This is a genomic window from Clostridium sp. CM038 (genome assembly GCF_055081105.1).
The window spans coordinates 3,636,387-3,751,729 of record NZ_CM143651.1; the positions used below are offsets into that span (position 1 = coordinate 3,636,387).

Sequence of the window (115,343 nt, forward strand, 5' to 3'; positions counted from 1 at the left end):
ATTCTTCATCCCTAATAGTAAGAAAAATAATAGGAATGTCTTTAATTTCTTTTACATAGCGGCAAAAATCAAAACCTGACCCATCAGGTAAATTTAAATCTAGTAATATTATGTCAATGTCTGTTTTAAAAAGCTCTTTCCCTTTTTTTAAATTCTCTGCATGGATAACTTTATAACTATTTCTCAATAAAAATGACTTTATACCTAAAGCAATTGTTTCATCATCTTCAATCAAAAAAATCTTAAGCATTCTCTAACCTCCTTAACCTTTACATTTAATAATCACACTATTTTTCTTTTTAACTTTCAAGTATAAATAATTTTTCTACCGTAGTGTTTAATAGTATAGCAAGGTTCATAGAACATAACAACGCACCAAGAAATTTCCTCATAATAATGACTCCATAATGTAAATTTTTTTTACAATTTTATTTTAAAAATAACCTAAACAAAATGTAAATAGTTTTATACTTTTGTTGATTGTAGTATAAAAATAATTTATAGATTAAGTGGCAGGATTCCCACCTGTTAGAATATACACCCTGTCGCGACGCACCGCGAATCGATGCCATACCCCTAGTACATTTTAAAGCTATTATATTATATAAAAAAGCCATTCAAAATAATTTTAATTATTTTGAATGGCTTTTGGAAAGTAATTTCCTAGAATAGTATTATTTATATATTTTAGGTACATTATTTACACCCTCATATTCCTGTACCTTTTCTATATATAAATTATCATTAGTTCCTGTAACCGTAAATACGACAGGAATGTTCCGTGAACTAACCATTGAAATTCCATCTGCATCAATCAAATCAAGACCATGTACCATATGTACAAATACCTTTCCATTAATTTTATGTTGATTTATTTCACTTAACCTTAAAGAAAATTTTATAGGTCTCTTACAATCATAATCCTTAAATATAATATAGCCATTTGCCTTATTATATACATCCTCAGACATATGTTTTGCCATATCAGCATTGTATCCCTTTGAACTTGTATAAGCTTTATTTACCAAATTGTTTATATTAACATATTTGTTATGCCGACCATTATAAACTAAAACGGAAGCAATAATAATTATTATTATTATTGCAATAATTAAATAGTGTTTTTTATTATCTAATTGATTAGCATGCATTTCATTTTCCTCCAAATCATTTAAGTCTGTATATAAAGCAATATATAAGCAATATGGTATCATGGCTATTCCATAAATATCACTGCCTATAAAGCAATTATATTACAATAATTGGCCGTTTATGTCGTAAAACTGTCGTTTCATGCTTTTTATAATTAAGGGTGCAGGTATCTTTTAGCGGAAAATATACGTTAAGAAATTGATCACCAAAATATGTTTTATCGAAACATTCCGACTTATAATTAATACTAATAGCTCTAACTCGAAAAAGCATATAGCATCAGTGTAAATCATTGATATATCTAGGTTTTAATCACTAAATGATAACTAACTTATTTTTTTTACTCAAAATAAGTTAGTTAAAGTAGAATTATAGTATTGATAATGCTAACTAAAAAAGAGTAATAAAAAATATATATTAGCTAATGTAAAATCTTTGAGAAAAATATTAAAATAACACGAGTATATTTGTTATTCTCCCTTGCTTTATCGTTATTTTGGTAATATGTATCTTAACGTGGTAAATTTACGCTTAGCGGTTACTACCCCTTACGGCACTTGCTCTTTGGAGAATTCACGGAGTTAAAATATCTCATGTCCTTTAAGGACCAAAGTGAGTAAAAAACTAATTATATATTGACATAGTGATTCTACAGATGTAGAATTTATGTATAAAGGTGGTGAGGCCATATTGATATTAAAAAAATTCCTCAATCAGAGCTAGAAATCATGAAGATTATTTGGGCCTTTGAAAATTCAATATCTTCAAAGGAAATTACTACAATCATGGAAGGGAAAAAAGGTTGGAAAAAAACAACTACTCTAACTTTACTTTCACGATTAGCTCAAAAAAAATTTATACATTTAGAAAAAGGTAAAAAAATTACGTATTGTACATCACTTGTATCTGAAAAGAGCTACCTTCGTTTAGAAACCAGAAATTTTTTTGAGGTTATACATAAAAACTCATTAAAAAGCTTTATTACAACATTACATGAAAGTAATGATATTAATGATAAGGATATAGAAGAATTAAAAGAATGGATTAAAAGCAGGTGATTATATGATTGAACCCTTGTTTAATAGTGTTTTTCAAGCTTCTTTATTCGGTAGTATGGGAATTGTTTTAATAATTGCATTAAAGAAAACTCATTTTAAAAAGTATACTCAGGCTTTTAATTATTATATATGGTTATTTATAATAGTAAGAATGATTTTACCTTTTAAAATCCCACTTTATATCTCTGGAAAAATATATAAAGTCAATCATGCACTAAATATTAATATTAACGATAAAATTATTGAAAATAAAAGTTTAGTTGCTGATTACAACCAGTTTAGTAACTTATCTATCTTAAAAATTATAGGATACGTATGGTTGGTAGGGCTTTTGTTTTTTTTAGCTTGCAATATTTTTTCTTATTTTAAATTTATTAATAAGTTAAAGCCTTTAACTTTTGATATTTCAGATAACAATATTAAAGAAATATATTCTAAACTGAAGCTCGAAATGAATATTAATAGAAAAATATCGTTAAGATACTGCGATGGCATTTCAACGCCTTTAGGTATTGGAGTTTTAAGACCAAATATATTATTACCTAAAGATTCTTATTACAACAATGAAGAGATAGAATGGATTTTAAAACACGAATTAATGCATTATAAAAGATACGATTTGATATATAAAATTCTAGTAATGATTACTTCTGCAATACATTGGTTTAATCCATTGGTTTACATAATGAGTAAATTTGTAAATTCTGATTGTGAATTATCTTGTGATGAATCTATATTAAAAAACTGCAACATGGAAGAAAAAAAAAATTATGCCACGATTCTTATTGAGTCTTTAAGAATCAATAAGAATAACGCTTTGAAAAGCAATTTATCAATAGGATTAAAATTAAATAGTAATAAGACTATATTAAAAAGGAGATTGATAATTATGTTAAATTCCAAAACAAGAAAAAAAGGAATAGCTACATTAGCTATAATTTCTATATTAGTAACAAGTTCATTTGTAACCATTAAGGTTTATTCATATAATAATAATAATAATAATACAAATTCAACAGTAACTAGTAACAAAACAAATTCAACAGTAACTAATAACGCTAGTGAAAAATCAGTAATCTTATACCAATATACAACTACAACGACTTGTGACAGTGATAAATTTGCAAATGTGAAAAAGTAAATTATAAATATAATAAATGTAACCAATACAACTATACTACTAGTAATAGTAACTACAATAGATGTAAACCAAAATACTTATTATAATAAGATTCAATAAAATCTATTTACTATAATAATATTTCGATATTCAAGAATGAAAATATTATGACTAATTATTTTTTTAAAACTTGTAGGATGCTGGTAAATGGACTAGCCCAGCTACTGAGGGACGAAGTGACGGGTAAGCCTGTCTATTTGATGTGAAAAATGGACGAGTTTTTTGACCTCTATTATAAATTTATTTTTTGAAACTTTTAATTCTCAGAACAAATGTCACTGCTCTGCCAATCTGAGGTGAAAAACCTGTCCATTTTCCACCCGAGGGTCCCGAGGTTCTATTAATATGTGGATTTTTTTATATTATTATGGTGAAAACAAAAACATGTCCTGTTCCCCTGGTGGAAGGGGGAATAATTTTATTTGCTTTGGACTTTTACTGTCCGCGATTAGGACCTTAATAGAGTAGTTTGTTTCTGGGCAGTGAGTAAGATTGTCCAAAGCTTCCGTTGGGACCTAGAGCAGTGAAAGAGCTTGTGCCACATCAGAGTTTCGTATGAAGAATGAAGGAGAAAATTTGATGTGGCACAGCCTTTGACTGCGCCATCTTAGTCTCATACTAAGATTGATTTATAATACATTTAAAGTAAAGAGGCAACATTTTATGTTACAATCAAATCAAAAACTTCAAGGAATGTTCAATAGACCCAATGTGAAAGTAACACAATTACTATTGTGTTACTTTCAAAACATCAATATACAATTGCTATTCTGAATGTTTGCAACGATATAGAAAATTATATGAGTGTTTTTTATACACTCAACCCTTTTTGCCAACTTAGTCTTATTCCAACAGAAATTTTATCCTAGGATCATTTTTGACAAAATCAAGGGTTTTATCTATTTTAAATGCCCCTTTTACTGCTCTTTCATATTTATCTTTACCCCAACTGCTATTAACATTAAATTTCATATGCTTATATAGTTTTGACTTCATAGAATCATCCATGCTACTTGCTTCATTTACCATATTTGTAATCATTTCTATAGCTTTATCTTTATCCTGTTTTTCTTTTGCATACCATAAATCTAACGAATATTTATGGTATGCTCCTAAATCAAATGCATCAGCGACCTTTTTAGCACGCTCTATGTATTCTTCTGCTTCACTAAATTTCTTTTCTTTATATGACAGATTTATCATTAGAGATAACGCCCCAAAGGTTTCATGAGCATTTTTCCTTAATTCACCCTCATAAATGCCATAAGCTTCATCAATTTTCCCGCTACTTTCATATAATAATGCCTGTTGAATTTTTTTATCCACCTCTACTTCTGGAATTTTATCTAATAATTCTTGAGCTTTTTTATACTCTTTTTTAGCCCTATACATTGCTGATAATTCTAATTTTGCCATAGAAGCTGTCTTTTCTTTACTACTTGTTGCTACAAGTTCAAGCCAAACGATGATTTTCCTTTCATACTTATCTTTTTCCTCAATTTGAGGCCCTAATAAATATATTCTTAATACTACTGATATCCAATATATCAACTCATCACAATTTGGATATTTTTTAATTAAATCACTGGCCTTTTCAAAAGCCTTTTGGAGTCCCTCTTTTGATGCCATTTCACCTACCTCTTTTGTAAGCTTTTTTACTTCTACATCTGTTAATTCCTCATTAAATGCCAATAATGTATTAACATCAATTTTTAAAACACGTGCAAGAGGTGCTAACAGTGCTATATCTGGGCATGATATCCCATTTTCCCATTTATTCACTGCTGGTGCACTTATATTTAAATAATTAGCAACTTGCTCTTGAGTAAAATTTTCCTTTTTTCTATAATTTCTAATAACCTCACTTATTCTCATAAAATTAACTCCTCCATTTATTTGTACATTTAATTAACTTAGGACTTCGTTAATTAAATGATATCAAATCTATATAATTTAAACAATTGAAGAATTTTCATCTTTTATTCATAAAAATTAACTATTAGTTAATTTAATTTTCCTAATAAAAACATTTAGAATCTTACTTATGATACAGTATTTCCACTTGCAATTCTAAAATAGCTTGTAATTCCTCATCTTTAATTTGTTCATCTTTAAAAACTCTTACACTTCTTTTTCCCTTTAGAATTTTAAGCGTTTCATTCATATAATTATTCCCTCCAAATTAATAGTTTTGTTTAAATATATTAATATACAATCAATTACAAATTTTCCATAAAACATTTATTTACTATACCCTACATTCCTATTAATGCCATTTAGAAACTGTTTATTAATCAATTTGAGTACAATTTTCTTGTAAAACATATATCCTATCCAAGCACCGAAGGTATTTAATATTATGTCATCAATATCAAATGACCTTCCAAAATTACCTACATAGTAAGATAAAAGTTGAATAATTTCTATGCCTAAAGAAAATAAAAATGAAATTAAAATTGTATTTTTCATATTATCAACCTTTCTCCATAATATTGGGAGTAATAAACCGAACGGAAATAGTAGCAACGTATTACCCAAAATATTCTTAATCCAAAATTTAAGACGTTTCAAAACTAAATATGTATACAGTTATTTTTGAAACATCCTAATAAATCTACCGAGTATTTACTACTTGGTAGCTTTCTACTATCTTTTATACTTAATAAATCAATAATTTTTCCCTCCTGCTCTCCTCTTTTAATTCACCAAAATAATAAGTTTACAAAAAACTGGTGCAAATTCTATTTGCACCAGTTTTTTAAGAACGAAATAGCATCTCCAAAATTTAACATTAGAACTGAAAAAATAAGCATTTGCATTAAAACTTGTATTAAGTTTATATTTTTATTAAAGTGAGTTTTTTTAACTCCATAAGAGTTTTTATGAATAAAGACCTGGAAAGGGGTGTATAAAAAAAATATTACCACCATACCCATAAGATAATTTTTTGTTACATAGGATGAAGCTAGTATTAATACAAATGACATATGCAACCAGATCAAATATCCATAAAAAACCTGTTCTAAACAGAACCAGAAATATTTTACTATTTTACGTTTATCCATATAGTAAAAACCCCTCCTAACCATTAGTTTAACGTATAAATAACACTCTCTTATATTAACATTATATGGTAAATATTAATATAGTTGTATATCTCTGCTTGAATTCCAAATATTTCTTAACTATATGTTTAGGCGTTAGTTAAGCTCCTGGTGGTCCAGGAGCTTTTATTTCTTGTTCTTTATAGGCGTAGTGCCAACTAAGCTGTCATGAAGTGCAAAACAGTTAAATTTCAGTTCAATTTAGTTAGATTATAGTTAAATTTAGTTAAATTTTATTTATTGGCTATGTTAGACAATAATGATGATAATACATCTAAAATTGGCTTGTCCATTTAATACAAGCCAATAAACTTTTCCCTAATCATTATGAAATATAATATTTTATGATTGCTAAAATATTGTAAAAATACGATTAATGAATTATTTAAGGAAAACGCGTATAGGCTACTAAAAATTATACTTATACATTCCTAAAAAATTTTGTAAATACAGAAACAAAGATTATGAATAATCCACTTAAGAATAAAAAAGTTGCTTCTCCTTTATTATTCTTAATATATGAGGAATACCCATCTAATATACTCATGATACCTAATAATAGAAATACAATTGACATTGCAATTCCACTGTTAATGATATTAAATATGCATAAAACTGATAATATAAGAGCAATTAATGAAATTAATGTCTTACTAACTTTTAATTTTTTCAACTTATTACCTCCCAATAAAATAATATTCTAAACTAAAAACAATTGTTTACTAAATTATACTTTGTTTATATACTAATTATATTAGAATTTCTTAATCAAATGTCACATTTCAAGCTCTTATTTCAATTCATACAGGAGAAACTTCATACTCTTACGTATACTCTAGCTTTACCTTGCTTCCTCCCTGTCCCTGCTCTGACGGCGTAACTATTAGTTTTACAGGCACTCTACTGCGAAGCTCCTCCACATGACTTATTATTCCCACAGATAATGTACTTGAATGAAGTTTTTCAAGTGAGTTCATTACTACTTCTAGAAGATTCGTGTCTAGTGTACCAAATCCTTCATCTAAGAAGAAGAACTCTAGTGGAGCACTCCCTTTTAACTGAATTTGTGAAGACAGCGCAAGCGCAAGACATAATGAAGTTAAGAAGGTTTCTCCACCGGACAATGTATTGGTTTCACGTCTTGTTCCTCCATTAAAATCATCTCTCATTACAAAGGCTCCATCAGAATCAAGCTCCAATGCGTAACGTCCTCTTGTTATGTCTTTTAATCGTTTTGAGGCTTCCATAGATATGTATTTTAGCTGCTTCATAGCAACATATTCCACAAATTTATTCCCTTGAATTAACGTGTCAATTTCTCTTAAAAGACTAAGCTTGTGTTCTATAGCGCTTCTCTTTATTATAAGGTTTTTAACTTCTAGTAGCTTTCTTTCCATTTCCTCAAGGGCCCTATGTTGCGCTCCTATTGCCTTGGTTTTTTCTTCTAAAATCTTCCCAAGTACTTCTCTTTTTTCTTTTACCTCTTCAAAGAGTGTAGCGTCTATTTCTTTTCCATTAAGTAAATTTTCTAATCTTTGTAAATTATCTATTATGCTACGTTTAGACTCTTCATACTGTTTTATTTCTTTTTCAATTAGTAACAAGTCTCCTCTTGAAATTAAATAAAGAAAAGCTATTTCAGCATTTTCAAAGGAATTTTCTTTAAGAGCTATGTCTAATTTTTTTTCTCCATCTTCTAGCATCTTTAAAAGCATTTCGCTTTTGTTTTCTTCACTGGTTTTTTGAGTGTCTAATCTTTGCTTTTCTATATTTTCTTTTTCTAAAATATCTTTTAAACTAGCCTCAATTGATGTTATATCCTTTATTTCATTTTTCACCTTTTCTATTTCAATTTTAGGTGTACGATCCATCTCTGGGGTAAATCCACAGAGTTCAACTATTTGGATAGTCAAACGGTCTATTTCTGCCTTCTTTTCCTTACCGCTGGTTTCTATTTCCGTTTTTGAAGTGGTAAGATCCCTTAAGCACTTGTCTACGTCAGATGCTTCCTTTTCTAATGTTACTAGCTCTACTCGAAGCTTCCTTGCCATGGCAGTTAGTTTTATTACCTCATTGTCTATATCTTTAAGTTGCTGAATTTTTTCCTTTATGGATACTGATGTTATACTACCACTTTGATTTTGCTTAAATGAACTCTCCTGATTAAGCAAATCTACTTTTAAAAGCTCATGCTTTTCGCGCAGCAGCTTTAATCTGCCTTCTGCAATAGACAACTCTTCATCTATTACTATTAGCGCTTCGTTTTCTTTTCTTAAACCTTCTCCAAGTTTTACTTCTTCCATATCTACTTTGCTTTTTTCATCACGTAGCTTATTTAGCTCTAAGTCTATCTCAGTTTTTTGCTTGTTGTAGACTTCTAAGTTTTCCTTAAATTGAATTAATGAGGATTCTCTTGCATCTTTCTCGCGGCGAAGCTCCTCAATGTTTATGTCGTGAAGCTTAACATTAACTATTTCTAATTGGCTATTTATATACTCCTCATCACTTATTAACCTCACAAGTTTTATTTGCTCTTTTTGATAATCTTTAGATAAATTTTCTAAGTTTAACTCTCCACTTTGCTTTAAACTTTTCTTAGCTTCTAAACCAGTATTTACTATTAGCTCTGCTACTTTTGGATGATGCTCCGACCCACACACTGGGCATAGTCTTGGCTTACCAAGTTCGTCACCCTCTTTTAAACTAGAGGCTAAAACCGCTGCCATGTTAGCTCGTTCTACTTCCTTTATCTCACCTTCTATAATTTTAAGCTGAGCTTTCACACTTTCTATAGATTCTTCTGCATTTTTTAGATTTAACCTACCTTTTTCGGTTTCAATGTTAATAGTTCTATATTTCCCTTGTAGTTCACCCTTTATTTTATGGTTTTCTACAGCTTTCTCTAGGGTATCCCGTAGCGAACTATAGGCCTCCTGTTTTTCTAGCAACAAATTATTATCTCCCGGGAAATTATTTGCTATTTTCTTACTTTTTTCTTCTAAAAGAACTAGTTTATTTTGTTTTCTTTCCTTAAGTATAATAGCTTCTCTATGCATTAACTTTGTGGTATGTGCACCCTTCTTTAAATCTTCCCCTTTTTTCTTAAGCTCTTGTACACTTTTCGTTGCGGCCGAAACTTCTAGTTCACTGTTATAGGCATTATGCAGTTTTTCTCTATATTCTGGTGGTATTTCTATTCCACTTAGTTTTTCTTCAGTAACTCCCAATTGATTTTCTATTTTTGACTTATTAGTAACAATAATTGCATTCTTTAGATTTTTCTCACTTATATTGCTTCTAATCTCTTTATGCTGTTTTAAAAGGATATCTTTTTCCCCCGCTAGATAGCTTATTTTCTCTTCAATATTTGCAGCTTGTTTAAGGCTTACTTCCTTTTCAATTAAAATAGGAAGTTTATTGTTTTTATCAGTCCATGCTTTATCATAAGAAGTTTTTGTAATATTGAGCTTTTGACATACAACTAAAAAAGCACTGCTTAGTTTTTGGAGTGTATCCTTGTTTATCGCTAATCTTTTTTTAGTTTCATATACATTGTCAATATAGGGTTTTACATTTAATGCTGAACTTCCCCTCGTAAATTTTTCTTTTTTATCTTTTATTTCTGAGGCTTGTTTATTTAACAAATCTCCTTTTTTTACATACTGGCTTTTTTCTTGTTGTAGCTCCCAGATAGTTTTATATTCCTCGTACTCTTTATCCACAGTTTTTTTATCAGCCTTAATATGTTTTTCTTCCTGCTTTAAACCATCTAGTACGGATTTTATTTCATTGTGACCTTTTTCACCTACATCTTCATATCCCTTCATTTCTCCCTGAATCATAGTTTGAGTCTTTAGGTTTTCATTTCTAACTGATCTTATTTTTTCATAAAGCTTGGTGCCGTATTTTTCTAAGGCGAATATTCGCTCTAGCATATTTCTTCTTTCTTTTCCTGTAAGCTTTAAAAATTCATTGAATTTACCTTGAGGTAACACGACCGACCTTGTAAAATCCTCAACTTTCAGTCCTATTATTTCTATGATTTTCGTGTCGATGTCCTTTGGTCCTTCTGCTAGTACCTTGTTTTCATCAGCATTTTCCTTATTTATTTCTATAAGCCTTGCATAAGCAGTTTTGAAGTTTCCAGTTTTTAATCTCTTTATGCTTCTTTCTGCTCTATATAGTTTTCGGGTTTCCCCTAGTCCTATTTCAAAATCGAAGCTTATTTCTACTACATTTGTTTCTGTGTTTACAAACTCTTTGGTGTCTCTGGATACTTTTCCATAAAGAGCTATGGTTATCCCATCTAAAATTGTGGATTTACCACTAGCTGTTGGACCGAAGATACCGAAAAGTCCTTTTTCCGTAAGTTTTGAAAATTCAATAGTTTGTTGCTGTACAAACGAATTTAGCCCCTTTATTTTAAGATTTACTGGTTTCATCTTTGGGTTCCTCCTCTTCATCTAATGCTATGTTTAAAAATAATTCTATAATTTCATCCGATGGCTCTAGCCCACCTTTTGCCTTTGTAAAATATTCTCTAAACATTTCCTCCATGGATTTTTCCCTTAGGCTTTCCTCTAAATCTGCTTCGCGTTCTATCCCCTCAAGTATTGGCTCTATGGAAACTATATCAGGTCTAAGTCTTTTCATTTCTTTTATGTTTTCGGTGCTTATTATTTCTTTTGTCTTTATTTCAAGGTATACCCAAATGTTTCTTTCGCCCTCATTTTTGCATTTTTCTATCGCTTCCTCGGTGCTGTTACATTTCCATACTTCTATAGGCTTGTAGTTTCTAAACATTATTTGTGAGACTTCCGCTTCGCCCCCAGCTTTAACATCTACGAGGTACGCTCCCTTGCTATAGTTTATTTCGCTTTTGCTATATTGAATTGGGGATCCGCAGTATCTTATCATCCCCTTAGTTCCTGGCACTTTCTGTGGTCTATGAAGATGACCCAAGGCTGAGTACTGAGCTTTCTTTGGGAATTTAGATGGTGAAACTGAAAGACTTCCCCCTAGTTGTATACTTCTCTCTGACCCACTTTCCTCTCCACCCATAACATAGAGGTGTGACACTGCTAGGTTTACAGTATCTTCCCTATATTTATCAGATATATTTTCAAACAGTTCTCCTATTCTGTCAGAATAGCTTTTTTGCCTCTCTTCATCATTAATCTCTATTGAAAGTACTTCATTTAACCTTTTTTCACTTGGATAAGGTAGTGTTATAATAACTGCTTTTTCCCCTCTTATACTAAGCTCTAAGTACCCCTCGCCGCTTTCTATTATTTCAAAATCACACTTTCCGTCATTGTTAAATTCTCCAAATACGCCTTGCCTTGCTATACTCTTTGGTTCTCCTAAAAGTACCACCCCATGACCGTATGCAAGAGGGCTCGGCGCAACTAATCTTTCTGGATTATCATGGTTACCTGCCACAACTAACACTGCAGTTTTCCCGCTACTTGTTATATCCTTAAGTGTGCTATAAAACATTTTTTCAGCTCTTGCTGGTGGATTTCCATTGTCATAGATATCTCCAGCTATAAGTACTAAATCTATATTGTTTTTTTCAACTATTTCTATAAATTCTTCTAGAAATTCTTCCTGTTCCTCTAGTCTACTGTATTGCTCTAAAGTCTTCCCCAGATGCCAATCGGAGGTATGAAGTATCCTCATTTGTATCTCCCCTTTTTAAGTTTTTCAGTTTCACAGAAGATTATTTAACTTCTACGGCTTCATCGTTACTGAATAAATATAGGTAACTTTCTTTAACTTTTTTCCCAAGTGTTGCTTCAATTGCCTTTGCATAATAATCTAGCTGAGATTTATATTTCTCTATTAAGAGATTTACATCTCCATTTTTTAAGGAGTCTGTTTTATAATCCACTAAAACTATCTCTCCATTTTCCTCAAAATAGCAGTCTATTATTCCTTGAAGCATTATTTTTTCCTCTCCATATATTTCGATTGGGAGGTTTTTATCTATATCTGTTGACTTAATTTCCATATGGAACGGTATTTCTCTTTTTAAAGCTTTTTGATTATAAGCTTTTATCATTCTTTGTCCAAGATCTGTTTTAAATAACTTTAATAATTTATTGACCCGGACGGATTTGCCCTCTTCTTTTGAGATTAGCAATTTTTCAACGTAAGTCTCAATTTGTAATCCTATTTCACTTGTGGTTGCCACTTTAGTTAAATCTAATCTTTGCACCACTGCATGCATAGCGGTTCCTTTTTCTGCGGGGGTTAATCCCTTCGCCTCTTCTAGGAATTTGGGCTTATTTATAAGTTTTGGCTGGTACATATTGTTTGAATCGCCTTCCGTAATTTCTGCATTAAATTTTCTTTTAATCTCTGTTACTGTAAGTACTGTAGGCATTTTTGTGGACATTTCGTATTTATAAATAAATCCTAGCCTTTTTTCTATTTCAAAGATGAACTTCTCATCTGTAGGTTCTTCCTGAAGTGCTGTTAGCTTTTCCTGTGAGCTAACAGTAATTTCTTCTTCATAATTGTCGTTTTTCTTTATGTTTTCTCTATTCCAGAACCTTACCGTAAAGCTTGCAGGATGACTTAATAAATTCGTTGTACTATCATCTATTTCTATTAGTTCACGCAATGGTTTTCCGTCTGCATGCCTTATTATCGCCGGCACTATCCAATCTAAATAGCTTTTACCTTTTAAAATTTCATATTCTCCTAGCTTTTCACTATTCTCTTCTAAACTAGAACTCATTCTAGTTAAATTTCTCTCTGTATTTCTCATTGACCCAGTTATTATTAGCTTTTCCTTCGCTCTTGTTAAAGCTACATATAGTACCCTCATTTCCTCTGCAAGACTTTCTATCTTTATTGTCTTTTTAAGCGCTTGTTTTAGAACTGTAGGATAAGAAATTCTTCTAATTGGATCAACAAAATCTGGGCCATAGCCTAATTCATGATGAAATAATATACTCTTATTTATATCCATTAAGTTAAAGTTTTTTCCCATGCCACTTAGAAATACTACAGGAAATTCTAGCCCTTTACTTTTATGTATACTCATTATCCTAACTACGTTTTCATTTTCCCCTAAGGTTTTAGCACTGCCCATGTCTCCACTACTTATTTTTAACTTGTTTATGAAATTTATAAAATTAAACAATCCCTTGTAACTAGTTTCTTCATATTGCCTTGCCCTTTGGAAAAGCACTCTTAAATTCGCTTGTCTTTGGGTTCCTCCTGGCATGGCTCCTATATAACCGTAATAACCAGTGCTAGTATATAAATGCCATATGAATTCATCAATGGGCATATACGTGCAAATTTCTCTAAAGTGGTTTAATTTTTCAAGGAATTTACCGAGTTTTTCTGATTTTTTAGTGCCTTCTAAGTTTACCATTGCTTCATAAAAACTTACTTCCCTTTGACCTACTCTTATATCTACCAGTTCCTCTGAGGTAAACCCTCCTATTGGAGAACGGAGAACTGCTAGCATAGGAATATCCTGTCTTGGGTTATCTATAATTTGAAGTAAACTCATGATTATTTGAATTTCTATGGTACTAAAATAGCCTGTGCCTGTATCTGCATACACCGGTATGTCTTCTAGCTTCAATTGTTCTAAAAATGAGGGTGCCCAATTTGAGGTGGCCCGAAGTAATATTACAATATCCTTATATTCAACGTATCTATAACCTTTTATTTTTTTGTCATAAATTTTAAAAGCTTTTTCATCTTTATGTAGCATTAATTCTTTTATTCTTTTTGCAACAATTCTAGCTTCTAATTCAATATTTGTAGGGGTTTCATCCTCATTTGTTTTGCCATGTCCCTCACCTTCAGTTCCATTAGTTGTTAACCGTCCCTCATCTTCGACCTCTTCACCTTCGTTTTCTTCTCCTGCATCTTTAACTTCCTTTTCAATAAGATGTAGCTCCACTGCTCCGCCTATTACTCCAGGACCTTCAAGTTCATCAAAGTGAGCTCCTAAATTCAACGCTTCCTCATCTGTATAGTCAAGATCTCCAATGTTTTTGCACATTATTTGTTTGAAGATATAATTTACTGCATTTATAACCGGTCCACGACTTCTAAAATTTTTGTATAGAGTTATTTTTCTGGTTTTTTCGCCGTCAATTTTTGAATAACTATTATACTTTGCTAAGAAGAGCTCTGGCCTTGCCTGCCTAAATTTATATATACTCTGTTTTACGTCTCCTACCATGAATACATTTGGGAAACCTATTTTTTCTCTTGAGATTATATTTAATAGAGTTTCTTGCACCATGTTGCTATCCTGATATTCATCTATCAAAATTTCTTCGTATTTATTTCTTAGCCCAACTGCTACTGCGGAAGGTTCTGGTTTTCCCTGAGCGTCCATTACTACTTCGCCCTCTTCATTTTTTTCCATCAGAATGTCAAGGCAGTAGTGCTCAAAATCATTGAAATCTATAATTGAACGTTCCTTTTTCTTTTCTCTATATTTTTCCTGCAAATCTATAACAAGGTTAGATAACTCAAGCATTTGTGGATACAATGTTTTTATATCTCTTAACGCAGTTTCTGAATTTGCATTCATTATTTGCTGCCCCAGTTCACCTAATTGTTTTTTCACCTTATTTCTTATCTCTTGTACTACCTTTTGTTTTTCCTTATCTTTGCAGGCTTTTATCGTTGTTAGTTTTGGGAAGCTTAAATTTTCAAACGCTTCTGCTAAGCTTTCAAAACAATTGCTTTCAGCGCTTATTAAATCTGCAATTAACTCTAAATCTGATTTGAACACTTCGTAATATAATGCTATAGCTTCATTGTTTTCTATGATTTTCAATGCTTTAATCATTACTTTTTCAATGCCTAGTAGCTCTATTTTAACATCTTCCATTAAAACCTTTGCCCAAGGGGTATCACTAAAACTATACCCATCTTTTATGTTAAAATCCTCTGCAGAACCCCGTAGCCATTTTGTTGGATTTGTAGAACTCATGGCAAAGTTATAAAGGCTTAACACTATAGACTTAAGGCCTAAATCTTCTTTATTATTACTATAGGCTTCAACAAGTTTTAAGAAACTAGAATCCTCGATTAGATTTATAGAGCTAGTATCCTTTTCTACAAATAAATCGCTATCTTCATCTTCGGTTTCATTTTCATCATTCATTTCTACATATCTATCCTCAAATAGTTCCTCTAGAGCTTCTTGTTTTAAAAGAACTGCTTCTGTTGCATCTGCTATTCTAAAATTAGGGTCTAAATCTACTATATGAAAATTGCTTCTAATAACCTCAAGGCAGAAGGAGTGAATAGTTGTAATGCTGGATTTATTTAATAAGGTTAACTGTCTTTGCAGTAGTTTACTTTGTGGATTTTTATAAAGTTCCTTTGAAATAGCCGCAGCTATTCTCTCCCTCATTTCGGATGCCGCCGCGTTCGTAAATGTAACCACTAATAACTTATCTATATCTGTAGGCCGATCTTCATCTGTTACTATCTTTATTATTCTCTCAACTAGTACCGCTGTTTTACCTGAGCCTGCCGCTGCAGCTACTAGAACGTTGCAATCGCGAGTATAGATAGCCTTTTTCTGATCCTCTGTCCATGAAACCCCTGTTTTTACATGTTTAATTTCATTCTCACTCTTTAACATTACTCCTCATCCACTCCGATCTCTTGAGTCTTTACACTATTTTGCTCAATTTCGACTGACGATAAGAGTTCCCATATTTCCTTGTCTCTCTTATCTTTTATTATCTTATAGGTATTTTCCTTTAATGTAGGATCAAATTGGCAAATAGCCGTGTATTCACAGTAAGCACAAGGTGTAGCATCTTTTTTCTTATATGGCTTTATGTCTATTTCTCCACTTAACATTTGTTCACAGGTGCTTATTAGGTTTTCCTTTACATGGCGGAGTAACATTTCAAACTGCTCCTTAGTTGCAACTGATGATCTTGAGCCTAACTTCCCATCCTTTTTTATAGATGCTGGGACAACTAGAGATGCGCCTTCAATATTTCTATCCATTTCCCTAATTATCTTAGTATCTGCTAGCAGTAACCCCTTCATTTTTAAAGCCTTCATTATTGCTTTTTCCAGTTCTTCTTCATCTAAATCATTTTTAGCTTTTATTACTGGGTCATCTATTTTAAAGTACAAAATACCTGCTGGGAAAATTGGCTCCTCTGAAATTTCGTTTTCTTTAGAAATCGCTCTTTCACTTTTAAGCATGGCGTCTAAATACGTCAATAGCTGTATTTGAAGTCCGTAATATACATCGGATAGTTTAAAATCCTTATTTCCAGATTTATAATCTATTATCCTGTAAAATTCTTCTCCTTCATTAATTAACTTATCTACTCTATCTATTCTACCCACTAGATTTACTATTTCCCCTGTGGATAGTTCTACTTTTATTGGTGGATAATCTCCATCTTCAAATCCAAAGGATACTTCATAGCCAAAGGGTTCAAATCCACTGTTTTTCATTTGCTCAACTATCACCATAATAGTTCGTTTTAAAACTCTTTTTAACCGCTCTGTAAAGTACTTGTACCTTGGGGTACTGTTCAATATATAGCCACTTATGCCTTCCTCTGCTTCTTTTTCCACAATACTTGCTATATTTTTTTCACACCATTCACGCTGAAGGTCCGCCCATTTTATTTCATTTTTATCCACAAGCTTTGAAAAATCATCAAGTACACTGTGCATAAAGCTGCCTAAGTCTGGAGATGAAAATGTAAAAGTTTTTCGCTCCTTAGCTTTTAGGCCATATTGCACAAAATATGCAAAGGGACATTCTTCATATTTTTCTATTCTAGATACGCTAAAATAATTTTTGTCTCCATAAAGTAGTTTTACTTTTTCTTTCTCAAGCATTTTCATTTCATTTTTGTAGTCAAATCCCTGAAACATGGTGTTGCTTTTTTCTCGCCATAAAGGGTCCTTTTGGTACCACTTATAAATCTCAATCCAAAGTGGCGATATAACTCCCTCCTCTAAATATTTTCTTAGATAAAATATCAGCTCGTTAAATGTTGGAACTTTAGCACACAGCTGCTGCATATCATTCGTTTCTTGTAGCCTTTCACTAAACTGAGTTATATTGCTCTCTTCTATTAGACCTTTGAATAAGGCGTTAAACCTAGATATTATAATAGAAGGTCTTAACGTTTTGCCTTCATAATCTGCAATAGGATAACTTATATTTAAATATTTACTTGGGATGGTTATCGTAGCATAGATTAAATACTGCTCATTAAACACCTCAGTTTTTGTGTCATTTGCAAGTTCTAATGCATTTTCTTTTAAGATCATTCTATCATTGTCTGTTAATATTCCATCTTCCTTGTTTGCCATTGGGAATACTCCATCATTTACCCCTATAATGTATAGTGCACTTATATCATGACTTTTTATGCGCTCCACGCTGCTAATAGTTACTCCATCTAGTGCAGGTGGAATAATTCCCATTTGATGTTTACTAAATCCCATGGATAGTACTTTTACAAAGTCCTCAAGGGATAGGGTTTCATTGCCAAGGACTTCCACCATCTGATCTAATAGTTCCATAACTAAGTTCCATATTTTACTGTACTCGGTAACGAGCTCTTGCGCACCTTCCCTTTTGAAATTTTCTATCCACTCCTCTATTGTTTTATATATATTTATAGTTTCTAGAAATTCAAATAAAGTTGTGCATATTTTTTTGGTGGTACATCCGCCTTTTAATTTTTCTTTGAATTGTAGTAGTGGATTTATGACTTTCTCTCTAGTATCATTTAAAATTTTAATAGTGGCTTCTATTCTTTCAGCTTTGTCCTCAGGAGAACCTGCAACTTTTTCTACAGGTTTCTCTGCACTTTGTGATGCAGCTTCGTCTATGCCAGCTTTATCATTATAGTAGTCTCTAAAATAGTATTCTATTTTCTCCTGCCATAGATCAGGTTCTGTCCATTTTCTTTTGCCCTTTATGCCCGCTGCTATTACGAAGTTTTCTAGTATGTCTATATGCTGCTTTTCTATATCTAAAAGCCCTGTTTTAAGATACCTAAACATTGCCTCATAGCTAAAGTTCTTAGTGAAAATCTCAACGACTCCGGTTATTAGCACAATTAAGGGGTTACTTGTTATATCCTTTTTCTTATCTATAAATAATGGAATATTATATTCTGTAAATATGGCTTTAATTAACTTTTCATAGGAAGGTAAGTCTCTTGTTACTACTGCTATTTTATTAAATCTTATATTCTCATCACGGCATAGTCTTAAGATATCCTTTGCCACGTGTTCCACCTCGCAGTATCCATTAAGAGCTTTAAATACCTTTATGTTTTCACATTTCTCAGTACTTGGTGTATATGGGAATGCAAAATAATTTTTTTCAAGAAAAGATAGTTCATTATTGTTTTTAAATTTATATTCTTTATTACCTTCCAGCTCTATAGGTGCTTCGATACTTGTCCCACTATCCTCTGCTAAACTTAAAAGCTTATTTTCTGTAAACTTAATGGAATAAAATGCATCAGATTCCTCCATACATTTTGAATGCTCTGAGCTTTTTAATGGAAGCGTTATATTTATCCTCCTAGCTTTTTTATATAGCTTTTCGAGTATTCCATACTGTTGTGGTGTAAAGCCTGTAAACTCATCGATCCAAAACTCAGAACCATCAAAAATATTGCATTCATCAAGGGCACTATTTAAGCGTGTTAAATCGTCATCTGGATCCACATAGTTTTTATTTAAAATATTATCAAATTCTCCGTATATAAGAGATAAATCCATTATTTTATCTACTAGCAAGGTGTTTTCCCCTAAATTGCCTAATGTCTTATTTAAATCTTCAACAGAAACATTATATTTTTTAAACTCTGTAATTGCAGAAGCTACATTATCTACAAAGCCTTTTTGTCTAGCCGCTCCTTTAAATACCTTGAGTTCATCTTTCTTTTTTTGAAGTATGCTATGAATAAGCATTGCCTTTCCTGAAGTATCCATAGGTTTACGGGTTATGCCTCCAACCTCGCTAAACACTTTGTACGCTAATCTATTAAAACTAAGTACTTGGACGTTCTTTATTCCTGTAGATCCAACTACTTTTATAAGATTTTTTTCAGCTTGAAAGGAAAATTGTTCTGGTACCAAAAGTACTAAGGTTTTTTTGCTTTCTTTGGTACTTCGTTTTTCTATGTCCTCTAAGCAGAACGTACTCTTCCCTTTTCCAGCTCCCCCGTATATAAATCTTAAACTCACAAAAACACGTCCTTTCTTTTAATTTATTATATATAATTTCCCCACATAGTTCGTTTTATATTTATTATATTATACCATGCGGGACATATTAGACTTGAATGTTTAAAGATATTTCAGAAGCAAAGTCTCCCATTTCTATAAGTTTGAGTACCTACTATAAGTAGGAGTTACTTGCCCTAACAAATAGAAAACTTCAGTGGTAGTATACCACTACTTCTGAAGTCGTCAATTTATCTTCTGCGAAGCTATTTATCTTCTGCGAATCTGTTGAAGCGACCCAGGAGATGATTTAACCACATAATAACTTAAAATATTTGTATATTAGGCAAAATTAAATTAACTGACGAAAAAGATTGAAATATATAATTATTATACATATTATCCATATAGCTGCATTTATTTTGTCATTCTTTTACATTCTTATATAAATGCAACCCTTTAACGCAATTTTCAGTACATTTTTATATAAATGCAACCCTTTGCCGCAGTTTCAGTATATTTTTATTACATATATGTTTAAATATGTTTAAATATGTTTAAATACAAGAAAAAGGGGTCTAAAGATGAAATCTATAAAACATCCATTAATTATCATTGCTATATTAATTGTACGAATATCAAATTTAATTTCTGATTATTACGTGTCGAATCAATTGAAAAAAGATGGGCTGATTTAAAACTTGAAGAATTGAAAAATATAGTTAAAAAATATAGTGCTAAAAATAGTTATGCTTATGTAATAGACGGAGAGAGGTTTTAAGTAGTTGCTGAGAAAGTAAGAAGACTTGCAGAACAATCCGTGAAACTGTAAATAGCATTCAATATGGCGCGGATGGAGAATTTGTAAGCTCCATGTCAGATGAAATTGGACAAGCATCACAAAATCAAGCACAGCTTGCACAAAAACTTAATGAGTTGGTTCAAAAATTTAAAATTTAGGCTATGTTTAATCATAGTGTTGATAATATGCCAATTTTAAAGTATCCATTTTAGGATTCCTTTAATCAATATTTTACAAATTCACGAATTGTTGTTTTTCACGTTTATCAATTAAATACCCTAGTAAACCACCGAAAATCAATGTCATTACTATAGTCCAAATTGCTCCTGTTAAATTAGATTCTATTACAAAAATAGTTGAGGGGGTAAATATAAGTATAGAAATAATAATTCCTTTTATAATTCCATGGAAATTCAACTTTGTTGTCGAAATAAAGAAGCCCACTATAACCCAAGTCAAAAAAGTTGATATATTAGCATCCCAAGCTACCTTTTGCAATATCATCGGTAAAACATTTATAATTCCTATAATAGTGCCTAAAATAATACCCAAATATGTTTTATTAAAAATTTTCATAAACAACTACTCCTTTCAATTTATTAAATCATTATGTCTTTATTATATTATACAAAAATTAAGTATATATTTCAAATTTTTAACATTATTACATATAAATCGCTTCCCTAATCTTAAAATCCTTTAACTTTGTATCAGAATGAGATACTAAAATTGGCTTGTCTATTTATTACAATCCAATAATTTCCCCCTAATAATTATGAAACATAATAGACGTGTAAATTACCTATTTTAATTCCTTTTCACTTAGAGCATCAATATAATCTTTGCCTTCTTTGAGCCCTATTCCAGTAGCCATTCTATATTTTTTAATTGCTTTGATATTTTTGCCTTCTAAAATAAGGCTTTTTAATTCAGCCATTGTTTCATCTGACACACGCATTTCACCCGGCAGTCCTATTTCACTCGGAATACCAACTTTATCCGCAATCATATTTAAAGTTCTCTTCATTTGCGCAATGTCAACTCGCATCATACTAATAGTATTTGATGTACTTGATATATTTAACACTACTCCCACTACTCCCGCTACTATAAGTACCAAAATAAATGTATCACTCATAATTTCACTCCTTTCAACTTTGTCATAATATTACATTTATGCATAATAAACTATGGTTTATTTGCCTACTAATCATAATGCAAATTATAAGCAATCGTAACCTGGTAATATTTAAAAATTAGATATCTTTAAATTTAAAAACCACTAAAATTGGTTTGTCTATTTCCGACAAGCCAATAAATTTTCCCACAATAATTATGAAACAATATAAAATATTGTTTATTTTATCTTCTTAAGTTTCAGATTTAATATAATCTGATTCATAATTGATAAAATACCAATTACAATACAACTAATATTATTATTTTTAAAAGTGTTAGGGAATGCTGCAAATAAAAACACCCAAATTATAAGCATTACTCCTAATGCTATGTCACTTGTTCCAATTATTTTAACCGCACTTGTATAATTTTCATTTAATTTCTCCTGAAATTGAGGACTAAAAAACACCTTGAATTTCAAACTATATTCATTAATTTTTTTAAAAACATTATAGTTTAAGCTAAAACCTAGCCCAACAAAAATTAATGATATTATAATCACTACTAAATTAATCATCTCCTGCGGAGCTGCATATTAACGACTTCAGAAGGGTATTTACACTCCCACTGGAGTTTTATTTTTGCTAGAGTGATTAACTCTCACTTATAAAAATTGGAGACTTTCCTTCTGAAATGTCATTAAATATCCTCATACTGAAATTCCCCTTCTCAATTTATTAATTGTTGCCTCTATAAAACTATTGAAATTCTATTTTAAATTTCTCGTCAGCCTTTATGGGACAAGTATAACTGTAAATTCATTAGGGATAAATCTAGTTGTATTTAGGAATCCATGCAGTGCAGCCGAATGCATTCAGCGCAATGCATGAATCCCTTTAATATATTATATGTTTCTTATGTTTATTTTGTACTTTGAAGTTTTTCCATAATTATATCTTTCATTTCTACCAATTTTTCTTCTGCAGCTTTTAAAGTTTCTCCCTTTGAATACATGTATATTTTAATTTTTGGTTCTGTACCTGAAGGTCTTACAGCATACCAGCTCTCATCATCAAAGTAGAATTTAAGTACATTAGATACTGGAATTCCACTAGATTCTTCTGTACCATTAATTACGTCATAAGCTTTTTCTATATCGTAATCTATATATTTAGTAAGCTTCGCAGTGCCTATTGTCTTTGGATTATCTTTTCTGTATTCTTCCATCATTCTAGAAATTCTTTCTTGTCCTTCTATGCCTTCTAGAACTAGAGATATTAGGTTTTCTCTATAATATCCAAATTCCTCGTATATCTCATTTAATATATCTATTAGAGTTTTCCCTTGTGATTTATAGTAGGCTGCGGCTTCACATAAAAGCATGGAAGATATCACTGCATCTTTGTCACGAACGAAAGTCCCAGCTACATACCCAATGCTTTCTTCGTATCCAAATATAAATTCATGGCTATCATCTTTCTTAAAATCATTGATTTTACCACAAATATTTTTGAATCCTGTAAGTACTTCGAAGGTTTCCACGCCATATTTCTTAGCTATTTGCCTGCCTAAATCCCCTGTTACTAGCGATTTTACTATGGCCGCATTGCTAGGAAGCGTGCCTTTTTCTTTCATCCCTTCTATAACATATTTTATTAATATAGCCCCTGTTTGATTACCATTGAAGGCAACATATTCTCCATTTTTATCTCTGACCATTATAGCAAGTCTATCGCAATCCGGATCTGTAGCTATTAATAACTCTGCCCCTTCTTTTTTACCAAGTTCCTGGGCATATTTGAAGGCTTTTACATTCTCTGGGTTTGGGTATCCAACGGTTGTAAAGTCTGGATCTGGGTTTTCTTGCTCTGGTACTACTATTATATTAGTAAAACCTCTTTCCTTTAGTACTCTTCGTACAGGCATATTTCCAGTACCATTTAGAGGTGTATAAACAATTTTTATATCTTTATCTATGTTATCCCTTAAAGCTAGTCCCTTTACTTTCTCCATATACTCATCATCCATTGCTTTCCCGAGCATTACTATTAATCCTTTTTCCTTAGCTTCCTCAAGATCCATGATTTCTATGGTACTAAAATCTGTAATGCTCTGAATTTTTTCTGTTATACCATTTGCAGTAGATGATAAGATCTGGGCACCATCTTCCCAATATACCTTGTATCCGTTATATTCTTTAGGATTATGGCTAGCAGTCACAACAATTCCTGCAGCAGTACCTAACGTTCTTACTGCATAAGATAGTTCTGGAGTAGGCCTTAATTCCTCAAATAAATAAGCCTTTATTCCATTTGCTGCTAAAACTTGTGATGCTGTAGCTGCAAATTCAAGTGAAAAATGTCTGCAATCATAAGCTATTGCTACACCTCTATCCATATATGCTTGTCCATAACCTTTAATATAATCCGCAAGCCCTTGCGTTGCTCTTGAAATTATGTATAAATTCATTCTATTAAGTCCCGCACCTAATTTTCCTCTTAGACCTGCAGTTCCAAACTCTAAGTCCATGTAAAACCTATCTTGAATTTCATTATTGTCTTTTGATATTGCCCTTAATTCTTCTCGAGTCTTTTCATCAAAATATTTATTATTTAACCATTCTTCATATTTTTTTATATAAGTCATTTTAACTCCCACCTTCCAAATAATTACCATTTGATAACATTATACATTACTTCCTATTCATTTTAAACAGCTAATAATAATTTTTAGGATAAATTTTACATATAGTATAAATATCTGTAACAACTTATCCTTTTGCACATATAATATATTAGGATACCTTAATGGCACTTCAGAATGAATTCCTCCTTGGATCCAATTGTGCTTATTATTATTTCAACAATAGTTAATAACCATTAATTAATTATTTATCCTTCTGAAGTCATTAACGGTACCCTTTTAGTGATTTATCAATATAATCTTTACTTTAAAATGAAAGGGAGTAGTTCGTAAGGCTTTGCCTTATACATCAAATCGACATACTGGCTTACGCCCGGTTTGGTGCAAGATTTACTTGGAACAAGACTTTTGTTTTAGCAAATTCGCAAGATTTGTTAAAACAAAAGTCTTTATTTTTTTCATATATACTTGTGAGGGACAGTTTAATGTTCAATTAGTTGTTAACTGTCCCTCTGGTTTTGACCAGACTAAAGTTTAATTAGTTGTTAACTGTCCCTGGGGTTTTGACCAGACTAAAGTTCAATTAGTTGTTAACTGTCCCTAAGGTTTTGTTTTAAGGTTTTGTTTTGACTACATGAAAATCCTATAAATTTTGGTGGTACAAAAGCATATGATTATAGCAATGGCTGTGGGCATTAATACAGATAATATTGTCCATTTTATACTTCCGGTTTCTTTTTTTATAGTCCATACTGTTGTGGCGCACGGAAAGTGCAATAGTGAAAATAACATTGTGTTTATGAGTGTTAAGTATGTCCACCCATTGTTTAGCAAAATCTCCCTAAGCTGATCTATACTTTCAAATTGAAGCATGGATCCTTTAGATAAGTATGCCATTAAAAGAATAGGTAGCACAATTTCATTTGCTGGAAATCCTAAAATAAAGGCTATCAAAATAAAGCCATCTAAACCTATGGCATTCGCAAAGGGATTTAGAAAATTTGCTGCATGGGCTAGTATACTTATATCTCCAATCATGACATTGCCAAGAATATAGGTTATAGCACCAGCGGGCACAGCTACCATTATAGCTCTTCCCAACACAAACATGGTTCTATCAATTATAGATGTATATAATACCCTTCCGAGTTGAGGCTTTCTATAGGGTGGCATCTCTAATGTAAAGCTTGAGGGCATACCTTTTAGTATTGTTTTTGATAATGTATAGGATGTTAGTAATGTAATCCCTATACCTATAAGCACTAAAAGCACTACCATCAGTGCAGCTATAACAGACCTACTAGCAGGCGTTATACTCACTCCTACAAACACCATTGATAGAGCTATAAGAGTTGGGAATCTACCATTACAGGGTACAAAATTGTTGGTTACAATGGCTATAAGCCTCTCTCTTGGCGACTCAATTATTCTGCAGGCTATTACCCCGGCAGCATTGCAACCAAACCCCATACACATAGTTAGTGCTTGTTTTCCATGACAGCAAGCTTTTTTAAAAGAATGGTCTAAATTAAAGCATATTCTAGTCAGATATCCAGCATCTTCAAGTAGTGTAAATATAGGAAAGAATATTGCCATAGGTGGAAGCATTACGGCTACTACCCAGGCGAAAGTTCGGTATACTCCTAGTACTAAAAGGTTATTTAGCCAAAGGGGAACTTGTATATAGATAAAGAATAAACTGATCTTTGCTTCTATCCAAAACAAGAATTTTGACAAAAACTGTGAAGGATAATTTGCTCCCTGAATTGTAAGCCAAAATATCACCGCTAGCAGTAGTATCATTATTGGGATACCCGTTTTTTTAGAGGTAACTATGTCATCAATTTTTTGCTGAAACAATAACCTTTCAGTGTCTTTTACAACAGTTTTTCTTGTTATATCCTCCGCCGTTTTATAAATAGTTTCTACAATGGTGTCTCTTATGTTTTCATTGTTTTGTGTTCTAAAAAGTTTTGATTTTTTTAGAATCGCCTTAATATTTGCGTCTTCCTTTAGATTCAACAATTACACCTCCCTATTAATTACTTCTTAAGTCATAACCTAAAAATTTGCTTATAGAATTTAAAAGCGATTCATCTCCATCTAGAAGTCTTAATGCAAGCCATTTAGCATTAATTTTGTCCTTAAAAATCGAGATAATCATTGGGGTGAGCTGTTGCTGCTGCTGCGTAATACTTTTAGGATATTGAATTTGTACGGGACAGGTATGAATTTTATTAGTGCATAAATCATATATGGTATCTTTTAAAATATTCATGCCTATATTACTTCTTGCAGTAGTTGGCACCACCGGTATACCTAATTCCTTTGATAAAGCTTCTATATTTACACTTATGTTTTTACTTTTAGCCTCATCCATCATATTTACACAAGCTATTACTTTATCAGTAATCTCAATCACCTGCAAAAGCAAGTTTAAATTTCTCTCAATACACGTGGCATCTAAAACAACCACTGTTACGTCTGGCTTTCCAAAGCAAATGAAGTCTCTAGCTACTATTTCTTCGACAGAACTTGCAAGAAGAGAATAAGTGCCTGGCAAATCCACAATAGTAAAGTCTGTGCCTTTATGACCATATTTCCCTTGGGAGTTTACAACGGTTTTGCCCGGCCAATTTCCTGTATGCTGATGAAGTCCAGTCAGTGCATTGAACACTGTACTCTTTCCCGTGTTTGGGTTTCCTGCAAGTGCAATGACATAATCTTCTTCTTTTAATTTCTCTACATTAAAAAGATCCTTTAATCCCTGCTTATTACTAGAACTGTAAGTTAGCCCCATTTTTTCTCCTTTCTCTATTAATATTTATATTTATAACTATTTAGCCCTGAGATGACATTTAACAGTCATTGTATTCTAATAGCTACAATTCTATGTCTCTTACTATAATATTTTGAGCTTCTTCTTCTCTCAGTGCAATACAAGTATCTCTTATAAGATATGCCGTTGGATCTCCAAAAGGACTCTGCCTAAGTACGTGGATAGTGGTGTTTGGCACTATCCCTAAATCCAGCATTCGTTGTCTTGATAAACCTTCCGAGAGCAATTCTACCACTTGCACTTTTTTCCCTACTGCAATTTCTGTTAGTTTTACTATTAAGGTTTCCATTTTTTCACCTGCCTTGATATTGTCTTATGACCCACAAGAATAAAAAACAAGTAAAGATAACGAAAAATAGACTATGCTAGAATAGACTCGTATACTGATTTGTTATTTATTTTAATGTGCCTTTGCTTTATATTATGTGTTTAAAGCTAAAATCGTCACTTAAAATAAAAAAAGAAAAGTTCACAACACCGGGGACGGTTAACAACTATTTAAACTATTGACTTTAGAATATGAATATCATCCTGACCCATAGGCAATAATTTTAAGAAAAGCTTATGAGAAAGGATGATTTTTTATGTCAAGAACTTTTAGATTAAAAAGTGAACAATCTATATATCATATTATGTGCAAAAGTATCACTGAGGTAGATTTATTCAAGGATTCTGATGATAAGAAAAAGTATTTATCCCTTATAAAAAAATATAAGATCCTATATGATTTTAAACTTTATGGGTACTGCCTAATGAATAACCATTTACATTTAATAATTGATGCTAACGGATCAGACATATCAAAAGTAATGCATGGAATAAATTTTTCTTATGCAATGTATTTTAATAAAAAACATAAAAGGGAAGGTCATCTTTTTAGAGATAGGTTTAAGAGTATAATAGTTGCTAATGAAAGGTATTTAAAGACCTTATCGCTATATACACACAATAATCCTACAGCCATAGTGGAATATAAGGATTGTCCTGAAAAATATGCATTTTCTAGTCTAGCAATATTCTTAGGGAAAAGACGTGATTCTTTTAAATTAATTGATTATGGATTTATTATGAGTCTTTTTGGAAATAGCCTTAAAAGTGCAAGGAAAAATTACTATAACCTTGTTTTTAGAGACAACGAAGAAAAGCTGAAAGAAGAAATTGATTTTGAATTCGAAGATGAAAAAACAGAGTATAAAAGTGATAGGAAAATACTTATAAGAAACTTTAAACCAGAGGATATAGCCGAATTTATAGCGTCAAAACTAAACGTATCAAAGGTTCATCTTTATATGAAGTACAGCAGAAAACTTGTAAAAGCAAAAGCGTTAACAGTTGTTCTAATGAGAAGCCTCTGCAACTTTAAATCCTGTGATATATCTAACACACTTGGGAACATTACGCAGGCTAGAGTATCAAAATTAAGCACTATCGGTATAGAATTAATTGGAACAGACGAAAAATACGAAAATATTATAGGTGATTTTATTAAATCCTATGCTTAGCCATTTGTAATAAACGAAAATTTTTCAGAGAATAAAATATGGTTATTTTATTCAAATATACTTGGACAAGCATACATAAATATGATCTTCTATTAATGTAAAAGATAAAATTATTAAAACAAGTTCTCTTAAATATGCTGAACAATGAAAAAATACATGTTTTTTTAAACATGCATCTTTTCATTACTCGTTAACCGTCCCTATCTATTTCACCATTTGTTTAATTGTTTGTTAACCGTCCCCACTTTTTATTTTCTTGAGGTTAATCACAAAGCCCCATTAAATTTTACAGTTACAACGCAACCCGCGCCTTCTTTACTTTCCACTTCTATATTTGCTTTATGAAGGGTTAATATATTGCGTACAATAGTGAGACCTATCCCTGAGCCTTCCATTTCATGTCTACTTTTATCTCCCCTATAGAGCCTTTCGAATATATAAGGTAAGTCTTCTTCCTTAATACCAATGCCTGTATCTTCTATTTTTAATATTACTTTTTCATCAGCTTCTTTTAAAGCAATATCAATTTTCCCCTGCTTGGGAGTAAATTTAACTGCATTTGAAAGCAAGTTAATAATTACCTGTTTTATTTTATCTCTGTCTCCTAAAATGTTGCATTGTTTACTTGTGTTTAACTCTAAGGTCATGTTAATATTCTTATTTTCTGTTATTAATTCAAATTCTTTTACAACTGAAGAAATGATATCTTTCAAAGAAATTTTCTCCGTGTTTAATGCTATTTCTTCTCCTTCAACCTCTTTTAATGCATTTAAGTTGTCTATAAGCTTTCCAAATCTAATAACTTCTTCATTAAGATAAGTCAATCTTTCATTATCTACGGGGAAAATACCATCAATCATAGCTTCAAAATTATTTTGTAAAATATTAAGAGGCGTTCTGACTTCATGAGATATATCTGATATTAACCTCTTTCTAAGGACATCCTGATGCTGAAGCTTTTCTCCAAGTGTATTTATGCTATTTCTTAAATCTTCAAGTTCTAAAATGCTACTCTTATCATTTGCCCTTGCATTATAGTTTCCATTTGAAAGATTGACTGAAATCTTTGAAACTTGCCTAAGCGGAGTAGAGAATTGCTTCGAAATAAAAAGACTAATTAATATTGTTATTAAAATTGAAAGTACGACACTTAAAATAATACTCTTATTTATTGAGAGTTTAAAATCCACATCTTCTTTGGATAATAGAACTGGTGCGTATTGCCCTATTTCTATGTATCCTACAATCTTGTCCTTAGATTTTATTTCAAAGGTACTTGTAGTATAAACCCCTTCATTTTTGACGTGCATAGTGATATTAGTATTGTTAACTATGTCATTAGCGTTCATTCCCCAAACGGCTTTTTTATTTTCATCCTTAAGAGTAAGGCAGTATCTACTCATATAGGCTTCATGCATAATTTCTATTCCTGAAGTTTCTGACCACTTACCATTTTTTTTATATACTTCTTCTAAATATTTTACTATTCTAATATCCCTCTTATTTTGTATTTCGACTAAGTACCTGTTGAAGGTTCTTGATATTGTTATATTCACCAAAAGTGTAGACAAAAAAAGCGCTAATATAGAGGTGCATACCAAAATAATACTTAACCTTTTTCTTATGCTTTGCGTAAATTTTATACTTCGCATAAAGTTTATGATTCTCATAAATTAATCACCACCAAATTTATAACCAATTCTAGTTACGGTTATTACATATTTAGGATTTCTACTGTCTTCTTCTATTTTTTTACGTATATTTTTAATGTGTACATCTATCGTTCTATCAAAACCTTGAAAATCTATTCCCATTATTCTCTCAATAAGCTGCTCTCTTGTGAATACTTTTCCCCTGTTAGATGAAAGAATATGCACTATGTCAAATTCATTTGGTGTAAGAGCTATTTCTGTCCCGCGTACCTTAATTATTCTTTTGTCATAATTAATTTCTAAATCTCCATTATTATAAACTTTTGTTTCAAACTTATTTACATTAATCCTTCTAAATAAAGCATTTACTCTTGCTGTTAGTTCTCGCGGGCTGAAAGGCTTAACAAGATACTCATCTGCTCCAAGGTTTAATCCTTGTATTCTATCTTCTAATGTACCCTTTGCCGTAAGCATAAATATATGCACTTCAGAAATTTTTCTTAGCACACCGCACACCTCTTCGCCAGATATGTCCGGTAGCATTAGATCCAAAATAACTAATCTGAATTCAATTTTTTCGAAAAGTTTTATGCCTTCCAGTCCCTTTGTGGTGCAATGTACTCTATATCCTTCTTTTTCAAGATATGCTTTTAATATTTCTGAAACCTTTTCTTCATCTTCAATAATCAATATATTATCCATGTTTAATTACCCCTTCTTTAATCCTAATAGTTGATAGTTACACATTTTTATATTATAAAAGCTAAAAGGTTGTTAACCGTCCCCACTTATTTCTTCAATTAAAAGACAAATAATTGTTAACCGTCCCTACTTGTTTAAATTAAATTCCGATCATTATTATATTCCCCTAAGGTTTAGCATAATCGATATATAAAGGAATTATAATATGAAAGTGAAATTCTGCAAGAAAAAATCAATTGTCTAATGCTGTTATTACTATGATAACCGAAACTCATCCTAATATAAAGATATCCAAATAAAATGTCTTTAAAAATACCATAAATTCAATATTCATCCTATTCAAAGGTTAATAAAGAGCTATTAGTAATCATGGATACTAATATTTGTAATATGATAAAGTAAATTATAATCATAGAAAAAATTTATCAAAAACTTATGTAGTTGTTGTGAAGATTATCAATTTGGAATTATTTTGTGAAAATAAACTCCTCGTAAAACTTCAAAAACGGTTAACAATTATAACTAATAATTGTTAACCGTCCCCACTATGTTGTATGGTAAACATAAAATTCTCTTTCGTTTGCACGGCGCAAAGGAGAAATTTTATGCTTTACTATTTTTAATTATGTACTTTCTATTTCACTCGTCTAGCTGATATAAAATCTGATCTTGTCATAGCTGAAACTTTAACCACATCTCCTGTACTAGGAGCATGTATATATGTATTATTCCCTACATAAATACCCATGTGATGCGGATTACCAACACTTCCAAAGAACACCAAATCTCCAGATTGAAGGTTATTTCTAGACACTTGTACGCCATCCTTTATCTGATCAAAGGTTGTCCTTCCTACAGATATTCCAAAATGTGCATATACATATTGCGTAAATCCTGAGCAATCAAATCCCGATGGCGATGTACCGCCCCATAAATATGGTGTGCCAAGAAAGTTAGAAGCATAGGCTATTACAGCATTACTTGATGGAGTAGCTGCGCCTCTTGAAGGTGTAAATTGAGGTGATGCTTCCTTTGCTTTTGTTATGTTTTTAGTTGCTAATATTTGTGGATTGCTTGTCCCTCCTGGAAGAAGATTTTCCTTGCTATTTCGCTCAGCCAGTAATTTGTTTTGTGATTCTTTAGTTGCAATCATCTTATTTAACTTCTGCTTATTTTCTACTTGTAAACTCAATAATACCTTCTTTGTCTTGTTTAAATTTTGCTGTTTTTCATTTAATTCTTTTCTGGTATCTTCAAACTCATCCATTACTTTTATATCATATTCTATAACGGTTTTTATATTTTCTACTCTTGATACAAAATCACCGAAACTCTCTGAATCAAGTATTATGCTCGCATATCCATTAAACCCGTTTATGTACATGGTTCTCATCCTACTATTAAATACCTTCTGTTCTTTTTCAGCCTCTTTTTCAACCTGATTAATCTCCACTGCGGCACTTTCAATTGCCTTTTCAGTTTTAGATATTTTATCTTTATTCTCTTCTGTTTTAGCCATGTTTTGTTGAATTTCATTATCAAATTCTTCTATTTTCATTTCGATTTTTTCTCTTTGTCCTTCAATTTTAGATAATGAGTCATTCTTCTGCACCTCTGCATTTGGTCCAACAGCTAATACAGTTACGTTTGAATTAAAAATTAATATCATCATAACTGCAAGATTTCTTAATGCATTCTTCATTAGTACATCCCCTTCATTTGTTTAGAATTTATAACTTCCTAAGAAATATACCACAGTTTTATGTATTTGTTATGAAAATTGTCCATTTTTATGCAATTGGGAAACATTACATAAAATAAACTTCTCGTGAAACCTGACAAAACGGTTAACAATTATATTAATAATTGTTAACCGTCCCCCACTTTGTCTGCAAAAACATTACCTTATTTATTAAAAAAATCCATTATTTATTAATGCAGAAGTTGAGTTATAACACATTGCAGTGTATAATATTGTCGATTGGTAAGTTTTACAAGGAAGGAGAATAAGAATGAAAAAGAAAAATATTATTTCCATAATGCTTGTTAGTGTCCTATTTTTAAATTCAATATTTTTTTATTTTTTTAATAACAGTAAAATAAATGCTAATAAACTCAAAATTGAATCTTTAAGAATCGAATTTGATTCTCTAAAAGGTGAAAATCAGACTTTAACAAAGACAAATTATCAATTGATTGAAACAGCTTCTAGCGTTTCAGAAAAAGTTAATAGGTTTAACTCATCTCCTTCGGAGCTGAAGTATTAACGACCTCAGAAGGAGCTTTATACTTCCACTGAAGTTCTCTGTGTGTTCGGGGGGTGTAACTCCCACTTATAGAAGTTGGAGACTTCCTTCTGAAATGTCGTTAAACCTATTACAAATTGATATAGATAATATATGTACATGAATATAAAAAAGGAAGGTATTACTATGAGAATTTCAATCATAGAAAAAAAGCACTCATTAAAACTCCTAATAGTAAAAATTTCTATTTTTACTTTATGCATTACTTCGTTTTTAGGAGTCGCAGTTAGCCAAGTAACCGTAGTTTCAAGTGAACATCAACATAGTTTATTGTCGCATCAAATAGCTCAGATTCATGAGGACAATAAGAAGTTAAAATCACAAAATAAGATCCTCGAAAGTACTATCAAAAAGGATGAAGTCTTATATAAATCCAAATTAGATAATACTAAAATAGCTTATTTAACCTTCGATGACGGGGTATCTAGCAACACTTTACAAATTTTAAAAGTCCTAAAAAAATATAATATTAAGGCTACTTTTTTTGTAAATGGTCACCCTGAATCAAGATTTTTGTATAAACAAATTTCTGACGATGGGCACACTTTAGCTAATCACACTTACAGTCATGATTATAATAGTATTTATGCATCGCCAGATAATTTTAAAAAAGACGTAAAAAAATTAGATTCGTTCCTTACTGAAATTACAGGTAAAAAGCCTAGTCATATTTTAAGATATCCTGGTGGCTCTAATAATACTATTAGTCACAGTTACGGTGGCATGGAAATAATGAACACTGTAATTAGTGAAATGAATAAGGATGGTTATAAATACTTTGATTGGAATGTTGATTCTAGTGATGCTTCCGCTTTTTGTCAGCACAAACATAAGATTATAGAATCAGTTTTAACTCAATCTAGTCGGACTAAACACGCCATTATATTAATGCATGATTTAAATCCAAAAACCACAACAGTTGAAGCCTTACCTGAAATTATTGAGGGTCTTACAAATCAAGGTTTCATCTTTGATGTACTCTCTGAAAATACTTATCCACCACAATTTAAAGTAGTAAAATAGAAAATCTTACCTACTATTTATTTTGTTGAAAACGCCTAAATAACTTTATTTGCTACCTTGACATCTTTAGTGCAAGTGCTATAATTAATATAAATATAATAATTTAATTCTACGAAGAGAAAAGTAAGCCATGGCACATTTACAGAGAAAGGATACCTTAGCTGGAAGTATTCTTAAATGAAATTGGCTGAAGACTGCCTCTGAGTGACTTCAATAAAGTCCGGTAATTCCGTTATAATTATTAAGTGGTTTATTTTATAAACAATTTGGGTGGAACCGCGGGAAATTATAATCTCGTCCCAATTCTATAATTAGAATTGGGACGGGTTTTTTTTGTTTTATAAAAATATAGGTTTAAAGAATTGCGCATAATATTTATGCTAGTGTTATTTCTCAAATATGACTTAACCCTATAAGATAAAAGAAAGGAGCAATACATATGATAAACATTAAATTAAAAGATGGTTCAATTAAAACTTATGAATCTGAAATGACTGTAATTGAAATTGCGAAAGATATTAGTGAGGGCCTTGCACGAGTTGCTTGTGCTGGAATGGTTAATGATGAAATCGTAGATTTACGTTATAAAATCACTAAGGACTGCGATGTTAGTATATTAACTTTTGATAGCGAAGAAGGTAAAAAAGCCTTTAGGCATAGTGCTACTCATATTTTAGCTCAAGCAGTAAAGAGATTGTTCCCTAGTACAAAACTTGCCATCGGACCTGCTATAGATGGGGGTTTCTACTATGATTTTGATAAACAAGATTCTTTCTCAGCAGATGAAATTAAACAAATCGAAGTAGAAATGAAAAAGATTGTTAAAGAAGATCTTCCAATAGAAAGATTCGAGCTTGAAAGAGATGAAGCTATTGCTTTTATGGAAGAAAGAGATGAAAATTTCAAAGTTCAATTAATTGAAGACCTACCAGTTGACGCAAAATTATCATTCTACAAACATGGCGAATTTACAGATCTTTGTGCGGGACCACATTTAATGTCTACAAAGTATGTAAAGGCATTTAAACTTACTCAAGTTGCAGGAGCTTACTGGAGAGGTAACGAGAAAAACAAGATGCTTAGCCGTATATATGGAACTGCCTTCACTAAAAAATCCGATTTAGATGCTCATATAGAGAAGATGGAAGATGCTAAAAAAAGAGACCATAACAAGCTTGGCCGTGAACTAAAATTCTTTACAACATCAGATGTTATAGGTCAAGGTTTGCCTCTACTTATGCCTAATGGCGCAAGGGTAATCCAATTATTACAACGTTTTGTTGAAGATGAGGAAGAAAAAAGAGGTTATGTTTTAACTAAGACTCCTCTTATGGCTAAGAGCGATTTATATAAAATGTCTGGTCACTGGGATCATTATAAAGATGGAATGTTTGTCCTTGGTGATGAATCTAAAAATGAAGAAGTCATGGCACTTCGCCCAATGACATGCCCATTCCAATTTACAATTTATAATGCAGATCAAAAGAGTTATCGTGACCTTCCAATTAGATATGGGGAGACTTCAACTTTATTTAGAAATGAATCTTCAGGTGAAATGCATGGTCTTATGAGAGTACGTCAGTTCACTATTTCAGAGGGTCATTTAGTTGTTACCCCTGAGCAATTAGAAGAAGAATTTAAAGATGTTATAAATTTAATTAACTATGTAATGAAAACACTTGGAATCGAAAATGATATTACTTACAGATTCTCTAAATGGGATCCAAAAAATAAAGATAAGTATATTAACAACCCTGAGGCTTGGGCAGAAACTGAATCGAAGATGAAAGATATACTAGATCACTTAGGAATAAATTATAAAACAGCTATCGGTGAAGCTGCTTTCTACGGTCCTAAGCTTGACCTTCAATTCAAAAATGTTCATGGTAAAGAAGATACTATAATTACAGTGCAAATTGACTTCGCACTGCCAGATAGATTTGACATGACTTATATTGATAAAGATGGAGTTAAAAAGCGTCCATATGTTATCCATAGAACTTCTATTGGTTGCTATGAGCGAACACTTGCAATGCTTATCGAAAAATATGCTGGTGCTTTCCCAACTTGGCTTGCACCACTACAAGTTAAGGTATTACCTATTTCTGAAAAATATCATGATTATGCAGAAAAGGTAGTTGCAAAGCTTAAGGAATCAAGAATCAGATCCTCTGCAGACTTTAGAGCAGAAAAAATTGGCTACAAGATTCGTGAAGCTCGTAATGAAAGAGCCCCTTTCCTATTAATAGTTGGTGAAAAAGAGGCAGAACTAAATGAAGTCTCTGTTAGAAGCCGCAAAAATGGTGATGAAGGTGCAACTTCTTTAGACTCATTTATTTCAAGAATTAAAGAAGAAATAGAAACTAAGCTATTATAATTAAAAAAAGCAAGTACAGGATAAAATCTTGTACTTGCTTTTTTTATTAACTTTTATTTATTAATTTTAAATGAACTTTTTAAAGATGCTATTCTGTTAAACACTATTTTATCATCGGTTGTGTATCTAGAATCTACATTAAAATATCCATGTCTGAAGAATTGAAATTTATCTTGTGGTTTTGAATTCTTCATATTTGGTTCTATAAACCCTTGTAATATTTCTATAGAATCCGGATTTATTTGATCTATGAAAGTTTTTCCTTCTTCTTGCTTCTCATCTAAAATTAAAGGCTCATATAACCTAAATTCTGCAGGCACTGCATTTACTACATCTACAAAGTGAATTGTTCCTTTAACTTTTCTCCCTGTAAATCCACTACCACTCTTAGTCTCTGGGTCATAAGTACAATGAATTTCACATATATTTCCGTCAGCATCTTTAATCATTTCATTACATTTTATAAAGTATGCTCCCTTAAGCCTTACTTCGTTACCTATGAACAATCTAAAGTATTTCTTAGGTGGATTTTCCATGAAATCTTCTCGTTCTATATATATTTCTCTTGAGAATGAGACTTGGCGAGTTCCCATTTCTGGATTTTCTTGATTATTCTCAATTTCAAGCATTTCCACTTGAGCTTCTGGGTAATTTGTAATAACTACTTTTAATGGTCTTAAAACTGCCATAGTTCTAAGCGCCTTTGGACTTAAATCTTCTCTTATAAAGTGCTCTAGCATTTGTCCATCTACAGTGCTGTTACCTTTTGCAACGCCAATTTCTCTGCAAAAATTGCGTATAGCTTCTGGTGTGTAGCCACGACGCCTTAGTCCTGCTATAGTTGGCATACGTGGGTCATCCCAAGCATCTACAATTCCTTCGTCTACTAATTGCTTAAGATTTCTTTTACTCATTACTGTATTTGTTATATTTAATCTTGCGAACTCTATTTGTCTTGGCTTACTTTCCATTTCGCATTGATTTACTACCCAATCATATAATGGACGATGATCTTCAAATTCTAAAGTACAAATCGAATGTGTAATACCCTCAATTGCATCTTCTATTGGATGCGCATAATCATACATAGGATAAATACACCATTTATCTCCTGTATTATGATGCACCGCATGAGATATACGATAAATTATTGGATCTCTCATGTTTATATTAGGAGAACTCATATTAATTTTAGCTCTTAGAACCTTGGATCCATCAACGAATTCACCTTTTCTCATACGGTCAAATAGATCTAGGTTCTCTTCCACAGTTCTATTTTTGTATGGACTTTCTTTACCTGGCTCTCTTAAAGTACCTCTGTACTCTTTCATTTCCTCAGCTGTAAGATCGCACACATAAGCCATATTCTTTTTTATTAATAATACAGCACGTTTATACATTTCATCAAAATAGTTTGATGCAAAAAATAAATCATCCCACTTGAATCCAAGCCATTTTACATCTTCTTCTATAGATTTAACGTACTCTTTGTCTTCTTTTGCTGGGTTAGTATCATCAAAACGTAAGTTTGTCTTACCTTTAAATTCATCTGCTAATTCAAAATTTAAAATAATTGACTTTGCATGCCCAATATGCAAATATCCGTTTGGCTCTGGTGGAAAACGAGTAATTATTTTTTTGTGTTTTCCGCTTTCTATATCTTCCTTAACAATATTTCTTATAAAATTTGATGAAGTCGTTTTATTTTCCATATTTGACACCTTCCTTTTAATCTAGCATACTTTATGCTAATCATATCTTGTATGCTTCTCATACCTTGTATACCTCACATACCTTGTAAGTTTTACCTATATGCTAATAAATATATCACAAAAACAGTTTTTTTTCTACGTAGCGCGGTATTAAATGTTATGCTTTTTAAGTATCCCGTTTTGTTTATAGTGGTTTAATGCCTATCTCCCATACACCTTATCAATTATTCTCTGGCATTTTAATGCATCTGAGAAATCGCCATCAATGCCACCTTCGCAATTATTAAAAATTTTATTAGCAAAATTTATAAGTGAAGCTGTATGACAATTTTGGAAAAATCCTAGGGAGTTCCTTTTGTCAGCATAATATTTTAATAGACTATCTCCTGATGCTACATTTTTAATTTCTGTTGAGCTACTTTCATATCTATATATTTCAATTTCATAAGGATTATTAAAATTAATTTTTATACTACCTTTGCTACCATAAACTACGAAATCATCTGTTTGTTCTCTTTCAGTAAATACTCTTGAAACCTCTAGACTTCCGAAAGTTCCATCTTTTAATGTAAAATCACAATTTGCAATTTCATCAACCTCTGCTCTTTCCTTAAAATAAATCCTAGTCTTCGCTTCTACTTCTTCTATATCTCCCATAGTAAATTGTATCATGTCAATTAAATGAACACCTAAATCCAGTAGTGCTCCTCCGCCAGAATTTTTCCCAGTTCTCCAAGTGCCCTTTTTCTTTTCATTTAAATAACTGTCATGATAAGTTCTAACTTTAAAATCTATAATCTTCCCTATGGTCTCTTTTTCAAGTTCTCTTTTTAATAGAGAGAGAGCGGGCATAAATCTATAAACTAAGGCTACAGAATTTATTATATTATTTTTCTTAACAAGTCTCTCCATTTCCATAGCATCAAAAATATTCGTTGCTAGAGGCTTTTCACAGTAAATAGCTTTTCCATACGCAGCTGCTTTTTTTACAATATCAAAATGTGAATCATTCGGGGTACATATATCTATAAAATGAACTTGTTCATCCTTAAGGACCTCTTCAATGTCCGTAACATTTCTCACACAACTTATGGGTATGTTTGTAGGCTTTCTAGTTACAATATGTGTTAAATTTAACTCATAAGGGAGTGAAAACCTTACGTTAGCGTCGTAAACTGCTAATAAGTGAGTTTTTGCTATACCACCATATCCTATTATCGCAAAGTTTATTTTTTTCATAGATTTATACCCCGCTTTCATTTTATGTAAGCTCTACGTTTGTCTTTTCTACAATTTCCTCTGCAAACATAGTATCTCCACCTTACTATATATAATGTATACATAATGTAGCTAATATTATTTTTGATAGAACTTGTCTATCCCAAGATAGAACTGATCAATTATCACATAATCAGCGTTTTTTTTAATTTCCACAAAGGCATTCCCCATTACCACTCCAAGTCCTACATACCCAATCATTTGTTTATCATTCCCTAAAGCCCCTATGCATATAATTTCATGTGGCTTTATTTCTAATTCCCCTGCAAGCTTTTCTATGCCTGACCTTTTACTAGAGCTTTTGTTCATAACTTCTACAATAAAAGGTGCTACTTTTCAAACAGTGAATTTTGTAATTATATATTAAATTCTTGTTAGTTTAATTATACAATAGGAACAAACAATAGACTATAGACATCAAATAGTATATAAGGTTATCTGCTGATAACATTAAGAAATTAAAATTAATTAACCCCACCTTAATTAATCTAAGATGGGGTTAATTATTATTTTAAGCTATTATATATATTGGATAGATTTTCTTTCATACTCTCTATATATGTTTTATTTCCTTCATTACTTTCTATTGTGTATATTTTTTGCACCTTAGCACCTGAATCTTTTGCAATGGCTTCAGATACTCTTGCACTTGCAAGTTCTTCCATAAAAATAACTTTTATTTTATTTTTCTTGGAAAAATCTATTATCTCCTTTAATTTTTGAGGGGTAGGCTCACCTCCTGCAAATACACCTTCTACACTATTTTGCTTTAAACCAAAATCTCTGCACAAATACCCAAAAGCAGCATGACTTGTAACAAAATTCTTATTTGTTACCGCATCAAATTTTACTTTATATTCGTTATAAAGCTTATCAAGTTCACCTGAGAATTCTTGGAAATTTTTCTCATAAAAATCTTTATTTTTTGGATCAGCCTTAACTAATGCTTCTTTTATGTTTTTAGTTTGAATTTTTGCTTCTCTTAGACTCAGCCATATATGTGGATCATATTGACCATACTCCTTAACTTTTTCGCCCTCGTTTTTTATTGGATTTACCCCAATAGATGAATCAACTACAACTAAATTTTTATTATCTATAGCCGTTAAAGTTTTATCTACCCAGGATTCCATTCCAAATCCCGTATAGACGAACAAACTAGCTTTACTTATGTTTTCCATATCCTTTATTTTCGGTTCAAATTCATGTGGTTCAGAACCTTCCGGTACTATTGTTCTCACTTCTACTTTATCTTTTCCAATAGCCTGCACAAATCCCTTTAATGGATTAAAAGACACTACCACTTGTAGTTTTGACTGGTCACTTTGCTTACTGGTTGTAGCATTTGAACACCCAACTAATGTACCTATCATACATGTTAAAAGTATGGCATTAATAATTTTTCTCAATATTTTTTCACTCCTTAAACCTTCACCTGTAGTGCTGTTATATTATTGTTGCTTGTTGCAAATGATTTGCATTTACCTTTATACTATATCCAAGTATTTGCAATCTGTCAACATTTTATTCGACTTTAACAAAAAGTATATAAAAAAAAGTATGTATTATTATAATACATACTTTTTTACTTATTTAAATCATCTCCTGCGAAGCTGAACAGCTGCAACGGAGCTGAATTAACGACTTCAAAAGGAGATTTATACGCCCACTTATAAAAGTGGGCGACTTCCTTCTGAAATATCGTTAAAAATAAAGAACATAAAAATTTAGTTTTCTTAAATTTCCATTATTATTGGTATAATTATAGGTCTTCTCTTAGTTTTTATATATAAGAACTGGCCTAAAGCGTTTCTGATACTAGCTTTTATTACTACCCACTCTTTAATCTTATTATTTAAGCACTGTTCTAATTCTTTTCTCACAATGTCTCTGGCCTCATTAATAAGTTCATTGGATTCTTTCATATATACAAACCCTCTAGTTATTATATCTGGTCCTGCTACTATACTATAAGTTTCTCTTTCTATAGTAACTACCACGGTAAGTATACCTTCTTCTGCTAAATGCTTTCTATCTCGAAGAACAATATTCCCAACGTCCCCTACTCCAAGTCCATCTACCATTACGGCTCCCGTTTGAACTCTTCCTGCTATTCTACATTCGCTTGGGGATACTTCTAATATTTGTCCTGTTTCTGCAATAAAAATCTTTTCAGAATCCATTCCTAATTTCTCTGCAAGCAACGCATGTTGTTTAAGATGTCTATATTCACCATGAACTGGCATAAAATATTTAGGACGAACTAGCGTATGGATTAATTTTAATTCCTCTTGACACGCATGCCCAGAAACATGAATTTCCTCTGTAGTATTATATATTACATTAGCTCCCTTTTTGAATAGTTCATTTATAACATTGTATATGAACTTTTCATTCCCTGGAATAGGAGATGCAGATAAAATAATCAAATCACCTTTTTGTATTTGGATACTTCTATGAGTTGATGATGCCATTCTTGTTAATGCAGCTAGCGGTTCACCTTGACTACCAGTAGTTACTATTGTTACCTTATCATCAGGGTAATTATGAAGATCTGATACAGTAATTATAGCTTCCGGCGGTATATGTAAATATCCGAGATTCATAGCTACTTCAGAAATTCTCTCCATGCTTCTTCCACTAAATGCTATTTTTCTTCCATTCGAAACTGCAGCATTAGCAATTTGTTGTATTCTATGAATATTTGATGCAAATGAAGCTACTATTACTCTGCCTTCTGCCTTATAAAATATTTTATTTAGAGTTTCTCCAATTACTTTTTCAGATATAGTAAATCCAGGGCGTTCTACATTAGTACTATCAGCCATTAGTAGTAGTACTCCTTGCCCACCTAATTTTGCAAATCGCTCTAAATCGATAACTTCTCCATCAATTGGAGTATAGTCTATCTTAAAGTCACCTGTGTGTATAATTCTACCAATAGGCGTGTGTATACAAATGGAGCAGGCATCTGCTATGCTATGACTAACTCTTATAAATTCTACACTGATTTTATCTAGCTTTATAATATCTCCCGATTTTACTACATTTAGGGTGCAATCTGCCAATATTCCATGTTCTTGCAACTTATTTTCTACAAGTCCGAGCGTTAGACGTGTTCCATACACTGGAACATTCATTTGTTTTAAAACATATGGTAATGCGCCTATATGATCTTCATGACCATGGGTTAGAAAAATCCCTTTTATCTTATCTTTATTCTCTAAAAGATATGTTATATCAGGAATTACTAAATCCACTCCATACATATCCACGTCTGGGAATGCTATTCCACAATCTATTATGATAGTTTCTTCTTTGTATTCTATCGCAGTAATATTTTTTCCAATTTCTCCAAGTCCACCTATTGGAATAACTCTAATTTTATTTTTACCTTTACTTTTATAATTATTATTCAATACTTCCCTGATTCCTAAATATTTGGCAATCTATCCATCCAATATTTTCGTTTTGTCGACTAAACATAATGACAGTATCACAGGACTCAACTACTTAGGTCAGTACCACTATACTAATATTAACTTACTATTCCAAGTATTCTCTTCCTATTACCTAGCCATAAATCAGGTTTTTCACCTACCTTTTCTTTTATATTTTTAATAAAATTATATTTCAAAGCGCCGCTTATTATATAAACACCACTCTCTTTATTTAACTATATATTTTATAACACTTTTCTTATCATACTAAACGTTAAATCATCTCCTGCGAAGCTAAACATCTTTGAAGAAGATGAATCGTCGACTCCGGAAGGATATTTATACTCCTACTGAAGTTTTCTATTTGTTAGGGTACGTAACTTCCACTTATAGAAGTGGGAGCCTCCCTTTTGAAATGTCGTTAAAATAATAAAATGTTTGTAATTTCCTAATAAATACATTAACCATGGTTACCTTTACTCTAGTTAAATATAATTATACCATATAACAATTGATTATATCCAATTATTATATAAAAAAGGTTGAGAAGTAATTTCTCAACCTTAAATCATCATCTACGGTGCTATTAAATTATCATCTTTAATGCTGTTAGATCAATTTCGTTATTTTCTATTCTTTTCTTTAAGCTTTTAACCTTTTCTTCGATTATTTTCGCCACTATTATAAATTCTTCATCAGCTTTCCCAGTGGGATCTTCTAGACCCCAATCTTCTTCATACTTGTGTGCCATAATTGGACATGATACATTACATCCCATTTTTATTACAATATCAGCTTCTGGTATATCATCTATTAATTTTGATGCATGAGTTTCATTCATGTCTACATTGTATAAATTCTTTATTATTCTTACCGCATCTTGGTTAATTTGGGGCTTAGTTTCAGTACCTGCTGAATAAGCTTCAAACACAGATGACCCAAATATCTTTCCGAGCGCTTCTGCCATTTGTGATCTACAAGAATTATGAACACATATAAATGCTACTTTTAGTTTCATAACATCATTCTCCTTCTAAAATTTCAATATATAAATATAAGAAAATAACTAGCATAATCACTAGTCATTTTCTTAAAAAATTTTATTCTAAGTTAGTTATTTATCTAACATTATTTGCTTTTTAAATATACCGCCTTGCTTAGTGTAGTGCAAAATATATTCTTTGTCATAAACATTATGTATTTCTAAATTAATAATTCCTTTTGTTACTAGGACTAATTTTATTTTTTTAAATTCATCAAGTTCTTCTTTTTCAAGCATAGTGTAGATAAGCTTTTGTGAATACATAGCCCATGTTTTTAACAGGTCATCTGTTGGCGTGTTTACGTCTATATTCATTTACATTCCTCCTCGTATAATACTAATAATATTATTATATATATTATGATTTTTATCCTACACTCTATTATATATAATTGTTCATATATAATCAACTTTCATTGATATATTATATTGTATTTATTATAATATTTTTTTATAAAGTTAATAGTTATGGTACCCATTTATAATTATTAACCATATTTTTAAAAATAAAACAATTATTGTTTAATTTTTATTCTAAAATCTATAAATAGGACGTCTTTTAAGGACATTTCAGAAGGAAAGTTTTCCACGTCTATAAGTGTGGGTTACCTACTCTAACAAATAGAAAACTTCAGTGGGATTATAAATCTCCTTCTGGAGTCGTCAATTCATCTTCTTTGAAGCTGTTCAGCTCCGCAGGAGATGATTTAACACAGTAGTAATATAAATATGAAATCTAGTCGTCTGGCAATAACTTTTCCCCTGCTACTTTAATACCTATAGCTCCAAGTGGTGCGGTTACAAATATGGACAATACAGCAATTGCCAATATAAGTTCTCCGGATTCAACCCCAGCAGCTAATGGTACTGCGCCCATGGCCGCCTGCACAGTCGCTTTAGGAATATATGAGATCACACAAAACAGTCTCTCTCTTGCATTTAAATCAGTACCCATTAATGATACTAATACCCCTATACTTCTTGCTACTAGTCCACCTGCAATAATAATTAACCCTAATACACCTGATGATGAGGCAACATATATATTGACCTTCGCTCCAACTAATACGAAAAGTAAAATTTCTGCAATTACCCAGACCTTATTAAGTTTTAATGACATTCTATTAGCTACTTTAGCGTATTTTTCTAAAAGGATAAACCCAATAGTCATTACTCCTAGAAGACTTGCAATGGGTACTATATTTTTAAAAGCATCTTCAATTCCTGTAAGCATAATTGCTGCAGCAATTATTATTAAAGTTTTCTTAGTATCTCTCATGTGATATTTTTTAAATATCGCTACTAATAAAATCCCTGCAATGACACCAATTGCTATTCCAATAAAAATAGATATGGGAATATCCAATATTTTCATTGGTATATTTACATTTTTACCGCCATATGAACCTAAGAAAGTTGAAAATATAGTTATCGCAAAAACATCATCAATAGAAGCTCCTGCGAGTATTATGGTTGGTATGCCTTTTTTTTCTCCTTTCCCTCTGGATATAAAATTAAGCATAGGTGGAACAACTACTGCTGGTGAAACTGCAGCTATTATAAATCCAAGCATTCCAGCCTCAACTTTTGTTATTCCAAGTACATAGCTTGCTATAAACATAATACTAAGCCCTTCAAAAATACCAGGTATGCAACTCATTTTTAAGGCAGGAACCCCGACTTTGTTTAAAGTATCCTTTTTAATCCCAAGGCCCGCTCTTAGCAGGATAATAATAAGTGCAATTTTTCTTAAATCTGGTGAAATTCTAAGTATATCCGAACTTATTATATTTGTACCATAAGGTCCTAGTATCACCCCCAAAATTAGCATTCCAATCAGTCCTGGAAGTTTTAATTTTTCAAATAATTTATTGGCCATTAGTCCTAGAATAATTATAATCGCTAAACTCATTGCCATATTACAATCCCTCCCTTTTCTTTGATATTTTTTACAAAACAAAAGACTCCTACTTAGCATAAACCACTAAGTAGGAGTCATTAATTGCAAAATTGCAATGGTTAAGGTGAACTCCATCACCTATCTTATAAATATATTATACTCCACAAATAAATTAAATCAATAGTTAGACAAATGAAAATGAATACCAATCCCACCAAAGTTCCTGATATCTAGAATTTATAGTAATAACTCATTTAACTTGTCACCTTTAATTTCATCAGGGCTCCACGCGATGAGCGCAAATTTACCGTTTGCATGTGCATCAACCTTGTTAATCCATTCAATTTCATTGCTTGCCTTTGCGGCTAACAATTTATTGGTTGTACCTGTCGCATGTAGTGATGAGTTTATAATCCACCATTTTGTCGAAATTTTCGCACGTTTTAAATCTTCTTCAAGACGAATTGCTTCATATACAGGTGTAGCTTCAGCAAGAGTTACAATGATGACTTCAGTTTCATCAGCATTTCGGAGCCTTGGCAACAGTTTTTTCACAGATTGTGGAATATCGCCTTGTGAGCGTTTGATTTCTTGGTTATAGCTTTGAGTTGACTCAAGTAGCAGTAAAGTATGCCCTGTTGGAGCGGTATCGATGACAACGATCTGATCGACCGCCTTTTCTACTATTTCTGCAAAGGCTCTAAATACTGCAATCTCCTGTGTACATGGAGATCGGAGGTCCTCCTCAACATAAGCAATATCATCATCTGCCATAGTTTCTCTTGCCTTAGACAGCACTTCATCCTTATATTTTTTAAGTTCAGCCTGCTCATCGATGTGGCTCATCGTAATATTACTACTCTCATTAATAACAAATTTGAGATGGGCTGCAGGGTCAGTTGTGGTAAGATGTACTTTTTTGCCCTTTGCCGATAATCCCAAAGCAATCGCCGCCGCAATTGTAGTTTTACCTACGCCACCCTTGCCCATAGCGAAGATTACCTTTTTGTTGCTTTTATACAGTTCTTCAATAACATCTTTTAACTGAGGAATGGTTTCAGCGTTTATCTTTTCATTGCTGACACTATAATTATCTTTGGTAAGAAGTGCCCTGACATTTTCCATCCCTGTTATATTGTAAGCCCTGAGGGGTACCATGTAGGCAGTAATTCCCTTAAGTCCCTGTGGCATTTCCTTAAGTGACTTTTGCTGTTTTTGATACAGCCTTTCGGACACACTGTCATCATAAGAACTCATCACACCATTAATTATCATTGTTTGATTGTTTACACCAATCTGCGAAAGTTCTTTTGATGCTCTTTCCGCTTCTTTAAGCGGTGTCATTTCAGGCCTAGAGATAATCATAAGTGTTGTTAATTCTCCATCGGATAATGTTTCTACTGCTTTTTTATAGATTTCTCTTTTACTCTCTAGACCAGAAAGCTGGCCTAAACAGGATGCACCATGTGTGTTTTCGCTAATAAAATTACTCCAAGCCGATGGTAATTGAAGCATTCTAAGTGTGTGACCAGTAGGCGCAGTATCAAATATAATATGGTCATATTCCTCCTGCAATCTTTCATCGGTTATGAATTTTGAAAATTCATTGAACGCTGCGATTTCAACAGTGCAGGATCCAGAAAGTTGTTCTTCCATGTTTTTAAGCACTGCATCTGGCAACTTACCACGGTAAGGTGCGATTACGCTCTCTCTGTGCTGGGCTGCCGCTTGAATTGGGTCAAGATTAGCAACAACGAGATTTGGAACTCCCTTAATTGGGATACCTTTATTTGTCAGCTCAGTGTTAAAAACATCCTGCAAATTTGATGCAGGATCAGTGCTTATAAGAAGCACCTTTTTCCCACTGTCTGCAAGGATGACTGCTGTAGCGCAAGCGGTTGAAGTTTTACCTACACCACCTTTGCCTGTGTAAAATAAATATTTTGTAAGTTTAATATTTTGCGGATTAAAAATTTCCATGTTTATTTACCTCCAGCTTCATTATTAAGTACTTTTGTAATTTGGCTTGTATTTGATACGCTTCGGTTACATTATTAAATCATCTCCTGCGGAGCTGCATATTAACGACTTCAGATGAGATTTATACTCCCGCTGAAGTTTTCTATTTGTTAGGACATGTAACTCCCACTTACAGAAGTGGGAGACTTCCCTTCTAAAATGTCGTTAACAGCATTTCCCACCAGAACAGCCACAATCCCCTGATTTAGGAGTTACTTTTATTTTGAAAGTCTTTCGCTCTTGACCTAAAAAGCTAATTTCTATATTTAGAAATTTAACTAGTTCTTCATTGGTTGGGTACTTACCTATTAACACGATTTCACCGTCCAAAACAGTAACCGGCAACCCATCAATGCCTTTTTCATTTATAAAGTCATTAACTACTTTGTTATTCACAAATTCCTGTGGTGAACTTGTGAGGTTAAACCTCTCAACCTCAACTCCATTTTTCTTTAATGCACTAAGGACAGTCGAAATCCTAAGAAGCTCTGGATCTACGCCTACGCCGCAAAGTCCTGTTGAGCAACACATAGCTGGTTCAAATATTTGCATTTTTTTCATTAATAATCTCTCCAATCATTTTTATTATTTTAATACTTTTTATTATTTTATTACTTTTTATTATTATTATCACTTTTAATATTTTTAATATTCTTAATTATTATGAACTACTGGTTGTGGAAACCAATGCTTGGTTTTGTTTGCTATTCTTACAAGAATCAGCATTACTGGCACTTCAACTAACACTCCTACCACTGTAGCTAGAGCTGCAGGAGAATCCATGCCAAACAGAGAAATGGCAACAGCAACTGAAAGTTCAAAAAAGTTTGATGCCCCAATCATTCCAGCAGGTGCGGCAATATCATGCGTTAGTCTTAATTTTTTACTTGTTAAATAAGCAATAAAGAAAATCAAAAATGTTTGAATAGTTAGTGGTACAGCAATTAGTAAAATGTGCATTGGATTGTTTATTATAGTTTCACCTTGGAATGAGAATAACAATACCAACATAAGTAGCAATCCAACAGTAGTTGCATTATCAAACTTGTGGAGGAATGTATTTTCAAAGTACTCTGTGCCTTTTTTCTTTGTTACCGTAATTCTAGTTAAAATGCCCCCAACTAGTGGAACAACAACAAACAAAACAACTGATAAAATGAGTGTATTCCAAGGAACTGTGATGTTACTGACACCTAAAAGAAATTTCACGATAGGTATAAATGCAACCAGAATGATTAAATCATTTGTGGCTACTTGCACAACAGTATATGCAGGATTACCTCTAGTAAGGTGGCTCCACACAAATACCATGGCAGTACATGGAGCGGCCCCAAGTAATATGGTTCCTGCAAGATATTGTGTAGCTAGTTCCGGTGTTATAAATGCTTTGAATACTACAAAAAAGAAAAATGAAGCTATTGCATACATACTAAATGGTTTTATAAGCCAATTCGTTATCCATGTTACATATAACCCTTTAGGGTTCTTTCCTACATTTTTAACGCTTTGAAAGTCTACCTTCATCATCATGGGATAAATCATTACCCAAATGAGTATAGCAGTGGGGATGGAAACCCTGGAGTACTCAAACTTATTTAAGAATTCCGGAATCCCTGGAATAAACTTGCCAATGAGCACACCTACGCTCATACAAATAGCTACCCAAACAGTCAAGTATTTTTGAAAAAATCCAATCTCTGGTGTTTTAACTTCACTCATAATTAATCACTCCTCCTAAGATCATCACCTGTGGTACTGAAATGTCGTTAACTTTGTGTTTTACAATCACATAAATTTTGTAGTTTACATTTATCCCGTTTTTCACAATCGCTATTATAACAAGATATCTGTTTGAGTTCCTTTATTAAATAAGCAAATAAGTCTGGGTTTTTCTCTATAAATTTATTATCTATTTTGTAGTATGTCCATTGTGCCTTTTTGTAACTTTCTAATATCCCACACTTTTTAAGTGATGTTAAATGCCGTGAAACATTTGACTGCGTCATATTTAGACACTCTTCGATTTCGCATACACACATTTCACCTTGAATAATAAGTGCCATTATACGAAGTCTGTTTTCTTCCGCTAATGCTTTAAATATATCAACCACTCTTTTCCCTCCTACTATTTCTTGTATCTTTATATGTTCCTATAATCATATAGTATGTCTCTAAAACCCCATTTGTTACAATGGGATCTAACCGAATATTATTTTGTTACTAATTCGTACATGAACATCTACTCATATACTACGTCACATAGCATTTATTGTCAATAGCTCCTATGTGATTATTTAATATTTTTCATTATATAGAAGCGGGAGACTTTCCTAACATTCCCACAGTTGTCAATTATTTAACAATATAGTATAATCTAATATTGTCAGCATCGCTAAGCAAACCCAAAGCAAAAGGAAGGGGTTTTCAAATGAAATTTTGTAAAATATGTATATTTATCTTAGCTTTATTTTTTATTATAATAGAATGTTCTATTAAGCCAAAAGAAGCACTAAAAATGACGGCACAGGTAGCTGTGCATACAACGGATCCCATTAATTGTAAGGTAAAAAAATTAGACTCATCAAATGCTATTTACGATAAGCCATTATCTAACCATATTCCTATTACAACTAAAAAAAACGAATATGAACTACTATTTGATTTACCAGATACAGGTGTTATGCAAGGGCTTACATTCCATAATGGATATTTTTATTGTAGTTTTGATTTAAAAAATGGAAGTGGGAAAATAGTTAAATATAATCTAACAGGAAATAAAATCTCTGAAACAGACCCTATGGCTATGGGTCATTCTGCCGAAATTGCATATAGAGCTAGTACAGGAAAAATTTATGTTGCAAATGGAGGCGGCATTAATCCAACTCATGTTTATGTAGTTGATTATGATTCAAGTACAATACAAGCTGATTTAAATTATTCAAGTTTAGGAACATCGGCATTACTTGCAATAGATAATGTCCATGATTATTTAATATTGCATACCGTTTTAAATGGTGGTGATAATGGAACCCCTATGTTTACTATTATAAATTTAGCTGATATGAGTACAGTGACTACCTTTCGTATTCCTAATCAAGGCGTTCCACAAGGTTTAGATGTTGATGGGATGTATATTTATTTATATACAGATAATAAAGTTACAGTATTTAACTATGAGGGTAAAATAATTACCTCTTATCCTATAAATAAAGCAGGAGAAAGTGAAGGCTTAACAATGGCAACAGATCACGGAACTTCATATCTATCTATGGGATATAATCACCCAAATAGAATTTATATTCTAAGAAGCAACGAAAATAAAAAACTTCATAATTCGCAAATACTTAATAAATCAACGCGAAAAATCTAAAGGAACATATCTTTAATTTATATCAATTTCCCTATTAAAATAGGGGTACTTAGACAACTAAGGGGGTATTACTATGTCAAATGGAAATGATACTTTAGATACAGAAATAATTGTAAACGAAATATTAGAGCAAGGAGAGATTTTTAACGATATTGAAGAAGATCTATTGCATGACTTAATAGGAAATAAGATATCCAAAGATACTACGATTACTCATAAACAAACTCTTACTTTTGGAAACAAGATGGCTGATAAAATAGCCGCATCAGTAGGCAGCTGGGGTTTTATAATTGCAGCATTAGCAATTATAGGAATATGGATAGTATTAAATATCATCTTAAAGAATTCATTTGATCCCTTTCCATTTATACTTCTTAATCTAGTACTATCGTGTACTGCCGCTATACAAGCACCTGTAATAATGATGAGTCAGAATAGACAGGAAGATAAAGATAGAATAAAATCAAAAAATGATTATAAAATAAATCTGAAATCAGAGTTGATCGTTCAAGATTTGCATAAGAAAATAGATTTATTAATTGAAGATCAAAAAATGTTAGTTAAGAATCAATCTATAATGCTTGAATATATTGAAAGTTTACAAAAAACAAAATAACTGAGTAAAAACCCAAAATTTCTTGAAAGCGATACTCGCATTGTTGATACAAGTTTAGTTCAGTGTTTACTTTAAATCTATTGAATTCATATTTTGAGTTATATTTTAATTTTTAAAATCTTCATCAGATCTATTTTTTATAATTTTTTCAAGTTTGTCTGCACGTTCATTGTAATTACTACCAATTGTGTTTTTAACATAATAAGCAAACCGTTTTTTCATGCCTTTCTCATAGCCAATTCCATCCTCTGGATATTTATGATTGGTAATTTCAATTCCATTCTTACCATTCTTGATATATAGAACTACGGGAATTGCTATTCCACTTTCTAGGATTAGCTTATCTCCCTCTTTAAAATAACCTTCCTTTAATAACCAAATATATATTTTATCTTTATCTTTCCCCTGAACCGTAAATGCACTGTACATTTTCCCTTCTCTTGCTACATTAATATATGTCGTTAAATAATTTACACTGAATATTTATACATTACAACTACCAAGTCAAAGCGTGATATAGAACAACCCCCAAATTAATTAAATCAAAATGGGGGTTGTTTTTATTTTTTATATTAAGAATCCACGAAGGTTGCTACGGCATTTTTAATACTGCATCATTTGAAATGCTATTAATATTTTTCAGAGAATATTTCAAAATATGCTTGAGGATGTACACAAGCTGGGCATATTTTCGGAGCACTTTTTCCCTCAAAAATATAACCACAGTTTCTACATTTCCAAATAACTGATTCTTCTTTATTAAATACTGTATTATTTTCTATATTACTTAATAGTTCTCTATATCTTTCTTCATGATGCTTTTCAACATCAGAAATTTTTCTAAAAACAAACGCGATATCATCAAAGCCTTCCTCCTGTGCAACTTTCGCAAATGCTGGGTAAAGATCTGACCACTCTTCATTTTCTCCATTTGCTGCTGACAATAAATTTGCTTTAGTATCTCCAAGACCTACAGGATATGTGGCATTAATTTCTACCACTTCTCCATTTAAACTTTCATTTAAAAACTTAAAAAATCTTTTAGCGTGTTCTTTTTCATTATCTGCTGTTTCTATGAATATATTAGCTATTTGTACATATCCCTCTTTTTTCGCTATAGATGAATAATAAGTATATCTATTCCTAGCTTGTGATTCACCTGCGAATGATTTCATAAGATTTTCAGCTGTTTTTGTACCCTTTAATGTTTTCATAAAATGCCTCCTTGTTTTTCTACTTAAAGAAAATAATTACCTCTATTAGAGTATACCCTAAATAGTATACTTTGCTTCTTTTAATCCATACTATTTTAAGAAAGTTTACTAAATTACCTATTAATTAAGTTTATTCTAAGTATGTACCTTATTTCCAAACATCAGTATCAACACCAATAGATTTTGATTTGAATTTAGTTCCATCGGTTTTTTTATAATTTTTCAATATTTTTAATGCATAGTTAGACCCAATTAATATAATTGGAACATTTACATAAACTAAAACAATATTTACAAAATCACCTATGTACCATAAATTTGCAAGTTCTAAACCAGCAAGAACTGTTAATGCGCCAAATGGAACAAAGAATAATGCACCAACCAAACGTATTCCCATAATAAATTTCTTATTTCTAGATATTAAATTTGCGGAGACTTCTGCAAACAATATTAAACCGAGCAATGTTGTAAATGCAAACATTCCATAGCATAGCGAAACAATAATTGTAACTGTTCCATCTAATGCAGTACCAGGAACTAAGTATTTGATTGAGGATAGGTAAACTGTAAGTTTAGATGCTTCTATACTCTCCCATGCAACTCCAGCAGTACCTGTCCAAACATGTGCCATAACAATAACAAATCCAGTCATACTACATATTACCATTGTGTCAAGAAAAACTCCTAGACATTGTACAAAACCTTGTTCTGCAGGATGTTTATTCTCCGCTGTCGCAGCCGCCATTGTAATTGTTCCTTGTCCAGCTTCATTGGACATTAACCCACGCTTAATTCCTTGAGCTAAAGCCACACCAAATGCCCCACCAAATAATGCATTGGGCTTAAATGCTCCACCAATCACTTCTTTAAAGAAATACGGAACTTTATCTAAGTTAACTAATATTATTAAAATAACTATAAGTGTATAAATAACTGCCATAATAGGTACCAGTACATCTGTAACTGCAGTAACTCTTTTTATTCCTCCAATTACAGTCAAAAGAACAGTAATTATTAAGACTATTGCTATCCCATAATAAACTGTGGATTGACGTCCAAAGGTTTTTCCAGCTATAGTATCAGCTATTGAACCGAAACTTGTAAATAAATGAAAAGCTTGAGATGGGATAACAAACAGTGCATATATTATAAAAAGTGAAGACAGTATAATACCTACCCACCGTTTATTTCCCAAAATCTTTTGACCATAAAATGGAAGTCCACCCACGAACTCCTTGCCATTTTTCTCTTTAAAAAGCTGTGCAAGTACAGATTCTACAAAAGCCGTGGACATACCAAAGAAAGCTGAAACCCACATCCAAAATAGTGCCCCTGGTCCGCCAACAGATATTGCACCTGTAACCCCCATAATATTACCTGGACCTACACGCATAGCAGAACTTAGTAAAAATGATGCTAATGAACTAACCCCAGTATCTGTTTCCTTTTTTGTAGCAAGAATCTTAATTCCTTTTTTAAATGCCATAACTTGAATAAATCCAGTTTTAAATGTAAGATAAATTCCTGTTCCTAAAAGTAAAATAACTGCAAAGGCAAAATTACCTAAAACCGGGATGTTTTGATACCACTTAAAATTAGTTGGAAATTCCCATAGAAAATCCGCAATAGGAACTATAAAATCAAAAAAATTATTTATTGCTTGAAATAATACACTCATTTTTAAACCTCCATATTATAATGTTATCCTTATTTGCATTTTAGAATTAATTACTCCAAAAATTATTTGCATACGGTAATTATACACTAATAAGGTATAAAATGAATTTTTTAAAAAATAAAAGTATAAAAATGTCGTTAAACTTTATGCTTTACTATAAAAAAATCATCTTACTTTCGACTATTACGCCCAAAGCAAAATGATTAATGGTTTTATATTTTTTTTAGAAAGCAGGAATTATATCTCCTTTATATTTATCTTCAATAATTTTTTTAACTTCTAGAGAATTTAATGCCTTTGAAAGTGCTTCTATATGAGGTTTAGTTTTATCTTCTTTTCTAACTGCAAGCACATTTGCATAAGGCGAATCTTTTGATTCAATTGCTAGTGCGTCTTTTGTCGGATTTAAATTGGCTTCTATTGCAAAATTTGAGTTTATAACTGCTGCATCCACATCTTTTAAAATCCTTGGAAGCTGAGGAGCGTCTAATTCAGTTATTTTAAAATTCTTTTTATTTTCAGTAATATCAAGTTTAGAAATAAGATCTCCACTTTTTAGTTTTAATAGCCCTTCCTTCTCAAGCACTCTAAGTGCTCTTGCTCCATTTGTAGGATCACTTGGAATGGCTATTTTAGCTCCATCTTTTAAATCACTTAGCTTTTTATATTTATTAGAGTACACACCCATAGGTTCAAGATGAACCTTTACAGTATAGTCTAGGTCCACTCCCTTTTCTTTACTAAAGGATTGCAAATAAGGAATATGTTGAAAGAAATTAGCATCTAATTGTCCCTCGGCTAGTGCAGTGTTTGGTGTTACATAGTCAGTAAATTCTACTATTTCGAGAGTATATCCCTCTTTTGCGAGAATCGGCTTTATAGCCTCTAATATTTCTTTATGAGGCACTGGTGACGCACCTACTTTAATGATTTTTTTCTCAGTTACATCCGCCTCTTTTTTTGCTCCACATCCACTCAGTGTAAAAATCACAACTATTGTTAATAATATGCTTAATATTTTTTTCATTTTTAATTTCCTCCTCTTATTTTTCTTTTAATATTTTTATAATTCAAAACTTATTTAATCATTTTTCTGTACAATATATTTCCTAAGGCTTGAATTACTTGCACAACTGCAATTAATATAATTACAGTGTATATCATGATATCTGACTTAAATCTATAGTAACCATATTTTACGGCTACATCTCCAAGTCCCCCTCCACCAATTGTCCCAGCCATAGCTGAGTAACCTATAATGTTTATTATTGTTAACGTAACTCCAAGAACTATAGACGGCATTGCCTCTTTTAACATAACCTTAAATATAATTTGATAGGTTTTTGCACCAAATGACTTAGCTGCTTCAACAATTCCATAATCCACTTCTAAAAGTGCAGATTCTATTATTCTTGCAGCAAAAGGTGCTGCACCAAGCGTTAGAGGAACTATAGCTGCATTAGTACCTATTGTTGTTCCAACTATAAGCTTAGTTAAAGGGAATATAGATATCATTAGTATAATAAACGGAAAAGACCTAAGTACATTTATTACTAAATTTAAGATTTTATAGATTAAAGTGTTTGGCCTTAGGCCAATAGGTCCAGTTATAATTAATCCTACTGCTGAAATAAACCCTAAAATAACTGTAAAAATCGTGGATAATGTTACCATATATATAGTTTCTTTTAGTGCAGGTAATAAAATATCTTTAAATAGCATTTATACTCTCTCCCTTGTGCTTCTCAAGCTGCACAGAATAATTAATGAGCTCCCACTCTATAGATTTTTCATCTAAATAATTTAATATCTTCTTCTTATTCTCTTTACTTGCATTTATTATGAGACTTCCCATTACGTTATCCCTAAATTTTTCAAGCCTGCCCCATACTATTGAAAAATCAATATTTAACTCCCTGGCAATTGATGTTATAAGGCAACTCTGGGTAATTTCCTTTGTAAAAAATATTTTAATGTTATATCCCGTGCTAGGCAGTAATTCTTCCTCTCCCATAAGTGTTTGCATTTCCTTTGTTGGCCTAATAAATAGTTCATCGGTAATGCCATGGCTTTTAATTTCCCCTCCTTCTAAAAGAATAAATTTATTACAAATTTCTTTTACCACTTCCATCTGATGGGTAACTACAATAATTGTTATATTAAATTTGTTATTGATAGCCCTTAAAAGCTCTAATATAGATTTTGTAGTTTTAGGATCTAGTGCAGAGGTAGCTTCATCACAAAGTAATATTTTCGGATTAAGTGAAAGCGCTCTTGCAATTCCAACTCTTTGCTTCTGCCCTCCGCTAAGTTGTTTTACATTGGTGTTTGCTTTATCCTTAAGTCCTACTAACTCTATTAAGCTATCTACTCTTTTTTTAATAAAATTTTTATCGTTTCCCCATATTTCTAGTGGAAATGCTATGTTTTCAAAAACATTTTTACTGTTAATAAGATTAAAACTTTGAAATATTATGCCTACATTTTTCCTAAACTCGCGAAGTTCTTTCAAACTTAGCTGTTTCACCCCTTTTTCCATTATATTAATGGTACCTGTATCATAGGTTTCAAGCCCATTAAAGCATCTAAGTAAAGTGGATTTACCAGCTCCACTGTGACCAATAACACCATAAATATCACCTTCCTCCACTGTAAATGAAACATCATTTAACACTTTAACCCCTGAAAAACTTTTACTTACACCTCGAACTTTAATCATGATATCCCTTCTCCTTTTCATTTCTTATAATTCATCTTTACCTTTTGATCCTTTCTTTAAACATCACTCTAAAAAAATAGAGCCCAAGAATAAACTTGGGCACTACTTCCAAACTTATTCTTATCTTGCAGCAATGCTGCAGGAATTAACACCATGTATCATAATATGATACTGGTTGTCGGGGTTCATAGGGCCAGTCCCTCCACCTCTCTTGATAAGACACTATTAAATTTTATTTACATCTATTCAAAAAAACAAAAACCTCTTTCATCATTATATAATGATGAAAGAGGTATAAAATTACAAAGACACCTCTCTCATCTTCCGCTAATTTACAATGAAATTAACGCAGGATTTAGCACCTATTCAGACAATACGTCTGATGGTTGCCGAGATGTCATCGGGCCAGTCCCTCTATCTCTCTTGATGAGAATTAACTTATTTATTAAATTAGATTTATAATATCACTATATGAATGCTATGTAAAGAAGTTTTTATATACACCTTCTCCAAACATCATACAACTGTCTAATGATGTTTCATCATAATATATATTTTGTTCATACTTTATATATAACATAAATATTCATGTTACATTATTTATGTTATAATATATTGTAATAATTATATTGTTCTAGGAGGATACATTGTATGGCTAATGTTTGAAATGCCAATAAGAAATAATTAACATCAATAGAAATCACATCATATAACTTGGTGTTATTGACAAAATTGTAAAATAATTGTATTATACACACATAAACTAAGCACTTTTTTAATAGTATAAGAGAGACCCATAAGGTCTCTTTTATGTGACCTAGTATTAGAATTCAGTAATAACAATTGAATATAGGACTAAAAACAGGAAAATACTTATGGCGACCAAGTAAGCCCCCCCCTTTACGTATGTATGAAGCGTGGTCATCCAGGGCTAACCCTGGACATTTTTTGTATAATAAAAAAAGGAGGAGATATTAATGGATGATAATCAAAATGTAGAACCCATAAAAATAGCACCGGTTAAAAAGAAACTTTGGAAAAAAATCGTTAAAGGTTTATTGATATTTTCTGCAATAATTTTCGTATCGGCTACGATAACTTTAGGATATGGTTATATTAAATATGGTCCTAAAATAGAGGCAACTATAAAAGATGCTAACAATATAGCACAAACCATAAACGAAACCTCCTTTAATACCCGAAAACCAACACAATTTTTTGATACTAATGGTAAACTATTAAAAGAATTTAAGACCAATACATATTATTACACAAAAGAAGCAGACTTAAATCCCTATGTAGGTAAAGCTGTCACTTCAATAGAAGACCAAAGATTTTATAAACATGGTGGTATAGATTATAAAGGTATAAGGAGAGCTGTCTGGGTATATATAAAATCCAAGGGAGCTATCGTACAAGGTGGTTCAACAATAACGCAACAACTTGCAAGAAATGTATTCCTTACATTTGACGTAACCTTGTCGAGAAAATTGGAAGAGTCTGTTATAGCAAATAAATTAGAAGAAAGATATTCAAAAGATCAAATATTAGAGTTTTATGTAAATAATATAAACTTCGGCAATGGATGCTATAGTATTGAAAGTGCTTCCCAATTTTACTTTCAAAAGAATAATAAGGATTTAGATTTATCTCAAATAGCTATGCTTGTTTCAATACCTAATAATCCATCTGTTTATAACCCCGTGACTCAGCTGGACAATGTTATAAAGAGGAGAGACTTAGTCTTAGATAAAATGCTAAGCTTAGAACAAATTTCACAAAATGATTTTGATACAGCAAAAGCAGAAGTTATTAAATTAAATATTAAACCTCGTACAGCACCTGAACCTATGAGCTATGATATTCAATATGCTGTTCACAATGCAACCTTAAAGTTAATGGAGCAAAATGGTTTCGTTTCTAAATATTCTTTTAGTAATGATAATGATAGAAACACTTATTTCACTAAGTATAATGATGAATATGAGTCTAAAGAAAAACAACTTCTTAGTGGAGGATATAGAATAGATACATCTATTGATACTGCAAAACAAGAAAAATTACAAAGTGTAGTAGATAGTCATTTGGCTCAATATACAAGCACCAATAACAAAACAGATTTATATGAAAAGCAAGGTGCAAGCGTTACTATAGATAATAATACTGGAGAAGTAGTAGCTATAGTTGGAGGTAGAAGCCAAGATGGTAACACCTTTAACAGAGCCTTCTTAGGTGTAAGGCAGCCAGGTTCCGCTATAAAGCCATTAATCGCATATACCCCTGCATTTGAAAAAGGCTACATTCCCGCTAGTGAATATGAAGACAAAGCCTTTGATAATGGTCCCGCTAATGTTGATTTTAAATACAGAGGTTCTGTATCTTTAAGATATGCAGTTGAGATATCTATAAACACTATCCCGGTTAGATTAGTGGGAGAAATGGGCGTAAAGAATTCGTTGAAATATTTACAAAACATGGAGTTTAAATATACAACTCCTCAAGATATTTACCCTATAATTGCTATAGGTGGTTTTACAAAGGGTGTTACGCCAGTTGAAATGGCTTCAGGTTATTCAACCCTTGCAAGAAACGGCGAATTTATAAGTCCGACTAATGTACGTAAAATAACAAATACAATAGTTAATGAAGTATTATTTGAAAATAAACATAAGCAAACTACAGTGTATGATAGTGGTGCCTCTTATCTTATGACAGATACTTTAAAGGGTGTACTAACAAAAACAGAAAGTCATGCAAATTTAGCCCTTAGTAACTATCCCTTTACTGCAGGTAAAACAGGAACTACAGATCAATCAAAAGATGCTTGGTTTGTAGGATATACACCTTATTATACAACCTCTGTATGGGTAGGAGATGATATTCCAGCGCCACAAAACATGTATGGAGCTCAAGAACCAGGTCAGATATGGAAAGAATATATGGAGTACCTACACCAAGGTCTAGAACAAAAAGACTTTACTCGTCCTAATACAGTAGTTGATAGAAATGGGGTATTAATGAATACTCTATATATCAAATTAAATGAAAATGGTAAAATAAAAGCAGAAAAGAAAGTCATAGAAAAACCAAGTGATGATGATGTAAAAAAAGCAAGTGATGATGCTGCAAAAAAAGCAAGCGATGATGCTGCAAAAAAGACAAGCGATGATGCTGCAAAAAAAGCAAGCGATGATGCTGCAAACAAAGCAGCTGCGGATAAAGCAGCAGCAGACAAAGTAGCTGCTGACGCAGCAGCTGCAAATGAAGCCGCAGCAAAAGCAGCTGCAGACAAAGCAGCTGCAGACAAAGCGGCTGCAGACGCAGCCGCAAATGAACAACCACCAGCCCCAACCCCAGCTCCAGACCCAGCTCCAGCCCCAACCCCAGCCCCAGACCCAACCCCACCCCCTGCACAATAAACCAGCGCGAACGTTAAATCATCACCTACGCTGCTGCACTATTAATGACTTTCCTTCTGAAGTGTCATTAATCAGTAATTATATTTTATTTTAAAAGAGGGGAAGTATTTAAAAATACTTCCCCTCTTTTTTTACCGCTATATTTAAGCATACCGTTGATATCCTATATACAAATCCTTTCTTAAACAATCGTATTGGAAGATTATGAGTTTGCCTTCTTTTCTCAAAATTTTATTAGTTTCCGCCACCTACTTTGTTCTATAAGCCAACCAGCTAGAAAATCTTCCTATATTTTTAAAAGAAACTATATTGCACAAGATCTCAGTTAGTTTTCCAAATTTTCTATAACAAAAATTAAATGTTAAAAATGGAATCCATTGTTTTTTGGATTTCGGCAGTCTTTTCATTATGTTTTTAAACGTGTACACCTCTTTATATATCCATAGATAGCCATTATATAATTCTTCTGCTGTCATACTCTTGGGTTTATATACAACATGGGCAGTATTATAATTAGACAAATTAAAATCTACTATTCTATTTTTCTCGAATAATGATAAGTATAACTTTGTACCAGGATAGGGGGTAAGAATATGGGATGTTACCGTTTCTATTTTATTTTTAACTACCCATTCTAATGTGCTCTTAAATATTGAGGCATCATCTTCATCTAATCCGAAAACAAAACTAGCATTTATCATTATTCCTCTTTTATGAATTTCATCCACAAGCTTCTCATATCTATTCACACTATTTTGTACTTTATGAATACTTTTTAATGACTTACTATTTATACTTTCAAAACCTATAAAAAGGCTTTGACAGCCTGCCGCCTTCATTTCATCTAATAGTTCAGGCATGTCAACTATATTAGAAGTAACTGCTGCATTCCACTTTAATTTAAGAGGTTTCATTTCCTTTAATAATTTTTTTGTCCACTTTGGATTTCCAACAAAATTATCATCAATAAACATTATATGTCTTGTTTTTAATTTATTTATATCTTTAATTACATCATCTATAGGTCTATTAATATAGGTTTTAAGTACATTTTTGCAACTATTATAGCAGAAATCACATTGAAATGGGCATCCCCTGCTTGTACTAATTATATTAGTATATAAATATTTTTTATTATCAATAATATCATAATTAGGTGATACTATTTCTTCTCCGGAAATATTTTCCATATCATAATATATCTTTTTAAGCGAATTGTTTTCTTTATCCTTAAGTATCTTTACCCAAACTCTCTCAGCCATTCCCACACTTATTGCGTCAAAACTATCAACAGTTCCCTCTGGATCTGATGTTATGTGTATCCCCCCCGCAATTACTGTTACACCACGCTTTTGGAACTCCTTTGATATTTCTACTGCTCTATTCATAACATCTACAGTAACAGTTATAACCACCAAATCTACCGGTTCATTGAAATCTATCTTTTCAACATTTTCATTCTCAATATTAACTTCATGCTCTTTTGGCGTAAGATTTGCTATTGTTAATAAAGCTAACGAAGGAGACATTCTTGTTTTTAATTTTGTATCCATAGGTCTTTGTACCATTGCAGGTTGAATTAATTTGATTTTCATATAATCCTCCTCAAATAAAGCGATATCGCATAATATTCTACGCTAGTGAGACGACCCTAATAAATTATACCATTACATACCATAATTAACTTACTATTTTTTCTATTTTCCCCGCCCGTATAACTTTCTCCTGCGTGACTCCACATAAGAGATTGAAACGTGGAATTTCTGCTCTTCTTATTTGGAGTCACTTCTCGAGTATATATTAATCTTGTTTTCAAAGTTAGAATAGGGATAAGTCTTTAGAAAATCTTTAGAATTACCCCAACATTATCTTTAAAAGTTAAGAGTATCATAAAGATATGAAATTGAGAGAGGTGGTAAGAAAAATTTATAATGAGATGACCTACAAATATAATAAGCTTTTTGAAGCTACAAATAAAATAGCGGAAGGCAATTTAGATGTAACTATTGAAGAAAATTTAGGTGTATTCAATGATTTTAAGAAAGAAATCGAAAGTATACAAAAGGGCTTTAAAAAGGCAGTTATCGAAGAGGTAAAGAGTCAAAAAATGAAGACAGAGCTTATTTCCAATGTATCTCATGATTTAAAAACTCCTTTAACATCTATTATTACTTATACAGATTTATTAAAGGATGAAAATCTTTCAGCAGAAAAGCATAAGGAGTATTTAGATACATTAGATAGGAAATCACAAAGATTACAGGAATTAATTGAGGATTTATTTGAAGTGAGCAAGGCTACAAGTGGAAATATAAATTTAAATTTAGTTGATGTGGATGTTGTGGCCTTAATGAAACAAACCTTATTAGAACTAGATGATAAAATATCAGCAGCATCACTAGTAGTAAAAACAAAGTATCCAGAAGGAAAAGTAATATTGCATTTGGATAGCCAGCGTATGTTTAGAGTGTTTGAAACCCTTATAATCAATATAACAAAGTATTCTATGAAAGGTTCTAGAGTTTACATTGATATTGTTTCTAGAGAAGATAAAATTGAAATAACATTGAAAAATATGACAGCTATTGAAATTGAATTTAATGTTAATGACATAGTGGAAAGATTCGTAAGAGGAGACAAAGCACGTAACACAGAAGGTTCGGGACTTGGACTAGCCATAGCCAAAAGCTTTGTAGAACTCCAAGGTGGACAATTAAATATAACTGAGGATGGGGATTTATTTAAGGTTACAGTTACATTTAATTAGATCATCTCCTGCGGAGCTGAACATCTTTGAAGAAGATGAATTGACGACTTCGGAAGGAGATTTATACTCCAACTGAAGTTTTCTATTTGTTAGGGCAAGTAACTCCTACTTATAGTAGGTACTCCCACTTATAGAAGTGGGAGGCTTTCCTTCTGAAATGTCGTTAAATGAAGAACAAGTGTAATAAAATATATACTTTTTTTGCTCATAAAAATAAAGCATGAATAAAAATATATTTATCATATATTTTTTCATGCTTTATTTTTAAAAATTTATACGTTAAATCATCTCCTGCGGAGCTGCAATGTCGCTAAACAGCAATCAGTTTAAGACTTTCTTAAAACATACACATGTTTGTGTATCATCTATTTTTTCTTATTCCACCGTTACTGATTTTGCAAGATTTCTTGGCTTATCAACATCGCAACCCTTTTGAATTGCCATGTAGTAAGATAATAATTGTAGTGGAATTACTGAAATTACTGGTGCTAATATATCCATTACTTTTGGTATATAAGTTACGGAGTATACTGATTTTTCAATTTCAGTGTGTCCTTCTGGCGCAAAAGCAAATACTTTTGCTCCTCTAGTAGCTACTTCTTTTATATTACTTACCATCTTATCAAATAATTCTTCTTGAGTAGCTAGTGCTATAACTATAGTTCCTTCTTCCATAAGCGCTATAGGACCATGCTTTAACTCTCCTGCCGCATAGGCATCTGAATGAATATATGATATTTCTTTAAGCTTTAATGAACCTTCCATTGCAACTGCATAGTCAAGTCCACGGCCTATAAAGAACATATCTCTATGCATATAAGTTTTCGCTGTGAATTTTTGAACAGTTTCCTTATTTTTAAGCACCTGCTCTGCCTTTTCTGGAAGCTCTAGCATAGCTGCTTTAATTTCTTCTAATTCATCTACGCTTAATGTTTCGTTATTCTGAGCAAAGAATAATGCTATTATATACATCGCTATAAGCTGAGTTACATAAGCTTTAGTAGATGCAACTGCTATTTCTGGTCCAGCCCAAGTGTATAGTACGTCGTCTGCTTCTCTTGAAGCTGCGCTACCGACTACATTAGTTACTGCTATAACTCTAGCACCTTTTGACTTTGCAAGCCTTAAAGCGGACATAGTGTCTGCAGTTTCTCCTGATTGACTAATAACTATCATCAATGTATTTTCGTCCATTATTGGGTCTCTATATTTAAACTCAGAAGCTATATCTAATTCTACTGGTATTCTTGCAAGTTTTTCTATAACATATTTACCTACAACTCCTGCATGGTATGCAGTTCCACATGCTACTATATATATTTTATTTAAATTTTGAATTTGCTCTTTAGTTATAGTTATTTTATCTAGAGATATTGGCTCTCCTAGAACTACTCTTGAAGTCATTGTGTCTCTGATTGCCTTTGGTTGTTCATGGATTTCTTTTAGCATAAAGTGCTCATATCCACCTTTTTCAGCGGCTTCTGCATCCCAAGTTACATGGAATACTTCTTTCTCTATAACTTCGTTTTCAGCATTAATAAGCTTTATTCCATCACTTGAAATTACAACAAATTCGTTATCTTCCAATAAATATACTTCTCTTGTGTGGTTTAATACTGCTGGTATATCTGAAGCTACAAAAAATTCATCTTTGCCAATACCTACTATTAACGGACTATCTTTTCTTACTGCCACTAATTTATCTGGTTCATCACTTGATATTACTGCTATTGCATAGCTACCTTCCATTTTAGTAGTAGCCTTCATTACCGCTTCAACAATATTTCCATCAAAGTAGAAATCTATAAGATGTGGTATTACTTCTGTGTCAGTTTCAGATGTAAATTTATATCCTTTTGTCATTAACCATTCTCTTAACCGTATATAATTTTCTATAATCCCATTGTGAACTACACTAATAGTTCCTTTTTCATTAGTATGTGGGTGAGAATTTTCATCTGATGGTTTACCATGAGTGGCCCATCTAGTGTGTCCTATACCCACTTGTCCAATAAGCGGCTCTTCTAATAATTGAGCCTCTAAATTTGCAAGTCTTCCTTTGCACTTTGTAACGCTTAAAACTCCATCATTTATAATTGCGATTCCGGCTGAATCGTATCCTCTATATTCTAATTTACTAAGACCTTCTACCAAGATTGGCGAAGCCTGTTTTTTCCCAAAATATCCAACTATTCCGCACATATTCATCTTCCTCTCAAATTTAAAATTTTACACAAATCAACACTAAAGTGCTTTATTACCTTTAGTGCTATTCGTAATATTTATAAAGGTTTTAACACCAGATTGATCTTGTAACGAAAATCACTAATCGCTTTTATCAACCATTAACGGTAGTGCGCTACCGCGGGGCATCCGCCGAAGATTCGATACTCCCCATCCTCGTCAACTCATAATGCATAATAACTACTAATGCTCATTATGAGTCCTGGCGCTTTAAAATCATCTAATTCTCTCTATCCTCCTTTACCATAATATTTACATTCACAAATACGTAAACTGAAAGCTTATGAACCTTTCACATAAGCTTTCAGTCTATTATATTCATTTTATAGCCTAAACGTCAATGCTTTTAATGATAAGTTAACTTAATAGTTACTTTTTTCTACTATAATTTATGTTATTTACCATATTATTTAGTAATCATGAAATTTTATACTATCTTACTTATTTGCTTTTTCCTGGATTAATTTCGCAAGAGCATGCGCCATTACATCTAATTCACTTTGTACTTTACCCTCGAGCATTACTCTCACTAAAGGCTCTGTACCTGAAGGCCTTATAAGCACTCTTCCACAACCATCTAATTTTTCTTCTATTTTTCTAATCTCTTCAACTATTTCACTATCAGTTTCATGTATGTCCTTTTTATCATTAGGTACTGTTGCGTTAACTAATACTTGCGGAAGTTCTGTCATCATTGCTGCAAGCTCCGATAATGGTTTTCCTGATTCTTTAATAACAGTGGCTAATTGAAGTCCTGATACAAGTCCATCCCCTGTAGTATTAAAATCTAGGAAAATTACATGTCCTGATTGCTCTCCACCTAGGCTATAACCCTCTTCTTGCATTTTCTCAAGTACGTACCTATCTCCTACTTTAGTTTTAACTGTAGTTATGTTTTCTTCCTTCATCGCAATATCAAGGCCCAAATTACTCATAACTGTTACTACTACTGTATTTTTAGTTAATTTACCAATATCCTTTAAGTGTTTAGCACAAATAGCAATTATAAAATCTCCATTTATGAGATTTCCTTTCTCGTCTACAGCTAAACATCTATCTGCATCACCATCAAACGCTAGTCCTAAATCGCAATTATTTTCTTTAACAAAAGCCATTAAATGCTCAGGATGAGTAGATCCACAGTCTCTATTTATATTTATGCCATCTGGATCATTGTTAATAACTAAAACCTCAGCTCCTAGATCTCTTGTAGCTTTTACTGAAGTAATATGCGAAGCCCCATTAGCACAATCTAATGCTATTTTAAGTCCTTTTAAGTCTCCTGAAATAGTAGATTTAGCAAATTCTATATAATCCTCTACAGCACTGTGATTAACTGTTTTCTTACCTAAATCACCTGCTATTGGTGATGGTACTCCTTTAAAATCACTTTCTATGACTGCTTGTATTGTATCCTCTAATTCATCAGACAGCTTGAACCCATTGTTGTTAAAAAATTTTATTCCATTATATTCTACCGGGTTGTGAGAAGCTGAAATAACAACCCCTGCATCTGCTCCATATTTTCTAGTTAAATATGCTATAGCGGGTGTAGGAACTACTCCAAGACATATTGCCTCTGCCCCTACCGATAAAATCCCTGCAACTAAGGCCGATTCTAACATATCTCCCGAAACTCTTGTATCCATTCCTACTAAAATTTTAGGTTTATGAGCTCCGCTTGTTAATACAAACGCTCCTGATCTTCCTAACTTATATGCAAGCTCCACTGTTAATTCTGTATTTGCTATACCACGTACTCCATCTGTCCCGAACATTCTACTCATATTTTTCTACCTCTTTCTCAATATTATATGGATTTATTACAGGTCATCCTAAACAAAACAACTAATCAATTTGCTAGTGTTTTATTTTTAAACCCTCATTGGCCTTTTTTTATTTATATTAATTCACTGAAAACTACTTTCTAACTTAAATTATATTTATGCGGAAAATTCATTGTTTTATTTTACTATTTATGTACATATATATCAAAGCTTTTTTTGCATAAATGAATAAAACTTAATCATATTATACTACAGGTATAAGTATTTGTAAAAAAAGTCTCAGTATTTTACAATATACTTATCAAAAAAATAGCCCAACTCACTTATTTGGGTTGGGCTAAATCATCTCCTGGGTAGCTTCACAGCTTCTAAGAAGCTGACTTATTCTATAACAATCTCAACTGCGTCTCCATCTCCACTTTTTATATCTACAATTTTCCCATCCATTCCATTATCTATGGCATCTAATATACTTTGAGTCATTGCATCCATATCTACATTTTCCATGCCATCTACATTTACGTTTGGAATTCTTCCAAATGTTTTTATCATACCGCTTACAAATTTCAGTGGAATGTTAATATTTGCATTGTCATTTCCCTTAGATTTTATCCTTATTTTAAGCATTTTAGCATGTGTTCTGCCTTTAGTGTGGCTATTATTTGCTGCTACTTTATCCAAAATAATAAATTCTTTACTTTCTCCATTTAAAGCGTCTATAAGCTGCATAGCTTCTTCTGAATTAATTTTACCTTCTTCAACCATTCTTAATATTCTTGAGATTTCTTCATTCATTATTTCCCCTCCTTTTTCTGAAATGTTGTTAGCATTATTAATGCTTCATCAGCAGTAATTTCACCTTTGTCTAACATATCTAATACATCCTTTTTATCAGTGGCTGGTTTTTGCTTTAAAAAAGTATACCCAAGTGCTTCAATAACCTCATCTAGCTTTGCTGTAACTGCCTGATATTCTATGCCAAGCTCTTTTTCCATATCCTTAATGTTTCCTCTAGCTTTTAAGAATACTTCAACAAAATTTAACTGTTCACTATTTAAATAATCAAATCTAGATAATTCAAATTGGTTTTCTACCACAGTATTACATCCATCACATTTCAATCTAGTTGCTTTTAATCTAGAGCTACAAACTGGACATTTACTTAATATTTTGCATGCCATGTTTTACCACCTTCTTCCATTGTATTCATTATATTATCATTAATTGAAATATTCAACATAGAAATTAATTATTCCAGTATTTTTAACGATATTTCAGAATGAAAGTCTCCTACTTCTATAAGTTGGAATTATATGCCCTAACAAATAGAAAACTTCAGTGGGAGTATAAATCTCCTTCTGAAGTCGTTAATTCATCTTCTTCATAGCTGTTCAGCGACCCAGGAGATGATTTAAGGCAGGTGTTACAAAAAAATAACTAGCTGGTATGCTAGTCAATTTTTTTGGAGCTGCCTATATAGATTATTTTATAAAGCTAGAAAACGAACCACGCTCTAAGCCACTTACTAAGGATGAGCTCTTATTCAGGTTTCCATTTCTTCATTATACTTTCCGCTGTTTTTAATCCATCAACTGCCGCAGAAATTATTCCACCCGCATATCCCGCTCCTTCTCCTGCTGGGTATAATCCTTCTAGAGATATACTTTGTAATTCCTCATTTCTATCAATTCTTACTGGCGCCGATGTTCTTGTTTCAATACCAGTCATAACTGCGTCTTCTCTTGCAAAACCCTTTATTTTATAATCAAATTTAGGGAAAGCCTCTTTTATAGCATCTGTTACATAACTAGGCAAACACCCAGTAAGATCAGCAAATTTATATCCCGGTGTATAGCTTGGTTTTATACTCCCTATTTTGTTACTGTCTATTCCTTTAAGGAAATCTCCAACTAATTGCACGGGTGCATTATAGTTTGATCCTCCAATTTTATAAGCTAGTGCTTCATAATGCCTCTGAAACTCAATACCAGCAAGTGGGTCGTCTGTTCCAAAGTCTTTAGGTCCTACAGATACCACTACAGCTGAGTTTGCATTAGCCTTATCTCTCTTATATTCACTCATACCATTTATTGCAAGGCATCCCTGCTCTGAAGCTGCCGAGACTACTTGTCCGCCTGGGCACATACAAAAACTATATACTGCTCTTCCAGATTTTCCACTTGTATAAGTAAGCTTGTAATCAGCACCTTTTAACCTTGGGTGGTTAGCATATTTTCCATATTGATTTTCATTGATCATATCCTGAGGATGCTCTATTCGAACCCCCATTGCAAATGGCTTACTAGACATAAATACGCCTTTTTTATATAACATTTCATAGGTATCCCTGGAACTATGTCCTGGAGCTAAAATTAAGCTATCACAAGGCAACTCTTCCCCATTTACTATTATGCTTTTCACCTTTTTATCTTTAATTTTTATATCGGAAAGCTTACTATTAAATCTTACTTCTCCACCTAGTTTAATAATACTTTCCCTTATATTTTTCACAACTTCTTTTAACACATCTGTACCTATGTGAGGCTTGCCAATATACAATATTTCCTCAGGTGCACCAGCTTTCACAAATTCCTCTAATATGTAGTCACATCTAGTGTCCTTTATTCTTGTAGTTAGCTTTCCATCTGAAAAGGTTCCCGCTCCACCTTCACCAAATTGCACATTTGATTCTGTATTGAGCACCGCCCTAGTCCAAAATTTGTTTATGCTTTTTGTTCTAAGCTCTACCTGTTCTCCTCTTTCAATAATTAGAGGCTTGTATCCCTTTTGCGCCATAAGAAGCCCAGCAAACATACCTGCTGGACCCATTCCTACGATTATAGGTCTATGCTGCATCTCACTCGTTCCAAATTCAAACTCAGCATTATACTTAACTTCTTCAAGTTTAACATCTTTATGATTTGCCCTCTCTACAATTTTTAATTCATCATCCATTTTAATACAAGCAGCATAATTAAATTTAATGTTATTTTTTTTCCTAGCATCTATGGATTCTTTAGCTATTCTAAAATCTTTTATTTCGTTCTCATCAACTCTCATTATTTTTGCTGCCTTTGTTTTTATAGTATCTATAGTATCGTCTATATCTAGGACTATGTTATTCACTCTTATTGTCATTTCCTGTCATTACCTCCGTTTGTTTCTTCGTAATAGTTACTAATATTTTATCTTGGTCTTGTGATATTAAATTTACTCCTTCTGGCATACTTGCCACTACTTTCACAGAGTGTTCTCCTTCTACTAAATTAGCTAAATCTACTACGGCGCTAATTTTTGTCAAATCCAAAGAATCCATAACGGCCTGCGTACCTGAAACCAGTAGTGAGTCATTATTTTTTTCGAGTTTCACTTGATATTTTTCATCTAAATTAATATATTTGATGTCTTGACTTAGTTTTTTTTGCACTACCTCATCTATATTCTTTTTCACTACCTCATCTAAATTAATCTCAGCCTTAACTAAAGCAGTACCACTAACTAAACTTAATCCACCTGGAATTAATACTTTAACATTCATCGTAGTACTTTTGTTTATTTTACTTAGGTCAATAGCTTCCGTGTTTAAATTTTCCACTTGTTTAAGTGCATCTACACTTCCTGTTACATCAAACCGTTCTGGTTGCACTTTTATGCTCTTTAGCGTAAAATTAGGATTCAAAACTCCTATGGTTTTCACCGTTACTCCTACAGACTTAGTCTTCCTTATAGGAATCTTAACATCTATCTGAACTGGGTTTACAACCACTCCTTTTACTTCCTTACCTTCTTCATCTACTGGTTTAAGCGTGTATGTTTTTGCAATATTTGATTCCACGTCTTGTATATTAACTTCTACTAATATTTTTTTCACTACATTTACAAACTTTGACCCACCTACTACTTTAGCATTACTTTGGGATATTTCTGGTTCAGATGCATAGAAGCCTTCTTTGGGTTTTCCACTTGTAATTACATTTATAGGTAGATTAGATTCAATCCGTTTATCTAAGTTTACCTTTATAAAAAGACCATTACTATTTACCACTGTTATATTATTAGGGCTTTTTCTTATTTCAATAGGAATCATTTGTTCTCCAGTTTTAAGAGCATATGAACTTAAATCTGCAACTAATGTGAAATCTTCTGCTTTCTTACCCAAAATTATACTAGTACTAGCCCCTTTGATATTTATGGATGTTGTTAAATCTTGCCCTGGTACTAAAACGAGATTTGACTGGGTTAATACATTTGTATTTAAAAGCTGTACAGGTATGTTTTGAAGCTTATAAGCAGTAAGTGGATTTTCTGTGCTTGATATAAAAAGCCATAAAGCAAAGGCAGCTATTACGCAGCAAATTTTAATTATAAATTCTTGTTTTCCGTTTTTATCCATGCCTTTACTCTCTCCTTTAAGGTTATTTTTTTAGTTTGTCTTCTTTTTATTATTTGAAGAAGTATTTTTTTAAGCTTATCCTTGTCATAGTTCCTTAGCAATCTTCCATTCATTGCTATAGATATAGTTCCTGTTTCTTCTGATACTATTATTGTTAGAGCATCTGAAGTTTCTGTTATTCCTATTGCCGCTCTATGCCGCGTCCCTAGTTTCTTACTTATTACATCATTATTTGTTAAAGGCAGAAAACATCCTGCCGCGATTATTCTATCATTTCTAATTATTGTAGCCCCATCATGAAGGGGGGTATTAACTACAAATATATTTTCTAGTAAAGCTGTAGATATTACAGCATCCAATGCGGTTCCTGTTTTAATAATTTCTGCAATACCTGTCCTTTGTTCTATTACTATTAGTGCCCCTGTTTTACTTTTTGATAAAATTTCAACGGCATTGACAATTTCAGTTATAACCTTCTCCATTATTTGTTCATCTTCAAATACGTGTTTATCAGCAAAAGCGGTCCTTCCGATGTGCTCTAACGCCCTTCTTATTTCTGGTTGAAAGATGATAACAATAGTCAAAACACCAATTGTTATTGTCTTATTTAAAACCCAATTTAATACTGTTAAATTAAGCAATTGGCTTATCGGAATAAGCACAAAAATAAAAATCATTCCTTTTAATAACTGTATAGCTCTTGTTTCTTTCATTAGCATGTAACTTTTATAGAATATAAACGCCACCACTAATATATCCAAAATTGAAAATATGCTTATATTTTTGATTGTGCTTATCATTAATTTAAATACTTCCATAAAGCCCACACCCCTCTACTAAAACTCCTATTTACAATTATACACCATGATTTGCTTTATTAGTATATATTATAATTTAATTTTATTATAACAATTAAGCACACATTTCAAAGTAATTTTATTCAACATATACCACTTTTACATTCTAAGAGTATAATTCTGTAACTAAACTAGAATAATATATGTATTAAATTAATATATGAATACAAGACAAATAATAAGGGAGTGAGTTTTTTTGAACGAGCAAAAAGAAAATGTAGATATTATAGATACTAATAACAAAAGAAAAACATTTAAAATCATACTTTTTCTATCTATTATCATGATCTCCATAGGTATTTCCTTAACTATCTATTACAAATCTATAAATAAGGTATATGATTCCTATAAAACTGCCTTAATAACTAATATTAATATTATTAATACGGTTAATAACAATACAGGACGGTTTAATAGTGGCCAAACAATAGATGTTGGTTATGCCAAAGAACAATTGCCTAGTATTATTAAAGATTTAGCTAAGCTCCGCGATAATTTATCAAATTCAGAACCTACCGCGAAATATAAAAAAGATCATGAAAATTTAAAATCAGGCTTAGACAAAAACCTATTAATATACAGACAAACACTAGCAATTTTAAATAATCCTTCTGGTCGAGATGTAGAAAAATCCGTGGAGGATCTTAAAACCTTTAGAAATGATTGCATGAATTTTTACTCCTTAGTAGATATTCGTAATATTGAAATAACACTGCCAAGAACATCTTTAGTCTTCATTGATAATGTACTTAATTACAGTTATAGCGCCGTAATGATAAGAAAAGAAACAGATATTAAATCGGAACAAACTCAGGAATTTATCAATAAAACTGATAGCTTATCCGTGGATTTTTTAGATGCTAAAACTGATTTTTACTCAAATGTAATAAAAGCGAGAAAAAAAGAGATATCCTATGATGACCTTTTGTCGCTAGTAGATAGTGATTTTACAAAATTAAGCGAAATGCAAACTACATTTAAAGGTTTATCTGTGCCTCCTGCGGCTATTACTACTTATGAATCCTTCAAACTTTTATTAGATAACCAGGAAAGCTATTTAAGGGATTTTAAACTTGCGCTAACAAGTGAGAAAGTTCAAACTTTAAGTACGGCTGTAGACACCGCCGCATTAGATGCTCTATACAATTCTTCTAATGTGCTATTTACACAAGTGGAACGTTCTTATAATGATTTTATTAAAGTCTATACTCAGCTAAAGAATAATAAATAAATACGTATATATTTTATAACTTCATTGTTTTTCGTTATAATATAAAAATTTAGCGTATTATTTTCGTACTCTTGGTCACACTATTATTAGCCGAAGTAAAAAATACGGAGGAACCAAGCATTTGGGGTGAATCACTTATTGTGTAGGTTAAACCTTTCCCGAACCCGTCAGCTAACTCCGTAGGCAAAAGGAGAGATACTATGAAAAAATTTGCTTTTTTATCTTGTATGCTAACATTATTATTAGTATTGCCTAGTTTAAGAGTAAATGGTAAAAATTTATACTCATTTGATTCAGAAATTAAAGATTTATATAACGATAAACTAGAAGCAGTCGCAGTATTTAAACAGTCAAATAGCTCAATTTACATTACTGATAACGACATTTATTTAATGTCGCAAGTTGTATACGCCGAGAGTTGTGGTGAACCTGATATCGGCAAACTCGCAGTAGCATCCGTTATACTAAATCGTGCTCGTGATGGTCATTTCCCAAAATCTATTTCTGGTGTTATAAATCAAAAAAACGCTTTTTCTTGTGTTAAAGATGGGAAAATAATTCACAATGGCAAAGCGAATGTTATTCCCGATTCTGCTTGTTACACTGCTGTATTAGATGCATTAAAAGGTAAAGATCCTACATATAATGCTGTTTTCTTTTATAACCCTGAAATATCTACTTCTCAGTGGATGATAGGTATAAAAAAAACAAATGTAAAAACTATAGGAAATCATGTTTTCTTTGTAGTTAAATAAAAAAAAACTGTAGTTATAAGCTACAGCCAGGTAGCTCACTTTAGTTAATTCTAGCTACAGCTAGTTCTAACTACAGTTAGCTACCTAATTTTATTGTTAATAACATAAAAATAAATAGTCAGCATCTATCTTATTTATTTTTATGTTCTTTATCTAAATAGGTAACTGCACTTAATGCTGCTACTAATCCTTCACCTGCAGCCTTAATATACTGATATGGCTTACCTATGCAGTCGCCTGCTGCAAAACATCCTTCTATATTGGTTTTCATACTTCTATCAACTTTTATATGTCCCTCTTCGATTTCAAGACCTGGCACCAATTGACTAGGAGACACACTATCTCTTAGCATGAAAATTCCATCTGTAGTTATCTCGCCCTTCTCTAAAATAACCTTAGTTACCACATCCTCACCAACTATTTCTAAAGGCTTATTTTTTATTATCTCCACGTTAGAATTTAAATCGTATTCCCCTTTGTACATAGGGATATAATATGTTTTTCCACTCAATTCACTTACATAATTAGTTTCTTCTTCACTTTCTTTATTATATCCGACTATAACAACTGTTTTTCCTTTATATAATGGAGCATCGCAAGTAGCACAGTACCCTACTCCTTTTCCTAAAAACTCTTCTTCTCCTTTTAATGCTTTCGTGTATTCTATCCCCGTAGCTAAAATTATTGCTTTAGCCTCATATATTTTTTCATTTACCATCAAAGCAAAATAATCCCCCATGGCATAAACATTATTTATTCTCTCATTTACAATACCTATCCCCATGGCAGCAACATGTGCTGCAAATTCATTCTTAAGGTCCTTTCCTGAAACGTTATAGAACCCTAAAAAATTGTTTACCTTTGCTGCTTTTACTAGCTTTGGACTTAATTCTTTGCTTCCAAAAATTATTATGTTTTTATTTCTAATTTTAGCACTAATAGCTGCTTCAAGGCCTGCTGGGCCTGTTCCAATTATAGCTATATCATATCTCTCACCCATAATTTCTCCTCCTTATGTTTTTATCCTAGTATCTGCCATTCTACTTATTTGTCCCTATGATAAATAAAAATTCTTCACTTAGAAAATGGAGATATTTATTTAAATTATAAAAATTTAAAATATCTATCTCCAAACATTTCTATTTAATACTTACATTACTTTATTTAACTTTATTACCATATCAATCATCATTTTTAGTGCTGTAATATTTTATATATGATTTTCTATTATTTTCTTTAAGTCTGCTTTAGGTCTGAATCCTACCATAGTTTCTTTAACTGCTTCTTTGCTAAATACCATAACTGTTGGAATACTTGAAATTTTATACTTTGATGATATCATAGGACTCTCATCTACATTTACTTTTGCAAATTTAACTTTTGTTCCCATTTCCTTTGCTAATTCTTCAATTACTGGAGTCAACATTTTACAAGGTCCACACCAAGGCGCCCAAAAATCAACTACAACTATATTATCTGAATTTCCAATTTCCTCATTAAAATTTTTATCATTAACTTCTTTAATCATATTATTACCTCCAATTATTATACCCCACCAGGGTATATTTATAGCTTAATTGTATACCTTATTATTTTACTAGTCAATAATATTTCAAACTTAAATCTGTTGGATTTAAATTTTTTTTGTATAACTGTCATTGTTGTAAAATTTCTAAATTTATATACACATTTCAGAATTAGTATACCCAAACCAAATCTTAAAAATGTCCGAAATACCTTTGTATTGTTATTTATTTTTATGTTCCTAACATCTTTTTCACTATAGCATTATTATATTGTGTTTTTTTATTCTTACTTATACTTTGATTGTACTTATGATTAATCTAATTATATCACAGGATTTATTTTTTTTAATATAATTAGATTAATAATAATACAAAATATATTATTATTTTGTATTAAAATTTTAATTATTTCATATTATGATATTAATGCCACTAATTATAAAGAGGTTCTCTGAATAAAGAAAATCTCGTTAATCTTCTAATAATTTTACTACTTACGACCTGTTCCTAGTTAAATAAGACTATTAAAATATTATATATAGACACTATGGGAGGACCTTATGGCAAAGAAAAATTTTACTTTTATCATATATTTTTTAAGTTCTATTTTAGTATTAGTTCTTTCACTATTTGTTTATAGGTTTACTATGCATATTTGTTACCTTAATTTACATGATCAAATAACTACACCAAAATATACAGGTGAAAGAGTTTCTAAAACTTATTCTGCCCAGCTCAAAAAAATTGCAACTTTTATTAATACTACTAATGAACCATCTATTAAGGGACTTAGTAATGCAGATTTGATCCTTGAGTTTTTAAGTAAGTCTAATGGCCTTACTTATAAAGCTATGTTTAGCCAAGAAAGTGCTAAAAATGTTAGTTCAACAATTAATTTAAAAGATTATTGTAATTCATATTTACCAATATTAAAATTTTCCAATAACGTTGAAACAAAAGCCCTTAAAGGTATCAATGCAACTTCCATTTTTATAAGTTTTAATGAAGATTCATCTTCAAATTTTTTATATCAAAATGGAGAGTATTATCATTATAGAGGCTTAAACATTGATAATGATAATAATACTCCTGTAAAGCTAACTAATGTTATTGTGCAATTTGTACACGGTAACATTGTAAATGATGAAACCTTAGCTTCATCTGAATCTTGTGGCACCGGATTATTGTTTTGTAGCGGAAAAGCTCAAGATATTAAATGGGATAGGAAGAATAATTCTAAAATAAATATTACAGACCGAAAAGGAGACCCTATTTCACTAATGCCAGGCCCTACATGGTGGACTTTTATTGATGAAACCTCTTCTATAGCCTACGATTAGCAATTAAATTATCCTTTTTAAATCTGTTCATCGTCATCTTCAAAGCTGTATTATTATGAAAATTTAATTACAAACCAAAAAGCATATTTCTAAAATAATATGCCTTTTTAGGTTACCCACATTTAAATAAGTATTATTATTCAAACTAGTCCAAACTTGCTCCATTATACTTATTTACTCTTTTGGATTACTTTTAAAAAACTCGTCTACAGATTTGCTTATGGAGTCTGCAATTTTTCTTTGATATTCATCTGACTTTAATTTTTGTTCTTCTTCATTGTTTGATAAAAATCCACATTCCACTATAACGCTTGGCATATTGTCATTCACCCTTAATAACTTGTAAGCATTTTTAGCAGGCTTCTGTATTCTCTTATTATTGGGATCCAAATCTACCCTAAGGTTTTTTTGAATTGTACTAGCTAATGTAACGCTATCTTTATAATCTGAGTACCATACTTGTGCTCCATAATATTTACTCTGTGAAAAATAATTTAAATGAACGCTAATTAACATATCACAATTACTTGATTTCTTTAAATCACATCTATTTTTTAAATCTTCATTGTAATTTGACCTTATAGTTCCACTTTTTGAATAAGATCCTGTATCTTCTTCTCTTGTCATAACTACCTCATATCCTGCTTTTTTTAAGCTCTCTTTAAGCTTTTTTGCTATACTTAAATTTATATCTTTTTCTACAGTACCATTTTGAGAGCTTGTGCCACCATCCATCCCTCCATGTCCGGCATCGATGAGTATTTTTTTATTCCCTTTACTAGCATTCATAGTTTCTTTTGAAAAGCTTAGATTTACGCCTATAAAGCCTACCATCCCTACAATGATTACTATGATAATTGCTACTAATTTGTTATTTTTATACCTCAATTCATCCACCCTTTTATTTATTAATATATGTTAACTTTATTCAACTTGCAGATGATTTATTAGTATTTTCATATTTGCTTTAGATCCTTTTTTATAAAAATCTATATGCAGTATTTATATTTACAATTTAACGGAAAACAAAAAGCACCCGCTAAAAATTATAGCGACTGCTTTCTGCTTTCCTCAAGTTATATGTAAATATATTTCACTTATATAAATTATGATTATTTGTTTATTACCACTTCTGCGATATTGGTTGCATGATCTCCTATTCTTTCAAAATTGCTAATAATATCTAGGTACATTGTCCCAACTGTAGCCCCGCATCCGCTACTATTTAATCTTCTTATATGTGATGATCTTAATTCGTTTTCTAAACTGTCAATTCTACTTTCTATTGCCATAACGGATTCTGCTTTCATAATATCATTGTTTTCAAAACTCTCAATACTAATTTCTAGGGCATTTACTATGTATTTATACATTCCATCTAACTCTTCTATAGCTTCTTTTGAGAATTTCAAATTCTTTTGAATCTTTTCACTAGTTAAATCCACTAAATTTTCAGCATGATCTCCTATACGCTCTATATCATTTACTACATTGAACATAGAAGTTACTATTTTAGTTTGTTCCTCCGATAATTGTGTTGATGAAAGCTTTACTAAATATGATGTAATTTCATCTTCAAGTAAGTTTATTAATTTTTCATTTTCATAAACAGTTCTTATATTACTTTCGTTATTGTTAGTAAAACACTCCATAGCAAGCTGTACATTTTCTTTTGCTAAGTTAGCCATTCTAACTACCTCTTGCGATGTTTGCCCAACCGCAATAACTGGTGTCTCTAGTAATCTATCATCTATATACTTAACCCCCATTATTACAACTTCATCTTCTCCAGGTATAATCTTGTTAACAAGTAAAACGAGATATCTAATAAATGGCACCATAATTATGGTATTTGTTATATTAAATATTGTATGGGCATTCGCAATTTGTCTTTTTATACCTATACTCCCACCCGGTGTTATAACTTGTACAAGTTGTATTACTGGGTTTATTAGTGGAATAAAAATTAATGTACCAAATATATTAAAAAACAGATGTATTAGAGCTGCTTTCTTTGCTGTTTTAGACGTTCCTATACTCGATAATAAAGCCGTTATACATGTGCCTATATTATTACCAAATAAAATTGGTACCGCCACTCCGAGTGGCAGTGCTGATGTAGAAGCTAATGCTACTAAAATACCCGTGGACGCAGAAGAACTTTGGAGTACTGAAGTCATAAGTACTCCTGTTAAAATTGCTAAGATAGTATTTCCTTCCAATTTCATTATTAAAGTTGCAAAAGCTGGCGAATTGGCTAGTGGAGACATAGCATTCTTCATTAATTCCATTCCTAAGAAAAGAATACCAAAGCCTAATATAATATTGCCTGTTTCCCTACCCTTTTTATCTTTTGAAAATAATATTGTTAAAGAACCTATTCCTAAAAATACTGGCATTATATTATCAAGTTTAAATGCAATTAGCTGCGCTGTTATAGTGGTTCCAACATTCGCTCCCATAATTACCGCCGCTGCCTGATATAGGTCCATAAGTCCTGCATTAACAAAACCAACTACCATTACTGTAGTTGCACTACTGCTTTGAATAACTGCTGTTATTGCAGCTCCTGTAGCTACACCTTTAATAGGATTAGATGTTATTTTATCAAATATCTTTTTGAGTTTTTCACCTGATGCATTTATTAACCCATCACCCATCATTTTCATTCCATATAAGAATAACCCGACGCCTCCGAAAAGGCCTATAACCATATTTATAGCCTGCATAAAATTCCTCCATGTCTAATGTATTATAAGTATTTTAATCATTCACACAAATAATACTATAGGTTTATACTTTATGTTAAGTAATTTACGACATATTTAACATAGACTTTAAAAAACTTAACACAAACATAACATATGAGGTATTTACTTTTAACGACATTCCAGAGGGGAAGTCTCCCACTTCTATAAGTGGTAGTTATATACCCTAACAAATAAAAACTTCAGTGGGAGTATAAAGCTCCTTCTAAAGTCGTCAATGCAGCTTCTTCAAAGCTGTTGCAGCTCCACAGGAGATGATTTAACTATCCATATAAAATAATATTATAATAAATTTCCATTACATATCATATAATTAAAATATAATGGAATAAAATATTTTATAGAGGTGATCTAATGTACAATTTAAAGCCTTACATTTTTGATTTTAAATCGGTGAATGGCTTTTCCAAGAAGCAGCTAGATGAGCATTACAAACTATATTCGGGTTACGTAAGCAAATTAAATGAAATTTGGAACATTCCCTATATACCCGGTAATTATACTGATAGCAATGCCACTTATTCCAAAATGCGCAGTTTAAAACTGGGCGAAACATATGCACTGAATGGGGTAAAGCTTCACAACCTTTATTTTGAAAACATGACTGGGGGAAGTAACACCCCTTATGGTCCCATATTTAATGCTATAATAAATCAGTTTGCGACCTATGATGATTTTATCTCCTATCTTACAAATGTAGGATTATCCATGAGAGGTTGGGTAGTTCTCTCTATTGATTCGCTTGATAGCAAATTACACATAATAGGAAGCGATTCACACGATACTGGAGCAGTATGGCAATCTTTCCCCATATTAGTAATGGATGTTTATGAGCATGCATATTTCATGGATTTTGGAACAGATAAGAAAAAATATATTTCTACATTTATTGAAAATATAAATTGGAGTATTTTAAATGACAGATTCGAAAAGTACGTTTTTTCAATGAGGTCCGCGAATATGAACCAACATAGATATTATCCATATAGTCTTTTTTAATAGATAACTTTCTAAACATTCGTCATCTATAGGTGATTTTAAATCATTTTATAAGTTTAAAAGAAATAAAAATCCCCCAAACATGATTGTTTGAGGGATTTTTGACTTTATAAAGACTATCTCTTTGAGAACTGAGATGCTTTTCTTGCTTTTTTAAGGCCGTATTTCTTTCTTTCTTTCATTCTTGGATCTCTTGTTAAAAATCCTGCTTTTTTAAGCTCTGGTCTTAAAGTTTCGTCAGCTTTTAATAAAGATCTAGAAATACCGTGTCTTATTGCTCCAGCTTGACCTGTATATCCACCACCATTTACATTAACTAGAATATCAAATTTATCTTTAGTTCCAGTTAATACTAAAGGTTGGTTAACTATAAGAATTAAAGTTTCTAATCCAAAATAATTTTCTATGTTTCTTTTGTTTATAACAATTTTACCTTCGCCAGGTACAAGTCTTACTCTAGCAACTGATTTTTTTCTTCTTCCTGTTCCTATATATTGAACCTTTGCCATTATGTATCCTCCCTCCGAATCTAATTAGTATTTAAGCACTAGTGGTTCTGGATTTTGTGCTTCATTTTTATGTTCTGATCCTCTGTATACAGTTAATTTTTTAAGTGTTTGACGACCTAATGGTCCCTTTGGAAGCATTCTTCTTACTGCTTCTTCAAAAATAAACTCAGGTTTTTTAACTATTGCTATTCTATATGGAACTTCTTTTAATCCACCTGGATAAAAAGAGTGATGTCTTAACATTTTTTGGTCTAATTTCTTACCAGTTAAAACTATCTTATCAGCATTTATTACAATTACAAAGTCACCTGTATCAACATGTGGTGTAAATGTTGGTTTGTGCTTTCCTCTTAATATAGCTGCTATTTGACTAGCTGCTCTTCCTAAAACTTTTCCTTCTACATCTACAACGAACCATTTTCTTTCTACTTCTAGTGGTTTTGCTAAGTATGATTTCATTATTTTCCCTCCCTGAACTTTTAACAATTAACTTCCTATGCTAAAGATCCGGGGCTAGTGGATCTTATACACGATATTTTATACAAACATTAATAAGTATAATACATTCTACCGGGTGTGTCAATGTTTTTACACGTGCTGTTTGAATTTTATTGATTTTTATTTTAATAAAAAACTTCCTCCAAACATAATCCCCCGGGTGGAGCAGATTTTCCAGCCTTTGCTCTCTCTTTTGACTCAATTATATCTTTAATTTCATTAGGTTTAATTTTTCCTTCTCCAACCCTAATTAGCGCTCCAACTATTATTCTAACCATATTATAAAGGAATCCGTCAGCAGCAATATATATTTTTATAAGTTCTTCATCCTTTATTATATCTAGTTGCGAAATAGTTCGTACAGAAGTTTTAACCGAACTGCCCAGATTTTTGAATGCAGAAAAATCATGAGTACCTATAAAATATAACGCCCCTAGTTTCATAGCATCTACATCTAATATCTCTTTATGGTTATATATGTAATTACGTCCTACGGCAACAGACTCTCGCCTATTAAGTATAGTGTAACTGTACCGCTTCCCTTTACTATTATACCTTGAATGAAACTCATATGGAACCTCAATAGAATGTAAAATCACAATATCTAAGGGGAGCTTACTATTTATAGCTCCTGTGAATTTTTCCGCAGATATTTTACTATCAGTATAAAAGTTTCCTGTATACCCTTTTGCATGAACTCCGGCATCTGTTCTACTAGACCCCGTAATTTGAGTTTTTTCACCTGTAATCTCTTCAATAGCAAGCTCTATTTTTTCTTGAATAGTTCTAACATTATTTTGCTTTTGCCTTTGCCAACCTGAATAGTTTGTTCCATCGTATTCTATTATGAGCTTTATATTTTTCACTATTCCACGTCCTTTTCTATTTATACCTAGGATTTAATAATCCTTTGCACTTTAGTAGAATATTATGTTCTACTAACAATAGTAATAATAAACAACAGTGTAAAAGCAAAACTTGCAACATAATCTTTTTTTGTTATCTTTAGTTGTTTCATTCTAGTTCTTCCTTCTCCACCTTTGTAACATCTTGATTCCATAGCCATTGCTAATTCATCAGCCCGTCTAAAAGAACTTATAAACAAGGGTACTAAAATAGGGATTAAACTTTTTGCTCTACTTATCAAATTCCCAGACTCAAAATCAGCACCTCTTGCCATTTGTGCTTTCATAATTTTATCAGTCTCATCCATAAGAGTGGGAATAAATCTTAATGCAATAGTCATCATCATTGCTAACTCATGGGCTGGCACGCCTATTCTTTTAAATGGATTTAAAAGATTTTCTATGCCATCTGTTAACTCTATTGGGGATGTAGTTAATGTCAATATTGATGTTCCCATAATTAAAAACACAAGTCTAAGAATCATAAACGCTGCAACTATTAGACCTTCTTTATAAACATTTATAAACCCATAGTGAAAAATTAAATTTAACTCTTTCCCGCTAGTCATAAAAATGTTTAATACTGCTGTAATAAGTAATAAAACTAAAATAGGCTTTAACCCATTATAAATGTACTTAAATGACAAATTAGCTATTATTATTGTGGCTAAAAGAAATATAATTATAAATAAATAGCCTATAAAATTATTTACCAAAAATAGGTCCACAATAAACAAAAGGGATATTAGTATCTTAAATCTTGGATCTAATTTATGTACAAAAGACTCCCCTGGTATATATTGACCTATTGTAATATCTTTGATCATACAAATTCCTCCACTGTGCTGAAAGAAGCACATATTACTGCTTTATATATGATGTCTTCTTAATACAAAAAATTTATACTAATTCTTTTTTAATATTCTAAGCAATTCTTGTTTAGCTTTTTCTAAGGTAAATATATCTTGTGATAAATCGAATCCTTTATTACGTAGTTCCCTAATTAAGTATGTTGCCTGTGGCACTGCTAGACCTACACTTTCTAATAATTCTATTTCACTAAATACCTTCTGTGGCGACCCGTCTAGAATACACTTTCCTTTATCCATTACTACAATTCTATTTGCAACCTTGGCCACATCTTCCATACTATGCGATACTAAAATTATAGTCATGTCATTTTGGTTGTACAATTCAACAAGCTTACTTAAGATATCGTCTCTTCCTTTTGGATCGAGTCCTGCAGTTGGTTCATCTAAAATTAAGACCTTTGGCTGCATAGCCACTACTCCTGCAATAGCTACTCTTCTCTTTTGACCACCACTTATTTCAAAAGGTGATTTGTCCTTATACTCTTCATAATCCAGTCCAACAATTTTCATAGCTCGCTGAACTCTTTTGTTTATTTCATCATTATCTAAGCCTAAATTTTGTGGCCCAAAAGCAATGTCTTTTTCAATAGTTTCTTCAAAAAGTTGATATTCAGGATACTGAAATACTAGTCCAACCTTTTTTCTTATGTTTGTCAATTTCACATTTTTGTTTGTTATATCTATGTCGTCTACTAATATTCTACCTGATGTTGGTTTTAACAGTCCGTTTATATGTTGTATTAGGGTAGATTTCCCTGAACCTGTATGCCCAATTAGTGCTACAAATTCCCCTTGCTTTATTTCTATAGATACATTATCTATAGCTTTTTTTTCAAAAGGAGTTTTTGGCATATATATATACGTTAAGTTTTCTATTTTAATTGACATAATGCATTCACCATCTCATTTATAGTTAATATATCTGTTTCTATATTAATACCACTTTGCTTAAGTTCATACGCTAGTTCTGTCACCATTGGAACATCTAAACCTATTTTTTTCATAACAGGTACATTTCTAAATATTTCTTTAGGTTTTCCATTCATTACGATTTTGCCACTATCCATAACTACAATTCTATCAGCGTCTACTGATTCTTCCATGTTGTGGGTTATTAAAATTATTGTTATGCCATGTTTTTTGTTTATTTCTTTAATAGTTCTAATAACTTCTTTTCTCCCAAATGGATCAAGCATAGCTGTTGGTTCATCAAAAACAATACACTTCGGCCTCATAGCAAGAATACCAGCGATAGCTACCCTTTGTTTTTGACCACCTGAAAGTAAATGTGGAGCATGTTTTGTATATTCGTACATTTTTACATTTTTTAATGATTCATCCACTCTTTGTCTAATTTCTTTAGGATCTAGGCCTAAGTTCTCTGGACCAAATGCTACATCTTCTTCTACAATCGTTGCAACAATTTGATTATCTGGATTTTGAAATACCATGCCAGCTACATTCCTAATTTTCCATAGATTAGATTCTACAGAGGTTTGCAATCCATCTACATAGATTTCCCCTTCAGTTGGTATTAAAAGTGCATTTACATGTTTAGCAAAGGTAGATTTTCCTGAGCCGTTATGACCTAATACTACTAGAAATTCACCCTTGTTAACCTCTAAATCTAATCCATCTATGGCTACTTTAGGTTGTTCATCTTCACTTCGAGGGTACTTATAAACAAGTTTATTACATATAACCATTTTTTCACCCATAAGTGTCACTCCCTACGTTTATAAATATGAATATGAAAATGGGGATTAAGTTTGTTCCCACTTAATCCCCTTTTCTCAAACTATACTAATTCTATTATGCTCATTTCTGCTGCGTCGCCTCTTCTTGGACCCATTTTCATTATCCTAGTATATCCGCCGTTTCTCTCAGCATACTTGGGTGCAATATTCTCAAATAAATCTTTAACAACGCTTTCTTCAGTAATAAATGCAAGTGCTTGCCTTCTAGCATGAAGATCTCCTCTTTTTCCAAGAGTTATCATTCTTTCAGCAAATTTTCTAGTTTCTTTTGCTCTAGTTACTGTAGTTTCAATTTTTCCATATTTCAACAAATTAGTTGCAAGACTTCTAAACATTGCAATTCTTTGATCAGTGGCGCGTCCTAATTTACGATATTGTGCCATGTGTTCTCCTCCTTACTCTTCAGTTAGTTTTAAGTTCAAACTCAAAGCTTGAAGTTTCTGTTCAACTTCTTCAAGTGATTTCTTACCTAAATTTCTAACTTTCATCATATCATCCATTGATCTTTCTGTTAGTTCTTGAACTGTATTAATTCCAGCTCTTTTTAAGCAATTATAGCTTCTAACGGAAAGGTCAAGTTCTTCAATAGTCATCTCAAGAACTTTTTCTTTCTTATCTTCTTCTTTTTCAACCATTATTTCAACATTATCAGCATGATCTGTTAATGTCATAAATAACTTAAAGTGTTCGATAAGGATTTTAGCTGATAAACCAATAGCTTCATCTGGTCTAATTGTTCCATTAGTCCAAATTTCAATAGTTAATTTATCATAATCAGTAATCTGGCCTACTCTAGTGTTTTCAACAGCAAAATTTACTCTCTTAACTGGAGTGTAAATTGAATCTACTGGTATTGTAGCTATTGGCAATTCATCTGTCTTGTTTTTACTCATAGACACATATCCTCTACCTTTGTTAACAGTTAGTTCCATGTATAATTTAGCATCATCATCTAATGTTGCTATATGTAAATCGGTATTAACGACTTCTATATCTCCATCAGTATTAATATCTGCTCCAGTAACTACTCCAGGTCCTTTAGCATCAATATAAATTGTTTTAGGACCTTCTCCCTCCATTTTAAGTGCTAAGCTTTTGATGTTTAGAATTAATTCTGTAACATCTTCTTTAACACCTTTAACAGTGGAGAATTCGTGAAGTACTGTATCAATCTTAACTGCACTTGTAGCAACTCCAGGTAATGAAGAAAGAAGAATTCTTCTTAATGCATTCCCTAAAGTTATACCATAGCCTCTTTCCAATGGTTCAATTACGAATCTACCATAAGAACCATCTTCAGCTGTTTCTACACATTCTATTTTTGGCTTTTCTATCTCTAACATAATAAACCCTCCTCTTTTTTAATTGGCAACCTATTATGAGGGCAACTGATTCTATATTAATGACTATTTGCTGTATAACTCGACGATTAACGTTTCATTAACAGGAACATCTATATCTTCCCTAGTTGGTTGTGCTAAAACTTTTCCTTCAAATTTCTCTAAGTTAGCTTCTAACCAATTTGGTAAAGCTTTAGGGTTTTCAATGAAAACCTTAAACTTCTCAGTAGCTCTGCTCTTTTCACATGCAGATACTACTTCATTTGCTGTTAAACTGTAAGAAGGAATATCTACCTTTTTACCATTAACTAAGAAATGTCCGTGAGTTACTAGTTGCCTAGCTTCTTGTCTTGAATTTCCGTAACCCAATCTATAAACTACATTATCAAGTCTAACTTCTAAAAGTCTTAATAAGTTTTCACCTGTTATTCCTCTTAACTTGTCAGCTTTTTCATAGTATCTTCTAAATTGACTTTCAAGCACTCCGTATATTCTCTTAGCCTTTTGTTTTTCTCTCAATTGTAATCCATAATTAGACATTTTTTTCTTACTCTGTCCATGTTGTCCTGGTGCATAGCCTCTTCTGGCAAATGCACATTTATCTGTAAAGCATCTATCACCCTTAAGGTTTAGCTTCATGCCTTCTCTTCTACAAAGTCTACAAGTAGCTCCAGTATATCTTGCCATTCAAATTACACCTCCTATTTACTCTACTAATTAATCTACTAATTACTATATTAAGTACTATACTCTTCTTCTTTTCGGTGGTCTACATCCATTATGTGGAATTGGAGTAACGTCTTTGATTAAAGTAATTTCTAATCCAGCCGCTTGAAGTGATCTAATTGCCGCTTCTCTACCTGCTCCTGGTCCTTTAACGAATACGTCAACACTCTTTAATCCGTGCTCCATAGCTGCTTTTGTAGCAGCTTCTGCTGCCATTTGAGCTGCAAATGGAGTACTCTTTCTTGATCCTCTAAAACCTAATCCACCTGCACTTGCCCAAGATAAAGCATTACCAGCTGCATCTGTAAGTGTAACGATGGAATTATTGAAAGTAGACTTTATGTGTGCACAACCGTGCTCAACATTTTTTCTTTCTTTTTTTCTTCTACTTCTTTTAACTTTTTGAGCCATTACATTCCCTCCTTACTATTTCTTCTTACCCGCCATTGTTTTCTTAGGGCCTTTTCTTGTTCTAGCATTAGTTTTAGTTTTTTGTCCTCTTACTGGAAGACCTTTTCTATGTCTTATTCCTCTATAACATCCAACTTCCATTAACCTTTTTATATCTAGTGCAACTCTTCTTCTTAAGTCACCTTCAATAATAAAGTTCTTAGTGATGTATGTTCTTAATTCATTAACTTCTTCTTCAGTTAAGTCCTTAACTCTTGTGTCAGGATTTACTCCTGTTGTTTTAAGGATTCCCTGTGATTTAGTTAAACCAATACCAAATATATATGTTAAACCTATTTCAATTCTTTTTTCCCTTGGTAGGTCAATACCTGCTATTCTTGCCATTTACTGTTTACACCTCCCACGTAATTGTTGTTATAATTTATCACATCTATAATTAAAAACGATATGATAAACATTTATTAATATATTAGCTTTGATATTTAATTCAATATCATTTGTAAATAAAACCGATTAACCTTGCTTTTGTTTATGTTTAGGATTTTCACAGATAACCATTACTCTTCCTTTTCTCTTTATAACCTTACATTTTTCACACATAGGTTTAACTGATGGCCTTACTTTCATAGCTAACCCTCCTTATTACTTGTCTCTCCAAGTTATTCTCCCACGAGTCAAATCATATGGGGAAAGTTCTACTGTAACCTTGTCTCCTGGTAATATTCTTATGAAATTCATTCTTAACTTTCCTGAAATATGAGCTAATATTTTATGCCCACTCTCAAGCTCAACTTGAAATATTGCATTGGGCAAAGTTTCTAATACCACACCTTGCATTTCAATTATATCATCTTTTGACATAAGGTAATTAAACCTCCTTACCAATATCTGCAGACTGCAAAAATATTTTAATTTTAGAATTAGTAACCTCTTTATTAGATAAAATTATATCTCTAATTTCCTCAGCTACTGTGTGAGTAAATTTTAGATGTTTAACCTTCTTTTTCTTAGGCTTCTCAATCTTTCTTAACTCTCCATCAGAAATATACACATATTCGTTATTTAGTATTCCTACCACAATAAAATTTCTATGCATATCCCTTCCCGCTTTAGAATGTACTACCTTACCTATAAGGCTATTTTTCTCCAAATCATTCACCTCTATTAGTTCAAAGTTAATATTTCAGGACCATTTTTTAAAATAGCAACAGTATTTTCATAATGTGCAGATAAACTGCCATCTCGCGTTACTACCGTCCACTTATTAGACTTTACTTTGACATAATGCTTTCCTATATTTATCATAGGTTCAATTGCAAGTACCATACCATGAACTAACTTAGGTCCTCTATTTGGAACACCATAATTAGGAATTTCTGGTTCCTCATGCATTGACTTACCAATTCCATGACCTACAAAATCCCTAACCACAGAATATCTATGGCCTTCAGCATAACACTGAATTTGCGCAGATATATCTGATAATCTATTACCGATTATAGCTTTTTCAACACCCTTAAAGAAACTGTTTTTAGTGACCTCAATGAGCATTGTAGCTTCATTGGATACTTTTCCTACTGGAAAAGTTCTAGCAGCATCTCCATGATAGCCATTTAATATGGCACCACAATCTATGCTAATTATGTCTCCTTCAAGTAAAATACGGTTAGATGGAATCCCATGAACCACTTCATCATTAACAGATGTACATATGGAAGCTGGAAATCCACAATAACCCTTAAAAGATGGTTTAGCACCTTGTTTTACTATGAACTCTTCAGCTAATTTATCCAGTTCTGCAGTGGTTATTCCAGGTTTTATTACCTGTTCAATTATTACAAGAGCTTCTGAAACCACTTTACCCGCACTTCTCATGTATTGAATTTCCATATCACTTTTTATGTTTATCATTTTTTTATTTCTTCTAAGATACCACAGATACTTTCAAACACGCTGTTAATTTCTAGCGTCCCATCAACTACTGATAGTAAGTTTTTATCATCATAGTACTTTATCAATGGTTGTGTTTGAGCCTCATATATGTCTATCCGTTCATTAACGGTTTCTTCAGTGTCATCAGCTCTTTGTACAATATCACTTCCACACAAATTACATTTTCCGTCCACTTTCGGCGGATTGAATGTAATATGATAGCTAGCACCGCATGTAAGACAAACCCTTCTACCAGTCATTCTACCTAGAATAAATTCTCTAGGCACCTTTATTAATAACGCTGTATCAAGGGTGTTACCCTTTCCGTCTAATAAAGTTTTTAAGGCTTCACCTTGATTAACAGTTCTAGGATAGCCATCTAGTAAAAATCCATTACTACAATCTTCATTATTTAACCTATCCTTGATTATATCTATAGTCAATTCATCTGGGACTAAGTGCCCCTTATCAATATGTTTCTTAGCTTCAATTCCAAGAGGGGTTTTTTCTGAAATATTCTTCCTGAATATGTCCCCTGTTGATATATGTGGTATGGAAAATTTATTACTTATGGATTTTGCTTGCGTTCCTTTTCCGGCTCCCGGAGGACCTAACAAGATTATTCTCATAGTATCATCTCCTGGTAATAATTTATTTAAGGAATCCTTGGTAATGCCGCATTACTAATTGTGATTCAAGTTGTCTTAAAGTCTCAAGAGCAACATTCACCATAATTAATAACATTGTACCTCCAAAATATATTCCCTTAAAGTGAGTATATCCCTCTATAAAAATAGGGAATATTGCTATAACAGCGGCAAAAGTTCCTCCCAGTATCGAAATCTTAGTCAATACCTTATCGATATAAGTTGCTGTATTCTCACCCGGTCTAATTCCTGGTATGAAACCTGATGATTTATGCATATTTTCAGCCATTTCATCTGGTTTAAATGTTACCTGAGTATAAAACCATGTAAAGAATACTATTAATACAAAATACACCAATGAATACTTCCAACTGTTTCTTTCAAATATGCTCCAAGGACTTCCTACAATGAACTTTGCAATTGAAGATGTCGGTTTAATCTGTGCTATTGTTTCTGGGAATGTCATTACTGACATTGCAAAAATTATACCGATAACTCCAGATGCAGTTACACCAATTGGAATATGAGTTGATTGTCCTTTAAAAACCTTGTTTCCAACAGCTTTTCCGGCATATTGAACTGGAATTCTTCTTTCACCTAAACTTGCTATTACTACTGCAACTAATAATGCTATAGCAACTACAATAAACATCATAACCTCTACAAAATTTACAGTGCCTGCCTTCTGAAGTTCAGCAATTTTATACACCGTTGAAGGTAATCCAGATACAATATTAATAAAAATTATTAATGAAATACCATTACCTATACCTTTACCTGTGATTTGTTCACCTATCCACACCAAAAATGTTGATGCAGTAGTCATCGTTAGTATCACTAAAAATATGGCTAAACTAGATGTATCTGAGAATGCTCCAGTACCTGCAATAACTGCATACATACCGAGGGCCTGTAAAGCACCCAGCACTATTGAAACATATCTAGTAAGATCTTGTATTCTCTTACGTCCTTCAAGCCCTTCTTTAGAAAGTTGCTCTAAATACGGGACTGCTATTACAAGTAACTGCATTATAATTGATGCGTTTATGTATGGACCAGCACCCATAGCAAAAATGCTAAATTTACTTAATGCACCACCTGACATCATATCATAAAAACTAATTAAAGTTCCACCATTACTAGTTAAGTCTACAAGTTTGCTAGCATCTACACCAGGAACAGGAATATAAATACCCATCCGCATAATTGCAACCATAAGTAGCGTGAATATCATACGCTTTTTTAAATCAGGAACTTTCCAGGCATTACGTAGGGTTGATATCATTTATATCACCTCAACTTTTCCTCCAGCTGTTTCAATTTTCTCAGCTGCTCCTTTAGAAAATCTTGATACTTTTACAGTTAATTTCTTTTCTAAATCACCATTTCCAAGTATCTTAACTCCGTCATATGCTTTTCTTATGACTCTTCTCTCTAATAGCAATTCTGTTGTAACTTCTGTACCATCTTCGAACATATTCAGTCTATCTACATTTATACAAGAATATTTTTTCGCAAAAATATTTGTGAACCCTCTTTTAGGTAATCTTCTGTATAAAGGCATCTGACCTCCTTCAAATCCTGGTCTTGTTCCTCCACCTGATCTAGAGTTTTGTCCATCTTGACCTCTTCCTGCAGTTTTTCCCCATCCTGAACCAGTACCTCTACCGATTCTCTTAGGAGATTTTTTGGAACCTTCCGCAGGTCTTAAATCTTGAAGTTTCATGTCAACACCTCCTCTTTTTTATACTTGCTCTACTTTTACTAGATATATAATTTTGTTTATCATACCTTTGATCTGAGGAGTTTCCTCGTGCTCAACACTATTTCTTATTTTTTTTAATCCTAAAGCATTAACTGTAGCTATGTGTTCTTTCTTTCTACCTATTAAGCTTTTAACCAATGTTATTTTAACTTTAGCCAAGGTTTTCCCCTCCTATCTTAAAATTTCTTCTACGGTCTTGCCTCTTAATTTAGCAACGTCTTCTACTGTTCTTAAACCTGCTAAACCTTCGATAGTAGCATTAACCACATTTCTTGCATTACTAGAGCCTAAAGATTTAGCTCTAACATCCTTTAATCCTGATAATTCTAGAACTGCTCTAACTGGACCACCAGCTAAAATTCCTGTACCTTCAGCACCTGGCATTATGTGTATAACCGAAGTACCAAACTTTCCATCAATAGTATGTGGAATAGTTGTTCCAACCATAGCTACATTTATTAAGTTCTTTTTAGCATCTTCTATTCCTTTTCTAATTGCTTCAGGAATTTCTACAGATTTACCCATTCCAACGCCAACGTGTCCGTTTTCGTCTCCAACAACAACTAGTGCGCTGAATCTGAAGTTTCTTCCACCTTTAACAACCTTAGCAACTCTGTTTATATTAACTACTTTTTCTTTAAGATCTAATGTGCTAGGATCTATTTTCATGTGTTTCCCTCCTTCTCTTAGAATTTAAGTCCAGCTTCTCTTGCTCCCTCAGCGAGAATTTGCACTCTACCGTGGTATACATATCCGCCTCTATCAAATACTACTTCTTCTATTCCTTTTTCAAGCGCTCTTTCAGCAATCATTTTTCCTACTAATTTAGCAGCATCTTTATTGCTTCCTATCTTTTGTTCAAAAGCTTTATCTACGCTTGAAGCAGAAACTAGTGTGATTCTTGCAACATCATCTATTACTTGAGCATATATGTTCTTTTCACTTCTATATACAGCTAATCTAGGTCTTTGTGCTGTACCAGAGATCTTTTTACGAACTCTAAGATGACGCTTAACTCTTGACTTTTGTCTATCTTCCTTCTTGAACACATCATTCACTCCTTCCTACTTTATTTACCTGTTTTACCTTCCTTACGTCTGACAACTTCGCCAGCATATCTAATTCCTTTTCCTTTGTAAGGTTCTGGTTTTCTCCAAGCTCTTATTGTTGCTGCAACAGCTCCAACTAATTGTTTATCAGTACCTTTTACTATAATTTTGTTAGCATCAGGTAATTCAAATTGGATTCCTGCAACTGCATCTATTTCAACTGGATGTGAATATCCAAGACTTAATGTTATTTTAGTGCCTTTTAACTGAGCTCTATAACCAACACCAACTAACTCAAGCGTTTTTTGGTATCCCTCTGTTACTCCAATAACCATATTGTTTATCAATGATCTTGTTAATCCATGAAGAGCTCTATGTTCTTTTACATCGCTTGGTCTTGTAACTACTACAGTATTATCTTCCATAGCTATATTCATTTTAGTACTCATGCTTTGAGTTAACTCACCTTTTGGTCCTTTTACATTTACAACATTCATTGGTGAAACTGCAACAGTCACTCCATTAGGTATAGCTACTGGAAGTCTTCCGATTCTCGACATACTTACACCTCCTGTATTCTTTTTAGACACATAACAATTATTAATTGCTACGTCTCGTATGTTCCTTTTAAATACTAACCAATTCTTAATTGTTTAGTCTCTATCTTACTTTAGGCACATAACAATTTTGTTTTTCCATGAATTATCTATTATTACTATGTACATAATAACTCAATACTGTTATGCATCAAAATTATTATATTACCAAATGTAACAAATAACTTCTCCGCCTAAACCTAATTTTCTAGCATCTCTATCTGCTACTAGACCTTTTGAAGTTGATATTATAGCAACTCCTAATCCGTTTAGTACCTTTGGAATATCCTCATTTTTAGAATATACTCTTAAACCTGGCTTAGATATTCTCTTAAGTCCAGTGATAACTCTTTCCTTGTTTTGACCATACTTCATTGCAAGTCTCATCATTGGAACAACGCCATCATTATACTCTTCAATGTTTTTAAGATATCCTTCTTGAAGCAATATATTTGCAATTTCCTTCTTTATAGTTGAAGAAGGTATTTCTACTATTTCATGTCTAACAACATTTGCATTTCTTATACGTGTTAGCAAATCTGCGATTGGGTCAGTCATAACCATTTTTCGTGCCTCCTTTCATTAGAATGTTCTAATTACCAACTTGCTTTTCTGCAACCAGGAATTTCTCCCTTGTGTGCAAGCTCTCTAAAACAGATACGGCATATACCAAATTTTTGTAAAACAGAATGTGGTCTTCCACAAAGTCTACATCTTGTATAAGCTCTAGTTGTAAATTTAGGTTCTTTTTTCCATTTTTCTATTAAAGCCTTACGTGCCATATGTTTCCCTCCCTATTATTGAGCAAATGGCATTCCAAGGAATCTTAATAACTCTCTTGCTTCCTCGTCTGTCTTTGCTGTAGTAACAAATATTATATCCATTCCTCTAATTTTATCAATTTTATCATAATCTATTTCAGGAAATATAAGTTGTTCTTTAATCCCTATAGCGTAATTCCCTCTTCCGTCAAATGCTTTAGAAGAAGCTCCTCTAAAATCTCTAACTCTAGGTAATGCAACGTTCATTAATTTATCTGCAAATTCGAACATTTGAGTTTTTCTTAATGTAACTTTACAACCTATTGGAGTATTTTCTCTTAACTTGAAGTTAGCTATTGACTTCTTCGCTCTTGTTATAATTGGTTTTTGACCCGCTATAATCTGCATATCGCTAAGAGCTGCATCTAAAACTTTAGAATTGTCTTTAGCTTCTCCAACTCCCATATTTAAAACAATTTTTTCAAGCTTTGGTACTTCCATTATATTTTTATAACCGAATTTTTCCATTAGCGCTTGAACTACTTCATTATCATATTTTTCTTGTAGTCTTGAACTCATATGTTAAACCTCCTTTCAGGAATTAAAATGTTTCTACACATTTCTTACAAACTCTTACTTTAGTTCCATCTTCTAGAATTTTGCTACTTATTCTTGTTACATTTTTGCATTTTGTACAATATAACATAACTTTTGAACTATTTATAGCTGCTTCTCTGTGAGTTATTCCACCTTGCATATTTTGTTTGCTTGGTTTTTGATGTTTTGTAATTACACTAACATCTTTCACTAAAACTTTACCAGTTTTAGGGTATACAGCTAAGACTTCGCTTATTTTGCCTTTGTCTTTACCTGATATAACCATTACTGTATCTTTTTTTCTTACGTGCATTTTTTTAACTGCCATGTTAGACACCTCCTATCTTATAGAACTTCAGGCGCTAATGATAAGATCTTACTGAAGTCTTTATCTCTTAACTCCCTTGCAACAGGTCCGAATATACGAGTTCCCTTTGGGGTTTTGTCGTCTTTTATGATAACAGCTGCATTATCATCAAATTTAACGTATGATCCATCCGCTCTTCTTAATCCTTTTACTGATCTAACTATAACTGCCTTAACTACTTCACCTTTTTTAACAACTCCACCTGGTGTTGCACTTTTTACGCTAGCAACTATTGTATCGCTGATGTTTCCCCATTTTCTCTTAGAACCACCTAATACTCTAATACACATAATTTCCTTTGCACCAGAATTATCCGCAACTTTTAATCTCGATTGCTGTTGTATCATATCAAATACCCTCCTTTCAGTTGTTAGACCGAAATACTATTTAGCTTTTTCAACTATTCCAGTAATTCTCCATCTTTTATCTTTAGACAATGGTCTAGTTTCCATAATTGTAACTTTATCATTGATTTTAGCTTCATTTTTTTCATCATGAGCTTTAAATTTTGTTGTTGTGTTAAGTATTTTTCCGTATAGTGGGTGACGAACTTTTGTTTCAATTGCAACAACTATTGTCTTATCCATTTTATCAGAAACTACTTTACCTGTTCTTGTTTTTCTATTATTTCTTTCCACAAGAGCAACCTCCTTTCAGTTTTACTGTTCAAAAGCTTTTATTTCTTCTTGCCTAAGAATGGTCTTAATTTGGGCTATAGATTTTTTCACTTGTTTAATTCTCATAGGGTTTTCTAGTTGCCCTGTAGCTAACTGAAATCTAAGGTTAAATAATTCTGCCTTTAGATCAGACATTTTCACTAGCAAATCTTGAGGATTACTTTGTCTTAATTCTTTTAATTCATTAGCCTTCAATGACTTCACCACCCATTTCCTCAAAATCTTTTCTAGATACAAACTTAGTTTTAATTGGAAGTTTGTGTGAAGCAAGTCTCATTGCTTCTCTAGCAGCTTCTTCTGTTACTCCTGCAATTTCAAATAAGACTCTACCTGGTTTAACAACTGCTACCCAATATTCTACTGATCCTTTACCAGATCCCATACGAGTTTCAGCCGGTTTTTCAGTTACTGGCTTATCAGGGAAGATTTTTATCCAAACCTTTCCGCCTCTTTTTACTTCTCTATTGATAGCAACTCTGGCAGCTTCTATTTGATTACTTTTAACCCAGCCACATTCCATAGCTTGTAATGCATACTCACCATATGCAATAAAGTTTCCTCTTGTAGCTTTTCCTCTCATTCTACCACGTTGAACCTTACGATGTTTAGATCTCTTAGGCATTAACATGTCTTATTCCTCCTTCCTTACACTTCTACGCTTTTATTTCTTCCTTAACGATTTTCTTTGTAGGAAGAACTTCGCCTCTATATACCCAAACTTTTACGCCAATTTTACCATATATTGTATCTGCTTCTGCAAATCCATAGTCTATATCAGCTCTCAAAGTTTGTAATGGTATTGTACCTTCATGATAGTGTTCAGTCCTAGCTATTTCTGCTCCGCCAAGTCTTCCTCCACATGAAATTTTAACACCTTTTACGCCAGATCTCATAGCTCTTTGAATTGTTTGTTTCATTGCTCTTCTAAAAGAAATTCTCTTTTCTAATTGCGAAGAAACATTTTCAGCCATTAATTGAGCGTTGTTTTCAGCTTGTTTTACTTCTACTATGTTAATTAAAACATTCTTATCTGTTATAATTTTTTTCATGTCTAACTTTATAACTTCAATTCCAGAGCCACCTCTACCAATAACCATTCCTGGTTTAGCAGTGTGTATGTTGATTTTAACTCTTTTAGCAGCTCTTTCAATTTCAATTTTAGAAATTCCAGCTGTGTAAAGTTTACTTTTTAAGAATTCTCTAATCTTAAAATCTTCAACAAGATTATCTGCAAAATTCTTTTTATCTGCATACCATTTAGAACTCCAGTCTTTTATTACACCAACCCTAAAGCCGTGTGGATGTACTTTTTGTCCCACGCTAAAACCCTCCTTCTTATGATCTTTCCGTAACTATAATAGTTATATGGCTAGATCTTTTTCTTATTCTATAAGCTCTTCCTTGTGCACGCGGTCTAAATCTCTTAAGTGTTGGACCCTGACATGCATAAGCCTTAGCAACGTATAGTCTATTGATATCTAAATTTAAATTGTTCTCTGCATTTGCTACAGCTGATTTTAGTACTTTAGTTACTACTTCAGCTGCATTTTTTGGAGTGTATTGTAATATAGCAAAAGCTTCATTTACATTTTTATCTCTTATTAAATCAAGAACAATCCCGATTTTCATTGAGGACGTTCTCACATATTTAGCTATAGCTTTAGCCTCCATGATTGTCTCCTCCTTCCACACTATTTTACTCTGCTTGTTTTTTCTCTAACAATGTGTCCTTTAAATGTTCTAGTTAAAGCAAATTCGCCTAATTTATGTCCTACCATATCTTCTAAAACATAAACTGGTACATGTTTTCTTCCATCATGTACTGCGATAGTATGCCCTATCATTTGCGGGAAAATAGTAGAACTTCTTGACCAAGTCTTTATTACTTTTTTCTCGCCATTTTTATTCATTTCGTTAATTCTGTTTAACAAAACTTCTTGTACATAAGGTCCTTTTTTAACTGATCTACTCATTTTTGTGGCCTCCCTTCATACACCGTAACCATTGTTTTAAAAAGAATTTAAATTCTCTTCAAACTATTTTCTATTTTTTCCCTTGACAATAAATTTGTCAGAGTATTTTTTGGTTTTCCTAGTTTTATATCCTAGTGCCGGTTTACCCCATGGAGTCATCGGACTAGCGTGACCTATAGGAGATTTACCTTCTCCACCACCATGTGGATGATCGCAAGGATTCATTACTGAACCTCTGACTGTAGGTCTAAACCCTAAGTGTCTTTTTCTTCCTGCTTTACCTATGTTAACAATACCATGAGTTACATTAGAAACCGTTCCTATAGTAGCTCTACAATTTACTCTAACATATCTTACTTCACCACTTGGAAGTCTTACTTGAGCATATTCTCCTTCTTTAGCCATAAGTTGCGCTGAAGAACCTGCTGATCTTACAAGTTGAGCACCTTTTCCAACCTGTAGTTCTATATTATGAATCGTAGAACCTGTTGGTATATTAATTATTGGAAGAGTATTCCCAACTTTTATATCAGAATCAGCACCGGATACAATTACATCTCCAACTTTTAATCCAACTGGAGCAATTATGTATCTTTTTTCACCATCAGAATATGCAACAAGAGCTATGTAAGCAGATCTATTTGGATCGTACTCAATTGTAGAAACTTTTGCTGGAATATTATCTTTAGTTCTCTTGAAATCTATTAGTCTGTAACTTTGTTTTGCTCCACCACCTCGGTGACGAACAGTTATTTTACCTTGATTATTTCTACCACCTGATCTTTTTGTGCTTACAAGAAGTGATTTTAATGGCTTATCTGTTGTTATTTCTGCGAAATCAGCCATAGTCATATTTCTTCTTGAAGGTGTGGTCGGTCTAAATTTCTTAATTCCCATGTGACTTTCCTCCTTCTTTCTCGCTTATCTGGCCTCTGCCAATACCTGCTTAATAATTACATTCCATCAAAAAACTCAATTGTCTTGCTTTCTGTTGTTAAAGTAACAATAGCTTTTTTGAAGTCAGCTCTTTTTCCAATGTGAACCCCAACTCTTTTAGTTTTACCTATATTTCTTAGTGTTCTTACATTTTCAACTTTAACTCCAAATACTTCTTCTACTGCTTTTTTAACTTGAGTTTTATTTGCATGAATATCAACTATAAAGGTGTATTTTTTTTCCGCCATTACAGCCATACTTTTTTCAGTAATTATCGGTTTTCTTATAATATCATGGCTAGTTAGCTTCATTATATATACACCTCCTCAATTTTAGATACAGCATCCTTTGTAACTATGAATTTTTCATACTTTAGTATGTCATAAACATTCAAATTATTTACTGGTGATACTTGTACTCCAGGTATGTTTCTTGCTGATTTATAGATATTTTCTTCTGACTTTTCAACAACTATTAAAGTTTTTTTAGCATCAAAAGCTTTTAAAACCTCTAACATTGCTTTAGTTTTTGGTGAGTCAAATTCTAAACTATCTATAACTATCATTTCATTTGAAGCTACCTTAGCTGATAAAGCTGATTTGAAAGCAACTCTTCTCATTGTCTTCGGTACAGACATACGGTAATCTCTTGGCTTTGGAGCAAATACTATACCACCATGTATCCATTGTGGTGCTCTTATAGAACCTTGTCTTGCTCTACCAGTTCCTTTTTGTCTCCAAGGCTTTATACCACCGCCTCGAACCTCAGCTCTAGTTTTAGCTGATTGAGTTCCTTGTCTTTTATTTGCAAGTTGTGCTACTACAACTTGATGCATAGCATCTGTGTTGACTTCAACTCCAAATATATTTTCATTTAGTTGAATATCTCCAACCTTTTGTCCTTCTTTACTAAATAAATCTAATGTAAGCATTCTGCATCCTCCTTTCTTTAAAGTTACGCTTTAACAGCATTTCTTATTACAACTGTGCCTTTGTTAGGTCCCGGTATACCACCTTTAACTAATATAATGTTCTTTTCAGGCATTACTTTAACTATTTCAAGGTTTATTACTGTTCTACTAACATTACCCATATGACCTGGCATACGTTTGTTTTTAAACGTTTTTGATGGATCGGAAGATGCTCCCATTGATCCAACTGCTCTATGGAATTTAGATCCATGACTCATTGGTCCTGTATGCTGATTCCATCTTTTAATACAACCTTGGAATCCTTTTCCCTTAGATATTCCTGATACGTCAATTTTATCTCCAGCAGCAAATATATCTGCCTTAAATTCTTGACCTACTTCATAAGCACTTATATCTTCCATTCTAAATTCTTTTACGAATCTTTTTAAAGATGTTCCTGCTTTAGCAAATTGTCCTTGCATTGGTTTGTTAACTAACTTTTCTCTTATGTCACCAAATCCAACTTTAATTGCATTGTAACCATCATTTTCGATAGTTTTCTTTTGAATAACAACACATGGACCTGCTTCAACAACTGTTACTGGAACAACTCTTTTATTTTCATCAAATATTTGAGTCATACCAAGTTTTTTACCCATTATTGCTTTTTTCATGAAAATACACCTCCTACTTATTAGCGGACCACATTAGTGATCATAACAGTTAGTAATATTAATTTAATGCTTACGTACAGTAATTATACTTATACGCTTAATCGCACTTATATGTACGCTTATAGTTTTATTTCGATATCAACACCAGCTGGTAAGTCTAATCTCATTAAGGCATCAACAGTTTTAGGTGATGGACTAATTATATCTATTAGTCTCTTATGAGTTCTTATTTCAAATTGTTCTCTTGAATCTTTATACTTGTGTGGAGCTCTCAACACTGTAATTACATCTTTTTCTGTAGGTAGCGGTACTGGACCAGCTACTTTAGCTCCTGTACTTTTAGCTGTTTGAACAATTTTCTCAGCTGATTGATCTAATATGTTGTGATCAAAAGCCTTTAATCTAATTCTGATTTTTTGTTTTATCATTATTATTTCCTCCTTTTCATCGCACGCTCTACTTCTTACGTGCAACAGCGGATGTTCTGTAAACTGCTCCGGGTGTTTCATGTAATAAATGCATGAAACAATCGTAGGAACCCCGTCGTCCGATTCAAGATCAGGACATGCTCGGTGAAGAATTACCCGGAAGTCCGGCAACCTCTTACCTCATCACTGTTACCACAATACAACTTCTAAAGTATACAACACTTCTTTTGCTTTGACAAGTATTTTTTCACTATTATTTCATAATTTTTATATTTGTGGTTCCTGCTTATATTTATACAAAAGTTTTATTGTATTTAAAAGGAGAAGAGCGTCCTCTTCTCCTTAATAATAAAAGCTTTTATTATTATTGAAATTCATCAATTGATGGTTATAAATACATTGTAAATTATTATTTAACTATTGAAGTAACAACTCCTGAACCTACTGTTCTTCCACCTTCTCTGATTGCGAATCTTAATCCCTCATCCATTGCTACTTGAGTGATTAGTTCAACATTCATGTCTATGTGATCTCCTGGCATTACCATTTCCATTCCGTCTGGTAATTTTATTGATCCAGTTACATCAGTTGTTCTGAAATAAAATTGTGGTCTATATCCGTCGAAGAATGGAGTATGTCTTCCGCCTTCTTCTTTTTTAAGTACATATACTTGACCTACAAATTTATCATGTGGATGTATTGAACCTGGCTTAGAAAGTACTTGACCTCTTTGAATATCTGTTCTTTGTACTCCTCTTAGTAATGCTCCGATGTTGTCTCCGGCCATTGCTTGATCTAAAAGTTTTCTGAACATTTCAACTCCTGTACATACAACTTTTCTTTTATCTTCGCTAAGTCCTACGATTTCTACTTCTTCTCCAACCTTAAGTATCCCAGCTTCAACTCTTCCTGTAGCAACTGTTCCTCTACCTGTGATTGTGAATACATCTTCTACTGGCATTAAGAATGCTTTATCTGTTGCTCTCGTTGGTGTTGGAATGTAGCTATCTACTGCTTCCATTAATTCAGCTATGCATTTTGATGCTTCTTCATCAGTTGGATTTTCTAATGCTTTTAATGCTGATCCTGTTACTACTGGAATGTCGTCACCAGGGAAGTCATACTCACTTAATAATTCTCTTACTTCCATTTCAACAAGTTCTAATAATTCTGGATCATCTACCATATCTGCTTTGTTTAAGAATACTACTATATATCCTACTCCAACTCTGCTTGCTAATAGTATATGCTCTCTTGTTTGAGGCATTGGGCCATCTGCTGCACTAACAACTAGAATTGCTCCATCCATTTGTGCTGCGCCTGTGATCATGTTCTTTACATAATCTGCATGTCCTGGGCAATCAACATGTGCATAATGTCTATTATCTGTTTCATACTCAACATGTGATGTATTTATTGTAATTCCTCTTTCTCTTTCCTCAGGTGCTTTGTCAATTTGGTCAAACCTAGATACTTCTGCTAAACCTTTAGTTGCGAGTACTGCTGTTATTGCAGCTGTTAATGTTGTCTTGCCGTGATCTACGTGCCCTATTGTTCCAATGTTTACGTGTGGTTTGCTTCTTTCAAACTTTGCCTTTGCCATTTTTTATTCCTCCTTATATTTGCATATTATCTTATATTTTGCTTGTTATTTACTTCCTATAACTTGTTCTTGAATACCCTTTGGAACTGGTTCGTATGCAGCAAATTCCATACTGTATACTCCTCTACCCTGAGTTCTTGATCTAAGCGTCGTAGCATATCCAAACATTTCTGATAATGCAACCATTGCTCTAATTACTTGAGCGCCTGATTGAGCTTCCATTCCTTCTATTCTACCTCTTCTTGAATTAATGTCTCCCATAACGTCTCCCATGTACTCTTCTGGCACTGTTACTTCGACCTTCATTATTGGTTCAAGCAAAACTGGATCTGCTTTTGCCATACCGTTCTTGAATGCCATTGAACCAGCAACCTTAAATGCCATTTCGTTTGAGTCAACATCATGGTATGATCCATCAACTACTTTAACTTTAAAGTTAAGAACTGGGTATCCACCAAGAATACCATTCTTTGATGCTTCTTTAATTCCGTTCTCAATTGGAGATATAAATTCTCTTGGAATAGATCCACCAACCGTACAATTTTCAAATGAGTAAGGTTCAGTAGTTGGTATTAACTCTATCCAACAGTGACCGTATTGTCCACGTCCACCTGATTGTTTAATGTACTTACCTTCTGCTTTAACTGCTTTTCGTATTGTTTCTTTATAAGCTACTTGTGGTTTTCCTACATTACATTCAACCTTAAATTCTCTTTGAAGTCTATCAACAATAATTTCTAGATGAAGCTCGCCCATACCACCAATTATTGTTTGACCTGTTTCTTGATCAGTATAAGTTTGAAAAGTAGGATCTTCTTCAGAAAGCTTTGCAAGAGACATACCCATTCTTTCCTGACCAGCTTTTGTTTTTGGCTCAATAGCTACATGGATAACTGGATCTGGGAAGTCCATGGTTTCAAACAATATTGGATGATCTTCATCACATAAAGTTTCTCCAGTAGTTGTGTTTTTAAGTCCAATTACTGCACCTAATTCTCCTGAACGTAATTCTTCAACTTCTTCTCTGTGATTAGCATGCATTTTAACTAGTCTACCAACTCTTTCTTTTTTACCTTTGTTAGCATTTAATACATATGTACCAGTTTTCATTACGCCTGAGTAAACTCTTGTAAACGCAAGTCTGCCAACAAAGGGATCTGTAGCTATTTTAAACGCTAATGCTGCCATTGGCTCATCATCACTTGGGTGTCTTTCCATTTCTTCACCAGTATCAACATCTTGTCCTTTGGTAGCTGGTATATCAAGTGGTGACGGCATGTATTCTATAACAGCATCTATCATCATTTGAACGCCTTTATTTTTATATGAAGAACCACAAATTACAGGTACTATTTCATTCTTAATTACACCTTTTCGTAATGCTGCTTTTAATTCTTCTTCACTTATTTCTTCACCATCAAGATATTTCATCATAAGCTCTTCATCTAGTTCAGCTATTGCTTCAACCATAGCCGATCTGTATTCTTCTGCTAACTCTTTCATATCTTCTGGAATTTCTATTTCTTCTATTTGTGTTCCTAAATCATCCCTATAGACTTCTGCAACATTTCTAACTAAATCTATAATACCTAGGAATCCTTCTTCTTTACCTATTGGAAGCTGTATTGGAACTGCATTAGCATGAAGTCTTTCTCTCATCATGTCTACAACGTGATAGAAGTCTGCACCCATTATATCCATTTTGTTAACATATGCCATTCTTGGTACCTTATATTTAGTCGCTTGTCTCCATACTGTTTCTGATTGTGGTTCTACTCCGCCTTTTGCACAGAATACAGAAACTGCACCATCAAGTACTCTTAAAGATCTTTCAACTTCAACTGTGAAATCTACGTGCCCTGGTGTATCAATGATATTTATGTTATAACCCTTCCAGAAACAAGTTGTAGCCGCAGAAGTTATTGTTATACCTCTTTCCTGTTCTTGTACCATCCAGTCCATAGTAGCTCCACCATCATGAACCTCACCAATCTTGTGTGTTTTTCCTGTATAGAATAATATACGCTCAGTTGTTGTTGTTTTACCAGCATCAATATGAGCCATAATACCTATATTACGGAATTTTTCTAAAGAATATTCTCTACCCACTATTTGCGCCTCCTGTCAACGAGTGATTTTAAATTTGACAAAACTGTCTTGGCAAAGCCAAAACAGTTTTAATATTAATACCTGTAATGAGCAAAAGCCTTGTTAGCTTCAGCCATTTTATGAATATCTTCTCTCTTCTTTACTGCTGCTCCAGTATTGTTTGCAGCTTCGAGTAATTCGTTAGCAAGTTTTTCTCTTGCATACTTCTCTCCTCTATTATCTGCAGCAATAAGCAACCATCTTAGTCCTAATGTCTGTCTTCTCTCAGGTCTAACCTCGATAGGCACTTGATAATTAGCTCCACCTATTCTTCTAGCTTTTACTTCAAGTAATGGCATAACATTATTTAATGCTTCTTCAAAAACCTCTAAAGGTTCTTTGCCTGTTTTTTCTTTGATTATGTCAAAAGCCTCATAGCATATTTTCTGTGCTACTCCTCTTTTACCATCCTCCATTACATTGTTTATTAACTTTGTAACGACTTTGCTGTTGTACATAGGATCTGGTAATACATCTCTTTTTGCAATATATCCTTTTCTCGGCACTTTACTTCCCTCCTTAACAATTTTAATTAACTCATAGGTACTCGATATCTCTACCGCAAAGTACTCTGTACTCCTGCAAATGTATGTAAATATAAATTTTCATATATATAAATGCTGAAGACATTGCACCTTAATTCAAAGCATTATTTTTTTTGCTTTGGTCTCTTAGTACCGTATTTAGATCTACTTTGTAGTCTGCCCGCAACTCCAGCAGAGTCTAATGTCCCTCTGATGACGTGGTATCTAACTCCTGGTAAATCCTTAACTTTTCCACCTCTTATAAGTACAACACTATGTTCTTGTAAATTGTGGCCTACACCTGGTATATAAGCAGTAACTTCGTATCCGTTTGTAAGTCTAACTCTTGCTACTTTTCTTAATGCTGAGTTTGGCTTTTTAGGAGTTGTTGTTTTAACTACTGTACAAACTCCTCTTTTTTGCGGACAGTTCTTCAATGCTGGTGCAGCTGATTTTGTTGCTAATGTCTTTCTGCCTTTTCTTACTAATTGATTGATAGTTGGCATGATTTCACCCCCTCATTTTTGTAAGCTGTTCTTCATTTATATCAATGCAGCGTAACATAACTAAATGGCAATGTTACCGCATGGATATATCTATATTATTTAGTTGCTAGCATTAATTTAATCTTCGAAACGCAATGCTGTTGCTGATGCAACATCTATATCACAAAGATTTCCTAATTCTTTCATTGTGTCTACAAATATTATTTGTAGGGAATTAACCTTGGCTAGTTTTAGAATAGGATCAGTAATACTACTATCAGCATCTTTGGCTATATACAAAACTTTACCCCGACTATTCTTTAACGCTTTTAGGGTTTGTTTAACTCCAACGACTTTCTGACCAACAATTTTACCTACCATTTCTAACCCCCTTCACAATTATAATCAAAAGATTTACCTAATTAAGATGCATCTACTCGATTTAAATCACACACAAGGTGTATTTTATCATTTTACTATCACCCTGTCAACTAGTTACAACCTATACTTCCAAATCATTTTCAATTTCTACCTTTTCATCATCTTCAGTATTGATTTTTATTGTTCTATATCTTGTCATTCCAGTACCCGCAGGTATCAGTTTACCAATTATTACATTTTCTTTTAATCCAAGCAATGGATCAATTTTACCCTTAATAGCCGCATCAGTAAGTACTCTTGTTGTCTCCTGGAATGATGCTGCTGACAAGAATGATTCTGTTGCAAGTGCCGCTTTAGTTATACCTAATAGAGAAATTTTCCCCTGAGCAGGTACTCCACCTTCAGCTTCAATTTTTGCATTAGCATCTTCAAAAGCAAATATATCTACTAAGTTCCCTGGAAGTAGTTCAGTATCTCCAGATTCCTCAACCTTTACTTTTCTTGTCATCTGTCTCACAACAACCTCTAAATGTTTATCATTTATATCAACACCTTGAAGTCTATAAACTTTCTGTACCTCTGACGATAAATAATTTTTAACTCCGTTAACGCCTTTTATTCTTAAAATATCGTGCGGATTAACTGAACCTTCAATTATCTCATCTCCGGCCTCAATTCTATCACCATTTGCAACTTTTAATCTTGATCCAAAAGGTATATCATAACTTAGTTCTTCCCCTGCATCACCAATTACAATGACAACTCTCTTTTTCTTAGTATCTTCCATTTTAACGCTACCGCATACATCACTTACTATTGCGAGTCCCTTTGGTTTTCTAGCTTCAAATAATTCCTCAACTCTTGGAAGACCTTGGGTTATATCTGATCCTGCTACTCCACCTGTATGGAATGTTCTCATTGTAAGTTGTGTACCCGGTTCTCCTATAGATTGAGCTGCAATTATGCCTACGGCTTCGCCAATGTTAATCTTTTGAGACGTTGCCATATTCATTCCATAACATTTAGAACAAACTCCAATTTTAGCCTTACATGTAAATACCGATCTAATCATAACTTTTTTTACACCAGACTTTTGAACTTCTTCTGCTAACTTAATATCCATATACTCATTCTTAGGAACTATTACTTTGCCTGTTTTTGGATGAATAATATCTTCAGCGGAATATCTTCCAGTCAATCTTTCAACTAACTGTTCAATTACTTCACTTCCATCACGAATTTCTGAAACTTCAAAACCTTCATCCGTTCCACAATCTTCGTGTCTTACGATAACATCCTGGCATACATCAACAAGCCTTCTTGTTAAATAACCTGAGTCAGCTGTTTTAAGTGCTGTATCTGCGTTACCTTTTCTAGCTCCATGTGTTGAAATAAAGTACTCTAATACACTTAGTCCATCTCTAAAGGATGCTCTAATAGGCAACTCAATTATCTTACCAGATGGATTAGCCATAAGGCCTCTCATACCTGCTAATTGTTTGATCTGACTCTTAGACCCTCTGGCACCTGAATCTGCCATCATGAATATCGGATTGAATTTATCCAAACTATCCATTAGTGCATTTGCCACATCTTCTGTAGTTTTAGTCCATTTTTCTATTACTCTTTGGTATCTTTCTTCCTCGGATATAAATCCTCTTCGATACATCTTCTCAATTTTTTCAACAGTTTCATCCGCATCTTTTAACAATGCTTTTTTAGCCTCTGGAACCACCATGTCAGATGTAGCAACCGTAATTGCTCCAATTGTTGAGTAATGATATCCCTTAGCCTTTATTTTGTCTAGCATCTTAGAAGTTTCTGAAGGCCCATATTTTAAGTAGCATTTATCAATAATACTACCAAGATTCTTTTTACTTACCAAGAAGTCTATCTCAAATTTCAATTCATTTCCAGGAATGCTTCTATCAATAAACCCTAAATCTTGAGGTATAGTTTCATTGAAAATTAGTTTTCCAGGTGTAGTTTCTATAATTGAAGTTATACTTACACCATCAACGGTGCCAAATAACTTAACTTTAATTTTAGCATGAATATCAATATCCTTTACTTGATAAGCCATTATTACTTCATCTGGCGATGAGAATGATCTTCCCTCACCTTTAGCACCATCTTTATCAATAGTTAAATAGTAAGCTCCTAAAACCATATCTTGAGTAGGTACGCAAACCGGTTTACCATCTGATGGTTTCATAATGTTATGTGCAGCAAGCATTAAGAACCTTGCTTCAGCTTGAGCTTCAACAGATAGAGGTACATGTACCGCCATTTGATCTCCATCAAAGTCAGCATTATAAGCCGTACATACAAGCGGATGTAGTTTAATAGCCCTACCTTCTACAAGTATAGGTTGGAAAGCTTGAATTCCTAGTCTATGAAGTGTAGGTGCACGATTTAATAGTACTGGGTGATCAGCTATTACTTCTTCAAGTACATCCCATACTTGAGGCATAACTCTCTCTACCATTCTCTTAGCACTCTTAATATTATGCGCTACTCCACTTCCAACTAGCTTTTTCATAACAAAAGGCTTAAATAATTCTAAAGCCATCTCTTTTGGAAGACCACATTGATACATTTGTAACTCTGGTCCAACAACTATAACTGAACGGCCTGAGTAATCAACACGTTTTCCAAGTAAATTTTGCCTGAATCTTCCTTGCTTTCCTTTTAACATGTCAGATAGAGATTTTAAAGGTCTGTTCCCTGGTCCCGTAACTGGCCTTCCTCTTCTTCCATTATCAATTAATGCATCTACAGCTTCTTGGAGCATTCTTTTTTCATTTCTAACAATTATATCTGGAGCACCTAAATCTAGAAGTTTTTTTAGCCTATTGTTACGGTTTATTACCCTTCTATACAAATCATTTAAATCAGATGTAGCAAATCTTCCTCCGTCTAATTGTACCATCGGTCTTAAATCAGGAGGTATAACTGGTATTACATCGATTATGATCCATTCAGGTTTGTTTTTAGATTTTCTAAATGATTCTGACACATCTAGTCTTCTTATACTTCTGATTCTTTTTTGTCCTGTACTCGTTTTTAGGTCTTCTTTTAATTCCTTAGATAATTCTTCTAAGTTTATATCTTGTAAAAGTACTTTCACAGATTCTGCACCCATACCAGCTACAAAACTATCATTTCCAAATTTATCAATAGCTTCTCTATACTCTTTTTCACTAAGGATTTGTTTTTTAAGTAGTGATGTTTCTTTTGGATCTAATACTACATAAGAAGCAAAATAAAGAATCTTTTCTAGAGATCTAGGTGACATATCTAAAATAAGTCCCATACGAGATGGTATTCCTTTAAAATACCAAATGTGAGATACTGGGGCAGCAAGTTCGATATGCCCCATTCTTTCACGTCTTACTTTAGATTTTGTAACTTCAACACCACATCTATCACAAACTATTCCCTTATATCTTACTCTCTTGTATTTTCCACAGTGACATTCCCAATCTTTAATTGGTCCAAATATTCTTTCACAAAACAACCCATCTCTTTCAGGTTTTAAAGTTCTATAGTTTATAGTCTCTGGTTTTTTTACTTCACCTTTTGACCATTCTCTGATCTGTTCCGGTGATGCTAATCCTATTTGAATAGCATCAAAATTATTAAATTCAAACAAGGGTTCATCCTCCCTTCATATTAATGTTCATCATTAAAATCATTTAATTCTAAGTCTTCACCAAATTCTTCTGCCGGTATTTCATCATAATTTATATCAATGTCCAGTTCTTCATCTTCATCGATAAGCTCAATGTACTCTTCCGTTGGTGCTTCAGGAATTATATCTTCTGATCCTTCTATGTTAACATTTAAATTTAATTCTTCCATTTCATCATCAACTGATTCCTTCAGTTTAATTTCTTCTAATTCATCAGTAAGAACTTTAACATTTAAACACAACGCTTGTAATTCCTTTATAAGAACTTTAAAGGATTCAGGCACACCAGGTTCTGGAATATTCTCGCCTTTTACTATTGCTTCATATGTTTTAACTCTTCCTACAACGTCATCGGATTTAACTGTTAAAATCTCTTGTAATGTATGAGCTGAACCATAAGCTTCTAATGCCCAAACTTCCATTTCTCCAAACCTTTGGCCACCAAACTGTGCTTTACCACCTAATGGTTGCTGAGTTACGAGAGAATATGGACCTGTAGATCTAGCATGTATTTTGTCATCTACTAAATGATGTAACTTTAAGATATACATATATCCAACAGTAACTCTGTTGTCAAATGCTTCTCCTGTTCTTCCATCATATAAATCAGTTTTTCCATCTGTATTATATCCTGCTTTTTCCAAGCACGCTTCAATTTCTTCTTCAAGCGCACCATCAAATACTGGCGTTGCAATATGCCAACCTAATTCACTAGCTGCCCATCCTAAGTGGACCTCTAATACCTGGCCTATATTCATACGAGAAGGAACACCTAGTGGATTTAAGCATATTTGAAGTGGCCTTCCATCAGGTAAAAACGGCATATCTTCTACTGGTAATACTCTAGATATAACCCCTTTATTACCATGTCTTCCTGCCATCTTATCGCCTACAGATATCTTTCTCTTTTGAGCTATATAACATCTAACTAGTTCATTTACACCTGGTGGAAGTTCATCACCATTTTCTCTAGTGAACACTTTAACGTCAACTATTATTCCAGCTTCGCCATGTGGCACTCTAAGTGATGTATCTCTTACTTCTCTTGCCTTTTCTCCAAATATTGCCCTTAATAATCTTTCCTCTGCGGTAAGTTCTGTTTCTCCCTTTGGAGTTACTTTTCCAACTAGAATATCTCCAGATCTTATCTCAGCACCTATTCTTATTATTCCGCCCTCATCTATATCTTTAAGTGCATCTTCGCCAACATTAGGAATATCCCTAGTTATTTCTTCTGGTCCAAGCTTTGTATCTCTTGCATCTGATTCATATTCTTCAATGTGCACCGATGTAAATATATCATCACGAACAAGTTCTTCAGATATTAACATCGCATCCTCATAGTTATAACCTTCCCAAGTTACAAACCCAATACGGATGTTCTTACCTAATGCTATTTCTCCAAGGTCAGTTGAAGGTCCATCTGCTAAAACAGTATTTACTTCAACTTTTTCGCCTTTATTAACTATAGGTTTTTGATTTATACACGTACCCTGATTAGATCTTTTAAACTTTAGAATTTTATAAACATCTAATCCACTATCTGAATCTCTTCTTACCTTAATTTCGTTAGCACTTACATACTCAACTGTGCCGGCGTTTTTAGCTTTCGGAAGTACACCAGAATCTACTGCAGCTCTATATTCTATTCCAGTAGCTACAATTGGCGATTGTGATTTAAGTAGTGGTACTGCTTGACGTTGCATGTTGGAACCCATTAGCGCACGACTAGCATCATCATTTTCAAGGAATGGAATCATTGCTGTAGCAACAGAAACTATCTGTCTTGGCGATATATCCATAAGATCTACTTCTTCTTTTGGAACAACCATTACTTCTTCTTTAGCTCTTACAGTTACTTTTTCATCTACAAAAGTACCATCTTCGCTAATTGGTTCACTTGCCTGTGCTACTAGATATGCATCTTCTTCATCCGCAGTCATATACACAATTTCGTTTGTAACTACTGATGTTTTCTTATCTACAATCCTATATGGTGTTTCAATAAACCCATATTCGTTAACTTTAGCGTAACTCGCAAGTGAATTAATAAGTCCTATATTGGGTCCTTCTGGAGTTTCTATAGGGCACATTCTGCCATAATGCGAGTAATGAACATCTCTAACCTCAAACCCAGCTCTCTCCCTAGAGAGACCGCCTGGTCCTAGTGCAGATAATCTTCTTTTATTTGTAAGTTCTGATAATGGATTTGTTTGGTCCATAAACTGAGAAAGTTGTGAACTTCCAAAGAATTCTTTTATAGCTGCGGCTACAGGCCTTATGTTTATAAGCGCCTGAGGCGTTATTCCTTCTTGGTCTTGGATTGTCATTCTTTCTTTGACAACTCTTTCCATTCTAGATAAACCAATTCTAAATTGATTTTGTAAAAGTTCACCTACAGATCTAATTCTTCTGTTTCCTAAATGATCAATATCATCAATATAACCGATATCGTAAGTTAGTCCTAACTCGTAGCTCACTGTAGCATACATATCATCTTTAATTATATGTTTAGGTATTAATCTAGTTTTATTAGCTTTTATTTGTTCTTTAATTGATTCTTCATCACTAAAATTATCCAATATCTCTTTTAATGTTGGATAATGGACCATTTCCCTAATATTAAGATCAGAAATATCAAAGTTAACTACTTTATTAATGTTAACAAAGTGATTTCCTATAACTCTTAACACCTTATCCTCTACTTGAAGATCTACTACATTAATTCCTAAGTTTTGAATTTCTAGAGCAACTTCTCTATCTATCTTTTGACCTTTTTCAACTATAACTTCGCCAGTTGTAGGGTTAACAATATTTTCAGCAGCAATTTTGTTTGCAATTCTGTGATTAATTGATAACTTCTTATTAAATTTATATCTACCAACTCTTGATAAATCATATCTCTTAGCATCAAAGAATAGTGAATCAATAAGAGATACCGCACTATCCACTGTAGGTGGTTCGCCTGGCCTTAATCTCTTATATATTTCTATCAAAGCTTCTTCTCTTGTTTTAGTATTATCTTTTTCTATTGTAGCTTTTAGTCTTTCTTCTTCACCTAATAATTGATGTAAGTCTAAATCGCTACCATTATCCATCATAGCTCTGGCCAAAATACTTATAGGCAGTTTTCTTGTCTTGTCAATTCTAATATATACAATTTCATTAGAATCTGTTTCATACTCGAGCCATGCTCCTCTGTTTGGGATTACCGTTGCAGAGTAAAGTTTTTTTCCAGTTTTATCAACAGAATAATTGTAATAAACCCCTGGTGATCTAACCAATTGACTTACTATAACTCTTTCTGCTCCATTTATAACAAATGTTCCTTGTGGTGTCATCAGTGGGAAGTCTCCCATAAAGACTTCTTGTTCCTTAATTTCACCTGTTTCATTATTACGCAATCTAACCTTAACTTTTAACGGTGCTGCGTAAGTTGTATCTCTTTCCTTACATTGTTCTTCAGTATACTTAATGTTATCTGTATCAAGTTTGTATCCTACAAACTCTAGAACAAGATTCCCAGTATAGTCTTGAATAGGATTTATATCGTCAAAAACCTCTTGAAGTCCTTCTTTTAAAAACCAATTATAAGAGTCTAACTGTATCTCAATTAAATTTGGCATATCAGTTACTTCACCTATTTTTGAAAAACTCATTCTTGTTCTTTTACCTAATTGGACAGGATGTACCATCAGCTTTCACCCCTTGTATAAACTAAAATAACCAAAAACACACTTTCCCCTAGGACCTTATGCTTTTGGATTCACATATTTATTATGTTATTATAACCATTTTTGTTAATTCAATTCACATTAACCAGTAATTTCTTTTTTTAACGTTAAACTACTAGCTTTAATGCATTACGCTATATTATCATAAGTATAATTCTATGTCAACATAACATTTTAAAAAAGGGCACTCTTATCTAAAAGTACCCTGTTTATGATAAAATTATTTTATTTCTGCTGCGCCGCCAACTTCTTCTATTTTAGCTTTTAATGCTTCTGCATCTTCTTTGCTTATAGCTTCTTTAATTGCCTTAGGTGCTCCATCAACTATATCTTTAGCTTCTTTTAATCCTAATCCAGTTATTTCTCTAACAACTTTAATAACTTTAATTTTGCTAGCGCCTGCACTAGTTAAAATTACGTCAAATTCAGTTTTTTCTTCAACAGCTGCTGTAGCAACTCCTGCAACTGCAACTGGTGCAGAAGCACTCACTCCAAATTCTGTTTCACACTCTTTTACTAATTCATTTAATTCTAAAACACTCATATCTTTTATAGCTTGAATAATTTCTTCTCTTGTCATTATAAATGCACCTCCGAATTTTTTTCATATAAATATTGTTTTGTACTTACCTTTTAAAAAAGGCATGATTTGAATCAATTAAAAATCGCTATGTAGTTCAGCTTAAT

At 32.5% G+C, this 115,343-nt stretch carries 109 protein-coding genes, 1 pseudogene, 4 riboswitches and 1 other annotated feature (1 of these 115 only partly in view); of the genes and pseudogenes, 14 read left to right on the forward strand and 96 right to left on the reverse strand.

Features of this window, described 5'->3' with window-relative positions:
- Both ACWJKS_RS16685 and ACWJKS_RS16690 read right to left on the reverse strand, forming a co-directional pair.
- Positions 1–250, reverse strand: partial view of a response regulator transcription factor gene (locus tag ACWJKS_RS16685; RefSeq protein WP_462960062.1) — the start only. It extends 416 nt beyond the left edge of the window; the window shows 250 of its 666 coding nt (coding positions 1–250); the start codon lies at positions 248–250; its stop codon lies beyond the left edge, outside the window.
- Positions 251–674: 424 nt separating this feature from the next.
- The gene (locus ACWJKS_RS16690; RefSeq protein ID WP_462960063.1) at positions 675–1,151 is read right to left on the reverse strand and encodes a hypothetical protein; all 477 of its coding nucleotides are present in this window, start codon (positions 1,149–1,151) and stop codon (positions 675–677) included.
- 690 nt (positions 1,152–1,841) lie between these two features.
- Here ACWJKS_RS16690 and ACWJKS_RS16695 point away from each other — a divergent pair.
- Both ACWJKS_RS16695 and ACWJKS_RS16700 read left to right on the forward strand, forming a co-directional pair.
- Positions 1,842–2,210, forward strand: coding sequence for a BlaI/MecI/CopY family transcriptional regulator (locus ACWJKS_RS16695; RefSeq protein ID WP_462961090.1), 369 nt, complete (start codon positions 1,842–1,844; stop codon positions 2,208–2,210).
- Positions 2,211–2,214: 4 nt separating this feature from the next.
- A complete protein-coding gene (locus tag ACWJKS_RS16700; RefSeq protein WP_462960064.1) occupies positions 2,215–3,351 on the forward strand; it encodes a M56 family metallopeptidase in 1,137 nt (378 codons plus the stop codon).
- A gap of 882 nt (positions 3,352–4,233) precedes the next feature.
- Here ACWJKS_RS16700 and ACWJKS_RS16705 read toward each other — a convergent pair.
- The 15 genes from ACWJKS_RS16705 to ACWJKS_RS16775 form a co-directional block, all read right to left on the reverse strand.
- Entirely contained in the window at positions 4,234–5,265 is a 1,032-nt protein-coding gene (locus tag ACWJKS_RS16705; RefSeq protein ID WP_462960065.1) for a helix-turn-helix domain-containing protein, read from the reverse strand.
- Positions 5,266–5,428: 163 nt separating this feature from the next.
- On the reverse strand, positions 5,429–5,554 hold the full coding sequence (locus ACWJKS_RS16710; RefSeq protein ID WP_462960066.1) for a hypothetical protein: 126 nt from the start codon (positions 5,552–5,554) through the stop codon (positions 5,429–5,431).
- 77 nt (positions 5,555–5,631) lie between these two features.
- Positions 5,632–5,961 carry a VanZ family protein gene (locus ACWJKS_RS16715; RefSeq protein ID WP_462960067.1) on the reverse strand — a complete coding sequence of 110 codons (330 nt, stop codon included), beginning with the start codon at positions 5,959–5,961 and terminating at the stop codon, positions 5,632–5,634.
- A gap of 954 nt (positions 5,962–6,915) precedes the next feature.
- A complete protein-coding gene (locus ACWJKS_RS16720; RefSeq protein ID WP_462960068.1) occupies positions 6,916–7,167 on the reverse strand; it encodes a hypothetical protein in 252 nt (83 codons plus the stop codon).
- Positions 7,168–7,318: 151 nt separating this feature from the next.
- Positions 7,319–10,936 (reverse strand): SbcC/MukB-like Walker B domain-containing protein, encoded by a 3,618-nt coding sequence (locus ACWJKS_RS16725; protein ID WP_462960069.1) that lies wholly within the window; start codon positions 10,934–10,936, stop codon positions 7,319–7,321.
- Positions 10,917–12,176, reverse strand: coding sequence for an exonuclease SbcCD subunit D (locus ACWJKS_RS16730; protein ID WP_462960070.1), 1,260 nt, complete (start codon positions 12,174–12,176; stop codon positions 10,917–10,919). The genes ACWJKS_RS16725 and ACWJKS_RS16730 overlap by 20 nt, the downstream gene beginning before the upstream one ends.
- A 40-nt stretch (positions 12,177–12,216) precedes the next feature.
- A complete protein-coding gene (gene addA / locus ACWJKS_RS16735; RefSeq protein WP_462960071.1) occupies positions 12,217–16,131 on the reverse strand; it encodes a helicase-exonuclease AddAB subunit AddA in 3,915 nt (1,304 codons plus the stop codon).
- A complete protein-coding gene (gene addB / locus ACWJKS_RS16740) occupies positions 16,131–19,739 on the reverse strand; it encodes a helicase-exonuclease AddAB subunit AddB (RefSeq protein ID WP_462960072.1) in 3,609 nt (1,202 codons plus the stop codon). Before addB ends, addA begins: the two co-directional genes overlap by 1 nt.
- A 1,012-nt stretch (positions 19,740–20,751) precedes the next feature.
- Positions 20,752–21,096, reverse strand: coding sequence for a hypothetical protein (locus tag ACWJKS_RS16745; protein WP_462960073.1), 345 nt, complete (start codon positions 21,094–21,096; stop codon positions 20,752–20,754).
- A 226-nt stretch (positions 21,097–21,322) separates the two neighbouring features.
- The gene (locus ACWJKS_RS16750; RefSeq protein WP_220319792.1) at positions 21,323–21,658 is read right to left on the reverse strand and encodes a 50S ribosomal protein L7/L12; all 336 of its coding nucleotides are present in this window, start codon (positions 21,656–21,658) and stop codon (positions 21,323–21,325) included.
- Between the two features lie 219 nt (positions 21,659–21,877).
- Entirely contained in the window at positions 21,878–22,216 is a 339-nt protein-coding gene (locus tag ACWJKS_RS16755) for a hypothetical protein (RefSeq protein WP_268064062.1), read from the reverse strand.
- A 344-nt stretch (positions 22,217–22,560) separates the two neighbouring features.
- Positions 22,561–24,285: a phospho-sugar mutase gene (locus ACWJKS_RS16760; RefSeq protein ID WP_462960074.1), complete on the reverse strand. Its 1,725-nt coding sequence runs from the start codon at positions 24,283–24,285 to the stop codon at positions 22,561–22,563.
- 627 nt (positions 24,286–24,912) lie between these two features.
- Positions 24,913–26,307 carry a nucleoside recognition domain-containing protein gene (locus ACWJKS_RS16765; protein WP_462960075.1) on the reverse strand — a complete coding sequence of 465 codons (1,395 nt, stop codon included), beginning with the start codon at positions 26,305–26,307 and terminating at the stop codon, positions 24,913–24,915.
- A gap of 13 nt (positions 26,308–26,320) precedes the next feature.
- A complete protein-coding gene (locus ACWJKS_RS16770) occupies positions 26,321–27,082 on the reverse strand; it encodes a FeoB small GTPase domain-containing protein (protein WP_216302412.1) in 762 nt (253 codons plus the stop codon).
- 82 nt (positions 27,083–27,164) lie between these two features.
- Positions 27,165–27,410, reverse strand: coding sequence for a FeoA family protein (locus ACWJKS_RS16775; protein ID WP_165413825.1), 246 nt, complete (start codon positions 27,408–27,410; stop codon positions 27,165–27,167).
- Positions 27,411–27,705: 295 nt separating this feature from the next.
- Between ACWJKS_RS16775 and ACWJKS_RS16780 the strand changes: the two genes are divergently transcribed.
- Positions 27,706–28,623 (forward strand): transposase, encoded by a 918-nt coding sequence (locus ACWJKS_RS16780; protein WP_165413826.1) that lies wholly within the window; start codon positions 27,706–27,708, stop codon positions 28,621–28,623.
- A 266-nt stretch (positions 28,624–28,889) separates the two neighbouring features.
- Here the strand turns inward: ACWJKS_RS16780 and ACWJKS_RS16785 are convergent, their stop codons facing one another.
- The 3 genes from ACWJKS_RS16785 to ACWJKS_RS16795 all read right to left on the reverse strand — a co-directional run bounded on the left by ACWJKS_RS16785 (position 28,890) and on the right by ACWJKS_RS16795 (position 32,679).
- Positions 28,890–30,293, reverse strand: a complete 1,404-nt coding sequence (locus tag ACWJKS_RS16785) for a sensor histidine kinase (protein ID WP_462960077.1) — start codon at positions 30,291–30,293, stop codon at positions 28,890–28,892.
- Between the two features lie 3 nt (positions 30,294–30,296).
- Positions 30,297–30,977 carry a response regulator transcription factor gene (locus ACWJKS_RS16790; protein WP_165413827.1) on the reverse strand — a complete coding sequence of 227 codons (681 nt, stop codon included), beginning with the start codon at positions 30,975–30,977 and terminating at the stop codon, positions 30,297–30,299.
- 634 nt (positions 30,978–31,611) lie between these two features.
- The gene (locus ACWJKS_RS16795; RefSeq protein ID WP_462960078.1) at positions 31,612–32,679 is read right to left on the reverse strand and encodes a C40 family peptidase; all 1,068 of its coding nucleotides are present in this window, start codon (positions 32,677–32,679) and stop codon (positions 31,612–31,614) included.
- A 310-nt stretch (positions 32,680–32,989) separates the two neighbouring features.
- On the opposite strand from ACWJKS_RS16795, the gene ACWJKS_RS16800 reads away from it, so the two are divergent.
- The 3 genes from ACWJKS_RS16800 to thrS all read left to right on the forward strand — a co-directional run bounded on the left by ACWJKS_RS16800 (position 32,990) and on the right by thrS (position 36,683).
- Positions 32,990–33,244, forward strand: a complete 255-nt coding sequence (locus ACWJKS_RS16800; protein ID WP_462960079.1) for a hypothetical protein — start codon at positions 32,990–32,992, stop codon at positions 33,242–33,244.
- 165 nt (positions 33,245–33,409) lie between these two features.
- Positions 33,410–34,306 carry a polysaccharide deacetylase family protein gene (locus ACWJKS_RS16805; protein WP_462960080.1) on the forward strand — a complete coding sequence of 299 codons (897 nt, stop codon included), beginning with the start codon at positions 33,410–33,412 and terminating at the stop codon, positions 34,304–34,306.
- A gap of 102 nt (positions 34,307–34,408) precedes the next feature.
- Positions 34,409–34,611 (forward strand) — a binding site (T-box leader).
- A gap of 134 nt (positions 34,612–34,745) precedes the next feature.
- A complete protein-coding gene (gene thrS, locus ACWJKS_RS16810) occupies positions 34,746–36,683 on the forward strand; it encodes a threonine--tRNA ligase (RefSeq protein WP_165413831.1) in 1,938 nt (645 codons plus the stop codon).
- Positions 36,684–36,736: 53 nt separating this feature from the next.
- Here the strand turns inward: thrS and ACWJKS_RS16815 are convergent, their stop codons facing one another.
- From ACWJKS_RS16815 to ACWJKS_RS16870, 12 genes are all read right to left on the reverse strand, one after another.
- Complete coding sequence (locus ACWJKS_RS16815) at positions 36,737–38,395, reverse strand: glutamine--tRNA ligase/YqeY domain fusion protein (protein WP_216302407.1); 1,659 nt, start codon at positions 38,393–38,395, stop codon at positions 36,737–36,739.
- 201 nt (positions 38,396–38,596) lie between these two features.
- Entirely contained in the window at positions 38,597–39,634 is a 1,038-nt protein-coding gene (locus ACWJKS_RS16820) for a Gfo/Idh/MocA family protein (RefSeq protein WP_462960081.1), read from the reverse strand.
- 117 nt (positions 39,635–39,751) lie between these two features.
- The gene (locus ACWJKS_RS16825) at positions 39,752–39,994 is read right to left on the reverse strand and encodes an HAD family hydrolase (protein WP_462961091.1); all 243 of its coding nucleotides are present in this window, start codon (positions 39,992–39,994) and stop codon (positions 39,752–39,754) included.
- Positions 39,995–40,179: 185 nt separating this feature from the next.
- The gene (locus ACWJKS_RS16830) at positions 40,180–41,085 is read right to left on the reverse strand and encodes a metal ABC transporter substrate-binding protein (RefSeq protein WP_462961092.1); all 906 of its coding nucleotides are present in this window, start codon (positions 41,083–41,085) and stop codon (positions 40,180–40,182) included.
- Between the two features lie 324 nt (positions 41,086–41,409).
- Positions 41,410–43,092 (reverse strand): ribonuclease J, encoded by a 1,683-nt coding sequence (locus ACWJKS_RS16835; RefSeq protein WP_165413835.1) that lies wholly within the window; start codon positions 43,090–43,092, stop codon positions 41,410–41,412.
- 607 nt (positions 43,093–43,699) lie between these two features.
- The gene (locus tag ACWJKS_RS16840; RefSeq protein WP_220286312.1) at positions 43,700–44,131 is read right to left on the reverse strand and encodes an arsenate reductase/protein-tyrosine-phosphatase family protein; all 432 of its coding nucleotides are present in this window, start codon (positions 44,129–44,131) and stop codon (positions 43,700–43,702) included.
- Between the two features lie 96 nt (positions 44,132–44,227).
- The gene (locus tag ACWJKS_RS16845; protein WP_165413837.1) at positions 44,228–44,470 is read right to left on the reverse strand and encodes a hypothetical protein; all 243 of its coding nucleotides are present in this window, start codon (positions 44,468–44,470) and stop codon (positions 44,228–44,230) included.
- A 421-nt stretch (positions 44,471–44,891) separates the two neighbouring features.
- Positions 44,892–46,073: a cation:proton antiporter gene (locus ACWJKS_RS16850; protein WP_462960082.1), complete on the reverse strand. Its 1,182-nt coding sequence runs from the start codon at positions 46,071–46,073 to the stop codon at positions 44,892–44,894.
- A gap of 64 nt (positions 46,074–46,137) precedes the next feature.
- Positions 46,138–46,203, reverse strand: a riboswitch (Fluoride riboswitch).
- An 89-nt stretch (positions 46,204–46,292) separates the two neighbouring features.
- Positions 46,293–48,035, reverse strand: a complete 1,743-nt coding sequence (arsA, locus tag ACWJKS_RS16855; protein WP_462960083.1) for an arsenical pump-driving ATPase — start codon at positions 48,033–48,035, stop codon at positions 46,293–46,295.
- Positions 48,036–48,239: 204 nt separating this feature from the next.
- Complete coding sequence (arsD, locus tag ACWJKS_RS16860; RefSeq protein WP_462960084.1) at positions 48,240–48,635, reverse strand: arsenite efflux transporter metallochaperone ArsD; 396 nt, start codon at positions 48,633–48,635, stop codon at positions 48,240–48,242.
- 93 nt (positions 48,636–48,728) lie between these two features.
- Positions 48,729–49,793: an ACR3 family arsenite efflux transporter gene (gene arsB, locus ACWJKS_RS16865; RefSeq protein ID WP_216302400.1), complete on the reverse strand. Its 1,065-nt coding sequence runs from the start codon at positions 49,791–49,793 to the stop codon at positions 48,729–48,731.
- Positions 49,794–49,840: 47 nt separating this feature from the next.
- Positions 49,841–50,185, reverse strand: a complete 345-nt coding sequence (locus ACWJKS_RS16870) for an ArsR/SmtB family transcription factor (protein WP_216302399.1) — start codon at positions 50,183–50,185, stop codon at positions 49,841–49,843.
- A gap of 317 nt (positions 50,186–50,502) precedes the next feature.
- Here ACWJKS_RS16870 and ACWJKS_RS16875 point away from each other — a divergent pair, with 317 nt between their 5' ends.
- Entirely contained in the window at positions 50,503–51,444 is a 942-nt protein-coding gene (locus ACWJKS_RS16875) for a YncE family protein (RefSeq protein ID WP_216302398.1), read from the forward strand.
- A 73-nt stretch (positions 51,445–51,517) separates the two neighbouring features.
- Positions 51,518–52,060 carry a DUF1003 domain-containing protein gene (locus ACWJKS_RS16880; protein ID WP_216302397.1) on the forward strand — a complete coding sequence of 181 codons (543 nt, stop codon included), beginning with the start codon at positions 51,518–51,520 and terminating at the stop codon, positions 52,058–52,060.
- A gap of 105 nt (positions 52,061–52,165) precedes the next feature.
- Here the strand turns inward: ACWJKS_RS16880 and ACWJKS_RS16885 are convergent, their stop codons facing one another.
- The 6 genes from ACWJKS_RS16885 to ACWJKS_RS16910 all read right to left on the reverse strand — a co-directional run bounded on the left by ACWJKS_RS16885 (position 52,166) and on the right by ACWJKS_RS16910 (position 57,671).
- Positions 52,166–52,489, reverse strand: coding sequence for a hypothetical protein (locus ACWJKS_RS16885; RefSeq protein ID WP_462960085.1), 324 nt, complete (start codon positions 52,487–52,489; stop codon positions 52,166–52,168).
- A gap of 200 nt (positions 52,490–52,689) precedes the next feature.
- Positions 52,690–53,274, reverse strand: coding sequence for a rubrerythrin (gene rbr / locus ACWJKS_RS16890; RefSeq protein WP_165414776.1), 585 nt, complete (start codon positions 53,272–53,274; stop codon positions 52,690–52,692).
- Positions 53,275–53,422: 148 nt separating this feature from the next.
- The gene (locus ACWJKS_RS16895; RefSeq protein WP_462960086.1) at positions 53,423–54,952 is read right to left on the reverse strand and encodes an alanine/glycine:cation symporter family protein; all 1,530 of its coding nucleotides are present in this window, start codon (positions 54,950–54,952) and stop codon (positions 53,423–53,425) included.
- Positions 54,953–55,175: 223 nt separating this feature from the next.
- A complete protein-coding gene (locus tag ACWJKS_RS16900; RefSeq protein WP_216302394.1) occupies positions 55,176–55,979 on the reverse strand; it encodes a MetQ/NlpA family ABC transporter substrate-binding protein in 804 nt (267 codons plus the stop codon).
- A 50-nt stretch (positions 55,980–56,029) separates the two neighbouring features.
- A complete protein-coding gene (locus ACWJKS_RS16905; RefSeq protein ID WP_216302393.1) occupies positions 56,030–56,674 on the reverse strand; it encodes a methionine ABC transporter permease in 645 nt (214 codons plus the stop codon).
- Positions 56,664–57,671 carry a methionine ABC transporter ATP-binding protein gene (locus ACWJKS_RS16910; RefSeq protein ID WP_220286305.1) on the reverse strand — a complete coding sequence of 336 codons (1,008 nt, stop codon included), beginning with the start codon at positions 57,669–57,671 and terminating at the stop codon, positions 56,664–56,666. The genes ACWJKS_RS16905 and ACWJKS_RS16910 overlap by 11 nt, the downstream gene beginning before the upstream one ends.
- A gap of 117 nt (positions 57,672–57,788) precedes the next feature.
- A riboswitch (SAM riboswitch) is annotated at positions 57,789–57,892 on the reverse strand.
- 93 nt (positions 57,893–57,985) lie between these two features.
- A riboswitch (SAM riboswitch) is annotated at positions 57,986–58,104 on the reverse strand.
- A 544-nt stretch (positions 58,105–58,648) separates the two neighbouring features.
- On the opposite strand from ACWJKS_RS16910, the gene ACWJKS_RS16915 reads away from it, so the two are divergent.
- Positions 58,649–61,090 (forward strand): transglycosylase domain-containing protein, encoded by a 2,442-nt coding sequence (locus ACWJKS_RS16915; protein ID WP_462952679.1) that lies wholly within the window; start codon positions 58,649–58,651, stop codon positions 61,088–61,090.
- Positions 61,091–61,338: 248 nt separating this feature from the next.
- Here the strand turns inward: ACWJKS_RS16915 and ACWJKS_RS16920 are convergent, their stop codons facing one another.
- On the reverse strand, positions 61,339–62,685 hold the full coding sequence (locus ACWJKS_RS16920; protein WP_462960087.1) for a B12-binding domain-containing radical SAM protein: 1,347 nt from the start codon (positions 62,683–62,685) through the stop codon (positions 61,339–61,341).
- 350 nt (positions 62,686–63,035) lie between these two features.
- On the opposite strand from ACWJKS_RS16920, the pseudogene ACWJKS_RS16925 reads away from it, so the two are divergent.
- Positions 63,036–63,857, forward strand: a pseudogene (locus ACWJKS_RS16925) (sensor histidine kinase); the annotation flags it as partial.
- 375 nt (positions 63,858–64,232) lie between these two features.
- Here the strand turns inward: ACWJKS_RS16925 and glmS are convergent.
- From glmS to cdaA, 7 genes are all read right to left on the reverse strand, one after another.
- Positions 64,233–66,059 carry a glutamine--fructose-6-phosphate transaminase (isomerizing) gene (gene glmS / locus ACWJKS_RS16930; protein ID WP_220286301.1) on the reverse strand — a complete coding sequence of 609 codons (1,827 nt, stop codon included), beginning with the start codon at positions 66,057–66,059 and terminating at the stop codon, positions 64,233–64,235.
- A 479-nt stretch (positions 66,060–66,538) separates the two neighbouring features.
- Positions 66,539–67,888, reverse strand: a complete 1,350-nt coding sequence (gene glmM, locus ACWJKS_RS16935) for a phosphoglucosamine mutase (RefSeq protein ID WP_220286300.1) — start codon at positions 67,886–67,888, stop codon at positions 66,539–66,541.
- 381 nt (positions 67,889–68,269) lie between these two features.
- A complete protein-coding gene (locus ACWJKS_RS16940) occupies positions 68,270–68,683 on the reverse strand; it encodes an SHOCT-like domain-containing protein (RefSeq protein WP_165414278.1) in 414 nt (137 codons plus the stop codon).
- A complete protein-coding gene (locus ACWJKS_RS16945) occupies positions 68,683–69,069 on the reverse strand; it encodes a DUF2089 domain-containing protein (RefSeq protein WP_220286299.1) in 387 nt (128 codons plus the stop codon). Before ACWJKS_RS16945 ends, ACWJKS_RS16940 begins: the two co-directional genes overlap by 1 nt.
- Positions 69,070–69,427: 358 nt before the next feature.
- Positions 69,428–71,026 (reverse strand): NAD(P)/FAD-dependent oxidoreductase, encoded by a 1,599-nt coding sequence (locus ACWJKS_RS16950; protein WP_462960089.1) that lies wholly within the window; start codon positions 71,024–71,026, stop codon positions 69,428–69,430.
- On the reverse strand, positions 71,007–72,281 hold the full coding sequence (locus ACWJKS_RS16955; protein WP_462960090.1) for a CdaR family protein: 1,275 nt from the start codon (positions 72,279–72,281) through the stop codon (positions 71,007–71,009). Before ACWJKS_RS16955 ends, ACWJKS_RS16950 begins: the two co-directional genes overlap by 20 nt.
- Positions 72,251–73,099 (reverse strand): diadenylate cyclase CdaA, encoded by an 849-nt coding sequence (gene cdaA, locus ACWJKS_RS16960; protein WP_165414282.1) that lies wholly within the window; start codon positions 73,097–73,099, stop codon positions 72,251–72,253. The genes ACWJKS_RS16955 and cdaA overlap by 31 nt, the downstream gene beginning before the upstream one ends.
- Before the next feature lie 235 nt (positions 73,100–73,334).
- Between cdaA and ACWJKS_RS16965 the strand changes: the two genes are divergently transcribed.
- Together ACWJKS_RS16965 and ACWJKS_RS16970 are read left to right on the forward strand one after the other, a co-directional pair.
- Positions 73,335–74,369, forward strand: a complete 1,035-nt coding sequence (locus ACWJKS_RS16965) for a hypothetical protein (RefSeq protein WP_216302384.1) — start codon at positions 73,335–73,337, stop codon at positions 74,367–74,369.
- 78 nt (positions 74,370–74,447) lie between these two features.
- Positions 74,448–74,569, forward strand: a riboswitch (cyclic di-AMP (ydaO/yuaA leader).
- Positions 74,570–75,124 (forward strand): cell wall hydrolase, encoded by a 555-nt coding sequence (locus ACWJKS_RS16970; protein WP_216302383.1) that lies wholly within the window; start codon positions 74,570–74,572, stop codon positions 75,122–75,124. It abuts the riboswitch before it with no gap.
- A gap of 130 nt (positions 75,125–75,254) precedes the next feature.
- Here ACWJKS_RS16970 and ACWJKS_RS16975 read toward each other — a convergent pair whose 3' ends face one another.
- Together ACWJKS_RS16975 and trxA are read right to left on the reverse strand one after the other, a co-directional pair.
- Positions 75,255–76,124, reverse strand: coding sequence for an NAD(P)/FAD-dependent oxidoreductase (locus tag ACWJKS_RS16975; RefSeq protein WP_216302382.1), 870 nt, complete (start codon positions 76,122–76,124; stop codon positions 75,255–75,257).
- Positions 76,125–76,334: 210 nt separating this feature from the next.
- Entirely contained in the window at positions 76,335–76,652 is a 318-nt protein-coding gene (trxA, locus tag ACWJKS_RS16980; RefSeq protein WP_216302381.1) for a thioredoxin, read from the reverse strand.
- Positions 76,653–77,210: 558 nt separating this feature from the next.
- On the opposite strand from trxA, the gene ACWJKS_RS16985 reads away from it, so the two are divergent.
- Complete coding sequence (locus ACWJKS_RS16985) at positions 77,211–77,990, forward strand: DUF3048 C-terminal domain-containing protein (protein WP_216302380.1); 780 nt, start codon at positions 77,211–77,213, stop codon at positions 77,988–77,990.
- Positions 77,991–78,164: 174 nt separating this feature from the next.
- Here ACWJKS_RS16985 and cwlD read toward each other — a convergent pair whose 3' ends face one another.
- Together cwlD and ACWJKS_RS16995 are read right to left on the reverse strand one after the other, a co-directional pair.
- Positions 78,165–78,878 carry an N-acetylmuramoyl-L-alanine amidase CwlD gene (cwlD, locus tag ACWJKS_RS16990; RefSeq protein ID WP_220286298.1) on the reverse strand — a complete coding sequence of 238 codons (714 nt, stop codon included), beginning with the start codon at positions 78,876–78,878 and terminating at the stop codon, positions 78,165–78,167.
- A 224-nt stretch (positions 78,879–79,102) separates the two neighbouring features.
- Entirely contained in the window at positions 79,103–80,719 is a 1,617-nt protein-coding gene (locus ACWJKS_RS16995; RefSeq protein WP_216302378.1) for a Na/Pi cotransporter family protein, read from the reverse strand.
- A gap of 393 nt (positions 80,720–81,112) precedes the next feature.
- On the opposite strand from ACWJKS_RS16995, the gene ACWJKS_RS17000 reads away from it, so the two are divergent.
- Positions 81,113–81,757, forward strand: coding sequence for a superoxide dismutase (locus ACWJKS_RS17000; RefSeq protein WP_220286296.1), 645 nt, complete (start codon positions 81,113–81,115; stop codon positions 81,755–81,757).
- Positions 81,758–81,873: 116 nt separating this feature from the next.
- Here ACWJKS_RS17000 and rpsI read toward each other — a convergent pair whose 3' ends face one another.
- The 46 genes from rpsI to rplL all read right to left on the reverse strand — a co-directional run bounded on the left by rpsI (position 81,874) and on the right by rplL (position 115,236).
- A complete protein-coding gene (gene rpsI / locus ACWJKS_RS17005) occupies positions 81,874–82,266 on the reverse strand; it encodes a 30S ribosomal protein S9 (RefSeq protein WP_165414269.1) in 393 nt (130 codons plus the stop codon).
- Between the two features lie 24 nt (positions 82,267–82,290).
- The gene (gene rplM / locus ACWJKS_RS17010) at positions 82,291–82,725 is read right to left on the reverse strand and encodes a 50S ribosomal protein L13 (RefSeq protein ID WP_165414268.1); all 435 of its coding nucleotides are present in this window, start codon (positions 82,723–82,725) and stop codon (positions 82,291–82,293) included.
- Between the two features lie 164 nt (positions 82,726–82,889).
- A complete protein-coding gene (gene truA / locus ACWJKS_RS17015) occupies positions 82,890–83,630 on the reverse strand; it encodes a tRNA pseudouridine(38-40) synthase TruA (protein ID WP_165414267.1) in 741 nt (246 codons plus the stop codon).
- A 62-nt stretch (positions 83,631–83,692) separates the two neighbouring features.
- Positions 83,693–84,496 (reverse strand): energy-coupling factor transporter transmembrane component T family protein, encoded by an 804-nt coding sequence (locus ACWJKS_RS17020; RefSeq protein ID WP_216302376.1) that lies wholly within the window; start codon positions 84,494–84,496, stop codon positions 83,693–83,695.
- 78 nt (positions 84,497–84,574) lie between these two features.
- The gene (locus ACWJKS_RS17025) at positions 84,575–85,429 is read right to left on the reverse strand and encodes an energy-coupling factor transporter ATPase (protein ID WP_165414265.1); all 855 of its coding nucleotides are present in this window, start codon (positions 85,427–85,429) and stop codon (positions 84,575–84,577) included.
- Positions 85,414–86,259 carry an energy-coupling factor transporter ATPase gene (locus ACWJKS_RS17030; RefSeq protein ID WP_216302375.1) on the reverse strand — a complete coding sequence of 282 codons (846 nt, stop codon included), beginning with the start codon at positions 86,257–86,259 and terminating at the stop codon, positions 85,414–85,416. Before ACWJKS_RS17030 ends, ACWJKS_RS17025 begins: the two co-directional genes overlap by 16 nt.
- 80 nt (positions 86,260–86,339) lie before the next feature.
- The gene (gene rplQ / locus ACWJKS_RS17035; protein WP_165414263.1) at positions 86,340–86,681 is read right to left on the reverse strand and encodes a 50S ribosomal protein L17; all 342 of its coding nucleotides are present in this window, start codon (positions 86,679–86,681) and stop codon (positions 86,340–86,342) included.
- 12 nt (positions 86,682–86,693) lie between these two features.
- Entirely contained in the window at positions 86,694–87,641 is a 948-nt protein-coding gene (locus ACWJKS_RS17040) for a DNA-directed RNA polymerase subunit alpha (RefSeq protein WP_216302374.1), read from the reverse strand.
- A 63-nt stretch (positions 87,642–87,704) separates the two neighbouring features.
- On the reverse strand, positions 87,705–88,325 hold the full coding sequence (gene rpsD, locus ACWJKS_RS17045) for a 30S ribosomal protein S4 (protein WP_165414261.1): 621 nt from the start codon (positions 88,323–88,325) through the stop codon (positions 87,705–87,707).
- Positions 88,326–88,382: 57 nt separating this feature from the next.
- Positions 88,383–88,775 (reverse strand): 30S ribosomal protein S11, encoded by a 393-nt coding sequence (rpsK, locus tag ACWJKS_RS17050; protein ID WP_165414260.1) that lies wholly within the window; start codon positions 88,773–88,775, stop codon positions 88,383–88,385.
- A gap of 15 nt (positions 88,776–88,790) precedes the next feature.
- Positions 88,791–89,159 (reverse strand): 30S ribosomal protein S13, encoded by a 369-nt coding sequence (gene rpsM, locus ACWJKS_RS17055; protein ID WP_216302373.1) that lies wholly within the window; start codon positions 89,157–89,159, stop codon positions 88,791–88,793.
- Between the two features lie 129 nt (positions 89,160–89,288).
- A complete protein-coding gene (gene rpmJ, locus ACWJKS_RS17060) occupies positions 89,289–89,402 on the reverse strand; it encodes a 50S ribosomal protein L36 (protein WP_021122033.1) in 114 nt (37 codons plus the stop codon).
- Positions 89,403–89,417: 15 nt separating this feature from the next.
- Positions 89,418–89,636: a translation initiation factor IF-1 gene (infA, locus tag ACWJKS_RS17065; RefSeq protein WP_125002904.1), complete on the reverse strand. Its 219-nt coding sequence runs from the start codon at positions 89,634–89,636 to the stop codon at positions 89,418–89,420.
- Between the two features lie 7 nt (positions 89,637–89,643).
- Complete coding sequence (locus tag ACWJKS_RS17070; RefSeq protein WP_216302372.1) at positions 89,644–89,925, reverse strand: KOW domain-containing RNA-binding protein; 282 nt, start codon at positions 89,923–89,925, stop codon at positions 89,644–89,646.
- Positions 89,926–89,939: 14 nt separating this feature from the next.
- Positions 89,940–90,686, reverse strand: a complete 747-nt coding sequence (gene map, locus ACWJKS_RS17075) for a type I methionyl aminopeptidase (protein ID WP_216302371.1) — start codon at positions 90,684–90,686, stop codon at positions 89,940–89,942.
- Positions 90,683–91,336, reverse strand: a complete 654-nt coding sequence (locus ACWJKS_RS17080) for an adenylate kinase (protein ID WP_216302370.1) — start codon at positions 91,334–91,336, stop codon at positions 90,683–90,685. Before ACWJKS_RS17080 ends, map begins: the two co-directional genes overlap by 4 nt.
- 22 nt (positions 91,337–91,358) lie before the next feature.
- The gene (gene secY, locus ACWJKS_RS17085) at positions 91,359–92,639 is read right to left on the reverse strand and encodes a preprotein translocase subunit SecY (RefSeq protein ID WP_462960091.1); all 1,281 of its coding nucleotides are present in this window, start codon (positions 92,637–92,639) and stop codon (positions 91,359–91,361) included.
- Complete coding sequence (gene rplO / locus ACWJKS_RS17090; RefSeq protein WP_165414254.1) at positions 92,640–93,080, reverse strand: 50S ribosomal protein L15; 441 nt, start codon at positions 93,078–93,080, stop codon at positions 92,640–92,642. It lies immediately after the preceding gene.
- Between the two features lie 18 nt (positions 93,081–93,098).
- Positions 93,099–93,278, reverse strand: coding sequence for a 50S ribosomal protein L30 (rpmD, locus tag ACWJKS_RS17095; RefSeq protein WP_216302368.1), 180 nt, complete (start codon positions 93,276–93,278; stop codon positions 93,099–93,101).
- Positions 93,279–93,290: 12 nt separating this feature from the next.
- Positions 93,291–93,788 (reverse strand): 30S ribosomal protein S5, encoded by a 498-nt coding sequence (rpsE, locus tag ACWJKS_RS17100; protein WP_165414252.1) that lies wholly within the window; start codon positions 93,786–93,788, stop codon positions 93,291–93,293.
- Between the two features lie 17 nt (positions 93,789–93,805).
- Positions 93,806–94,168, reverse strand: a complete 363-nt coding sequence (gene rplR, locus ACWJKS_RS17105; protein WP_165414251.1) for a 50S ribosomal protein L18 — start codon at positions 94,166–94,168, stop codon at positions 93,806–93,808.
- A gap of 20 nt (positions 94,169–94,188) precedes the next feature.
- Positions 94,189–94,728 (reverse strand): 50S ribosomal protein L6, encoded by a 540-nt coding sequence (gene rplF / locus ACWJKS_RS17110; protein WP_216302367.1) that lies wholly within the window; start codon positions 94,726–94,728, stop codon positions 94,189–94,191.
- Between the two features lie 201 nt (positions 94,729–94,929).
- A complete protein-coding gene (rpsH, locus tag ACWJKS_RS17115) occupies positions 94,930–95,328 on the reverse strand; it encodes a 30S ribosomal protein S8 (protein WP_165414249.1) in 399 nt (132 codons plus the stop codon).
- A 32-nt stretch (positions 95,329–95,360) separates the two neighbouring features.
- On the reverse strand, positions 95,361–95,546 hold the full coding sequence (locus ACWJKS_RS17120) for a type Z 30S ribosomal protein S14 (protein WP_165414248.1): 186 nt from the start codon (positions 95,544–95,546) through the stop codon (positions 95,361–95,363).
- Between the two features lie 15 nt (positions 95,547–95,561).
- Complete coding sequence (rplE, locus tag ACWJKS_RS17125; RefSeq protein ID WP_165414247.1) at positions 95,562–96,104, reverse strand: 50S ribosomal protein L5; 543 nt, start codon at positions 96,102–96,104, stop codon at positions 95,562–95,564.
- A 22-nt stretch (positions 96,105–96,126) separates the two neighbouring features.
- Entirely contained in the window at positions 96,127–96,450 is a 324-nt protein-coding gene (rplX, locus tag ACWJKS_RS17130) for a 50S ribosomal protein L24 (protein WP_216302366.1), read from the reverse strand.
- Between the two features lie 17 nt (positions 96,451–96,467).
- Positions 96,468–96,836 (reverse strand): 50S ribosomal protein L14, encoded by a 369-nt coding sequence (gene rplN, locus ACWJKS_RS17135; RefSeq protein WP_165414246.1) that lies wholly within the window; start codon positions 96,834–96,836, stop codon positions 96,468–96,470.
- Positions 96,837–96,872: 36 nt separating this feature from the next.
- Positions 96,873–97,127, reverse strand: a complete 255-nt coding sequence (gene rpsQ / locus ACWJKS_RS17140) for a 30S ribosomal protein S17 (RefSeq protein ID WP_165414245.1) — start codon at positions 97,125–97,127, stop codon at positions 96,873–96,875.
- A gap of 21 nt (positions 97,128–97,148) precedes the next feature.
- The gene (gene rpmC / locus ACWJKS_RS17145; protein WP_165414244.1) at positions 97,149–97,361 is read right to left on the reverse strand and encodes a 50S ribosomal protein L29; all 213 of its coding nucleotides are present in this window, start codon (positions 97,359–97,361) and stop codon (positions 97,149–97,151) included.
- Positions 97,351–97,794 carry a 50S ribosomal protein L16 gene (gene rplP, locus ACWJKS_RS17150; RefSeq protein WP_165414243.1) on the reverse strand — a complete coding sequence of 148 codons (444 nt, stop codon included), beginning with the start codon at positions 97,792–97,794 and terminating at the stop codon, positions 97,351–97,353. The genes rpmC and rplP overlap by 11 nt, the downstream gene beginning before the upstream one ends.
- 25 nt (positions 97,795–97,819) lie before the next feature.
- On the reverse strand, positions 97,820–98,485 hold the full coding sequence (rpsC, locus tag ACWJKS_RS17155) for a 30S ribosomal protein S3 (RefSeq protein WP_216302365.1): 666 nt from the start codon (positions 98,483–98,485) through the stop codon (positions 97,820–97,822).
- A 16-nt stretch (positions 98,486–98,501) separates the two neighbouring features.
- Complete coding sequence (rplV, locus tag ACWJKS_RS17160; protein ID WP_165414241.1) at positions 98,502–98,837, reverse strand: 50S ribosomal protein L22; 336 nt, start codon at positions 98,835–98,837, stop codon at positions 98,502–98,504.
- A gap of 20 nt (positions 98,838–98,857) precedes the next feature.
- A complete protein-coding gene (rpsS, locus tag ACWJKS_RS17165; protein ID WP_165414240.1) occupies positions 98,858–99,139 on the reverse strand; it encodes a 30S ribosomal protein S19 in 282 nt (93 codons plus the stop codon).
- A gap of 63 nt (positions 99,140–99,202) precedes the next feature.
- Positions 99,203–100,036 (reverse strand): 50S ribosomal protein L2, encoded by an 834-nt coding sequence (gene rplB, locus ACWJKS_RS17170; protein ID WP_165414239.1) that lies wholly within the window; start codon positions 100,034–100,036, stop codon positions 99,203–99,205.
- A gap of 56 nt (positions 100,037–100,092) precedes the next feature.
- The gene (rplW, locus tag ACWJKS_RS17175) at positions 100,093–100,386 is read right to left on the reverse strand and encodes a 50S ribosomal protein L23 (RefSeq protein WP_165414238.1); all 294 of its coding nucleotides are present in this window, start codon (positions 100,384–100,386) and stop codon (positions 100,093–100,095) included.
- Positions 100,386–101,006 (reverse strand): 50S ribosomal protein L4, encoded by a 621-nt coding sequence (gene rplD, locus ACWJKS_RS17180; protein WP_216302364.1) that lies wholly within the window; start codon positions 101,004–101,006, stop codon positions 100,386–100,388. Before rplD ends, rplW begins: the two co-directional genes overlap by 1 nt.
- 23 nt (positions 101,007–101,029) lie before the next feature.
- Positions 101,030–101,659 (reverse strand): 50S ribosomal protein L3, encoded by a 630-nt coding sequence (gene rplC / locus ACWJKS_RS17185; protein WP_165414236.1) that lies wholly within the window; start codon positions 101,657–101,659, stop codon positions 101,030–101,032.
- Positions 101,660–101,778: 119 nt separating this feature from the next.
- On the reverse strand, positions 101,779–102,087 hold the full coding sequence (gene rpsJ, locus ACWJKS_RS17190) for a 30S ribosomal protein S10 (protein WP_071614633.1): 309 nt from the start codon (positions 102,085–102,087) through the stop codon (positions 101,779–101,781).
- Positions 102,088–102,496: 409 nt separating this feature from the next.
- Positions 102,497–103,690, reverse strand: a complete 1,194-nt coding sequence (tuf, locus tag ACWJKS_RS17195) for an elongation factor Tu (RefSeq protein WP_216302359.1) — start codon at positions 103,688–103,690, stop codon at positions 102,497–102,499.
- Positions 103,691–103,735: 45 nt separating this feature from the next.
- Entirely contained in the window at positions 103,736–105,799 is a 2,064-nt protein-coding gene (gene fusA, locus ACWJKS_RS17200) for an elongation factor G (RefSeq protein WP_216302363.1), read from the reverse strand.
- A gap of 74 nt (positions 105,800–105,873) precedes the next feature.
- A complete protein-coding gene (gene rpsG, locus ACWJKS_RS17205; protein ID WP_165414408.1) occupies positions 105,874–106,344 on the reverse strand; it encodes a 30S ribosomal protein S7 in 471 nt (156 codons plus the stop codon).
- Positions 106,345–106,487: 143 nt separating this feature from the next.
- Positions 106,488–106,868: a 30S ribosomal protein S12 gene (rpsL, locus tag ACWJKS_RS17210; RefSeq protein ID WP_165414407.1), complete on the reverse strand. Its 381-nt coding sequence runs from the start codon at positions 106,866–106,868 to the stop codon at positions 106,488–106,490.
- 117 nt (positions 106,869–106,985) lie between these two features.
- Positions 106,986–107,228, reverse strand: coding sequence for a ribosomal L7Ae/L30e/S12e/Gadd45 family protein (locus tag ACWJKS_RS17215; RefSeq protein WP_165414406.1), 243 nt, complete (start codon positions 107,226–107,228; stop codon positions 106,986–106,988).
- Positions 107,229–107,349: 121 nt separating this feature from the next.
- Complete coding sequence (gene rpoC / locus ACWJKS_RS17220) at positions 107,350–110,883, reverse strand: DNA-directed RNA polymerase subunit beta' (RefSeq protein WP_216302362.1); 3,534 nt, start codon at positions 110,881–110,883, stop codon at positions 107,350–107,352.
- 20 nt (positions 110,884–110,903) lie between these two features.
- Complete coding sequence (gene rpoB, locus ACWJKS_RS17225; RefSeq protein WP_165414404.1) at positions 110,904–114,617, reverse strand: DNA-directed RNA polymerase subunit beta; 3,714 nt, start codon at positions 114,615–114,617, stop codon at positions 110,904–110,906.
- A gap of 259 nt (positions 114,618–114,876) precedes the next feature.
- Complete coding sequence (gene rplL / locus ACWJKS_RS17230) at positions 114,877–115,236, reverse strand: 50S ribosomal protein L7/L12 (RefSeq protein WP_165414403.1); 360 nt, start codon at positions 115,234–115,236, stop codon at positions 114,877–114,879.
- Positions 115,237–115,343: the final 107 nt, after the last annotated feature.

Coding starts and splice junctions, on each gene's coding strand:
- ACWJKS_RS16690 (WP_462960063.1), bottom strand. CDS start 1,151: ATGCATGCTAATCAATTAGATAATAAAAAACACTATTTAATTATTGCA.
- ACWJKS_RS16700 (WP_462960064.1), top strand. CDS start 2,215: ATGATTGAACCCTTGTTTAATAGTGTTTTTCAAGCTTCTTTATTCGGT.
- ACWJKS_RS16705 (WP_462960065.1), bottom strand. CDS start 5,265: ATGAGAATAAGTGAGGTTATTAGAAATTATAGAAAAAAGGAAAATTTT.
- ACWJKS_RS16710 (WP_462960066.1), bottom strand. CDS start 5,554: ATGAATGAAACGCTTAAAATTCTAAAGGGAAAAAGAAGTGTAAGAGTT.
- ACWJKS_RS16725 (WP_462960069.1), bottom strand. CDS start 10,936: ATGAAACCAGTAAATCTTAAAATAAAGGGGCTAAATTCGTTTGTACAG.
- ACWJKS_RS16730 (WP_462960070.1), bottom strand. CDS start 12,176: ATGAGGATACTTCATACCTCCGATTGGCATCTGGGGAAGACTTTAGAG.
- addA (WP_462960071.1), bottom strand. CDS start 16,131: ATGTTAAAGAGTGAGAATGAAATTAAACATGTAAAAACAGGGGTTTCA.
- ACWJKS_RS16745 (WP_462960073.1), bottom strand. CDS start 21,096: ATGAAAATTTTTAATAAAACATATTTGGGTATTATTTTAGGCACTATT.
- ACWJKS_RS16750 (WP_220319792.1), bottom strand. CDS start 21,658: ATGAGTGATACATTTATTTTGGTACTTATAGTAGCGGGAGTAGTGGGA.
- ACWJKS_RS16755 (WP_268064062.1), bottom strand. CDS start 22,216: ATGATTAATTTAGTAGTGATTATAATATCATTAATTTTTGTTGGGCTA.
- ACWJKS_RS16760 (WP_462960074.1), bottom strand. CDS start 24,285: ATGACTTATATAAAAAAATATGAAGAATGGTTAAATAATAAATATTTT.
- ACWJKS_RS16770 (WP_216302412.1), bottom strand. CDS start 27,082: ATGGGGCTAACTTACAGTTCTAGTAATAAGCAGGGATTAAAGGATCTT.
- ACWJKS_RS16775 (WP_165413825.1), bottom strand. CDS start 27,410: ATGGAAACCTTAATAGTAAAACTAACAGAAATTGCAGTAGGGAAAAAA.
- ACWJKS_RS16780 (WP_165413826.1), top strand. CDS start 27,706: ATGTCAAGAACTTTTAGATTAAAAAGTGAACAATCTATATATCATATT.
- ACWJKS_RS16785 (WP_462960077.1), bottom strand. CDS start 30,293: ATGAGAATCATAAACTTTATGCGAAGTATAAAATTTACGCAAAGCATA.
- ACWJKS_RS16790 (WP_165413827.1), bottom strand. CDS start 30,977: ATGGATAATATATTGATTATTGAAGATGAAGAAAAGGTTTCAGAAATA.
- ACWJKS_RS16795 (WP_462960078.1), bottom strand. CDS start 32,679: ATGAAGAATGCATTAAGAAATCTTGCAGTTATGATGATATTAATTTTT.
- ACWJKS_RS16800 (WP_462960079.1), top strand. CDS start 32,990: ATGAAAAAGAAAAATATTATTTCCATAATGCTTGTTAGTGTCCTATTT.
- ACWJKS_RS16805 (WP_462960080.1), top strand. CDS start 33,410: ATGAGAATTTCAATCATAGAAAAAAAGCACTCATTAAAACTCCTAATA.
- thrS (WP_165413831.1), top strand. CDS start 34,746: ATGATAAACATTAAATTAAAAGATGGTTCAATTAAAACTTATGAATCT.
- ACWJKS_RS16815 (WP_216302407.1), bottom strand. CDS start 38,395: ATGGAAAATAAAACGACTTCATCAAATTTTATAAGAAATATTGTTAAG.
- ACWJKS_RS16820 (WP_462960081.1), bottom strand. CDS start 39,634: ATGAAAAAAATAAACTTTGCGATAATAGGATATGGTGGTATAGCAAAA.
- ACWJKS_RS16840 (WP_220286312.1), bottom strand. CDS start 44,131: ATGAAACTAAAAGTAGCATTTATATGTGTTCATAATTCTTGTAGATCA.
- ACWJKS_RS16845 (WP_165413837.1), bottom strand. CDS start 44,470: ATGAATATAGACGTAAACACGCCAACAGATGACCTGTTAAAAACATGG.
- ACWJKS_RS16850 (WP_462960082.1), bottom strand. CDS start 46,073: ATGGCAATGAGTTTAGCGATTATAATTATTCTAGGACTAATGGCCAAT.
- arsA (WP_462960083.1), bottom strand. CDS start 48,035: ATGGAAATTTTTAATCCGCAAAATATTAAACTTACAAAATATTTATTT.
- arsD (WP_462960084.1), bottom strand. CDS start 48,635: ATGAAAAAAATGCAAATATTTGAACCAGCTATGTGTTGCTCAACAGGA.
- arsB (WP_216302400.1), bottom strand. CDS start 49,793: ATGAGTGAAGTTAAAACACCAGAGATTGGATTTTTTCAAAAATACTTG.
- ACWJKS_RS16875 (WP_216302398.1), top strand. CDS start 50,503: ATGAAATTTTGTAAAATATGTATATTTATCTTAGCTTTATTTTTTATT.
- ACWJKS_RS16880 (WP_216302397.1), top strand. CDS start 51,518: ATGTCAAATGGAAATGATACTTTAGATACAGAAATAATTGTAAACGAA.
- ACWJKS_RS16885 (WP_462960085.1), bottom strand. CDS start 52,489: ATGTACAGTGCATTTACGGTTCAGGGGAAAGATAAAGATAAAATATAT.
- rbr (WP_165414776.1), bottom strand. CDS start 53,274: ATGAAAACATTAAAGGGTACAAAAACAGCTGAAAATCTTATGAAATCA.
- ACWJKS_RS16895 (WP_462960086.1), bottom strand. CDS start 54,952: ATGAGTGTATTATTTCAAGCAATAAATAATTTTTTTGATTTTATAGTT.
- ACWJKS_RS16900 (WP_216302394.1), bottom strand. CDS start 55,979: ATGAAAAAAATATTAAGCATATTATTAACAATAGTTGTGATTTTTACA.
- ACWJKS_RS16905 (WP_216302393.1), bottom strand. CDS start 56,674: ATGCTATTTAAAGATATTTTATTACCTGCACTAAAAGAAACTATATAT.
- ACWJKS_RS16910 (WP_220286305.1), bottom strand. CDS start 57,671: ATGATTAAAGTTCGAGGTGTAAGTAAAAGTTTTTCAGGGGTTAAAGTG.
- ACWJKS_RS16915 (WP_462952679.1), top strand. CDS start 58,649: ATGGATGATAATCAAAATGTAGAACCCATAAAAATAGCACCGGTTAAA.
- ACWJKS_RS16920 (WP_462960087.1), bottom strand. CDS start 62,685: ATGAAAATCAAATTAATTCAACCTGCAATGGTACAAAGACCTATGGAT.
- glmS (WP_220286301.1), bottom strand. CDS start 66,059: ATGTGCGGAATAGTTGGATATTTTGGGAAAAAACAGGCTTCGCCAATC.
- glmM (WP_220286300.1), bottom strand. CDS start 67,888: ATGAGTAGAATGTTCGGGACAGATGGAGTACGTGGTATAGCAAATACA.
- ACWJKS_RS16940 (WP_165414278.1), bottom strand. CDS start 68,683: ATGAATGAAGAAATCTCAAGAATATTAAGAATGGTTGAAGAAGGTAAA.
- ACWJKS_RS16945 (WP_220286299.1), bottom strand. CDS start 69,069: ATGGCATGCAAAATATTAAGTAAATGTCCAGTTTGTAGCTCTAGATTA.
- ACWJKS_RS16950 (WP_462960089.1), bottom strand. CDS start 71,026: ATGACAATAAGAGTGAATAACATAGTCCTAGATATAGACGATACTATA.
- ACWJKS_RS16955 (WP_462960090.1), bottom strand. CDS start 72,281: ATGGATAAAAACGGAAAACAAGAATTTATAATTAAAATTTGCTGCGTA.
- cdaA (WP_165414282.1), bottom strand. CDS start 73,099: ATGGAAGTATTTAAATTAATGATAAGCACAATCAAAAATATAAGCATA.
- ACWJKS_RS16970 (WP_216302383.1), top strand. CDS start 74,570: ATGAAAAAATTTGCTTTTTTATCTTGTATGCTAACATTATTATTAGTA.
- ACWJKS_RS16975 (WP_216302382.1), bottom strand. CDS start 76,124: ATGGGTGAGAGATATGATATAGCTATAATTGGAACAGGCCCAGCAGGC.
- trxA (WP_216302381.1), bottom strand. CDS start 76,652: ATGATTAAAGAAGTTAATGATAAAAATTTTAATGAGGAAATTGGAAAT.
- ACWJKS_RS16985 (WP_216302380.1), top strand. CDS start 77,211: ATGGCAAAGAAAAATTTTACTTTTATCATATATTTTTTAAGTTCTATT.
- ACWJKS_RS16995 (WP_216302378.1), bottom strand. CDS start 80,719: ATGCAGGCTATAAATATGGTTATAGGCCTTTTCGGAGGCGTCGGGTTA.
- ACWJKS_RS17000 (WP_220286296.1), top strand. CDS start 81,113: ATGTACAATTTAAAGCCTTACATTTTTGATTTTAAATCGGTGAATGGC.
- rpsI (WP_165414269.1), bottom strand. CDS start 82,266: ATGGCAAAGGTTCAATATATAGGAACAGGAAGAAGAAAAAAATCAGTT.
- rplM (WP_165414268.1), bottom strand. CDS start 82,725: ATGAAATCATACTTAGCAAAACCACTAGAAGTAGAAAGAAAATGGTTC.
- ACWJKS_RS17020 (WP_216302376.1), bottom strand. CDS start 84,496: ATGATCAAAGATATTACAATAGGTCAATATATACCAGGGGAGTCTTTT.
- ACWJKS_RS17025 (WP_165414265.1), bottom strand. CDS start 85,429: ATGTCAATTAAAATAGAAAACTTAACGTATATATATATGCCAAAAACT.
- ACWJKS_RS17030 (WP_216302375.1), bottom strand. CDS start 86,259: ATGGGTGAAAAAATGGTTATATGTAATAAACTTGTTTATAAGTACCCT.
- rplQ (WP_165414263.1), bottom strand. CDS start 86,681: ATGGCACAATATCGTAAATTAGGACGCGCCACTGATCAAAGAATTGCA.
- ACWJKS_RS17040 (WP_216302374.1), bottom strand. CDS start 87,641: ATGTTAGAGATAGAAAAGCCAAAAATAGAATGTGTAGAAACAGCTGAA.
- rpsD (WP_165414261.1), bottom strand. CDS start 88,325: ATGGCAAGATATACTGGAGCTACTTGTAGACTTTGTAGAAGAGAAGGC.
- rpsK (WP_165414260.1), bottom strand. CDS start 88,775: ATGGCTCAAAAAGTTAAAAGAAGTAGAAGAAAAAAAGAAAGAAAAAAT.
- rpsM (WP_216302373.1), bottom strand. CDS start 89,159: ATGGCAAGAATAGCAGGTATTGACCTACCAAGGGAAAAAAGAATTGAA.
- rpmJ (WP_021122033.1), bottom strand. CDS start 89,402: ATGAAAGTAAGGCCATCAGTTAAACCTATGTGTGAAAAATGTAAGGTT.
- infA (WP_125002904.1), bottom strand. CDS start 89,636: ATGTCAAAAGATGATATAATTGAAATGCAAGGTGTGGTATTAGAAACT.
- map (WP_216302371.1), bottom strand. CDS start 90,686: ATGATAAACATAAAAAGTGATATGGAAATTCAATACATGAGAAGTGCG.
- ACWJKS_RS17080 (WP_216302370.1), bottom strand. CDS start 91,336: ATGAGAATAATCTTGTTAGGTCCTCCGGGAGCCGGAAAAGGAACGCAA.
- secY (WP_462960091.1), bottom strand. CDS start 92,639: ATGATATCAACCCTACGTAATGCCTGGAAAGTTCCTGATTTAAAAAAG.
- rplO (WP_165414254.1), bottom strand. CDS start 93,080: ATGAAACTTCAAGATTTAAGACCTGCGGAAGGTTCCAAAAAATCTCCT.
- rpsE (WP_165414252.1), bottom strand. CDS start 93,788: ATGAAAATAGATCCTAGCACATTAGATCTTAAAGAAAAAGTAGTTAAT.
- rplF (WP_216302367.1), bottom strand. CDS start 94,728: ATGTCGAGAATCGGAAGACTTCCAGTAGCTATACCTAATGGAGTGACT.
- rpsH (WP_165414249.1), bottom strand. CDS start 95,328: ATGGTTATGACTGACCCAATCGCAGATTTGCTAACACGTATAAGAAAT.
- ACWJKS_RS17120 (WP_165414248.1), bottom strand. CDS start 95,546: ATGGCACGTAAGGCTTTAATAGAAAAATGGAAAAAAGAACCTAAATTT.
- rplE (WP_165414247.1), bottom strand. CDS start 96,104: ATGAGTTCAAGACTACAAGAAAAATATGATAATGAAGTAGTTCAAGCG.
- rplX (WP_216302366.1), bottom strand. CDS start 96,450: ATGGCAGTTAAAAAAATGCACGTAAGAAAAAAAGATACAGTAATGGTT.
- rplN (WP_165414246.1), bottom strand. CDS start 96,836: ATGATACAACAGCAATCGAGATTAAAAGTTGCGGATAATTCTGGTGCA.
- rplP (WP_165414243.1), bottom strand. CDS start 97,794: ATGTTAATGCCTAAGAGATCTAAACATCGTAAGGTTCAACGTGGTAGA.
- rplV (WP_165414241.1), bottom strand. CDS start 98,837: ATGGAGGCTAAAGCTATAGCTAAATATGTGAGAACGTCCTCAATGAAA.
- rpsS (WP_165414240.1), bottom strand. CDS start 99,139: ATGAGTAGATCAGTTAAAAAAGGACCTTATGTACAAGAAGTTTTGTTA.
- rplB (WP_165414239.1), bottom strand. CDS start 100,036: ATGGGAATTAAGAAATTTAGACCGACCACACCTTCAAGAAGAAATATG.
- rplW (WP_165414238.1), bottom strand. CDS start 100,386: ATGAAGCTAACTAGCCATGATATTATAAGAAAACCGATAATTACTGAA.
- rplD (WP_216302364.1), bottom strand. CDS start 101,006: ATGCTTACATTAGATTTATTTAGTAAAGAAGGACAAAAGGTTGGAGAT.
- rplC (WP_165414236.1), bottom strand. CDS start 101,659: ATGAAAAAAGCAATAATGGGTAAAAAACTTGGTATGACTCAAATATTT.
- rpsJ (WP_071614633.1), bottom strand. CDS start 102,087: ATGATAAAACAAAAAATCAGAATTAGATTAAAGGCTTTTGATCACAAC.
- tuf (WP_216302359.1), bottom strand. CDS start 103,690: ATGGCAAAGGCAAAGTTTGAAAGAAGCAAACCACACGTAAACATTGGA.
- rpsL (WP_165414407.1), bottom strand. CDS start 106,868: ATGCCAACTATCAATCAATTAGTAAGAAAAGGCAGAAAGACATTAGCA.
- ACWJKS_RS17215 (WP_165414406.1), bottom strand. CDS start 107,228: ATGGTAGGTAAAATTGTTGGTCAGAAAGTCGTTGGAGTTAAACAAACC.
- rpoB (WP_165414404.1), bottom strand. CDS start 114,617: ATGGTACATCCTGTCCAATTAGGTAAAAGAACAAGAATGAGTTTTTCA.
- rplL (WP_165414403.1), bottom strand. CDS start 115,236: ATGACAAGAGAAGAAATTATTCAAGCTATAAAAGATATGAGTGTTTTA.